The sequence below is a fragment of the Aquitalea sp. ASV15 genome, from assembly GCF_016429115.1.
Taxonomy (GTDB): Bacteria; Pseudomonadota; Gammaproteobacteria; order Burkholderiales; family Chromobacteriaceae; genus Aquitalea; species Aquitalea magnusonii.
The window spans coordinates 1-115343 of sequence record NZ_JAELTZ010000003.1; the positions used below are offsets into that span (position 1 = coordinate 1).

General features: G+C 60.3%; 98 protein-coding genes, 1 tRNA gene and 1 riboswitch (1 of these 100 running past the window's edge). Of the genes, 52 read left to right on the forward strand and 47 right to left on the reverse strand.

The features are described from left to right. The 8 genes from JHD64_RS01710 to JHD64_RS01745 all read right to left on the reverse strand — a co-directional run. On the reverse strand, window positions 1–724 hold a 724-nt coding region (locus tag JHD64_RS01710), incomplete at its 3' end, for a trypsin-like peptidase domain-containing protein (RefSeq protein ID WP_199052060.1). A 102-nt stretch (window positions 725–826) separates the two neighbouring features. Next, a complete protein-coding gene (nth, locus tag JHD64_RS01715; protein ID WP_059286558.1) occupies window positions 827–1459 on the reverse strand; it encodes an endonuclease III in 633 nt (210 codons plus the stop codon). A 104-nt stretch (window positions 1460–1563) separates the two neighbouring features. Then, window positions 1564–2346 (reverse strand): RnfABCDGE type electron transport complex subunit D, encoded by a 783-nt coding sequence (locus JHD64_RS01720; RefSeq protein ID WP_199052061.1) that lies wholly within the window; start codon window positions 2344–2346, stop codon window positions 1564–1566. Further along, window positions 2343–4187: an electron transport complex subunit RsxC gene (gene rsxC / locus JHD64_RS01725; RefSeq protein WP_199052062.1), complete on the reverse strand. Its 1845-nt coding sequence runs from the start codon at window positions 4185–4187 to the stop codon at window positions 2343–2345. The genes JHD64_RS01720 and rsxC overlap by 4 nt, the downstream gene beginning before the upstream one ends. After that, window positions 4184–4765 (reverse strand): electron transport complex subunit RsxB, encoded by a 582-nt coding sequence (gene rsxB, locus JHD64_RS01730; protein WP_110313211.1) that lies wholly within the window; start codon window positions 4763–4765, stop codon window positions 4184–4186. The genes rsxC and rsxB overlap by 4 nt, the downstream gene beginning before the upstream one ends. Then, on the reverse strand, window positions 4762–5316 hold the full coding sequence (locus JHD64_RS01735; RefSeq protein WP_199052063.1) for an Rnf-Nqr domain containing protein: 555 nt from the start codon (window positions 5314–5316) through the stop codon (window positions 4762–4764). The genes rsxB and JHD64_RS01735 overlap by 4 nt, the downstream gene beginning before the upstream one ends. 97 nt (window positions 5317–5413) lie before the next feature. Continuing rightward, a complete protein-coding gene (locus JHD64_RS01740; protein ID WP_199052064.1) occupies window positions 5414–7258 on the reverse strand; it encodes a DUF294 nucleotidyltransferase-like domain-containing protein in 1845 nt (614 codons plus the stop codon). 129 nt (window positions 7259–7387) lie between these two features. Beyond that, window positions 7388–8131, reverse strand: a complete 744-nt coding sequence (locus tag JHD64_RS01745) for an ABC transporter substrate-binding protein (protein ID WP_199052065.1) — start codon at window positions 8129–8131, stop codon at window positions 7388–7390. A 130-nt stretch (window positions 8132–8261) separates the two neighbouring features. Here JHD64_RS01745 and JHD64_RS01750 point away from each other — a divergent pair, with 130 nt between their 5' ends. Further along, the gene (locus JHD64_RS01750) at window positions 8262–9179 is read left to right on the forward strand and encodes a bestrophin family protein (RefSeq protein WP_199052066.1); all 918 of its coding nucleotides are present in this window, start codon (window positions 8262–8264) and stop codon (window positions 9177–9179) included. 96 nt (window positions 9180–9275) lie between these two features. On the opposite strand, the gene acs is transcribed toward JHD64_RS01750, so the two are convergent. From acs to JHD64_RS01765, 3 genes are all read right to left on the reverse strand, one after another. Continuing rightward, on the reverse strand, window positions 9276–11240 hold the full coding sequence (gene acs / locus JHD64_RS01755; RefSeq protein ID WP_110313208.1) for an acetate--CoA ligase: 1965 nt from the start codon (window positions 11238–11240) through the stop codon (window positions 9276–9278). Between the two features lie 68 nt (window positions 11241–11308). Continuing rightward, complete coding sequence (locus tag JHD64_RS01760) at window positions 11309–12988, reverse strand: cation acetate symporter (RefSeq protein ID WP_059287272.1); 1680 nt, start codon at window positions 12986–12988, stop codon at window positions 11309–11311. Next, window positions 12985–13296, reverse strand: a complete 312-nt coding sequence (locus JHD64_RS01765) for a DUF485 domain-containing protein (protein ID WP_110313207.1) — start codon at window positions 13294–13296, stop codon at window positions 12985–12987. Before JHD64_RS01765 ends, JHD64_RS01760 begins: the two co-directional genes overlap by 4 nt. Window positions 13297–13611: 315 nt before the next feature. Between JHD64_RS01765 and JHD64_RS01770 the strand changes: the two genes are divergently transcribed. From JHD64_RS01770 to JHD64_RS01785, 4 genes are all read left to right on the forward strand, one after another. Then, window positions 13612–14508 carry a LysR family transcriptional regulator gene (locus JHD64_RS01770; protein WP_059287271.1) on the forward strand — a complete coding sequence of 299 codons (897 nt, stop codon included), beginning with the start codon at window positions 13612–13614 and terminating at the stop codon, window positions 14506–14508. A 26-nt stretch (window positions 14509–14534) separates the two neighbouring features. Continuing rightward, a complete protein-coding gene (locus JHD64_RS01775; protein ID WP_059287270.1) occupies window positions 14535–15002 on the forward strand; it encodes a hypothetical protein in 468 nt (155 codons plus the stop codon). Between the two features lie 46 nt (window positions 15003–15048). After that, window positions 15049–16509, forward strand: coding sequence for a YdiU family protein (locus tag JHD64_RS01780; protein WP_199052067.1), 1461 nt, complete (start codon window positions 15049–15051; stop codon window positions 16507–16509). A 193-nt stretch (window positions 16510–16702) separates the two neighbouring features. Continuing rightward, window positions 16703–17440, forward strand: a complete 738-nt coding sequence (locus JHD64_RS01785; RefSeq protein ID WP_199052068.1) for a hypothetical protein — start codon at window positions 16703–16705, stop codon at window positions 17438–17440. A 137-nt stretch (window positions 17441–17577) separates the two neighbouring features. Here the strand turns inward: JHD64_RS01785 and JHD64_RS01790 are convergent, their stop codons facing one another. Next, window positions 17578–17715 carry a hypothetical protein gene (locus tag JHD64_RS01790; RefSeq protein WP_199052069.1) on the reverse strand — a complete coding sequence of 46 codons (138 nt, stop codon included), beginning with the start codon at window positions 17713–17715 and terminating at the stop codon, window positions 17578–17580. 332 nt (window positions 17716–18047) lie between these two features. Here JHD64_RS01790 and manD point away from each other — a divergent pair, with 332 nt between their 5' ends. Genes manD through JHD64_RS01815 form a run of 5 tightly spaced genes read left to right on the forward strand, consistent with a single transcriptional unit; the run spans window position 18048 to window position 23453 of the window. After that, the gene (manD, locus tag JHD64_RS01795; protein ID WP_199052070.1) at window positions 18048–19262 is read left to right on the forward strand and encodes a D-mannonate dehydratase ManD; all 1215 of its coding nucleotides are present in this window, start codon (window positions 18048–18050) and stop codon (window positions 19260–19262) included. Window positions 19263–19275: 13 nt separating this feature from the next. Then, window positions 19276–20298, forward strand: a complete 1023-nt coding sequence (locus JHD64_RS01800) for a Zn-dependent oxidoreductase (RefSeq protein WP_199052071.1) — start codon at window positions 19276–19278, stop codon at window positions 20296–20298. Between the two features lie 41 nt (window positions 20299–20339). Then, window positions 20340–21716 carry an MFS transporter gene (locus tag JHD64_RS01805; protein WP_304506280.1) on the forward strand — a complete coding sequence of 459 codons (1377 nt, stop codon included), beginning with the start codon at window positions 20340–20342 and terminating at the stop codon, window positions 21714–21716. Window positions 21717–21766: 50 nt separating this feature from the next. Continuing rightward, entirely contained in the window at window positions 21767–23287 is a 1521-nt protein-coding gene (locus JHD64_RS01810) for a mannitol dehydrogenase family protein (protein WP_199052072.1), read from the forward strand. Next, complete coding sequence (locus JHD64_RS01815; RefSeq protein WP_199052073.1) at window positions 23262–23453, forward strand: hypothetical protein; 192 nt, start codon at window positions 23262–23264, stop codon at window positions 23451–23453. Before JHD64_RS01810 ends, JHD64_RS01815 begins: the two co-directional genes overlap by 26 nt. Window positions 23454–23517: 64 nt before the next feature. Here JHD64_RS01815 and JHD64_RS01820 read toward each other — a convergent pair whose 3' ends face one another. From JHD64_RS01820 to ppk2, 6 genes are all read right to left on the reverse strand, one after another. After that, entirely contained in the window at window positions 23518–25182 is a 1665-nt protein-coding gene (locus JHD64_RS01820; RefSeq protein WP_199052074.1) for an L-lactate permease, read from the reverse strand. Window positions 25183–25378: 196 nt separating this feature from the next. Next, a complete protein-coding gene (locus JHD64_RS01825; RefSeq protein WP_199052075.1) occupies window positions 25379–26965 on the reverse strand; it encodes a methyl-accepting chemotaxis protein in 1587 nt (528 codons plus the stop codon). A 515-nt stretch (window positions 26966–27480) separates the two neighbouring features. Then, complete coding sequence (locus tag JHD64_RS01830; RefSeq protein WP_199052076.1) at window positions 27481–28203, reverse strand: UDP-2,3-diacylglucosamine diphosphatase; 723 nt, start codon at window positions 28201–28203, stop codon at window positions 27481–27483. Between the two features lie 112 nt (window positions 28204–28315). Further along, window positions 28316–28807 (reverse strand): peptidylprolyl isomerase, encoded by a 492-nt coding sequence (locus JHD64_RS01835; protein ID WP_059286327.1) that lies wholly within the window; start codon window positions 28805–28807, stop codon window positions 28316–28318. An 82-nt stretch (window positions 28808–28889) separates the two neighbouring features. Next, complete coding sequence (locus tag JHD64_RS01840; RefSeq protein WP_059286320.1) at window positions 28890–29447, reverse strand: peptidylprolyl isomerase; 558 nt, start codon at window positions 29445–29447, stop codon at window positions 28890–28892. A 117-nt stretch (window positions 29448–29564) separates the two neighbouring features. After that, window positions 29565–30422 carry a polyphosphate kinase 2 gene (gene ppk2, locus JHD64_RS01845; RefSeq protein ID WP_199052149.1) on the reverse strand — a complete coding sequence of 286 codons (858 nt, stop codon included), beginning with the start codon at window positions 30420–30422 and terminating at the stop codon, window positions 29565–29567. A 417-nt stretch (window positions 30423–30839) separates the two neighbouring features. Between ppk2 and JHD64_RS01850 the strand changes: the two genes are divergently transcribed. After that, window positions 30840–32507, forward strand: a complete 1668-nt coding sequence (locus JHD64_RS01850) for a SulP family inorganic anion transporter (RefSeq protein ID WP_059286322.1) — start codon at window positions 30840–30842, stop codon at window positions 32505–32507. Window positions 32508–32515: 8 nt separating this feature from the next. On the opposite strand, the gene JHD64_RS01855 is transcribed toward JHD64_RS01850, so the two are convergent. Both JHD64_RS01855 and JHD64_RS01860 read right to left on the reverse strand, forming a co-directional pair. After that, on the reverse strand, window positions 32516–33856 hold the full coding sequence (locus JHD64_RS01855; protein WP_199052077.1) for an HD-GYP domain-containing protein: 1341 nt from the start codon (window positions 33854–33856) through the stop codon (window positions 32516–32518). A gap of 112 nt (window positions 33857–33968) precedes the next feature. Further along, the gene (locus JHD64_RS01860; protein WP_110313202.1) at window positions 33969–36254 is read right to left on the reverse strand and encodes a YgiQ family radical SAM protein; all 2286 of its coding nucleotides are present in this window, start codon (window positions 36252–36254) and stop codon (window positions 33969–33971) included. 294 nt (window positions 36255–36548) lie between these two features. On the opposite strand from JHD64_RS01860, the gene JHD64_RS01865 reads away from it, so the two are divergent. The 6 genes from JHD64_RS01865 to JHD64_RS01890 all read left to right on the forward strand — a co-directional run bounded on the left by JHD64_RS01865 (window position 36549) and on the right by JHD64_RS01890 (window position 44332). Continuing rightward, the gene (locus JHD64_RS01865) at window positions 36549–37403 is read left to right on the forward strand and encodes a Kdo hydroxylase family protein (RefSeq protein ID WP_059286778.1); all 855 of its coding nucleotides are present in this window, start codon (window positions 36549–36551) and stop codon (window positions 37401–37403) included. Between the two features lie 117 nt (window positions 37404–37520). Beyond that, the gene (locus tag JHD64_RS01870; protein ID WP_199052078.1) at window positions 37521–39206 is read left to right on the forward strand and encodes a glutamine--tRNA ligase/YqeY domain fusion protein; all 1686 of its coding nucleotides are present in this window, start codon (window positions 37521–37523) and stop codon (window positions 39204–39206) included. A gap of 242 nt (window positions 39207–39448) precedes the next feature. Then, on the forward strand, window positions 39449–40666 hold the full coding sequence (locus tag JHD64_RS01875) for a 6-phosphofructokinase (protein WP_199052079.1): 1218 nt from the start codon (window positions 39449–39451) through the stop codon (window positions 40664–40666). 153 nt (window positions 40667–40819) lie between these two features. Next, window positions 40820–42193, forward strand: coding sequence for a cysteine--tRNA ligase (gene cysS / locus JHD64_RS01880; RefSeq protein WP_199052080.1), 1374 nt, complete (start codon window positions 40820–40822; stop codon window positions 42191–42193). A gap of 162 nt (window positions 42194–42355) precedes the next feature. Next, window positions 42356–42571: a 50S ribosomal protein L31 gene (gene rpmE, locus JHD64_RS01885; protein ID WP_045847109.1), complete on the forward strand. Its 216-nt coding sequence runs from the start codon at window positions 42356–42358 to the stop codon at window positions 42569–42571. Between the two features lie 105 nt (window positions 42572–42676). Beyond that, the gene (locus JHD64_RS01890) at window positions 42677–44332 is read left to right on the forward strand and encodes a glycosyltransferase family 39 protein (RefSeq protein WP_199052081.1); all 1656 of its coding nucleotides are present in this window, start codon (window positions 42677–42679) and stop codon (window positions 44330–44332) included. A 51-nt stretch (window positions 44333–44383) separates the two neighbouring features. Here the strand turns inward: JHD64_RS01890 and JHD64_RS01895 are convergent, their stop codons facing one another. From JHD64_RS01895 to JHD64_RS01930, 9 genes are all read right to left on the reverse strand, one after another. Next, window positions 44384–44797, reverse strand: coding sequence for a hemerythrin domain-containing protein (locus JHD64_RS01895; RefSeq protein ID WP_199052082.1), 414 nt, complete (start codon window positions 44795–44797; stop codon window positions 44384–44386). Between the two features lie 119 nt (window positions 44798–44916). Further along, entirely contained in the window at window positions 44917–46878 is a 1962-nt protein-coding gene (locus JHD64_RS01900; RefSeq protein ID WP_199052083.1) for an acetoacetate--CoA ligase, read from the reverse strand. A gap of 51 nt (window positions 46879–46929) precedes the next feature. Then, window positions 46930–47823 (reverse strand): hydroxymethylglutaryl-CoA lyase, encoded by an 894-nt coding sequence (locus JHD64_RS01905; protein WP_110313199.1) that lies wholly within the window; start codon window positions 47821–47823, stop codon window positions 46930–46932. A 20-nt stretch (window positions 47824–47843) separates the two neighbouring features. After that, window positions 47844–49811, reverse strand: a complete 1968-nt coding sequence (locus JHD64_RS01910; RefSeq protein ID WP_199052084.1) for an acetyl/propionyl/methylcrotonyl-CoA carboxylase subunit alpha — start codon at window positions 49809–49811, stop codon at window positions 47844–47846. 113 nt (window positions 49812–49924) lie between these two features. Continuing rightward, window positions 49925–50053, reverse strand: coding sequence for a hypothetical protein (locus tag JHD64_RS22170; RefSeq protein WP_255524292.1), 129 nt, complete (start codon window positions 50051–50053; stop codon window positions 49925–49927). 10 nt (window positions 50054–50063) lie between these two features. Beyond that, complete coding sequence (locus tag JHD64_RS01915) at window positions 50064–50858, reverse strand: enoyl-CoA hydratase/isomerase family protein (protein ID WP_059286006.1); 795 nt, start codon at window positions 50856–50858, stop codon at window positions 50064–50066. Window positions 50859–50870: 12 nt separating this feature from the next. Beyond that, window positions 50871–52469, reverse strand: coding sequence for a carboxyl transferase domain-containing protein (locus JHD64_RS01920; protein WP_199052085.1), 1599 nt, complete (start codon window positions 52467–52469; stop codon window positions 50871–50873). 153 nt (window positions 52470–52622) lie between these two features. Further along, on the reverse strand, window positions 52623–53792 hold the full coding sequence (locus tag JHD64_RS01925; RefSeq protein ID WP_199052086.1) for an isovaleryl-CoA dehydrogenase: 1170 nt from the start codon (window positions 53790–53792) through the stop codon (window positions 52623–52625). Window positions 53793–53932: 140 nt separating this feature from the next. After that, window positions 53933–54337 carry a MerR family DNA-binding transcriptional regulator gene (locus JHD64_RS01930; RefSeq protein WP_059286009.1) on the reverse strand — a complete coding sequence of 135 codons (405 nt, stop codon included), beginning with the start codon at window positions 54335–54337 and terminating at the stop codon, window positions 53933–53935. 194 nt (window positions 54338–54531) lie between these two features. Here JHD64_RS01930 and JHD64_RS01935 point away from each other — a divergent pair, with 194 nt between their 5' ends. Next, on the forward strand, window positions 54532–56220 hold the full coding sequence (locus tag JHD64_RS01935) for an AMP-binding protein (protein WP_199052087.1): 1689 nt from the start codon (window positions 54532–54534) through the stop codon (window positions 56218–56220). Between the two features lie 97 nt (window positions 56221–56317). Beyond that, window positions 56318–56989, forward strand: coding sequence for a UPF0149 family protein (locus tag JHD64_RS01940; RefSeq protein WP_059286845.1), 672 nt, complete (start codon window positions 56318–56320; stop codon window positions 56987–56989). Between the two features lie 96 nt (window positions 56990–57085). Here JHD64_RS01940 and JHD64_RS01945 read toward each other — a convergent pair whose 3' ends face one another. Then, window positions 57086–58030 carry a LysR family transcriptional regulator gene (locus JHD64_RS01945; RefSeq protein WP_059286846.1) on the reverse strand — a complete coding sequence of 315 codons (945 nt, stop codon included), beginning with the start codon at window positions 58028–58030 and terminating at the stop codon, window positions 57086–57088. Between the two features lie 276 nt (window positions 58031–58306). Between JHD64_RS01945 and rhmD the strand changes: the two genes are divergently transcribed. The 7 genes from rhmD to aldA all read left to right on the forward strand — a co-directional run bounded on the left by rhmD (window position 58307) and on the right by aldA (window position 65012). Then, window positions 58307–59506 (forward strand): L-rhamnonate dehydratase, encoded by a 1200-nt coding sequence (gene rhmD / locus JHD64_RS01950; RefSeq protein ID WP_199052088.1) that lies wholly within the window; start codon window positions 58307–58309, stop codon window positions 59504–59506. 1 nt (window position 59507) lies between these two features. Continuing rightward, on the forward strand, window positions 59508–59867 hold the full coding sequence (locus tag JHD64_RS01955) for an L-rhamnose mutarotase (RefSeq protein WP_082693572.1): 360 nt from the start codon (window positions 59508–59510) through the stop codon (window positions 59865–59867). Continuing rightward, window positions 59855–60754, forward strand: a complete 900-nt coding sequence (locus tag JHD64_RS01960; RefSeq protein WP_199052089.1) for an amidohydrolase — start codon at window positions 59855–59857, stop codon at window positions 60752–60754. The genes JHD64_RS01955 and JHD64_RS01960 overlap by 13 nt, the downstream gene beginning before the upstream one ends. A gap of 4 nt (window positions 60755–60758) precedes the next feature. Further along, entirely contained in the window at window positions 60759–61817 is a 1059-nt protein-coding gene (gene rhaT / locus JHD64_RS01965; protein WP_199052090.1) for an L-rhamnose/proton symporter RhaT, read from the forward strand. A 118-nt stretch (window positions 61818–61935) separates the two neighbouring features. Next, window positions 61936–62703, forward strand: coding sequence for an SDR family NAD(P)-dependent oxidoreductase (locus tag JHD64_RS01970; RefSeq protein WP_059286850.1), 768 nt, complete (start codon window positions 61936–61938; stop codon window positions 62701–62703). A gap of 9 nt (window positions 62704–62712) precedes the next feature. Continuing rightward, window positions 62713–63516 (forward strand): HpcH/HpaI aldolase/citrate lyase family protein, encoded by an 804-nt coding sequence (locus JHD64_RS01975; protein WP_199052091.1) that lies wholly within the window; start codon window positions 62713–62715, stop codon window positions 63514–63516. A 71-nt stretch (window positions 63517–63587) separates the two neighbouring features. Next, window positions 63588–65012 (forward strand): aldehyde dehydrogenase, encoded by a 1425-nt coding sequence (aldA, locus tag JHD64_RS01980; RefSeq protein ID WP_370540923.1) that lies wholly within the window; start codon window positions 63588–63590, stop codon window positions 65010–65012. A gap of 234 nt (window positions 65013–65246) precedes the next feature. Here aldA and JHD64_RS01985 read toward each other — a convergent pair whose 3' ends face one another. After that, window positions 65247–67031, reverse strand: coding sequence for an acyl-CoA dehydrogenase C-terminal domain-containing protein (locus tag JHD64_RS01985; protein WP_199052093.1), 1785 nt, complete (start codon window positions 67029–67031; stop codon window positions 65247–65249). Between the two features lie 237 nt (window positions 67032–67268). On the opposite strand from JHD64_RS01985, the gene JHD64_RS01990 reads away from it, so the two are divergent. From JHD64_RS01990 to JHD64_RS02015, 6 genes are all read left to right on the forward strand, one after another. Then, window positions 67269–67772 (forward strand): DUF2062 domain-containing protein, encoded by a 504-nt coding sequence (locus JHD64_RS01990; RefSeq protein WP_199052094.1) that lies wholly within the window; start codon window positions 67269–67271, stop codon window positions 67770–67772. Then, window positions 67759–68316 (forward strand): NUDIX domain-containing protein, encoded by a 558-nt coding sequence (locus tag JHD64_RS01995; RefSeq protein ID WP_059287234.1) that lies wholly within the window; start codon window positions 67759–67761, stop codon window positions 68314–68316. The genes JHD64_RS01990 and JHD64_RS01995 overlap by 14 nt, the downstream gene beginning before the upstream one ends. Continuing rightward, window positions 68303–68620, forward strand: coding sequence for a PilZ domain-containing protein (locus tag JHD64_RS02000; protein ID WP_239688809.1), 318 nt, complete (start codon window positions 68303–68305; stop codon window positions 68618–68620). The genes JHD64_RS01995 and JHD64_RS02000 overlap by 14 nt, the downstream gene beginning before the upstream one ends. Window positions 68621–68967: 347 nt before the next feature. Continuing rightward, on the forward strand, window positions 68968–70896 hold the full coding sequence (locus JHD64_RS02005; RefSeq protein ID WP_059287233.1) for a PrkA family serine protein kinase: 1929 nt from the start codon (window positions 68968–68970) through the stop codon (window positions 70894–70896). Window positions 70897–71061: 165 nt separating this feature from the next. Next, on the forward strand, window positions 71062–72336 hold the full coding sequence (locus JHD64_RS02010; protein WP_059287232.1) for a YeaH/YhbH family protein: 1275 nt from the start codon (window positions 71062–71064) through the stop codon (window positions 72334–72336). A gap of 32 nt (window positions 72337–72368) precedes the next feature. Continuing rightward, window positions 72369–73883 carry a SpoVR family protein gene (locus JHD64_RS02015; protein WP_059287231.1) on the forward strand — a complete coding sequence of 505 codons (1515 nt, stop codon included), beginning with the start codon at window positions 72369–72371 and terminating at the stop codon, window positions 73881–73883. A 4-nt stretch (window positions 73884–73887) separates the two neighbouring features. Here the strand turns inward: JHD64_RS02015 and JHD64_RS02020 are convergent, their stop codons facing one another. The 4 genes from JHD64_RS02020 to JHD64_RS02035 are packed head-to-tail and all read right to left on the reverse strand — an operon-like array spanning window position 73888 to window position 76886. Next, window positions 73888–74664, reverse strand: a complete 777-nt coding sequence (locus tag JHD64_RS02020) for an ATP-binding cassette domain-containing protein (protein WP_199052095.1) — start codon at window positions 74662–74664, stop codon at window positions 73888–73890. Beyond that, window positions 74657–75631, reverse strand: a complete 975-nt coding sequence (locus JHD64_RS02025; protein WP_158527704.1) for an iron ABC transporter permease — start codon at window positions 75629–75631, stop codon at window positions 74657–74659. The genes JHD64_RS02020 and JHD64_RS02025 overlap by 8 nt, the downstream gene beginning before the upstream one ends. Window positions 75632–75675: 44 nt before the next feature. After that, window positions 75676–76482, reverse strand: a complete 807-nt coding sequence (gene dapB, locus JHD64_RS02030) for a 4-hydroxy-tetrahydrodipicolinate reductase (RefSeq protein WP_110313191.1) — start codon at window positions 76480–76482, stop codon at window positions 75676–75678. Further along, on the reverse strand, window positions 76479–76886 hold the full coding sequence (locus JHD64_RS02035; protein ID WP_199052096.1) for an outer membrane protein assembly factor BamE: 408 nt from the start codon (window positions 76884–76886) through the stop codon (window positions 76479–76481). Before JHD64_RS02035 ends, dapB begins: the two co-directional genes overlap by 4 nt. 100 nt (window positions 76887–76986) lie before the next feature. On the opposite strand from JHD64_RS02035, the gene fur reads away from it, so the two are divergent. Genes fur through JHD64_RS02050 form a run of 3 tightly spaced genes read left to right on the forward strand, consistent with a single transcriptional unit; the run spans window position 76987 to window position 78834 of the window. After that, the gene (gene fur / locus JHD64_RS02040; RefSeq protein WP_059286148.1) at window positions 76987–77415 is read left to right on the forward strand and encodes a ferric iron uptake transcriptional regulator; all 429 of its coding nucleotides are present in this window, start codon (window positions 76987–76989) and stop codon (window positions 77413–77415) included. Then, a complete protein-coding gene (gene aat, locus JHD64_RS02045) occupies window positions 77415–78116 on the forward strand; it encodes a leucyl/phenylalanyl-tRNA--protein transferase (protein WP_059286149.1) in 702 nt (233 codons plus the stop codon). Before fur ends, aat begins: the two co-directional genes overlap by 1 nt. Beyond that, window positions 78103–78834, forward strand: a complete 732-nt coding sequence (locus tag JHD64_RS02050) for an arginyltransferase (protein ID WP_199052097.1) — start codon at window positions 78103–78105, stop codon at window positions 78832–78834. Before aat ends, JHD64_RS02050 begins: the two co-directional genes overlap by 14 nt. 67 nt (window positions 78835–78901) lie before the next feature. On the opposite strand, the gene JHD64_RS02055 is transcribed toward JHD64_RS02050, so the two are convergent. From JHD64_RS02055 to JHD64_RS02090, 8 genes are all read right to left on the reverse strand, one after another. Further along, window positions 78902–79357, reverse strand: a complete 456-nt coding sequence (locus JHD64_RS02055) for a glycine zipper 2TM domain-containing protein (RefSeq protein WP_233170294.1) — start codon at window positions 79355–79357, stop codon at window positions 78902–78904. 29 nt (window positions 79358–79386) lie between these two features. Then, window positions 79387–80427, reverse strand: coding sequence for a quinone-dependent dihydroorotate dehydrogenase (locus tag JHD64_RS02060; protein ID WP_199052098.1), 1041 nt, complete (start codon window positions 80425–80427; stop codon window positions 79387–79389). Window positions 80428–80520: 93 nt separating this feature from the next. After that, window positions 80521–81111 (reverse strand): malonic semialdehyde reductase, encoded by a 591-nt coding sequence (locus JHD64_RS02065; RefSeq protein WP_059286151.1) that lies wholly within the window; start codon window positions 81109–81111, stop codon window positions 80521–80523. A gap of 35 nt (window positions 81112–81146) precedes the next feature. Further along, a complete protein-coding gene (gene motD, locus JHD64_RS02070; protein ID WP_199052099.1) occupies window positions 81147–81968 on the reverse strand; it encodes a flagellar motor protein MotD in 822 nt (273 codons plus the stop codon). A 25-nt stretch (window positions 81969–81993) separates the two neighbouring features. Next, the gene (locus tag JHD64_RS02075; RefSeq protein ID WP_199052100.1) at window positions 81994–82932 is read right to left on the reverse strand and encodes a S49 family peptidase; all 939 of its coding nucleotides are present in this window, start codon (window positions 82930–82932) and stop codon (window positions 81994–81996) included. 41 nt (window positions 82933–82973) lie between these two features. After that, complete coding sequence (locus JHD64_RS02080; RefSeq protein ID WP_199052101.1) at window positions 82974–83333, reverse strand: Rieske 2Fe-2S domain-containing protein; 360 nt, start codon at window positions 83331–83333, stop codon at window positions 82974–82976. After that, complete coding sequence (locus JHD64_RS02085; protein WP_199052102.1) at window positions 83309–83968, reverse strand: HAD-IA family hydrolase; 660 nt, start codon at window positions 83966–83968, stop codon at window positions 83309–83311. The genes JHD64_RS02080 and JHD64_RS02085 overlap by 25 nt, the downstream gene beginning before the upstream one ends. Next, window positions 83968–84903, reverse strand: a complete 936-nt coding sequence (locus JHD64_RS02090; protein WP_199052103.1) for an RluA family pseudouridine synthase — start codon at window positions 84901–84903, stop codon at window positions 83968–83970. Before JHD64_RS02090 ends, JHD64_RS02085 begins: the two co-directional genes overlap by 1 nt. Window positions 84904–85422: 519 nt before the next feature. On the opposite strand from JHD64_RS02090, the gene JHD64_RS02095 reads away from it, so the two are divergent. From JHD64_RS02095 to JHD64_RS02120, 6 genes are all read left to right on the forward strand, one after another. Then, window positions 85423–88545 (forward strand): Rne/Rng family ribonuclease, encoded by a 3123-nt coding sequence (locus tag JHD64_RS02095; protein WP_199052104.1) that lies wholly within the window; start codon window positions 85423–85425, stop codon window positions 88543–88545. 86 nt (window positions 88546–88631) lie between these two features. Continuing rightward, window positions 88632–88707 (forward strand) — tRNA-Asn (locus JHD64_RS02100). A gap of 160 nt (window positions 88708–88867) precedes the next feature. Continuing rightward, entirely contained in the window at window positions 88868–89881 is a 1014-nt protein-coding gene (locus JHD64_RS02105) for a site-specific integrase (RefSeq protein WP_199052105.1), read from the forward strand. Window positions 89882–90124: 243 nt separating this feature from the next. Further along, window positions 90125–91783, forward strand: a complete 1659-nt coding sequence (locus tag JHD64_RS02110; RefSeq protein WP_199052106.1) for a recombinase family protein — start codon at window positions 90125–90127, stop codon at window positions 91781–91783. Between the two features lie 515 nt (window positions 91784–92298). After that, window positions 92299–92955, forward strand: coding sequence for a hypothetical protein (locus JHD64_RS02115; RefSeq protein ID WP_199052107.1), 657 nt, complete (start codon window positions 92299–92301; stop codon window positions 92953–92955). Window positions 92956–94439: 1484 nt separating this feature from the next. Beyond that, entirely contained in the window at window positions 94440–95180 is a 741-nt protein-coding gene (locus tag JHD64_RS02120; RefSeq protein ID WP_233170295.1) for a hypothetical protein, read from the forward strand. A gap of 226 nt (window positions 95181–95406) precedes the next feature. Here JHD64_RS02120 and JHD64_RS02125 read toward each other — a convergent pair whose 3' ends face one another. Next, window positions 95407–95688 (reverse strand): AlpA family transcriptional regulator, encoded by a 282-nt coding sequence (locus JHD64_RS02125; RefSeq protein ID WP_178972950.1) that lies wholly within the window; start codon window positions 95686–95688, stop codon window positions 95407–95409. A 695-nt stretch (window positions 95689–96383) separates the two neighbouring features. Between JHD64_RS02125 and JHD64_RS02130 the strand changes: the two genes are divergently transcribed. The 4 genes from JHD64_RS02130 (at window position 96384) to JHD64_RS02145 (ending at window position 102712) form a co-directional block, all read left to right on the forward strand. Beyond that, complete coding sequence (locus JHD64_RS02130; protein WP_199052108.1) at window positions 96384–98003, forward strand: methyl-accepting chemotaxis protein; 1620 nt, start codon at window positions 96384–96386, stop codon at window positions 98001–98003. Window positions 98004–98225: 222 nt separating this feature from the next. Beyond that, complete coding sequence (locus JHD64_RS02135) at window positions 98226–99983, forward strand: type I secretion system permease/ATPase (RefSeq protein WP_059285803.1); 1758 nt, start codon at window positions 98226–98228, stop codon at window positions 99981–99983. Next, window positions 99980–101353: an HlyD family type I secretion periplasmic adaptor subunit gene (locus JHD64_RS02140; protein ID WP_199052109.1), complete on the forward strand. Its 1374-nt coding sequence runs from the start codon at window positions 99980–99982 to the stop codon at window positions 101351–101353. Before JHD64_RS02135 ends, JHD64_RS02140 begins: the two co-directional genes overlap by 4 nt. Beyond that, window positions 101354–102712, forward strand: a complete 1359-nt coding sequence (locus tag JHD64_RS02145) for a TolC family outer membrane protein (RefSeq protein ID WP_199052110.1) — start codon at window positions 101354–101356, stop codon at window positions 102710–102712. Window positions 102713–102819: 107 nt separating this feature from the next. Here JHD64_RS02145 and JHD64_RS02150 read toward each other — a convergent pair whose 3' ends face one another. Next, on the reverse strand, window positions 102820–105249 hold the full coding sequence (locus JHD64_RS02150; RefSeq protein ID WP_199052111.1) for a putative Ig domain-containing protein: 2430 nt from the start codon (window positions 105247–105249) through the stop codon (window positions 102820–102822). Between JHD64_RS02150 and JHD64_RS02155 the strand changes: the two genes are divergently transcribed. Beyond that, complete coding sequence (locus tag JHD64_RS02155) at window positions 105248–105433, forward strand: hypothetical protein (protein ID WP_199052112.1); 186 nt, start codon at window positions 105248–105250, stop codon at window positions 105431–105433. The two genes, JHD64_RS02150 and JHD64_RS02155, sit on opposite strands and share 2 nt — an antisense overlap. Before the next feature lie 200 nt (window positions 105434–105633). Beyond that, a riboswitch (cyclic di-GMP riboswitch) is annotated at window positions 105634–105724 on the reverse strand. 249 nt (window positions 105725–105973) lie between these two features. Here JHD64_RS02155 and JHD64_RS02160 read toward each other — a convergent pair. Continuing rightward, on the reverse strand, window positions 105974–106873 hold the full coding sequence (locus tag JHD64_RS02160) for a LysR substrate-binding domain-containing protein (protein WP_199052113.1): 900 nt from the start codon (window positions 106871–106873) through the stop codon (window positions 105974–105976). A 91-nt stretch (window positions 106874–106964) separates the two neighbouring features. Between JHD64_RS02160 and JHD64_RS02165 the strand changes: the two genes are divergently transcribed. The 3 genes from JHD64_RS02165 (at window position 106965) to JHD64_RS02175 (ending at window position 111126) form a co-directional block, all read left to right on the forward strand. Next, window positions 106965–108323 (forward strand): MFS transporter, encoded by a 1359-nt coding sequence (locus tag JHD64_RS02165; RefSeq protein ID WP_199052114.1) that lies wholly within the window; start codon window positions 106965–106967, stop codon window positions 108321–108323. A gap of 25 nt (window positions 108324–108348) precedes the next feature. Continuing rightward, window positions 108349–109836 carry an amidase gene (locus JHD64_RS02170; RefSeq protein ID WP_199052115.1) on the forward strand — a complete coding sequence of 496 codons (1488 nt, stop codon included), beginning with the start codon at window positions 108349–108351 and terminating at the stop codon, window positions 109834–109836. A gap of 168 nt (window positions 109837–110004) precedes the next feature. After that, window positions 110005–111126 carry a porin gene (locus tag JHD64_RS02175; RefSeq protein WP_199052116.1) on the forward strand — a complete coding sequence of 374 codons (1122 nt, stop codon included), beginning with the start codon at window positions 110005–110007 and terminating at the stop codon, window positions 111124–111126. Between the two features lie 257 nt (window positions 111127–111383). Here JHD64_RS02175 and rlmD read toward each other — a convergent pair whose 3' ends face one another. Then, window positions 111384–112973, reverse strand: coding sequence for a 23S rRNA (uracil(1939)-C(5))-methyltransferase RlmD (rlmD, locus tag JHD64_RS02180; protein ID WP_199052117.1), 1590 nt, complete (start codon window positions 112971–112973; stop codon window positions 111384–111386). 138 nt (window positions 112974–113111) lie between these two features. Here rlmD and JHD64_RS02185 point away from each other — a divergent pair, with 138 nt between their 5' ends. The 3 genes from JHD64_RS02185 to hslO form a co-directional block, all read left to right on the forward strand. Next, window positions 113112–114014 carry a L,D-transpeptidase gene (locus JHD64_RS02185; protein ID WP_199052118.1) on the forward strand — a complete coding sequence of 301 codons (903 nt, stop codon included), beginning with the start codon at window positions 113112–113114 and terminating at the stop codon, window positions 114012–114014. 259 nt (window positions 114015–114273) lie between these two features. Then, window positions 114274–114870: a hypothetical protein gene (locus JHD64_RS02190; protein WP_059285798.1), complete on the forward strand. Its 597-nt coding sequence runs from the start codon at window positions 114274–114276 to the stop codon at window positions 114868–114870. Beyond that, window positions 114867–115343 carry the 5' portion of an Hsp33 family molecular chaperone HslO gene (hslO, locus tag JHD64_RS02195; protein WP_059286079.1) on the forward strand. Its footprint extends 405 nt past the window's final position, so only the first 477 of its 882 coding nucleotides appear in the window; its start codon is at window positions 114867–114869; its stop codon lies off the right edge, out of view. The genes JHD64_RS02190 and hslO overlap by 4 nt, the downstream gene beginning before the upstream one ends.

The window sequence follows — 115343 nt, forward strand, 5'->3', positions numbered from 1 at the left end:
ACAGCGGGCCGCCGGAGTTGCCCGGATTGATGGCCACGTCGGTCTGGATGAAGGGCACGTAGTTTTCATCCGGCAGGCTGCGGCCCTTGGCCGAGACAATGCCGGCGGTGACCGTGTTTTCAAAGCCGAAGGGCGCGCCGATGGCGGCCACCCATTCGCCAACCTTGAGCTGGGACGGGCTGCCAATCTTGACCACCGGCAGGCTGGAGGCATCCACTTTCAGCAGCGCCACGTCGGTGCGCTTGTCCAGGCCGACCAGACGGGCTTTCAGCTCGCGCTTGTCGGTCAGCATGACCTTGATCTGGGTGCCGCCATTCACCACATGGGCGTTGGTCATGATGAAGCCGTCATCGCTGATGATGAAACCCGAGCCGAAGGAGATGCTTTCTTCCGGGGTCTGATCCTGCTGATTGGGCTGGTTGGGGATGAAGCGCTTGAAGAAATCGAATAGCGGATCGTCTTCCGGCACCGGGAAGGGCATTTCACTTTGCTGTGGCGCCGCATCGGTGCGATTGGCCTGGATGTTCACCACGGCCGGTCCGTCGCGTTCGACCAGTTGGGTGAAATCAGGCAGCAACATGGCGACGCGGCCGTCCGACTGGGCAGGAACCGCCACCGGAGCCGGCTGGTTCTGCTTGTGGAACAGGCTTTCGATCTTGTCGCAACCCGAGAGCAACGACGCAGCCAGAAGGGCGCCGACGATGGTGCGAAGATACGGAGTCACAGAGTTATCCTTTCGGGGAGGCTTTCAGACGGATATAGGGGCGATCCGCTGTTTTTCCAGGTAATCCGGCCTGAATCGTCATCAGGCACGGACTGTTTTCAATCATACCGGTTTTGCCGGATATTCGCAGAGATCGACAATCACACAGTGCTGGCAGTCCGGTTTGCGCGCCTTGCACACATAGCGGCCATGCAGGATCAGCCAGTGGTGGGCATCCACCCGGAATTCGGCCGGCACGTATTTCATCAGCTTGTCTTCCACCTCGCGCACATCCTTGCCGGGAGCCAGCCGGGTGCGGTTGCATACCCGGAAAATATGGGTGTCCACGGCAATGGTGGGATGGCCGAAGGCGGTGTTCAGTACGACATTGGCCGTTTTGCGGCCCACACCGGGCAGCGCTTCCAGCGCAGCCCGGTCATCCGGGACCTCACCGGCGTGTTTTTCCAGCAGCAGCCGACAGGTGGCAATGACGTTTTTGGCCTTGGTGCGGAACAGGCCGATGGTCTTGATGTAATCCGCCACCGTTTCCTCGCCCAGTGCCAGCATGGCGGCCGGGGTATTGGCTACCGCATACAGCGGGCGGGTGGCCTTGTTGACGCTGACATCCGTGGCCTGGGCCGACAGCAAGACCGCAATCAGCAACTCGAAGGGCGTGCGATACTCCAGCTCGGTGGTCGGCTTGGGGGTGTGCTCGCGCAGGCGGCGGAAAATCTCGTAGCGCTTGGTGGCGTTCATGGCATGTCGGTTGGGGCTGGTTCGGTACGGGGATGACCGCAGCGGCTTAAGCGGTCTGCATCATTGTAACGCAGGCCGCCGCCGTCTCGTATGGGTTGCGGTTTCTACGTGCGAGGGCCCGGTGACAGCGTCAGCCTGTCCAGCAAGGGGACGCTGGCACTGAGCAGCAGCAGGCAGGCGGCCAGGGTCACGCCGGCGTCCGGCTGGGTGGTCAGCGTGACAAAGCTGATGCACAGCATGCCGGCAGCCTGACCATAAATCAGTCGGCCACGGGGGGTGATGGGCGTGGCGCTGCCATCGCTCATCACCCAGCCGGCCAGCAGCCACAGCGCACTCTGGCCGAGCAGCCAGCCGCTGCCCACCGGCAGGGCGATCAATACCACCAGCAGCAGTCCCAGCGGCGCCTGCCAGCGCAGGAGGCCGCGCCATAGCAGCCACAGGCCGCCGGCCAGCAAGGCGAGTGATAGCGGAATATCGGCGTGTGGCAGGGCGGCCGGCAGCCAGGGGGCCGCCAGCAGCAGGCCGCCGGCCACCGGGTGAAACAGGCTGCTGCCGCTGCCGCCAAACAGCTGGCGCAGCAGCAGGATGGCGCCGCCCGTGCACAGGCACAGCAGTGGCACTGCCGCATCGGGCAGCAGCAGGCTGAGCAGCACGGCCGTCAACAGCGCTTCGCCCTGGCGCAAGCCGGGCCATATGGCCTGGCGGCGCCAGGCCAGGCCCAGGCTGTCGGCCAGCAGGGCGCTGGCGCTGGCGCTGGCCAGTGCCAGCAAGGCCGGCGGTCCCCATTGCCAGAGCTGGATGGCGATGGCCGGCAACAAGGCCAGCAGTTGCTGGCGGTTACGGCTTGCCAGGGTCGGGGCCAGTCGGATCACGGGTGTGTTCATCATTTATCCTGCTCTGTCTCATCGCCAGCGGCCTTGTGCGCTGCGGCGCGCGCCATGGCGGCGGCAATCAGCGCCTTCTTGTCTTGGTCCAGGCTGGCCGGGCTGCTGCTGGCGGCGGTTTTTTGTGCATTGGCCCTGTGCATGGCGGCCTGAATCAGCGCCTGCTGTTGCTGGTTCAGCCCCGGCTTGTTCTGGTCTTCGTCCTTGTCCTTGGCCATGTCCGGTGCGTCCGCGGCTGCGGCCTTGGCGGCCTCTTGTGCCGCCTTGCGGGCGGCGGCGCGGGCCATGGCTGCTTCGATGGCTGCCTGACGGTTGGCGGCAATGGCTGCTTCGCGCTCACTGCTATTGACCGAGGGCGCGACCGCTGGCCGCTGCTGCTGCCGCTCCGCCGCACGGGCCATGGCGGCTGCAATGGCTGCCTGTTTGTCTGCGGCAGTGGCTGCCGGCTCGGTGTGGCTGGTGGGTGCCGCCGCTTGCTGGGCCAGCTTGGCGGCTTGTTGCGCCGCACGTTCGGCCAGACGCTGCGCCTTTTCCTGTTTGTCCCTTTCCAGGCGGAACTGGCGGAAGCGATGGCGCTGGCGCGCTGCGTCGGCGGCGCACTGTTGCTGCTCGGCTAGCAGCAGTTGCTGGCTGGCCAGGCGGAAACTGTCGAGCAAGGGCAGCTGGCTGGGGCAGACGGCGCTACACAGGCCGCACTGGCTGCAGTCGGCCAGCCGCCAGTGCTGTGCTTGTGCCAGCTCTTGTCGGCTGCAGTGCCAGTACAGTTCCTGCGGCTGCAACTGGCTGGGACAGATGCTGGCGCAATCACCGCAGCGAATGCAGGGCTGGGCAGTCAGCGCAGGCTGCTTGGGCAGCGCCAGCAGGCAGTGGCTGTGCTGGTGGATGCCGATGGTGGCATCGGGCAAGGCAAAGCCGCGTAATCCGCCACCATGGACAAGGGCATGCTGCTGCGAGGACAGGCCGGCGCAGGCCAGCAGGTCGGACACCGGGCTGCCGAGCAAGGCGCGCATATTGTGGGACTGCTTGGGGGCCGTGCTGACGGTGACGATGCGGCTGACGCATGGCTCGCCATGCAGGATGGCCCGACCAGCAGCATGGACACCGGCGACTGGCAGGCACAGGCTGTTGCCGCTTTCTTCTGGTCGCGCCAGCGCCCGCAGCAGTTGTGCGTCATCCCCTGCCGGGTAGGGGGCTTGAATCACTTCCAGCTGCCAGCATTGGTCTGCTGCCAGGCTGCGCAGGGCATTGATGGCCGCTCCCTGTTCTTGCTGGATGGCCAGTACCAGCCGCGCCGGCTGCAGTATGCGGCCCAGCATGGCCATGGCTTCGGCCACGGCGGCCGCCTGTTCGCACAGCAGCATGCTGTCGGCCTGCAGAAAAGGCTCGTTCTCCACCGCATTGATGATGAGCAGTGCCAGCGGTGACGCCTTGGCAGCCCACGCCAGCGGCAGCAACGGGCCATGCTGCCCCATGACGCCCATGTCTTGCAGCCGCATGGCCAGCGCCAGTGCTGACAGCGCTGGCCAGTTGCTTTCTGCGGGCAGTGACAGCGCTTCGTCCAGCCCGTCTGGCTGCAGTTGCAGGCCATCCAGCAGCGGCGCGTCGGGCAGGGCTTGCGGCAGCGGGCCGATGGCACGGATGTGGCCGGAGGTCGGGGCATGGACGGCCACGCCGAACTCGCTGTCGGCCTCGGCCAGCAACTGGTGTTTCAGCACGCGCTGGCCCACTTCGACACAGCAGCTGGCGCCCTGCAGCCATAGCCTGAGCTGGGCCGGCAGCGGCGGGGTAAGCAGTGGCTGGCTGCCGGGGTCGGTGTGGGCCGGCAGGATGGATGGGCGGCTCATGAGCTGCTACCCGGTTTGACGGCCTTGATGGCGATGACCGGATAGCCCCAGCGCCAGTCGGCTGGCTGGCTGGTGGCCGGGCGCATGCTGATGCAGTCCACCGGACAGGGGGCCAGGCACAATTCGCAGCCGGTGCATTCATCGGCCAGCACGGTATGCATTTGTTTGGCCGAACCCAGAATGGCATCGACCGGACAGGCCTGGATGCACAGGGTACAGCCGATACAGGTGGCTTCGTCTATCAGTGCCACCGCCTTGGGCTTTTGCGGCGGGGCATCGGCGGCGAAGGGCAGGTAGTCGGTATGCAGCAGGGCGGCCAGCTTGCGTATGCCGTCCTCGCCGCCCGGCGGGCAGCGGTTGATGCTGTCTTCGCCGCGTGCCAGCGCCTGGGCATAAGGCAGGCAGCCGGCGTGGCCGCATTGACCGCACTGGGTTTGCGGCAGGATGGCATCGATGCGCTCGGCCAGCGGCGGCAGGGTGCTGGTGGCTGGGCGTAATTTCTGTGCGCTGCTGCGCAGGACTTTCCCCAGCAGCCAGATGGCCAGCAACAGCAGCAGCAAACGAAGAACAAGGGTCATGACAGGCGGGCTCCAAGGCCGTGCAAGGCCAGCGCGATGATGAGTGCACACAGCAGCAGGGCGGGCCGGCCCTGCAAGCGAGCGGGCAGGGCGCAGCGTTGCAGGCGTTGTGGCAGGGTGGCGAACTGGGCCAGCAGCAAGGTGAACAGGGCGGCGCTCAGCAAGGCTGCGCACAGGGAGGCCGCGGCGCTGCTGGCGGATGGCAGGAAGTAAAGCGGCAGTCCGGCCAGCAGGCTGTTTAGCAGCAGCAGGGGCCAGTGCAGTCCCAGCGCAGCAGCGGTGCCAGCGGCAAGGCGCTGCAGTGCACCGGCCAGCAACAGGGCGCTGGCCGCTTGCAGCACGCTGGCGACCAGCGGCAAGGGCAGGCCGGGGCGGGCGCTGTCGGCTAGCGTCAGCAGGCCGCCGCCGAGCAGCAGCATGATGGCGGTGGCCAGCCCCATGGCGATGGCGGCCGGCAGTGCCAGTGCATCAGCCTGGTCGTCAGCGGGGCGCCGGCAATGATTGCAGAATGCCAGCCCGGCAAGCAGCGGCAGATAGAGCCCAAAATTCATGGCCGGATCATCCAGGAAGCAAAACCGCAAAATTATCCGGGTTTCCTGCCCGGACCACAACCTTGCTACCAGCAGGGCGGCGCGCTGCGGTCGTGGCTCAGGGCAGCTGCTGTGCCAGCCAGGCGTGCAGCTTGCGTGCCTGGCGCAGGGTTTCCTTCAGGATGCGTGCATCCAGCGTACCCAGCTCGGCCGGGCGGATCATATTGTCCAGCCGCGCCCCTGCCTCCTGGCAGGCCAGCTGGTGGCGCAGGCGCAGCGCTTGCAGGAATTGTGCACTGTCGGCAAAAGACTGGCAGGCGCTGGCGGACAGGCCGGGCAAGCCGGCGGCAGCGGCAAAGCGTTCGCTGGTTCGGCTGGCGGCCGAGCCGGCATGCAAGGCCAGGATGCGCGCGGCGTCGACGAAAAAATCGACCGCGGCTTTCAGGTCCAGTTGTGCATCCTGGTCGGTTTGCAGGCGTCCGCTCCAGCCCAGTGGTGGCTGATAGCGGCGGGCGCTGCGGCTGAGGGCACGCAGTGCCGCCGGCTGACTGGCCAGCTGGCGCAATTGTCCGGCCAGCTCCAGCCCCAGTTTGTGCTGACCCCAGGCCGGGCGCAGGTCCAGATACAGGACTCCATGCGTGCTGTCCTGGCTTGCATGCTGCCATTGCTGGATCACGCTGTCCTTCCAGTCGGCGTAGGACAGGCAGTGACTGGGATGGCCCGCCATCAGTCCGTTACGGCACAGCGGAATGCCGCAGGCACTGAGCGCCGAGCTGATGCGCTGGGCAATGGCCGGCAGTTGCTGGGCCAGTTGCTGCTGGCGCAAGGCATCGTCGCAGCGGAAAACCAGTGCGCTGTCCTGGTCCGAGGTCAGGGTGTTTTCCTGGCGGCCGCTGCTGCCCAGTTGCAGCCAGCAGATTTCCACCTCCTCCAGCCTGGCTGCGCCCAGGTGCAGCTGGCATAGCCGGTTCAGCAGCTGGTCATTGAACAGACTGAGCAGACGGGTGGTGGCATTGGCATCCATGCCCTGCTGAAACAGCGCCAGTACCTGCCGCCGGAAGGTGGCCGCCACGCCGGACAGGGCGGCCGTGCTGTCGCAGCGGCTCAGCCGTTGCAGCATTTCCTTCATGTCCAGCCGCGACAGGCGGTACAGGTCATGCTCGGACACGATGCCCACCAGGGTCATGCCTTCACACACCATGACATGGCGTTCGCCACTCTGGACCAGCGCCAGCATGGCTTCACTGGCCAGCGCGCTGGGCGGCAGCAGGCAGCTGGGCTGGCGCATCAGCTGTTGTACCGGGGTGTCGTCAGCATGTCCGGCCAGATGGGCGTCCAGCAGGTCGCGCAGGGTGAACAGGCCCAGCAGGCGCTGCTCGGGACTGGTGATGACCACCGAGCCCACCCCTTCCTGTTGCATCAGTTGCAGCAAGGGGCGCAGCGTGGTTTCCGGCCGGCAGCAGACAGCCGGCCGCTGGATTACCGCGGCAAGCGGGGTGTGCAGGCTGAGCCCCTGTCCGCCCAGCGCCGCCGGGTGTAATTGGCGGGCGCGCGACAGCAGATTGGCCAGCCGCTGGGTGCAGAACAGCTGGAAGGCGGCAGACTGCTGGCACAGTGCCACAAAGGCTGACTGTGGCAGCTGCAATACCATGCAGTCACTGTCGGCGCGGTAGTGATTGGTGACCGGCCGCTGCGCCAGCAGGGCTCCCAGTGGAAACATTTCACCCTGGCCTAGCAGGGCAAAGACCTGGCCACTATAGATGTCTTCGGCCAGTACCTGGCCTTCCAGCACGATGAACAGCTGGCTGGCGGGGCCGGCTTGCGGGCTGGTGAGGCTGGCTCCGCGCGGATAGTGCTGGCGGCGTGCCTGGCCGGCCAGCAGCGCCAGTTGCTCCGCTGCCATGGCGGCAAAGGGTTCGTGCTGGAGCAGGGCCTGCCAGTCGGCCGGAAAGGGGGTTGGCATGTAAGGCTCCGGAGAGGGCTGGGCCGGGATGGCAACCTTAATATAGTGAGCAGGATGTAACGACGGTATTGGGGAAATCCGCGCGCAGGGCGTACCGCTGCGGGTCGCGCGGACAACTGGTCTGGCTGTCTAGCCGTTCTGGTTGAGGATTTTCTGGTAGCGGCCATCGCGCTTGATGGCTTCCAGCGCCTTGCGGAAGGCATCCACCGTGGCTCGCGGGGTGCCAAGGCTGAAGGCCATCGACATGCCCTGTGGCAGCTCGCGGAAGACAAAGGCGGTTTGCAGCAGGCGGCCGGGGTCGTCCTGCAGCTGACGCACGGTGGAAAAGGCGGTCAGCTGATTGGCAGCCCACAGATCAATCCGCCCGGCGCGCAGCATCTGGTAGCCCTGGGTGTAGGAGGCAAACGGCTCCAGCGCGGTAAAACCGTGTGCCAGCAGGTATTTTTCCTGGTAGGAGCCATGCAGCACGCCGATGGTGTAGCGACGATAGTCGTCCAGCCGGCCATCTTTGGGCAGATGCTGGCGATTATCGGCCAGCATCAGCAATACCGGCGGCGAATGAATCACTTCGCCCACCCACTGGAACAGGTTTTCCCGCTCCGGGGTGCGTGCCATGGCGCAGACCAAGGTATTGGGCTGGTTTTGGCCCATGGCATAGACCCGGCTCCAGGGGAAGAGGTGGATGGCATCGCTCAGGCCGAGATCCTGGGTGATCTGGCGGATGATGTCGACCACGATGCCGTGTTCCTGGCCGCTGGGGCCGCTGGAAAACGGTGGCAGATTGTCTTCGCAGGCGATGGTGATGGCACCGGCCTGCGCCGGGCCGGCATACAGTACCAGGCCCAGTGTCAGTGCCAGCAGGGTGGGGGACATGGATTCCATCCATCCACTGTAGATCATGGCGGGTAGGGTGCAAGTCTGGATGCTGTTGTTGTTTTGCACTGCAACAAAATCGGCAATGTCTTATCATGCCGGAATCTCTGCCTCTGAATGCTATTTGCCCATGATTGTCCGTTCTCCCGTGCCCTGGTTTCGTTTGCTGTTTGTGTGGAATGGCTCGGTATTGCCGCGTATTCTGTCGCGCTTGCTGCTGGTGTTCCTGATCGCCCTGCTGGCGGCAGCGGCGCGGCATTGGTGGCTGAGCAGCCATGCCGATTCGGCCTTGAGCATTCCCACCTTTACCCTGCTGGGGGTATCACTGGCGATTTTCCTGGGTTTTCGCAACTCGGTCAGCTATGAGCGTTTCTGGGAAGCGCGCAAGCTGTGGGGTGCCCTGCTGGTGGTGAATCGTTCCATTGCCCGCCAGCTGCTGGCGGCCGCACCACAGCATCCGCAGGTGGCACAGGTGCTGGACCTGATTTGTGCCTTTGCCTATGCCTTGAAAGCGCAACTGCGCGAGGAGCCGGAGTGCGATCACATGCAGCGCCTGCTGCCGGCCGACCTGCTCGACGAAGTGGATGGCGCACGTTTCCGCCCCGCCATCATTCTGCGCCGGCTGGGCCAGCTGATCCTGCAGCTACAGTCCGAGGGCATCATCAGCGAATGGCAATGGCAGGCGCTGGATCAAAAGCTGAATACCATGTCTGAGGTGCTGGGCGGCTGCGAACGCATCGGTGGCACGCCCATTCCCTACACCTACCGGGTCTTGCTCAACCGCACGGTCACCATTTACAGCCTGTTGTTGCCAATGGGTCTGGTCAGCAGCATAGGCTGGCTGACGCCGCCGATCGCCGTGTTCATTGCCTATACCTATCTGGCGCTGGAGGTGATCGGCGAGGAGCTGGAAGAACCATTTGGCCGCGAGGGCAATGATCTGCCGCTGGCAGCGCTGTGCCACACCATCGAGTTGGCCGTGCGCGAGATGCAAGGGCAGCCGATGCCGGTTACCGCACCGCAGCCTCAGGGTATCTATCTGTATTGAACCGGATGACCCTCGCGCCGCCACCCGCGGGACAGACAAAAAAAAGCCCGGTGAAATCACCGGGCGCAAGGTCAGTGTGCTCCTGAAACAGTCTGTTTACAGCGGATTCTGCAGTTGGCTCAGAATCTGCGGGTTTTCCAGCGTGGAAACGTCCTGGGTGATTTCTTCGCCCTTGGCAATCGAGCGCAGCAGGCGGCGCATGATCTTGCCGGAGCGGGTCTTGGGCAGGTTCTCACCAAAGCGGATGTCGTCCGGCTGGGCGATCTTGCCGATTTCGTGGGCTACCCAGTTCTTCAGTTCGGCCGCAATCTTCTTGGCGTCGTCGCCTTCCGGACGCGCGCCCTTCAGTACCACGAAGGCCACCACGGCTTCGCCCTTCACCTCGTGCGGCTTGCCGACCACGGCGGCTTCCGCCACCAGCGGGTTGGCTACCAGCGCCGATTCGATTTCCATGGTGCCCAGACGGTGGCCGGATACGTTCAGCACATCGTCGATACGGCCCATGATCCAGAAGTAGCCGTTTTCATCACGGTTGGCCGAGTCGCCTGCCAGGTAGTACTGGCCATTGAATTCGTCCGGGAAGTAGGTCTTCTTGAAGCGCTCCGGGTCGTTCCAGATGGTGCGCACCAGGGACGGGAAGGGCTTCTTGATCACCAGGAAACCACCGCGGCCCGGTTCCACCTGCGCACCGGATTCGTCGACGATGTCGGCCATGATGCCCGGCAGCGGCAGGGTGCAAGAGCCCGGCTTGGTGGGCACGGCACCCGGAATCGGCGCAATCATCGCCGAGCCGGTTTCGGTTTGCCACCAGGTGTCCACGATAGGGCAGCGGCCACCGCCCACCACTTCGTAGTACCACATCCAGGCTTCCGGATTGATCGGCTCGCCCACGGTGCCCAGGAGGCGCAGGCTGGACAGGTCGAACTGCTTGGGCAGGTCGTTGCCCAGCTTGATCAGCGAACGGATGGCGGTCGGTGCGGTGTAGAAAATGCTGACCTTGTGTTGCTCGATCATGCGCCAGAAACGGCTGGCATCCGGGTAGGTCGGTACGCCTTCGAACACCACCTGGGTGGCGCCGATGCCCAGCGGGCCGTAGCAGATATAGGAGTGACCGGTAATCCAGCCCACATCGGCGGTGCACCAGTACACATCATTCGGTTTGTAGTCGAAGGCCCAGCGGAAGCTGTTGATGGCGCCCAGCAGGTAACCGGCGCTGCTGTGCTGGATGCCCTTGGGTTTGCCGGTGGAGCCGGAGGTATACAGAATGAACAGCGGGTCGTCCGCCAGCATCCATTCCGGTTCGCAGGCTTCGGCCTGGCCTTCCACCAGCTTGTGCCACCAGATGTCGCGGCCCTCGGTCCACTGTGCGCCACCATTGGTGCGCTGGTAAACCACCACATTTTGTACCGACTCGCAGCCTTCCAGTGCCAGTGCTTCATCCACTGTGGCTTTCAGCGGGACGGTCTTGCCACCACGCAGGCCTTCATTGGCGGTAATCACCAGCTTGGCACCGGCATCCTGGACGCGGTCACGTACCGCGCCAGCGGAGAAGCCGCCAAACACCACGGAGTGGATGGCACCGATACGGGCGCAAGCCTGCATGGCCACGATGGCTTCGATCACCATCGGCATATAGATGACCACACGGTCGCCCTTGGCAATGCCCAGGCTCTTCAGGCCATTGGCAAACTGGCAGACACGACGGTGCAGTTCGGAATAGGTGACACGGGTTACTTCGCCATCATCCGCTTCAAAGATCAGGGCGATCTTGTTGGCGTTCAGCGGCAGGTGACGGTCGAGGCAGTTGTAGGAAACATTCAGCACGCCATCGTCAAACCACTTGAAGAAGGGGGCATTGCTGTCGTCCAGAACCCGGGAAAACGGCTTTTTCCAGGTAATCAGCTCGCGGGCCAGATCCCCCCAGAAGGACAGGTAGCTGTCGTCGGCCTGTTCGCACAGTGCGTTGTAGGCCTCCATGCCCGACACGGTCGCCTTGTGGCGGAAATCGTCGGACGGCGGAAAACTACGGGTTTCCTTCAGAATGGATTCGAGAGTGGACATTACCTTCTCCTTGTAAGTCTTGTAGTGCTGTAGCCGCATCCCGCAGGATGCGGCCCCAGGTGAAACGATTAGTGCTTGGAAGCGCCGGTTGCGCCGATACCGGTCATGGAACGGACAAACTGGGCATCGAATTTGGCTTTTTCATCTTCAGCCGATTTGGATTTGTCAGTGACCGAGAACAACCAGGTGCTGACGAAAGCCAGGGTGATGGAGAAGATGGCCGGATTCTTGTACGGGAACAGGGCAGTCGGGTGTTTCATGATGTCAACCCACACGGTCGGTCCTACCACAATCAGCAGGATGGCCGATACCAGGCCGACAAAGCCGCCGATGACTGCACCACGGGTGGTCAGACCCTTCCAGAACATGGACAGGAACAGGATCGGGAAGTTGGCGGAAGCCGCGATGGAGAAGGCCAGACCCACCATGAAGGCGATGTTTTGCTTCTCGAACACCAGACCCAGCACGATGGCGATGATGCCAAGCACGACGGTGGTGATCTTGGATACGCGGATTTCGTCAGCCTCGTTGGCCTTGCCCTTCATGATGACGGAGGCGTACAGGTCGTGCGAGACGGCAGAGGCGCCGGACAGGGCCAGACCTGCTACAACGGCCAGGATGGTGGCGAAGGCAACCGCAGAGATGAAGCCCAGGAACATGTCACCGCCCACGGCATTGGCCAGGTGGATGGCGGCCATATTGCTGCCACCGATCAGCTGATGTACTTCCTTGCCGTTCTTGGTCACGGTTTCCATCATGCCAGGCTGGTTCAGTACCAGCATGATGGCGCCAAAACCGATGATGAAGGTGAGGATGTAGAAGTAGCCGATGAAACCGGTGGCGTAGAACACCGACTTGCGGGCTTCCTTGGCATCAGACACGGTAAAGAAGCGCATCAGGATGTGCGGCAGGCCGGCAGTACCAAACATCAGCGCCATGCCCAGCGAGATGGAATCTACCGGATCAGCCTTGCCCGGCGCCATGATGGCAGCGTGCTTGGCGTGGGCGGCAACCGCCTTCTCGAACATCATTTCCGGGCTGAAACCCACGGTGGACAGCACCATGAAGGCCATGAAGGAAGCACCACACAGCAGCAGCACGGCCTTGATGATCTGTACCCAGGTGGTGGCCAGCATGCCGCCAAACAGCACGTAGCACACCATCAGGATGCCGACCATGATCACGGCAGAGGAGTAGCTCATGCCGAACAGCAGCTGGATCAGCTTGCCGGCACCGACCATCTGCGCGATCAGGTACATCGCTACCACCATCAGGGTGGAGGTGGCGGCGAAGGAACGAACCGGGGTCTGTTGCAGGCGGTAGGATGCGACGTCGGCAAAGGTGTATTTGCCCAGGTTGCGCAGGCGCTCGGCCACCAGGAACAGAATCACCGGCCAGCCGACCAGGAAGCCGATGGAGTAAATCAGGCCATCGAAACCCTTGTCGAACACCATGGCGGAAATGCCCAGGAAGGACGCCGCCGACATGTAGTCACCGGCAATGGCCAGGCCATTCTGGAAACCGCTAATGCCACCACCGGCGGTGTAGAAGTCGGAGGCGGAGCGGGTACGACGGGCTGCCCAGTAGGTAATGCCCATGGTAAAGGCCACGAACACCACGAACATGATGATGGCGTGCCAGTTGGTGGCCTGTTGCTTCACATCACCTTCGATGGCGCCGGAGGCAAAGGCCAGTACCGGGAAAAGCGATAATGCTGCAAGAGCGAGAGAGCCAGTGCATTTTTTCATTTTTGTGCCTCCTCAACGATCTCGCGGTTGAGCTGGTCAAACTCGCCGTTGGCTTTGCGCACATACAGGCCGGTCAGCAAGAAAGCGGAAAGAATGATCAGAATCCCTACCGGGATGCCTACAGTCATGGTCATGCCGGGGGCCAGCGGGGCGCCCAGGGTAGACGGGGAAAAGGCCAGCACCAAGGTGAAGCCGTAGTAAATCACCAGCATCACGATGCTGAGCTGCCAACCCAGGCTTGTCTTCTTGTGAACAAGCTCTTTGAACTTCGGGTTGGACTGTACTTTCTTGAGTACGTCCTCGTTCATTGCATCCTCCTTTGTCGTAACGATCGTCTGACCGCTGTCCGAAACATAAGGGACGACTGGCCGCTCCTGCTAATCGCTTTTTTTGATTAATAAAATTTGTCAGGCCGATGTTGCATTGCAAAAACCAATATTAATCAATAGCTTACTGTGGTATTTTTACTCCATTCACCCTGTGGATGGTGCGGTTTTTTTTGCAAAAATACCGTGAAATTCTTGTGGTAAATGCAGTAATGACGCCAAAATGTTCGCAAAGATAAGATCCGGAAAACAGGAAAATGTAGTCACCTTGCTACAGGCAGAGAGAACAGGTCGTACATGGAAATCTATCAGTTGAGGACCTTTGTCACCGTGGCCCAGCAGGGCCATCTGACACAGGCTGCAGAATTGCTGCATTTATCCCAGCCAGCGGTCACCGCCCAGATCAAGGCGCTGGAAGAAGAAGTGGGCATGCCCTTGTTCGAACGAACAGCCGGCGGGGTCACCATGACGCGCGCCGGGCAGGAACTGCTGCCACAGGCCCAGTCCATCCTGGCTTCGGCACGAGAAATCATCAATCACGCCAAAGGCTTGAAAGGACAGACCGGCGGCAAGGCACTGATCGGTCTGACACTGACTCCGGCCACCCTGAAAGCCGGCGAGTGGGTGGCAGCACTGGTGGAAAAATACCCGCTGCTGGACCTGCGACTGCAACACGGCGTCACCGGCGAAGTGCTGAACCTGGTGCGCAAGAAGGAGCTGGACGCCGGTTTTTATCTGGGGAAAAACCCCTACGTCAACGTCAATACCGTGTTGCTGACCAATCTGCCTTTTCGCATCGTGCTGCCCAATGGCTGGAAAAACCGCATCGATCTGAACAACACCAAGGAGCTGGGACGACTGCCCTGGGTGGGACTGTCGCAATTCTCCAGCCTGTCCAAAATTACCGCCGAATTGTGGCGTGAACTCAATATTTCGCCGAAGAAGGTGACAGAAAGCGACAATCTGGCCGCCGTGCTGGAACTGGTGGCCTGTGGCGTGGGCGTGGCGCTGGCGCGGGAAGAGGAAGCGCTGGAGTGGGAAGCCGCCGGACGATTGACGGTTGTGCCGACAGTGCGCAAACTGGCCGAGCTGCAGTTTGTCTATCCGTCCGACCGGGTGGGCGATCCGATTCTGGAAGCCTTGCTGCAGGAACTGATACGCGTCTGGGCGCTCAGCCCGGATGTTGCACACTAACCCGCAGCGAGCTAAGAGGAATACCCATGGCTTACGAGTGGTTTGCCAGCGCTTTTCAGCGTTACCTGAGTGCCATGGAGCTGAGTCAGCGCCGTTTGCTGGATGCCCAGCAGGATGCCTGTCTGAGCTGGACGGCTGCCTGGTTGCCGGCCTATCCCCTGGCCGAGGGCGAAGTGCAAAACCGCATCGATGGCAGCCTGCTCAGCGGGGTGTCGCTGCTGCAGGCCCAGGCCGACAATCAGCGCGACCTGATGCTGGCGGCGGAAAAGTCGCTTAATGAAATGCACAAGCATTTGCTGCAGCAACTGGAACAATCCGGCCTGCACCCGTCCTATGCCGTGATGAAGCAGGCGCTACAACTGGGGCAGAGTTCCGGCAGTGCGGTCAGCAAGATGAGCCGGCAGGTCGGACATTTTGCCGCCACCAGTTTTTCATCGGCCTCGCTCAATGCCGCCCGCGACATGCGCCGGGTGTGGAAGCAACAAAAACCCTGATCACCCGCTGGTGTTTATCTGCCGGACGGGCGACTAGAATCGGGCCATGAGCCCATTTTCTTCCCTGACCTTTGGTCAACGCCTGCTGGAGCTGCCGCCTGTTTTCTACCGGCATATCCAGCCCCAGCCACTGAGTGAACCCTATCTGGTGGCGGGCAATGCCCGCTTGTGCGAGACATTGGGCATACCTTCCAGTGCGCTGGCCCAGCCCGCTGCGCTGGCTCTGCTGTCCGGCAAACAGTTTGTCCCTGGCCTACCTGCCCTGGCCGCACTGTACGCCGGTCATCAGTTTGGCGTGTATGTTCCGCAACTGGGGGATGGTCGTGCCTTGTCGCTGGGCGACACAGTGGATGGCGAAGGGCGGCGCTGGGAGTGGCAGCTCAAGGGCGCTGGTCTGACTCCGTTCTCCCGCATGGGCGATGGTCGTGCCGTGCTGCGTTCCACCATTCGTGAATATCTGTGCAGTGAAGCCATGCATGCACTGGGCATTCCCACCACGCGCGCCCTGGCCATGACCGGTTCGGCCGATCCGGTGTATCGCGAGCGCCCGGAAACCGCGGCGGTATTGACACGTCTGGCCGAAAGCTTCATCCGCTTTGGCAGTTTCGAGGTGTTTTATCACCGTGGACAACATGATGAAATCCGGCTGTTGGCTGATTTTGTCATCCGTCACCATTTTCCGCACTGTGCGCAGGCAGAGCAGCCCTATGCCGCCCTGTTCGCCGAGATTGTCGCCAGAACGGCGCAGCTGCTTGCCCACTGGCAAGCAGTGGGCTTCTGCCATGGCGTGATGAATACCGACAATATGTCCATCCTGGGGCTGACGCTGGATTACGGCCCTTTCGGCTTCATGGATGGTTTCAACGCCGCGCATGTGTGCAACCACAGCGATCATGCCGGACGCTATGCCTATAATCAGCAACCTCAGGTTGGCCTGTGGAACCTGCATTGTCTGGCCTCAGCATTCCTGCCGCTGGTGAGCGAAGAAGGCTTGCTGGAGATGCTCTCCAGCTACCGGGAGCAGTACTCGCAATACTGGTTGATATTGATGCGCAACAAGCTAGGGCTGGTAGTGCAACAAGAGGGCGATGAGGCCTTGATCGAAGCGCTGCTGCTGGCCATGCATGCCCACCATACCGATTACACCCTGTTTTTCCGCAGGCTGGCGGACTTTGACAGCACCACCGATAACCGTGCATTACGCGATTTGTTTGTGGATCGCAGCCTGTTTGACGACTGGGCCGCCAGCTATGCAGCACGCCTGCAGCGGGAAACCCGGCCAGCAGCAGCGCGCAAGCAAGCCATGCTGGCGGTCAATCCCAAATATATCCTGCGCAATTATCTGGCCGAGCAGGCGATACAAGCCGCACAACAGGGAGATTTTACCCAGATTGCCAGCCTGCATGATTGCCTGAGTCATCCCTTTGACGAACAGCCACAGTACCAGGCTTATGCTGCCGAGCCGCCAGCCTGGGCGCAGGAAATCAGCGTCAGTTGTTCCAGCTGAGGCCCGCTTCCCGCTGAGTTTTTCAGCAGGCCATCACCAGAATTAACACTTGTTAAGAAAAGGCCGTGATCAGTCATCCATTCCCGCTTGAGACTGGCGGCAACTCCCTCTTAAATCACACTTGAGTACGGCGGCTGGATCACTCCGGCAAAAGGAGGACCGCCGGTTCAACTGTCAAACAGGGAGGGATGTCATGTCAGGGAAGAAATGGCTGTTGTCGTTGTCGGGCCTGCTGCTATGTGCCACGGCCATGGCGGGGGATATCAACCAGGATGCCCGCGATATTGCGGCAGATGCGGCGCAACTCAGCCGGGAAACGGCTGATATCCAGAGCGACCGGCTCGCCTTGCAAAAGGATCTGGCTGGAGTGGCCGGCCTGCGGGTACAGCGACGTGCCGAAGAACAAGCGCTGTCGCAAGCGGTACAGGCAGGTGATTTGACCGCCGCGCAGAGCGCACTGGCCAGGATTACCGCCTTGACCGGCAGTATCCGCCAGGCGGAAGCCGCAGCAATAGCATTGCATCAGGAGCTGAAGCTGGATCGTTTGCAAAGGGCATTGGAGCGTGCCGAACTGAATCAGGATGTACGCGATCTGAGTGGCGATCTGAAGATGAAGGCAGAAGCCACTTCCATCAGCAATAGCCAGATTGCGGCTGATCAGGCCGCGCTGAATGCTGCCGTGGCCGCCATGGAAGCAACCCAGCAGCAGAAAGTGGCGGCACTGCAGGCCATGAAGGCCGCCGTTGTCGCCGGTGATATTTCCGCCGCCCAGGCTGCTCTGGCCAAAGTGCAAGCCTTGCATGCCACGCTCAAGAGCCAGGCACAGTCAGTTGCCACCGCACACGCACAGTTGAGCAAGGACCGGGCAGCTGCCAAAGCCGCTGCCAAGGGTTCCGCCAAGGCAGCGGGAGGGAGTAAAGGCAAAAAATAGCTTCAACCCGGTTGGGAACGGGATGCGGCTTTGCCGCCAGCCATTGCCGCATCCTGTTTGCTTCGGCCGTGTGTTTTCCTGAGTCGAATCTTGTGCTTGCTGCCGGTCTGCCTTCATTGTCGGCTGCTCCCTTCCTGTCATGTCTTGATGACCAGGTTGCCAGCTTGTTGGCAAAGCCCGGTCGCTGCCTGCTCATCTTGCCAAGTTGCCTTCATCACGTTTTTCAGATGCTTTCCCAAGCCGTTATCGCCGGCACTGAGCACATCGTTTTCCATCCCGATTTCATCACAAACACCTTCCGCATACCGGCCTGAATGCCGGCCTGGTCGACAGCTGCAGGGTCAGGCCAAGGGTTTACACGCACGGAGTGCTTGGCTGGCTGCGGCGCTCCGGTCTCTGCCATGTGGACCGATAATTCGGCAGTTTAAAAATTTTCTCCCGACTGTTTTGATATTTCCCATTGAGTTTATTTAAAATATTAAATTTTGTTTTATTGATTGGTATGGTGGATATTTCTGGTATTTTTGGCAGTATTGAATACTTGTATGGCAGGTATTTGTGTATTAATTTTCATCTCCAATCCACTTGATTGATGTTGGAGTGATTGATGAGAATTGCCAAGGCGGATGTATTTGTAAGTTGTCCGGGAAGAAATTTTGTCACACTGAAAATCAGCACGGACTGCGGTTTGAGCGGAGTGGGGGATGCCACGCTTAATGGGCGGGAGCTGGCCGTCGTCTCCTATTTGCGCGATCACTTATGCCCACCGCTTGTCGGGCGCGATGCGCAGCAAATTGAAGATATCTGGCAGTATTTTTACAAGGGTGGCTATTGGCGGCGTGGCCCAGTAACCATGTCCGCCATTTCCGCCATTGATATGGCCTTGTGGGATATCAAGGCCAAGGCTGCAAAAATGCCACTTTATCAATTGCTGGGTGGCGCATCGCGTGAGCGTGTCCTGGTGTATGGACACTGCACCGGCAGCACGATTGATGCCGTGCTCGATGACTATGCCCGCCATCAGGCATCAGGGTTCAAGGCCATTCGTGTGCAATGCGGTATCCCCGGCGTGGCTTCCAGCTATGGTTTGGCAAAGCAGCAGGGCGGCAAATATGAACCGGCCAGCAAAGGCAAGCGTCCTGAAGAACAAATATGGTCGACAGAAAAATATCTGAATTTCATCCCGACACTGTTTGACAAGATTCGCAGCCGGTTTGGTGAGGAAGATCATCTCCTGCATGATATTCACCATCGCCTGACGCCAATTGAAGCAGCTCGCTTTGGAAAGAGTGTGGAGCCCTATCATTTATTCTGGATGGAAGATCCTACGCCGGCAGAAAACCAGGCTTGTTTTCGTTTGATCAGACAGCACACGGTCACCCCAATTGCGGTTGGTGAAGTATTCAACAGCATCTGGGATTGCAAGCAGTTGATGGAAGAACAGCTGATTGATTATATCCGCACGACGGTGACGCATGCCGGGGGAATCAGCGGTATGCGGCGTATCGCCGATTTTGCAGCGCTATATCAGATACGTACCGGTTCCCATGGTGCGAGCGACCTGTCTCCAGTCAGCATGGCTGCCGCCTTGCACTTTGATATGTGGGTGCCGAATTTCGGCATTCAGGAGTATATGGGTTATTCGGAAGCCATGTTGGAATTGTTTCCCCGGAGCTGGTCTTTTGCCGATGGTTATATGCATCCGGGAGATGCTCCTGGCTTGGGGGTGGATTTTAATGAAAAGCTGGCCGAGCAATACCCTTATGAGCCGGCATGTTTGCCCATTGCAAGACTGGAAGATGGCACGCTATGGAACTGGTAAGTAAGGAGAAATAATGATGAAAAGCATTGTCATTACGCAGCCCGGTGTCCTGGAAATACAGCAGCGGGAAATACCCTTGCCAGCTGCTGATGAGGTAAGAGTAAAAACCATTTATGCCGGTGTCTGTGGTTCCGATGTGCATATTTATCATGGTCACAATCCCTTTGCCAGATATCCACGGGTGATCGGGCATGAGTTTTTTGGGGTGATTGATCAGGTCGGCCGGAATGTGATGCCGAGCAGGATTGGCCAGCGTGTCGTTATCGATCCTGTGGTCAGTTGTGGTCATTGTTATCCCTGCTCGATTGGACGGCCCAATGTCTGCCTGAACTTGCAGGTGATCGGGGTGCATCGGGATGGCGGATTCAGTGAGTTTGCTTGTGTACCAGCCAGCAATGCCTATGTTGTTGCCGATGCCATACCGGCACATCACGCTGCCCTGGTCGAACCATTCAGCATTGCCGCCAACATTACTGCGCAGCTAAGGCCGACAACAGACGATGTGGCTTTGGTTTATGGGGCAGGCCCCATGGGATTGGCGGTCATTCAGGTACTGAAAACGGTGTTTGGCGTGGCGCATCTGGTGGCGACGGATCGCGTGGCCGCCAGGCTGCAGCGTGCCACGGAATGTGGTGCGGATCGTTGCGTGAATAATCAGGCGGCTAATGTGTCGGATTATTTTGATGAATACGGGCGTGCTCCAACCCTGATCGTCGATGCGGCATGTCATCCGGCCATTTTGCAGCAGGCGATTGAATTGGCTTCGCCTGCCGGCCGCATCGGGATCATGGGTTTTTCCGATGCAGCATGCACGATCAGTCAGCAAGCGATCACCAGCAAGGAACTCTCCATCTTTTCTTCACGGCTGAATAGCGCGCGTTTTCCACAGGTGATTAACTGGATGGGGGCCGGAAAATTAAATCCGGATGCCCTGATTACCCATCAGCTTGATTTTGATCAGGTGGATGTTGCACTGCATTTGTTTGAAAACGAGCCGGCTGCGTGTTGCAAGATTCTACTGGAGTTTCCCGCCTGATTCTGTTTGCTCATGCCTAACTGCTGTTTTGGAGTAGTGCAATGAATACTGCAAAGGTTTTGCCACAAGATATGGCCAGTAATGAAGGCTCCGGTCTGGTCAAGGCCGCCATTTCGGGTTGGTTGGGTACGGCGCTGGAGTTTATGGATTTTCAGCTCTATTCACTTGGTGCGGCACTGGTATTCCATGAAATATTCTTTTATGGCCAGAGCAAGGCCATGGTGTTGATTCTGGCGATGGGTACTTATGGTGCTGGCTATCTGGCTCGTATCGCCGGTGCTTTTGTGTTTGGCCGTATGGGGGACGCCATTGGTCGAAAGAAAGTGCTGTTCATCACCATCACCATGATGGGTGTGTGTACCACACTGATTGGTGTACTGCCGACCTATGCACAAATTGGCATCATGGCCCCGGTTTTGCTGGTGGTGCTACGTATCATCCAAGGACTGGGGGCGGGGGCGGAAATATCCGGTGCGGGGACCATGCTGGCTGAATTTGCCCCGGCGGGACGGCGTGGAATCATTTCCTCTCTGGTGGCCATGGGCACCAATTGCGGTACCTTGGCCGCCACCGGTATCTGGGCATTGGTGTTTTATAGTCTGGATCGTCAGCAATTGATGGAGTGGGGTTGGCGCCTTCCCTTTCTGAGCAGTGTTGTGGTCATGATCTTTGCCATCTGGTTGCGGGTGAATCTGAAGGAAAGTCCGGTATTTGTGCAAGAAAAAGCAAAGTCACTGGCTACGGCGGTGACTGCTGAGGGTGTGGTGGAGAATGGCAGTTTCTGCGCCATGTTCCGTAGCCGCTCCTTCTGGATTGCAACCGGCTTGCGTTTTGGTCAGGCGGGTAACTCGGGCCTGATTCAGACTTTCCTGACCGGTTACCTGGTGCAGACATTGTTATTTGATAAAAGCATTCCTACTGATGCCTTGATGATCAGCTCGGTCATCGGTTTTCTCAGTATTCCCCTGCTGGGGTGGCTATCTGATCAATTCGGTCGGCGCCTGCCTTATATTGTGTTGAATGTGCTGGCCATTCTCCTGGCTTTCCCATTGCTGTCGGTGGTGATGGAGCCAGATCATGGGGTTGCGCTAATCATGGTGTGCATTATCGTGATTCATAATATTGCGGTATTGGGCTTGTTTGCCTTGGAAAACATCACGCTGGCCGAGTTGTTTGGAGCGCGTCAGCGTTTTACCCGGATGGCCATTTCCAAGGAAACCGGTGGCCTGGTGGCTGTTGGTTTCGGCCCCTTGCTGGCCGGCATTTTCTGTCATCTCAGCGGTAGCTGGTGGCCGATTGCGGTGATGGTGATGGTTTATTCTGCCATCGGTTTGTTTGCCGCATTGCTGATGCCGGAAGTAAAGGACCGGGATTTGAACCTGCTATCGGATGCCGCAGAGCTGGGCAGCAGGGGCTAACAGCTTGTCCGGCTGTTTTGTCGCACCATTCTTTTGCCGTGGGTAAGGTCATGAGTCAGCCGATTTCGACAGCCGCAGTACCTCAGCCTGGCTATGCGCGTCAGGGTTTGCGTCCGCGGCTTTTGCATCTGGGGTGTGGGGCATTTCATCGCGCCCATCAGGCGGTTTATGCCGAAGAGCTGGCCAACAAGCACCGCAGTGACTGGGGATATGTGGAAGTCAGCCTGTCTGATGCCAGCGGCAGCATTGCGGCACTCAAGCAGCAGGACTTGTTGTATTCGGTGTCGGACATGGATGCACAGGGCTGGCATTGCCGCGTGATCGGCGTGGTGTGTCAGGCCCTGTCCTTGCCTGACGATGGCCTGGCGGCGGTGCTGGAGGCCCTGGCGCAGCCGGATCTGGCCATTGTCACGCTGACCATTACCGAGAAGGGCTATTGCCATCTGCCGGCCTCGGGGCAGTTGCAGCCGGATCACCCGGCCATTCTGCATGATCTGGCCAGTCCCTGGCAGCCACAATCAGCCCCTGGCCTGTTGTTGGCGGGTCTGCGTCTGCGCCGTCAGCGCGGTTTGCCGGCATTTGCCGTGTTGTCCTGCGACAATATGCCGGCCAATGGTGCGATTACCCGCCAGGTATTGTGGCAATTGGCGGCCTTGCAAGGCGACAGGGAGATGGCGGACTGGGTGGCACAGCAGCTGGCCTGTCCGTCCAGCATGGTGGATTGTATTGTGCCCATGGTCAGCGCGCAGACCCGCAGCCATATCCGGGCGCTGCTGGGCGGGGTGGATGATCCGGCCGGGGTGGCGTGCGAGCCATTCCGGCAATGGGTGATTGAAGATCATTTTCCGCAGGGCCGGCCGGCATGGGAGAAGGTGGGGGCGCAGCTGGTTGCCGATGTGCGGCCATTCGAGGAAATGAAGCTGCGCATGCTGAATGGCAGCCATTCTTTTCTGGCTTATCTGGGTTATCTGGCGGGCTATGTCCATATCAGCGATTGCATGCAGGATGCCGCGCTGCTGGCTTTGACACGCCACCTGATGCTGCATGAGCAAGCCGTGACGCTGGAGCATTGCCCGCTGCCGGCCGCGGATTATGCGGCCAGTTTGTTGCAGCGTTTTCAGAACCCGGCCTTGCAGCATCGAACCTGGCAGATCGCCATGGATGGAACGCAAAAACTGCCACAGCGCATGCTGGACCCTATCCGTGTCCATCTGGCACGGGGGAGCCGGTTTGATTGCCTGGCATTGGGGCTGGCCGCATGGATGTGCTACGTCTCGGGCAAGGATGAGCAAGGCCGGCCGATTGATGTGCGTGATCCGCTGGCGGCGGACATCGCAGCGCGGCTGGCAAAGTGTGACTCTGCCATGTCCCAAGTGCAGGCTTTGCTGCAACTGGAGCAGGTGTTCGGTACCGACCTGCCGCGTCATGCGCAGTTTGTTGCCGCGCTGACCCATGATGTCCAGCTATTGCAGCAGCATGGCGCCAAGGCTTGCATTGCCCGTTTGTGCGCAAAAATCGATCGTGCGTTTTCTCAGCCGGGATACGATGTCGCCGCCGGCCTTGCTGATTGAGCAGCACACCCAGATTGTCAGCGCCTGGCAGACAAGGGATGCCGCTGCCGGTGAAGCGGCCATGACGGCACATGTGCAGGAGATCGGCCGCTCGGTGCTGGAGCTGTCGCGGCATATTCAGGACTGGTTTGTCCTTTATAGCGTGCGCTGCGCGCTGCGCCGATAAAAAAAGCCCCGCCAACTATCGTTGACGGGGCTTTTTGTCTGGCACTCACTGGTGCCATGACGCTTTAGTGCAATACCAGCAGCGTGAACGGCGGCAGGTAGGCCATGGCGGTGACGACCAGGCCAACCAGGCAGGCCAGGGCCAGCGAGTGGAAGAACACATAGCGCAGGATCACGCCTTCCTTGCCGTAGTACTGGGTGGCTGTGGAGGCTACCACGATGGACTGGGCATCGATCATCTTGCCCATCACACCACCGGCCGAGTTGGCGGCAGTCATCAGTACCGGCGACAGGCCCAGCTGGGTGGCCGATGCCTTTTGCAGACCGCCAAACAATACGTTGGCTGCGGTGTCCGAACCGGTCAGTGCCACGCCCAGCCAGCCCAGCAAGGTGCCGAAGAAGGGGTAGAGCACGCCAGTGTGCGAGAAGGCCAGACCCAGGGTGATGTCCACGCCGGAGTAGCGGGTCAGGTAGCCCAGTGCCAGCATGGCCACGATGGTGATCAGCGAGTAACGCAGCGACCAGAAGGTCTGGCCATAAATCTTGACCAGCTCGCTCGGGCGGTAGCCCATGAGCAGGCCGGACAGGATGCCAGCCACCAGAATGCCGGTACCGGTGGTAGACAGCAGGTTCAGCTTGTAGACAGCAGCTTCCAGGTGCGGCTTGGCCACCACCGGCGGCATCTTCTGTACCAGGTTATGCAGGCCCGGCCACTGGATATCCAGGGTGAAGATGGCATCCAGTGCCTTTTTCACGCTGGGCGAGCCCCAGGCGAAAACCAGTACCGACAGGATCAGCCACGGCAGCCAGGCGCGGATCACGTCGCCGGTGCTGTAGCCATGCTTGGCTTGCAGGCCGGTGTTGCCGGCAGCTTCGGCAGCTGCGCCGGCCATGGTGCCGGCGGTGGAGGTGTACACCTCCTTCGGGTGCCATACCTTGAGGAAGAATACCAGTGCCGCAATGGAGCAGACCGAGGCAATCACCGCCACCAGTTCCGGCCCCATGGTGTTGGAGACAATCAGCTGCGGAATGGCGAAGGACAGACCGGCCACCAAGGCGGCAGGCCAGATGCGCAGGGTGTTCTTCCAGCCGCAGAAGGCAATCAGCAGCCAGAACGGCACGATGACGGCGAAGATAGTCATCTGGCGACCCACCATGGAGGAAATCAGCATCACATCGATGCCGGTGACCTTGGCCAGGGTGGTGATCGGGGTGCCCAGTGCGCCGTAGGCAACCGGTGCGGTATTGGCGATCAGCGACAGGCCGGATGCGGCCAGCGGCGAGAAGCCCAGGCCGATCAGCATGGCGCCGGTTACCGCAACCGGGGTGCCGAAGCCACCAGCACCTTCAAAGAAGGCGCCGAAGCAGAAGGCGATCAGCAACAGTTGCAGGCGACGGTCCTGCGTCACGCCGGTAATGCTCTCGCGCAGGATGGCAAACTGGCCTTTGCGTTCGGTCAGCTGGTACAGGAAGATCACGTTGAGAATGATCCAGCCAATGGGCAGCAGGCCATTGGCCGCCCCCATCAGGGTGGCGCTGACTGCCATGCTGCCGGGCATGCCGAAGATGCCGATGGCGACCACCAGCGAGGTGATCAAGCCCATCAGGGCGGCGATGTGTGCCTTGATATGAAAAATGCCGAGTGCGCCCAGCAGCACGATGACCGGCAGCGCTGCGCACAGCGTAGACAGCCACGGGTTGCCCAGTGGGTCGTAGACATGGGACCACATAATGGTTCTCTCCAATGATTGTTGGCGTTGATCGGGCTGTGCGTCGCGGCGGACGGGCCCGTTATCGAGCGTTCCGCCTGTTTTTGTACTGGTGGCGGATGCTGCAACTGTAGTGATTGCGCATCAAAACGTCATTTAGGGCTTGCCCTTGCGGGTTTACCCTTTATCGGCATGGCGGGAGCCGGTCGCAGCCGCCCTAAAACCGGGGCGTCGTGTCGGGGGCAGGCTGGTGTTCGGCAGGCAGTGGTGCGGCTGCGCCGGCTTCATCGCGCAGGCGGAAATAGGCAACACGCTGTTGCAGTGCTGTGCTGTGTTGCAGCATTTCGCGGGAAAGTGTGGCCATGTTCAGCGATTCTTCGGCATTTTGTACCGATGAATTGCTCAGCTGGTTCAGTGACTGCGAAATCTGGCCAATGCCCAGGCTCTGCTCTTTGCTGCTGTTGGTGATGTGTTCGATCAGGCGCTGGGTCTGGACGATGGTTTGCTCCAGTGTGCCCATGGCGCTGTCGGCATGCTGGGCGCGCTGCATGGTCTGGTGTGACAGCTGCTGGATTTCCAGGGCCACATCCTTGCTGCGCTGGGCCAGTTTGCGCACTTCCTGTGCCACGACGGCAAAACCTTTGCCGTGCTCGCCGGCGCGGGCGGCTTCAATACTGGCGTTCAAGGCCAGCAAATCCGTCTGGTAGACAATATCGTCGATCTGATCGATGCAATTGATGATGTGATGCAGTGCCTGCAGGGTGTTTTCTACCAGCAGGCGACCCTCGCGGCTGGCCTCTACCGCAATGCCGGATTGGTGTTCGGTTTCCTGCACACTGTGCATGGTGGCGTCCAGCATGGAGGAGAACTGCTGCAAGGTGGTGGCGATTTCCTCCAGATGGGCTGCTTCGCTGCTGGTTTGATCGCCGATATGGCTGGCCGCATGTTCGACGCGGCCGGAGAGGGCTGTCATGTCATGGGCCGTTTGCCGGATCCCCTGCATCACCCGGCTCAGGCGGCTGATCATGCTGTCCAGCACCCCGCTCATGCTGTTCGGGTCGGCCTGTTGCAGCCGGGTGTGCCACAAGCCCTCGGCCAGCTCACTGATATGCTGGCGGGTTTGTAGCGGCTCGGCCCCCAGCAGGGCAATCAGCTGGCGGTAGCTCCGGCGCAGCAGCAGGGCGACGACCAGTACGGTCGTCATCAGTGCCAGCCCCAGCAATAGCCAGTTGCGCAGATTGCTGTTGTCGGCTTCGCTTTCCAGCTGGGTCTGGTATTGCTGCGCCAGTGAAACGGCTTTGTCGATGGCCTGGCGGTGCTGTGCATACGCCTGCTGCATATTGGCAAAAACGGCAGCCGCCTTGCCGGTTTGCTGTTTTTGCAGGGCGGGTATCAGCTGCTGATCGAGCAGGACAAAGAATTCCCGCCCATATTGCTGTGCCTGGCCAATGAGTGCATCACGCAGCGGAATGGGCAGGGCCTGTTGTTGCCAGTATTGGTAGCGCTGATTGAATGCCTGTTCGCAGCGCTGCAGCTGGCCGATGATGCTGGCCTGCTGTGCTGGTGGCGCCTGGCGCAACTGGTAGCTGAGCAAATTGGCCTCGATGATGTAGGACGGAGGGGGAAGAATGTCGGCAACCAGATCCTTGGCCAGAACAATGCGCTGATATTGCGCACCGCCAATGGTGATTTGCCGGATGAGCAGGGCAGCCCCCATGGCCACGCAGGCCAGTAAAGTTGCCAGGACCAGCGTGAGCCAGACAAAGCGCTGGCGCACCGAAAAAACACGGTGATGATCGAACATGAGATTTTCCCCGATGCGGGCACATGGCTGTCGCCTGGTCTGGTGACCGTGTGCTGTTGTTATCGGGCAGGAGGGACGGCAAACAGGCTGCCCATCCGCATTGCCCATTAACAGGCATAGCACATGCGAGGACGGCCTGACTGAAAAAGCCCAGTCTAAAGAACAGTTTAGCTTGAAGTTTGCTGGCGCTGGTGCAGTGGGTGATCACCACCCGCGGCCGGGATGTCGGATCGGCTCTGGCCTGTTGGGGAGGGAGCGGACGAGCCGGCTTGGTGCGGCCAGCAGGTCAGCCTGCTGGCCCCGGTCAAGCTGCGCTGGCGCCGACACGCTCGGGACCGGACAGGCGCAAGGTCGCCGCCTAGTTTGGGCGGCGCTTCTTGGTGGGTGTGCAAGGTTTCGCGCGCCAGGGGGAGACAAGGCGCAAACGGCCAGGGCTGCGGTGGCGTGAGTCGCTGCGCAGTGCACCGGCGTTTTAAGGCAAGATCAGCGACGCAGCACCGACGCTGACCAGCATCTTAGCCCAGTGGCAGCGCCATCAGGCCGGAAGCATCCAGCCGCAGGTAAGCCCCCTCGGTACCGTGCCAGTCGCGGATGACCCAGCGTTCGGCCTGGCGACTGCCTTGCTGGTGGCGGTGGGTGGCCGGGCGGTGGGTGTGGCCATGGATCAGCGTTGGCCAGTCGTACTGCTCCAGCAGTTCCAGCACGGCGCTGTCGGTCACGTCGGTGATGGCGCTCAGGCCTTGCTGCTGCTTGGCGGCCTCACTCTGCCTGCGTGCCTGCGCCGCGATGGCGTGGCGCTCGGCCAGTGGCCTGGCCAGCATGGCCGCTTGCCAGGCCGGATTGCGGCTCATGGCACGGAATTGCTGATAGGCGGTATCGGCCGTGCACAGGGCATCGCCGTGGCTGAGCAGATAGCGCTGGCCGTAGGCTTGCAGCAGGTAAGGATCTTCCAGTAGTACTGCACCGGAGCGCTGGCTAAAACCCTCGCCCAGCAAAAAATCGCGGTTGCCACGCATCACCTGCAGCGGGGTGTGGCGCGAGAACTGCTGCATGGCGGCCAGCAAGGGTTGCAAGAACGCGCTGTCATCGTCATCGCCCACCCAGTATTCGAACAGGTCGCCCAGAATGAACAGGCTGTCGATCTGTCCTTGCCATTGCTGCAAGGTCTTGGTGAACAGCTGGCAGAGTGCCGGGGTGTCTTCGCTCAGGTGCAGGTCGGAGATGAAGTGATGGCTCATGGTGGGTAGGCAGCGGCAAATGGCCAATGAAGGCGTTGGCTAAAGCAAAGCCAGCTGCCTTGCGGCGGCTGGCTGGCATGACAGGGCCCGGCAGGGGCGCCGGGCCGCCGTATCAGATGATTTCGGCTTTTTCCAGCACCACGGCTTCTACCGGTACATCCTGGTGGCCGCCGCTGCGACCGGTGCGTACGGTCTTGATGCGGTCAACCACATCCTGGCCTTCCACCACCTGGCCGAATACGGCGTAGCCCCAGCCCTGGGTGGTTTCGGATTTGAAGTCGAGGAAGTCGTTGTCGGCTACATTGATGAAGAACTGTGCCGAAGCGGAGTGCGGGTCCATGGTACGCGCCATGGCCACGGTGTAGGTCTTGTTGGAAATGCCGTTGTTGGCTTCGTTCTTGATCGGATCGCGGGTGTCCTTTTGCTTCATGTCGGCATCAAAACCGCCGCCCTGAATCATGAAACCGTTGATGACGCGATGGAAGATGGTGCCATCATAGTGGCCGCTCTTGACGTATTCTTCAAAGTTGGCTGCGGTAAGCGGAGCCTTGTCGCTGAACAGTTCCAGTACGATGTCGCCAAAATTGGTGGTCAGTTTGATCATGAGGGTCATCCTTGTGTCTGAAGCGAATGCTTGCTGATGTGGTGGTGTGCGGTCCGGGCCTGCCGGACCGCCTGGCGGCAGGTCAGGGCTTGACTACCACCTTCTGGATCACGATGGGCTCGAACGGCACGTCGTCCATGCCTTTCATGCTGCCGGTGTGGGTCTTGGCAATGCGGTTGACCACATCCATCCCCTTGCTTACCTTGCCGAACACGGCATAGCCGATGCCTTGCGGTGTCGGGTTCTTGTAATCAAGGAATTCATTATTGGCCACATTGATGAAAAACTGTGCCGTTGCCGAATTGGGGTCGGCGGTGCGTGCCATGGCAATGCTGCCGATGGTGTTTTTCAGGCCGTTGGCGGCTTCATTCGGAATGGGCGCATTGGTTTTCTTTTGTTCCAGTTTGCCGTCAAAGCCGCCACCCTGGATCATGAAACCGTCGATGATGCGGTGAAACACCGTACCGTTGTAAAAACCGGCCTTGGCATAGCTGACGAAGTTGGCCACGGTCTTGGGCGCCTTGGCCGAATCCAGGGTGATTTCGATCACGCCTTTGTTGGTGGTCATTTCCACTACCGGTGCAGCGTGTGCCAGCAAGGGCAAGGCGCACAGGGCAAGGCTGGAGAGCAGTTTTTTCATGGAGGTATCGAGTGCTATCGGCAGGAACAATGCCGAATTCTAGCACAGCAGCCGGCCGTGGCGACGACCGGCGCCAACAGCTGGCCAGCATGCTGGCCCCTGCTTCTGCCCAGGCTCTCAGATGCCGAAGCGCATCAGCTTGTCTTCGTCCTCGTTCTGCATGTGCTTGGGGGCACCCACGATCAGCGGATCGGCGGCATGGGCAACGCGCAGGTCCTTGTTGGGGTAGTCCAGGCTGGCTAGGAAATGGCGGATGCAGTTGAGACGGGCCCGCTTCTTGTCGTCCGATTTCACCACCACCCACGGTGCATCGCCGGTATTGGTGTGGAAGAACATGGCCTGCTTGGCGGCGGTGTAGTCGTCCCACTTGTCCAGCGACTGGATGTCGATGGGCGACAGTTTCCAGTGCTTGAGCGGGTCATCACGGCGCGAGATGAAGCGGCGCAGTTGTTCTTCGCGGCTGACCGAGAACCAGAACTTGAACAGGTGGATGCCACTGTTGACCAGCATGCGTTCCAGCTGCGGCGTCTGGCGCATGAATTCCAGGTATTCGTCCGGGGTGCAGAAGCCCATGACCCGTTCCACGCCGGCGCGGTTATACCAGGAGCGGTCGAAGAACACGATTTCACCGGAAGCCGGCAGATGTTCGATATAACGCTGGAAATACCATTGGGTGCGTTCGCGCTCGGACGGTTTCTCCAGCGCCACCACGCGGGCACCGCGCGGGTTGAGGTGTTCCATGTAGCGCTTGATGGTGCCGCCCTTGCCGGCGGCATCGCGCCCTTCAAACAGGATGACGATTTTCTGCCCGGTTTCCTTGACCCAGTTCTGTACCTTCAGCAGTTCGATCTGCAGTTCCAGTTTGATCTTTTCGTACTCGGTACGGCGCAGGCGGGTGCGGTAGGGATAGCTGGCCGGCAGCTCGGCCGTGGTGCTGTCCTCGCTGGTGCCGCGTGGAGCTTCGGCCACTTGCAGCGCCACCGGCTGCTGGCTGATGGTTTCGATGGCCTTGATCGATTCCTGATGTACGCGTTTTACATTGCTTTGACGGCTGCTGCTGCGAGCGGGCTTGCGGGCCGGCGCCGCTGTGTTGCTGACGGCCGTGTCGGTGAGGGGGGCGGGGGCTTCCGTGGGGACGGCAGGGGTGACGGGATCGGTATTTTTGTCTTGTGTCATGGTTTTCCCTCATGCTGAAGTGGTCATGAAATCATCCTACGCCTGTTGAATTGGGGTGTCGATATGCCTCCGCCATGGCCGGTGCCACCGTCGGAATGCGGCCGAAAAGCGTACATCGCTTGCATGGCAAGAGCGTGGCGTCGATGATGACAGGATGACCATGCTGCCGGTGTGCCAGAACCTGCCGGCCGTTCACCACAACAGAAAGCCGTCGCCATGTTCAGTCTGGGTTTCCGTCCCCGTGTCCTCGATACCCTGCAACACTACAATCGCCAGCTGCTGCGCGCTGACCTGATGGCGGGCCTGACGGTCGGCATTGTCGCCTTGCCGCTGGCGATGGCATTTGCCATGGCCAGCGGGGTGACGCCGCAGGCGGGTATCTTTACTGCGGTGATTGCCGGTTTCCTGGCGGCGGCGCTGGGTGGCAGCCGGCTGTCGGTCACCGGCCCCACCGGGGCCTTCATCGTCATCATTTACGGCATCGTGGCCAAGTATGGCGTGGCCAATCTGCTGATCTGCACCTTCATGTCCGGCGTGATGCTGGTGTTGATGGGGCTTTTCCGGCTGGGGCAGGTGATCCGCTTTTTTCCGCTACCGCTGATTACCGGTTTTACCAACGGTATCGCCGTGCTGATTTTCCTGACCCAGCTGAAGGATTTCTTCGGCCTGCCGGTGGACAAGATGCCGGCCGGTTTCTTTGCCGTGATGCAGGTCCTGCGTGAGCAGCTGGGCAATTTCCACTGGCCCACCTTGCTGCTGTCGGCAGCCAGCCTGCTACTTATCCTGTTGTGGCCGAAGCGGCTTAACCGGGTGTTGCCGGCACCCTTTGTGGCACTGGTGCTGGCCACGCTGCTCACCGCACTGTTCAGCCTGCCGGTGGCCACGCTGGGCAGCAAGTTCGGTGGCATTCCGCAAGGCCTGCCCAGCTTTGGCGGGCTGGACCTGGACCCGACCCATCTGTCCGACCTGCTGGCACCGGCCTTTACCATTGCCTTGCTGGGGGCCATCGAGTCGCTGCTGTGTGCGGTGGTGGCCGACAGCATGACGGCGGACAAGCACGACTCCAATCAGGAGCTGATCGGCCAGGGCATTGCCAATATGGTGGCACCGTTCTTTGGTGGCATTCCGGCGACCGGTGCCGTGGCGCGTACTGCCACCAATATCAGCAACGGCGGTAAAACCCCGGTGGCGGCCATGGTGCATGCCTTGCTGTTGCTGTTGATCCTGCTGGTGGCCGCTCCCTTGGCGGCCAGTATTCCGCTGGCGGTGCTGGCGGCCATCCTGATTGCGGTGGCGCTGAAAATGGGCGACTGGGATATCCGCAAGGCCTTCCAGTTTCCCAAGCGCGATACCGCAGTGCTGATTGTCACCTTTGTGCTGACCGTGGTGTTCGACCTGACCGTGGCAGTGCAGATCGGCCTGCTGATGGCGGCGGTGTTCTTTATCCGCAGCATGGCCAGCCATACCTCGGTCAACCGTCTGTTGCCGGAATATGCCCAGCTGTTCGAGCGCCACACCATTGCCGGCAAGCATGTGCCGGATGGCTGTGCGGCCTTTCGTGTGGAAGGGGCCTTGTTCTTCGGTGCAGCGGACAGTGTGGAAATCATCCACCAGCAAGCCGAGCAGGCGCGCGTCATCATTCTGCAATTGCACCGGCTGGTGCTGCTGGATACCACCGGCCTCTTGGCACTGGACAGTCTTAACGACAAGCTCAGGGCCCAGGGCAAGACGCTGATTCTGTGTGGTGCGGCGGATGAGGTGCTGGCCATGCTCAAGGGCTCGCGGCTGGCGGATGACCTGGGCGAAGATAATCTGCAGCCGGATCTGGCCGCCGCGCTATTGCGTGCGGAACAGTTGCTGACCCGTGGCGTGGTGTGGGGCTAGCCGCTGGCTTACAGCTGACCCTCTTCGCGCAGCACCTGTTGCAGGGCATCGAAGCAGCGCGCATCGATGGCCACATGCAGGTTCTGGCGCATGATGTCCAGTGTTTTGGCCACCGGCGTGGCCGGGTGGTAGGGGCGCTCGGCATTGATGGCGTCAAAAATGTCGGAGGTGGTGATGATGCGGGTTTCCAGGGTGATGGCGTCGCCGGCCAGGCCGCGCGGATAGCCCTTGCCATCCAGCCGCTCGTGGTGGGCGGCGGAAACATCGGCCAGCTCGGCAAACACCTGCATGCGGGCCAGGATGGCATGGGTGTAGCTGGCGTGTTTTTGCACCGCTGCCCATTCCTCGGCGTCCAGTTTGCCCGGTTTGTCCAGAATGCTGTTGCTCACTCCGAGCTTGCCCACGTCGTGTAGCAGGGCACCGCGCTTGAGCCAGCGGCGGCGCGCATCATCCAGGCCCAGGGTGGCGGCAATGCGGTCGGCATAGTGCCCGACGCGCTGGCTGTGGCCGGCGGTGAAGGGGCTTTTGGAGTCGACCACCTGGCCGAAGCCTTCGGCGATTTCATCCAGATAGTCCTCGTCCACTTCCACCTGGTGCTGGGCCGGTTCCAGTGCCAGTACCGCCTGATCGACGCTTGTGGATTCCAGCACCTGCCAGAAAGTTTCATCCTGCGCCACGCTGGCAAAGCAGGCCACCAGCTGCGGGTCGAACCAGCCGCCGGCGCGGCTGCGGATTTCCGCCAGTGCGCCGTCGCGGCCGTTGGTGATGTGAAACACATCGATTACCTGTGCCAGCAGCGCGATACGGGCATTGAGCGGAATGGCCTCGCCCTGCAGGCCCAGCGGGCGGCCGGAGCCATCCCAGTGTTCGTCCAGCGACTGGATGCCGCGTGCCACCTTTTCATTGAAACGCAGCTGGCGGGCAATATCGGCGCCACGGTGGCAGCGGGTGTGGATCAGTTCGTCGGCAATTTCCTTGCCATTGCGCATGATGTTGACGATGGAGGCCAGGCGGTCGGCCCAGCCGGCGTGACGGCCGGTATGGCTGAACACAAAGCCCAGCATCTGCGGCAGGCCCTGACCCACCCGCTTGAAGTCCTGCTTGAACTGGCGGTCGTCGGTGAGGTAGAGCGCGCTGATACGGGCGGCATTGCTGCTGCAGCCCAGGTCTTTCAGCAGGATGGCGTAGTACAGCTCCCACAGTGACTGGCTGTCCAGGCCGATGGCGCGGCCGATATGCATGCCTATCCAGCAGCTGCGCACGCAATGGCCTTCTGGCTGTCCCTCGGTGATGTCCAGCGCATAGCTGAGCGAGCCCAGTAGTTCGGCCAGTTTGAGTGAGGCGCCCATTGTGCGTGTCCTGTTTATAAAGCCTGACTGTACTGTAACTGGCGCTGGCGGATTTGCCCAAGAAAAACGGCATCGTCATGGACAATGCCGTTGCTCGCTGGGCCGGCCTGGCTTAGCGTTTATGCTTGCTGCGGTTATTGCCTGCGGCCTGGCTTGCCGGCTTGCTGCCGGGTTTGGCGCCCGGCCGGCCGGTGGCTTGCGGGCGTCCGCCAAAGGATTTGCCCGGCGTTGCCGTGGCCTTGCCCTGGCCGGTGCGCGGCTGACCGGGCTTGCCGCTGTTCTGGCGTGCCACCGGCGCGCCCAGGCGGTGCCGCACCGCTGCGGATTTGTCACCCGGCGGGGTAGGCGGAATCAGGCAGTGCTTGCTGTGGCCGATCAGGTCGCTGCGGCCCATATTGATCAGCGCATCGTGAATGATCTGCCAGTTGTCCGGGTGGTGATAGCGCAGGAAGGCCTTGTGCAGCTTGCGGCGGTAACCATCGCGTACCACATCCACCTTTTCCGAGCTGCGCGACAGCCGCTTGAGCGGATTGCGCCGGGTATGCCACATGGTGGTGGCCATGGCCATCGGTGTCGGGGTGAAGGTTTGTACCTGGTCCAGGCGGAAGTTGTTCTTCTTCAGCCATAGCGCCAGATTCATCATGTCCTCATCGCTGGTACCGGGGTGGGCGGCGATGAAGTAGGGAATCAGGTACTGCTCCTTGCCCGCCTGACGGCTGAAGCGTTCGAACAGCTCCTTGAACTTGTCGTAAGCGCCCATGCCCGGCTTCATCATCTTGGACAGCGGGCCGTCTTCGGTGTGTTCCGGCGCAATTTTCAGGTAGCCGCCCACATGGTGCTGCACCAGTTCCTTGATGTATTCGGGCGAGCGCACCGCCAGGTCGTAACGCAGGCCGGACTGGATGTTGATCTTCTTCACGCCCGGCAAGGCACGTGCCTTGCGGTAGAGCTGGATCAGGTGGCTGTGGTCGGTATTCAGGTTCTCGCAGATGTCCGGGAACACACAGGACAGCTTGCGACAGGAACGCTCGATGTTCGGGTCCTTGCACGACAGGCGGTACATATTGGCTGTCGGGCCGCCCAGGTCGGAAATGTGGCCGGTAAAGCCTGGCGTCTTGTCGCGGATTTCCTCGATCTCGTGCAGGATGGATTCTTCCGAACGGCTCTGGATGATGCGGCCTTCGTGCTCGGTGATGGAGCAGAAGGTACAGCCGCCAAAACAGCCGCGCATGATGTTGACCGAGTACTTGATCATCTCCCACGCCGGAATATGCGCATCGCCATAGCTGGGGTGCGGATTGCGGGCGTAGGGCAGGCCGTAGACGAAGTCCATTTCCTCGGTGGTCAGCGGGATGGGCGGCGGGTTCAGCCACACGTCGCGGCTGCCGTGCAGCTGCACCAGCGCCCGCGCATTGCCGGGGTTGGATTCCAGATGCAGGGTGCGGCTGGCATGGGCATACAGTACCGGGTCGTGCGCCACGGCCTCATATGCAGGAATGCGGATGACGGTTTTGGCGCGCTGGGCGCGGCGCTTGGCCAGACGTTCTTCGCGCGATTCGATACGGATCACCTGCGGCGCGGTCGGGTCGCTGCCCTTGGTGGCTTCTGCCGCTTGTTCCGGTATTTCCTGATAGGGGTTCAGGTGCGGATCGACATGGCCGGGCAGGTCCACCACGCTGGAGTCCATTTCCTGCCACTCTTCATCCGGCCGCCAGCCTTGCTGCACCACGAAGGCGGTGCCGCGCACATCGCGGATTTCACTGAGCTTTTCACCCTTGGCGGCACGATGGGCAATTTCCACCAGGGCGCGCTCGGCGTTGCCATACAGCAGGATGTCGGCCTTGGAGGTGATCAGCACCGACTGGCGCACCTTGTCACTCCAGTAATCGTAATGGGCGATGCGGCGCAGGCTGGCTTCGATGGAGCCGATCATCACCCCCACGCCGGGGTAGGCTTCGCGGCAGCGCTGGGCGTAGACGGTAACGGCCCGGTCCGGGCGCTTGTTCGGTTCGGCATTGGGGGTGTAGGCATCATCCGAGCGTGGACGACGGTCAGCCGTATAGCGGTTGATCATCGAGTCCATATTGCCGGCGGTGACGCCAAAAAACAGGTTCGGCTTGCCCAGTGCACGGAAGGGTTCGGCCGACTGCCAGTCCGGCTGGGCGATGATGCCGACGCGGAAGCCCTGCGCCTCCAGCAGGCGGCCCACCAGCGCCATGCCAAAGCTGGGATGGTCGATATAGCAGTCACCGGAAATCAGGATGATGTCGCAGGAGTCCCAGCCCAGCTCGTCCATTTCGGCGCGGCTCATCGGCAGGAAGGGGGCGTTGCCAAAGCGGCTGGCCCAGTACTTGCGGTAAGAGGTGATCGGTTTTGCGGCGGCTGGCTGTGTCGTCATGCTGATGGAATGCGGTAGTGGCGCTGGTGTGCGAGCAACCCGGCATTATGCCGCACTTTTTGGGTTTTATCACTATAAACAGTTGTTTTTTATGATGAATTGTCGTGCTGCAAGTAGGGCTTAGTCTGCGCGGTGCTTTTGTCGTGGAATCAGCAGCTTGTCCGCCGCATGCTGGCGCGATGTGACCGCGGCCGCAGTTTGGCGTAACCTGCTGCTTTATCGCCCATGGCAAGCGGCAGTCTGCTGCCTGATGGACGCCGTTGCCAGCAGAACCCAACCGAAAGCCCCAGAGACATGAGTAGCCAGATCCTACATCTAGCGGGTAGGCCGCAGCATTCGCAAGTCGCCGCACTGGAAAGCGGCAAGGTACTGTTTTTGCCGCAGCTGGATTTTGCCATCCAGCCTACCGAACTGGCCTTGCTGAATCCGCAGGTGGCCGACCCCAAGCGCAAGAACATCAGCCTGGACCCGCAAGCGGACGGCAAGCTGCATGGTGTGGCCGATCCGGCCAATGAAGCGGCGGTACGCGCGTTGATCAGCCGCTACCGCGAATGCGCCTTTGCCCTGGTCGAGCAGTTGCTGCCGGAATACCGTGGCAAGCTGCGCGCCGCGCCCACCAGCCTGCGCCTGCTGCGGGTGGAAGACCGCCAGACCTCCTGGCGCAAGGACGACAGTCGCCTGCATGTGGATGCCTTTCCATCGCGGCCCACTTACGGCGAGCGCATTTTGCGCGTGTTCTACAATGCCAATCCCAATGGTGAACCGCGCGTGTGGCGGGTGGGCGAGCCGTTTGCTGACATGGCGCGGCGCATGCTGCCGCGCATTCCGCGGCAATGGCCGGGTTCGGCGGCGCTGATGGCGGCGCTGAAAATCACCAAGCGCAAGCGCAGCGCTTATGACCACCTGATGCTGCATCTGCACGATGCGATGAAGGCCGACATGGACTACCAGCGCAGCTGCCCGCAGGAAACCATGCCCTTCCCGCCGGGCTGCGGGTGGGTGTGCTTTTCCGACCATGCCTCGCATGCGGTGATGTCCGGCCAGTTCATGCTGGAGCAGACCTTCTGGCTGCCGGCGCAGGACATGGCCGACCCGACGCGCTCGCCACTGGCCGAATTGCAGGCCATTACCGGCCGTCAACTGCTCTAGCAGTCCATTCCGCAGACCAGAACCGGCAGCTTCGCGCCATGCCGGGACTGGTCCTCCCCAGCAAGGGCAAATCGGTTACAATCACCGATTGCTTTCATTTAGTCTGCAGCCAGAATCATGAGCACGGAAAACAACGCGCCAGTAGTCAGCAACTTCATTCGCAACATCATTGACGAGGACCTGGCTTCCGGCAAGCACAGTTCCATCGTCACCCGCTTTCCGCCGGAGCCCAATGGCTACCTGCACGTAGGCCACGCCAAATCCATCTGTCTGAACTTCGGTCTGGCCGAAGACTATCAGGGCAAGTGCAATCTGCGCATGGATGACACCAACCCGGAAAAAGAATCCGACGAATTCGTGCAGTCCATCAAGGACAGCGTGGAATGGCTGGGCTTCCAGTGGGATGGCAATGTCCGTTTCGCCTCGGATTACTTCGATGCGCTGTACGACTACGCCGTCGAGCTGATCAAGTCGGGCAAGGCCTTTGTCTGCGACCTCAACGCCGAAGAAATGCGCGCCTATCGCGGCAGCCTGACCGAGCCGGGCAAGAACAGCCCCTTCCGTGATCGTAGCGTGGAAGAAAACCTCGACCTGTTCACCCGCATGCGCAATGGCGAATTCCCGGACGGCAGCAAGACGCTGCGCCTGAAGATCGACATGGCTTCCGGCAACGTGAACCTGCGCGACCCGGTGATCTACCGCATCCGCCGCGCCCATCACCACCGTACCGGCGACAAGTGGTGCATCTACCCGATGTACGACTACACCCACTGCATTTCCGATGCGCTGGAAGGCATCACCCACAGCCTGTGCACGCTGGAATTCGAAGACCATCGCCCGCTGTACGACTGGGTGCTGGACAACATCACCATTCCTTGCCACCCGCGCCAGTACGAATTCTCCCGTCTGGAATTGCTGTACGCACTCACCTCCAAGCGCAAGCTGCAGGCACTGGTGACCGACGGCCTGGTGGACGGCTGGAACGACCCGCGCATGCCCACCATCGAAGGCATGCGTCGCCGTGGTTTCAGCCCGGCCGGTATCCGCCTGTTCGCCCAGCGCATCGGTGTATCCAAGGGTGAAAACATCATCGACATGAGCGTGCTGGAAGGCGCCGTGCGCGAGATGCTGGAAAACGAATCGCCGCGCGTGATGGCGGTGCTGGACCCGATCAAGGTGACCCTCACCAACTTCGATGCCGCGGTGACTGCCAGCCGCAGCGCGCCTTTCCATCCGCATCACCCGGAGTTCGGCGAGCGTGAAGTGCCGATCGCCCGTGAAATCTGGATCGAGCGTGAGGACTTTGCCGAAGTGCCGCCGCCCAAGTGGCAGCGCCTGACCGCCGGCGGTGAAGTGCGCCTGCGTTACAGCTATGTCATCAAGTGCGAAGAAGTCATCAAGGACGCCGACGGCAAGGTGGTGGAACTGAAGTGCTCCATCGACCACGACACCCTGGGCAAGAACCCGGAAGGCCGCAAGGTCAAGGGCGTGATTCACTGGGTGTCGGCTGAGCACGCTATCGAGGCTGATGTGCGCCTGTACGACCGCCTGTTCACCGAGCCGCGTCCGGATGCGGTGCGTGGCGAAGATGGCGAATATGTCGACTTCCGCCAGTTCCTCAACCCGGAATCGCTGAAAACCGTCACCGCCTATGTGGAAGACGCGGTGCTGAAGGCCGCCCCGGAATCGCGCTTCCAGTTTGAGCGCCTGGGTTACTTTGTCACCGACCGCTACGACCATCAGCAAGGTGTGCGTGCGGTGTTCAACCGGACTGTCGGTTTGCGCGATAACTGGAGCAAGTGATTTTTTTGTCCTAGCGGGTAAGTAAGCACTTACTTACCCGACTTGGTGCTGAATCTCTCTCAAGCGGGCCAGACGGCCCGCTTTTTTCATGTCTGTTGATCGGGTACACCGTTCGGAGGGCACTGACAAGCTTCGCCAGCGCAGCATTTGATGCGCGTCGACTTTGGCGTGATGTAATTTGCCTGCTACACCTGTCCTGCCTAGCATCAAAACCATTCAGTCTTGCTTTGCGGAGAAGTGTGATGAACCAGCCTCGCCTGCTGTATCTGCAATCCGGCGGCCCCACCGCCGTACTCAATGCCTCGGCACAAGGGGTGATAGAAACCGCGCGCAAGCTGGGCATCTCGGTATATGCCGCCCGCGACGGTCTGGCTGGGCTGCTGGAAGACCGGCTGGTGAATACCGATGGCGTGTCCGATCACGACATCGCCCGGCTGGGTTTTTTGCCCGGCGGGCATTTTGGCGTCAGCCGCCGCATGATAGGCCGTTTCGAAGAATGTCCTGCGGACTGGTTGCGCATGAAGGAGGTGCTGGCGCGTCACGGCATTCATTATCTGCTGATCAATGGCGGCAACGGCTCGCTGGGTTGTGCCGCCCGGCTGGCAGATTTCCAGCGCCATACCGGCCATGCCCTGCATGTGATCGGTGTGCCCAAGACCATAGACAACGATCTGGTTGGCACCGACAACAGCCCCGGTTACGGTTCGGCGGCCAAGTTTCTGGCCAGCACCATGCTGGAAGTCGGCATGGACATGCTCAGCATGGGCCGCGGCCGGGTATTCATCATGGAGGCCATGGGCCGCCATACCGGCTGGCTGGCAGCCGCCCCGGCGGCGGCGCGCATGCATGGCGGGCAGGCACCGCATATCGTGCTCTTGCCGGAAGTGCCGTTTGAGCAGGACAGGTTTCTGGCTGCGGTGGATGCCAGCCTGGCGGCGCATGGCCAGTGCGCCATCTCGGTGGCAGAAGGCCTGGTGGATGCCGCCGGGCGCTTTGTCACCGAGGCCAATGCCTCGGCCGTGTATGGCCACGAACAGCTGGGCGGGGTGGGGAGCTGGCTGGCGGCGCTGCTCAAGCGCGAGCGCGGCCTGTCCGCCCATGTGGCGCAGGTGGATTATCTGCAACGCGCAGCCGGGCATCTGGTGTCGGCCACCGATGCCGCCCAGGCTTACCAGATGGGGCAGAAGGGCGTGGAATGGCTGCAGGCCGGCCGCAGCGGCGTCATGGCGGGCATCCGCCGCCTGTCCGATCACCCTTACCGCTGGGAAGTGGCGGAATTTCCGCTGTCTGAGGTGGGGGATCTGGAAAAGGCTTTCCCCTCGCACTTCATCTCCGCCGATGGCTATGGCGTGACCCAGGCTTTTCTGGACTACCTGCTGCCGCTGATGGAAGGCGAGCGCATGCCGCCCTTCCGGCAGGGCTTGCCGGACTACCGCCGTATTGAATGGCCGCCGGTGTGACCCCATATAGCGTTTTTATCTGCAGAGCAGCCGGGCCATGTGCCCGGTTTTGCATGATGGAGCCAGCACAGGTCGGGATCAGGCTGCCCTTCGCGGGGGCTTGACGACTCTGCTACAATTTCCCCTTTTACCCAAGCACAGGTTATCGAGATCATGCTGAACGTGTACAACACCCTGACTCGCCAGAAAGAAGAGTTCCATCCCATCGAACCGGGCAAGGTGCGTATGTATGTGTGTGGCATGACGGTGTACGACCTCTGTCATATCGGCCATGCCCGCATGCTGGCCGCCTTTGATGTGATCTACCGCTGGCTGAAGGCCTCCGGCTACGATGTCAACTACGTGCGCAACATCACCGACATCGAAGACAAGATCATCAAGCGGGCGCTGGAGTGTGGCATCACCCCGGACCAGCTGGTGGCGGAAACCATCGCCGACATGCATCAGGATGCCGCCGCGCTGAACCTGCTGCCGCCAACCCACGAGCCGCGCGCCACCCATCATGTGGGCGGCATGATTGCGCTGATCGAACAGCTGATTGCCAATGGCAAGGCCTACCCGGCACCCAATGGTGATGTGTATTACGCGGTGCGCGAGTTTGAAGGCTACGGCAAGCTGTCCGGCCGTACGCTGGACAAGCTGCGCGCCGGTGAGCGCGTGGAAATCGACCCCAACAAGCGCGACCCGCTGGACTTCGTGCTGTGGAAAGCCGCCAAGCCGGGCGAGCCGTCCTGGGACAGCCCGTGGGGCGCTGGTCGTCCGGGCTGGCATATCGAATGCTCGGTGATGAGCTGCCACCATCTGGGCGAGCATTTCGACATTCACGGTGGCGGTGAGGACCTGCAATTCCCGCACCACGAAAATGAAATCGCCCAGTCCGAAGGCGCGCATGGCCACCAGTATGTCAATTACTGGCTGCATAACGGCTTTATCAATGTCGATGGCGAAAAGATGTCCAAATCGCTGGGCAATTTCTTCACCATCCGCGATGTGCTGCAGCATTTCGACGGCGAAGTGGTGCGCTTCTTCATCGTGCGCAGCCACTACCGCAGCCCGGTCAACTACACCGACAGCATCCTCAACGATGCCAAGCAGGGCCTGACCCGTCTCTATACCGCCCTGCGCGGCCTGGAGCTGCCGGAAAGCACGGGCATTGACTGGAGCAACCAGTACGCTGCGCGCTTCAAGGCGGCAATGGACGACGACTTCAGCTCCTCTGAAGCCGTTGCGGTGCTGTTCGAGCTGGCCGGTGAAGTCAACAAGACGCGCGATGTGCAGCTGGCACGGCTGATGAAGGACCTGGGTGGCGTACTGGGCCTGCTGCAACGCGAGCCGGAAGAGTTCCTCAAGGCCGGTGCCGGTGAGGGCGAATTGACTGCCGAGCAGATCGAAGCCCTGATCCAGGCGCGTCGTGATGCGCGCGCCAACAAGAACTGGGCGGAGTCCGACCGTATCCGTGACGAGCTGATCGCCAAGGGTGTGGTGCTGGAAGACAATGCCCAGGGCACCAGCTGGCGTCGTGCCTGAGCCAGCAGCGCTGGCCGGGTGAGTCCGGGGCGGCAGTCTGATAAGGGCTGTCGCCGTTTTCGTTTCGGGCGACTTGTCAAGCGCTAATAAAGCGCGGATAATGCGTCCCTTGACCAAGTAGTACAGGCAAAACCCCTGTACCCGTAACCAAGGAAGCTCATCATGCGCGCTGATATCCACCCGAATTACAAAGAAGTTGCGGTTACCTGCTCCTGCGGTAACACCTTCACCACCCAGTCCACCATGGGCAAGGACGCCTTCCACATTGAAGTGTGCTCCAGCTGCCACCCGTTCTACACTGGCAAGCAGAAGATTGTTGATACCGCTGGTCGTATCGACAAGTTCAACCAGAAGTTCGGCGGCTTCTTCAAGCGCTAAGCTTGTAAGCTTTGGAAAAAAGGCAGCTGCGGCTGCCTTTTTTCATTTCCGCTGCGTGTGCTTGCACATTAAAATAAGGCTTTACTCCTACCGGCGCGCGCCTCGATGCTGACGTACTCCCCGCAAAACGCCACTGTTCCCGTTCCCACCGAAAAACCCTGGGTCTTGCTGTTGCTGTGTTTTGTCTGGCTGTGGCCCGGCATTATCGGCCACGACCCGTGGAAGCCGGACGAACCCTATGTAATGGCGGTGGTGGATGGCATGCTGCACAGCGGCAACTGGCTGCTGCCCACCCTGCAGGGGGTGCCTTATCTGGAGTCGCCACCCTTGTACTACTGGGTGGCCGCAGGCTTTGCCAAGCTGTTTTCTCCCTGGCTGCTGCCGGCACATGATGCGGCACGGCTGGCCACGCCGCTGTTCATGGCGCTGGGGCTGACGCTGGCTGGCATGACCGGGCGCGACCTGATCGGCCGCCGCCATGGCCGCAGTGTGGTGATGATCCTGATCGGCTGCCTGGGGCTGATTGTCACCGGCCACCAGCTGACGCCGATGGTGGCGACTTTTACCGGTTTTGCCGCGGCATTTTACGCCCTGGCGCTGACCTTGCGCTCGCCCGGCCTGGCCGGCGCCATCCTGGGAGCGGGCAGTGCCACCTTGTTTCTCAGCGCCAGCCTGCTGGAAGTGATGCTGGTGTGGGCGGTGGTCTTGTTTCTGCCGGCTTTCAGTGCCTGGCGCAACAAGCGCTACGCCATCACGGTCTTCATGGCCTTGCTGGTGGCCCTGCCGGTGGCCCTGATCTGGCCGCTGGAGCTGGCGCGCAGCTATCCGGCGCTGTTCCGCCTGTGGTGGGCAGACCATGCACTGGGTCCGCTGAATGGCTTTGGCACGGTCAGCCTGTTTCACGGTTTTGGCTACTACACCTTCAACACCATCTGGTTTGCCTGGCCGGCGTGGCCGCTGGCGGCCTGGACGCTATACCGCAACCGCAAGTACGAGCTGCCCATGCTGCAGCTGCCGCTGATGTTCTTTGGCGTGGTGCTGATCATGCTGACGCTGTCCGAGCGCAAGAGCATGGATTACGCCATGCCCTTGCTGCTGCCGCTGGCACTGCTGGGCGCGGTGGAGCTGGATAATCTGCGCCGTGGTGCGGCGGCCTTTCTCAACTGGTTTGGCCTGATGACCTTCGGCGTGTTCGGCCTGCTGATCTGGGCGGGCTGGGCCGCCATGAACTATGGCTGGCCGGAGCGGCTGGCCGGACGTGCCCAGTATTTCAGCCCCTACTATGTGCCGCATGTGTCGGTGCTGGCGGCGGTATTTGCCGTGCTGGCCACCATGACCTGGATCTGGGCGGTAACGCGCAGCCATTTGCGCGGGCGGCAGGCCATCACCAACTGGGCCGCCGGTCTGACCCTGTGCTGGGGGCTGGCACTCAGCCTGTGGCTGCCGTGGCTGGATGCCGCCAAGAGCTACCGGCCGGTGGTGGAGAGCATGCTGCGGGCGATGCCGGCAGTCGGCGCGGACAAGGCGCAGTGCATTGCGACGGAAAGCCAGAACATGGTGGCGCGTATCAGCTGGCATTACTACGCAGGTATCGATCTGCTGGCTTATCCGGCGGGGGAGAGCAGTCCCTGCGATTACCAGCTGCTGGTGCGCTCGCGCAGCGACGGCCTGGCCGAGCCGGGCTGGACCCTGTTGTGGCAGGGCTCGCGTCCGCGCGAAAAGTTCGAGCTGTTTGGCTTGTTCCGCCGCGCAAACCATTAGCGCCTGACTGCACCATCCACGCGGAAAGGGCCGGCACATGCCGGCCCTTTTTCATGCGCCAGACGCTGTCAGCGCCGCCATGACCGCTGGCAGGCTTTCGGCCACGGCAAACAGTTCGCGTTCTTCAAAGCGCACATGGGCCGTCATGGCATCGGCAAAAGCCTGCAGGATGGCCGGGCTGGCCAGTTCGGCGTGTTGCAACAGGCGACGCAGGTAGGCGTGCTGTTCCAGCGTGCGTTCAACCAGTTGGCCATGGCCGGCAAGGGCCAGCGCCGGTAGCAAGGTGCGTTCTTCCTCGGCAAAGTGGGCCTGCAGGCTTTGTTCTGCCTGCTGGCTGATCCTGGCCGCAGCCTGTTGCCATTGGGCGGGGTCGGTGGTGCGGGCGGCCTTGCCGGCCTGGATGGCCAGGGACAGTGCGTGGTGGTGCTCACGGGAGAGTGGGCTAAGTGCGGCGCTGCGTTTCATGCTGTGCTCTGAGATCCGGGATGATTAGCCTGCAGCAAGCGCAGCGGGGCAGCCTTGAGCAGGCTCAAGCATGCGCGGCTTGCCCCCGGCTGGCAGTTGGGGGCAAGCCGCGTTCTGCTTCAGTGTTGCAGCTGTGGCAGGTTGGCAAACAGTTGTAGTGCTTCCGGGTTGGCCAGTGCGCTGAGATTATTCACCGGCTCGCCGTGGATGACATTCTTTACCGCCAGTTCGACAATCTTGCCGCTGATGGTGCGCGGAATATCGGCCACGGCGATGATGCGGGCTGGCACATGGCGCGGACTGGCCCCGCGCTTGATCTGCTCGCGGATGCGCACGCTGAGTGCTTCATCCAGCTGGCAGCCTTCGCGCAGCCTGACAAACAGCACCACGCGCTCGTCATCCTGCCAGCGCTGGCCCACGGCCAGGCTTTCCAGTACTTCGGCAATGCTCTCCACCTGGCGGTAGATCTCGGCGGTGCCGATGCGCACCCCGCCGGGGTTGAGCACGGCGTCGGAGCGGCCATAAATCACCATGCCATCGTGCTCGGTCAGTTCGGCATAGTCGCCATGGCACCAGATGTTGTCAAAGCGTCCGAAGTAAGCCTGGCGGTATTTGCTGCCCTGCTCGTCCTGCCAGAAGCCTACCGGCATGGAGGGGAAGGGGCGGGTGCACACCAGTTCGCCCTTTTCCTGGCGTACCGGCCGGCCATGGCTGTTGTAGATGTCCACCGCCATGCCCAGGCCACGGCATTGCAGTTCGCCGCGATACACCGGCAGCGTCGCGCAACCCAGGGCAAAGCAGGACACGATGTCGGTGCCGCCGGAAATGGAGGCCAGATTGATGTCCTGCTTGATGTTGGCGTAGACCCAGTCAAAGCTTTCCGCCATCAGTGGCGAACCGGTGGAGAAGATGGCGCGCAGCGCATCCAGCCGGTATTCGGTGGCCGGGCTCAGGTTGATCTTGCGCAGGCCGTCGATGTATTTGGCCGACGTGCCGAAATGGCTGAATTGCCATTGCTGTGCATAGTCCCACAGCACGCGCCCCTGTGCGGCAAAGGGCGAACCGTCGTACAGCATCAGTGCCGCACCGGAAGCGAGGCCGGACACCAGCCAGTTCCACATCATCCAGCCGCAGGTGGTGAAGAAGAACAGGTGGTCAGCGTGGTGTACATCGCCGTGCAGCTGGTGTTCTTTCAGGTGCTGCAGCAGGGTGCCGCCGGTGCCGTGCACGATGCACTTGGGCTTGCCGGTGGTGCCGCTGGAATACAGGATGAACAAGGGGTGGTTGAAGCCCACCCGGGTGTAGTGCAAGGGACGGGGCGCAAACGGCGCGATAAAGTCGCTCAGGGTCTGGGTGCGCGGCAGGCTGGCAGCAAACTCCACGGCATCGCCCAGATAGGGGATGGCGATGAATTGTTCCACCGAGGGCAGGCCGGCTGCCAGCGCCTGCATTTTGTCGTGAATATCGATTTGCTTGCCGTTATACCAGTAGCCATCCGGGCAGAACAACAGCTTGGGTTCGGTCTGGCCAAAGCGGTCGATGGCACCGTCGATGCCGAAATCGGGCGAGCAGCTGGTCCACACCGCGCCCAGGCTGGTGGCGGCCAGCATGGCGGCCACGGTTTCCGGCATATTGGGCAGCAAGCCGGCCACGCGGTCGCCCGGCTTGATGCCGGCGGCCTGCAGCGCCTGTTGCAGGCGGGACACCAGCTGGCGCAGTTGCTGCCAGCTTAGCTGGCGCTTGAGCTTGTCTTCGCCCCAGAACACGATGGCGGGTTCGTCACCATCGCGGCGCAGCAGGTTTTCCGCGTAGTTGAGCCGGGCTTCGGGGAAGAAGCGGGCCGCCAGCATATTGTCACCGTGTTCCAGCGCCGTAGCGCCCTTGTCGCCGATGACGCCGCAGTAGTCCCATACCAGCGCCCAGAAGCGGCCGGGGTCGTCCACGCTGGCCTGCCACAGGCTGTGGTAGTCGGGCAGCGGGCGGTCATAGGCGGTTTCGGCCAGCTTTTGAAAGGCATGCAGGTGGGAGCCTGCCACACGGGCAGGCGAGGGATGCCAGATCGGGGTGGTGGAATGCTGCATGTTGCTCCTCTTTATTGTTGTCACGGGCGCGGCGGGCCGTGCGTGCAAGCATCAGTGGTGGCGGCCCATGGCCTGTGCCACCCGGGATGCCGGTGCGCGGCCCAGCAGGCCGGAAACGAACCATGCCGTTTCCACCAGTCGTGGCAGGGCGATGCCGCAGTCCACGCCCAGTCCGTTCATCAGGTAGACCACATCTTCCGTTGCGACATTGCCGGAAGCTCCACGAGCATACGGGCAGCCGCCCAGACCCGCAACGGAGGAGTCGAAGGTCCGGACTCCCGCCTGATAAGACGCATGAATATTGCTGATGGCCATGCCGTAAGTGTCGTGGAAGTGGCCGGCCAGCTTGTCGATTGGCACAAGCTTGCTCACGGCGGCCAGCATGTCCAGCACCCGGTTGGGGGTGGCGCTGCCTATGGTGTCGCCCAGCGAGATTTCGTAGCAACCCATGTCCAGCAGGCGGGCGGCGACTTCCGCCACTTTGGCCGGGGCAATGGCCCCTTCATAAGGACAGTCCACCACACAGGATACATAGCCGCGCACACGGATATGCTCGCGGCGGGCCGTGGCCAGCACGCTGTCGAAGCGGGCCAGGCTGTCGGCAATGCTGGCATTGATGTTTTTCTGGCTGAAGCTTTCACTGGCGGCACCGAACACGGCGATTTCGCGCACTCCGGCCGCCAGCGCCTGCTCCATGCCCTTGTCGTTGGGCACCAGTACCGGGTAGCTGACCGGGCCGGACAGGTCCAGCGCTTGCAGCACTTGCAGGCTGTCGGCCATTTGTGGCACCCATTTGGGCGAGACAAAGGCGCCGGCTTCGATGGTGGTGAGGCCGCTGGCCGCCAGGCGGCGGATCAGTTCCAGCTTGCTGGCCGTGTCCAGTTGCTGCTTTTCGTTTTGCAGCCCGTCACGCGGGCCGACTTCGACAATCTTCACGCGAGTCATTCTGTCCTCCATGCCGCCACTCAGGCGGCGTCGAAATCCACCAGCTCGTCGCCGTCGCACACCTGTTCACCGGCGGCGAAGTAAAAGCCGCGCAGCACGCCATCGGCCGGGGCGTGAATGGTGTGTTCCATCTTCATCGCTTCCAGAATCAGCAAGGGCTCGCCCTGACGGACGGTCTGGCCGGCCTTGGCCAGCAGGGTGACTACCCGGCCGGGCATCGGTGCTTTCAGATGGGTGACACCGTGTACTTCGTCCACCGCTGCGGCATAGGGATCGACCCATTCCAGCTGCAGGCGTTCACCTTGCACGAACAACAGCCGTTGCTGATCCTGCCGCACCACGCTGGCGCAGAGCACCAGGCCATCCAGCGTGGCCTGCAATTGGCGGCCCTGCAGCCGGGCCTGCACTTCGAATTGCTGTTCCGCCACGGTGACGACAAAACCCTGTTCAAGATAACGCAGCCCCACGCTGTGCAGCTGCTCGCCCTGGCGGAACTGCAGGTTCTGTTCCAGTACGCCGTTCAGTCGCCAGCCGGCCGGCGCCGGGCAGGGCGCGGCGGCATGCAGGGCCTCGGCCACGGCCAGCAAGGCCAGTTGCTGCGCACTGGGTGTGGCCGGTGTGGGCAACAGCACATCCTGATGGCGGGCAATCAGCCCGGTATCGACCTGGCCGCTGGCAAAGCTGTCATGCAGCACGATGCGCCGCAGAAAGGCGATATTGGTGCTGACGCCGGCAATCTGGTACTGCGCCAGTGCCGTATCCAGCTGTTGCAGGGCGGCTTCGCGGTTTTCGCCCCAGACGATCAGTTTGGCAATCATCGGGTCGTAGAAGGGGGTGATGCTGTCGCCTTCGCTGACGCCGGTATCAATGCGTACCCGGGCGTTTTCCGCCGGGGCGTGCAGGTGGATCAGCCGGCCGGTGGCGGGCAGAAAGCCCTTGTCCGGGTCTTCGGCATAAATGCGCGCCTCGATGGCATGGCCATGGATTTTCAGTTCGTCCTGGCGCAGCGGCAGTGGCTGGCCGGCGGCAACATGCAGCTGCCAGGCCACCAGATCCTGGCCGGTGATCATTTCGGTGACCGGGTGTTCCACTTGCAGCCGGGTATTCATTTCCATGAAATAGAAGCCACCCGGCTGGCCATTGGCCTGCACGTCGACGATGAATTCCACCGTGCCGGCACCGACATAGCCCACGGCACGGGCGGCGGCGCAGGCGGCTTCGCCCATGGCCTGGCGCATGACGGCGGGCAGGTGTGGGGCGGGGGCTTCTTCCAGCACTTTCTGGTGGCGGCGTTGCACCGAGCAGTCGCGCTCGAACAGGTAGACGCACTGGCCATGGCTGTCGGCAAATACCTGGATTTCCACATGGCGCGGCCGGGTCAGGTATTTTTCCACCAGCACCTTGTCATCGCCAAAGCTGGCACTGGCCTCGCGCTGGCAGGACGCCAGTGCGGCGGCAAAGTCTTCGCTGCGCTCGACTATGCGCATGCCCTTGCCACCACCACCGGCGCTGGCCTTGATCAGCACCGGGTAGCCGATATGGTCGGCCTGCTGCTGCAGGAATTCTGCTTGCTGCTCCGCACCGTGGTAGCCGGGAACCAGTGGCACGCTGGCTTTTTCCATCAGGGTTTTGGCTGCCGACTTGCTGCCCATGGCGGCAATGGCACTGGCCGGCGGGCCGATGAAGGCGATGCCGGCTGCCGCGCAGGCCGCGGCGAATTCGGCATTTTCCGACAGGAAGCCATAGCCGGGATGGATGGCCTCGGCACCGCTGGCGCGGGCGATGTCCAGGATGATGTCGGCTTTCAGATAGGATTCGGCAGCGGGTGCCGGGCCCAGTCGCCAGGCTTCATCGGCCAGTTTGACAAAGCGGGCGTCGGCATCGGCGTCTGAGTAAACCGCCACAGTGGCAATACCCAGCTGGCGAGCGGTCTTGATCACCCGGCAGGCGATTTCCCCGCGGTTGGCGATGAGTATTTTCTTAAACATGGCAGTCTCCCGCGGCGAAATCGCCACGGCGCAGGCGCGCCGTCAGGCGATTTTGCTGCGCAGCTGCGCAGCCTTGCGGCTGCTGGTCCCCGCGGTTGGCGATGAGTATTTTCTTAAACATGGCAGTCTCCCGCGGCGAAATCGTCACGGTGCAGGCGCGCCGTCAGGCGATGTTGCTGCGCAGCTGCGCAGCCTTGCGGCTGCTGGTCACCACGGTTGGCGATGAGGATGTTCTTGAACATGGCGTTGTCCTTATTGTTCTTGTTGCCAGGCGGGCGGGCGTTTGTCGAAGAAGGCGGCCAGCCCTTCGCGGGCTTCCCGGCCCACGCGAATGCTGGCAATGCGCCCGGCCGTGTCGCTCAGCAGATCATCATCCCAGGGCGAGGCCTCGTGTAGCACCGACAGCAAATCCTTGGCGGCAGACAGGGCTTGCGGCGCACCCTGGGCCAGTTCGGCGGCTATGCTGGCAATGCGTTCGTCCAGTGCTGCGGCGGCTACCACCTCGTGCACCAGGCCAATGCGGGCGGCGGTGGCTGCGTCAATGCGCTCGGCCGACAGGAAATAGCGTCGCGCCTGGCGCCAGCCGATGGCATCGGCCACATAGGGGCCGATGGTGGCGGGAATCAGCCCCAGCCGTACTTCGGTCAGGGCGAAACGGGCGTGTTCGGTGGCGATGGCGATGTCGCACACGGCGGTCAGCCCGGTGCCACCGGCCATGGCTGCGCCATGGATGCGGCCAATCACCGGTTTCTTGCTGCGGTAGATGGTCTTGAGCATGGCGGCCAGGTGGTGGGCATCGGCCAGGTTTTCCGCTTCGCTATAGCCGGCAGCGCGGCGCATCCAGTCCAGATCGGCCCCGGCAGAAAAGCTCTTGCCGCGCCCGGCCAGCACGATGACCCTGACGCTGTCGTCCAGTTGCAGCGCCTTGAAGGCGGCAGTCAGCTCGGCGATCAGGGTTTCGTTCATGGCATTGTGCAGCTCGGGACGGTTCATCCATACCGTGGCGACCTTGCCCTGTTGTTCGATTTGCAGCGTGTCGTAGTGCATGGTGGCGGCTCCTTACATGCGGAACACGCCAAAGCGTGTCTTGTCGATGGGGGCGGACAGGGCCGCTTCCAGCGCCAGGCTCAGTACATCGCGGGTCTGGGCCGGGTCGATGACTCCGTCGTCCCACAGCCGGGCGCTGGCGTAGTAAGGGTGGCCCTGGCGTTCGTATTGCTCGCGTACCGGTGCTTTCAGTGCTTCTTCCTGCTCGGCGGTGAAAGCATCGCCCAGTTGTTCCTTCTTGACCTGTGCCAGTACCCCGGCGGCCTGTTCGCCGCCCATCACCGAGATACGGCTGTTCGGCCACATCCACAGCATGCGCGGGCTGTAAGCGCGGCCACACATGCCGTAGTTGCCAGCCCCGAAGCTGCCGCCAATCAGTACGGTGAACTTGGGTACGCTGGCGCAGGCCACGGCGGTGACCAGCTTGGCGCCATCCTTGGCAATGCCGCCATTTTCATACTTCTTGCCCACCATGAAGCCGGTGATGTTCTGCAGGAAGATCAGCGGAATGCCGCGCTGGCAGCATAGTTCGACAAAATGTGCACCCTTGAGGGCGGACTCGGAAAACAGGATGCCGTTATTGGCGATGATGCCGACGCGCCAGCCATTGAGCCGGGCAAAGCCGGTGACCAGCGTAGTGCCGTAGTTCTGCTTGAATTCGTCGAAGTCCGAATCGTCCACTAGCCGGGCGATGATTTCGCGCACATCAAACGGCTTTTTCGGGTCGGCCGGAATCACGCCATAGATTTCCTCGGCGTGGTGGCGCGGTGGTTTTGCTTCGACGCGGTCCAGCACGCCCTGTTTGTGCCAGTTGAGGTCGGCCACGATGCGGCGGGCAATGCCCAGCGCGTGGGCATCGTTCTGCGCCAGGTGGTCGGCCACGCCGGAAATGCGGGTGTGTACATCGCCGCCGCCCAGTTCTTCTGCCGTGACCACTTCGCCGGTGGCGGCCTTTACCAGTGGCGGGCCGCCCAGGAAGATGGTGCCTTGGTCCTTGACGATGATGGTTTCATCCGACATGGCCGGCACATAGGCACCGCCTGCGGTGCAGCTGCCCATGACCACGGCAATTTGCGGAATGCCGGCTGCGGACAATTGGGCCTGGTTATAGAAGATGCGGCCAAAGTGTTCCTTGTCCGGAAACACTTCGTCCTGCAAGGGCAGGAAGGCGCCGCCGGAATCCACCAGATAGACACATGGCAAGCGGTTTTCCCTGGCGATTTCCTGGGCGCGCAGGTGCTTTTTCACCGTCATCGGGTAGTAAGTCCCGCCCTTGACCGTGGCGTCGTTGGCGATGATCAGGCAGTCCACCCCGGCAATGCGGCCAATGCCGCTGATCAGGCTGGCGCCAGGGGCATCATCGTTATACATGCCGTGGGCGGCCAGCTGGGACAGCTCCAGGAAGGGCGCGCCCGGGTCCAGCAGCAGATTGATACGCTCGCGTGGCAGCAGCTTGCCGCGGGCGACGTGCTTGGCACGCGGTCCCTCGCCTCCACCCAGTGCTGCCTGGGCAACCTTTTGCTTCAGATCGGCCACCAGGGCGCGCATCTTGTCGGCATTGGCCTGGAAATCCGCACTACGCGGCGACAATTTGGATTCGATGACTGGCATAGGGAGCCTCTTGTTTTTGTGCCGATCCGTAAGATTTTTTCAATGCAGAGTAAGGCGTGCGTAGAAAGCGGCTGAGGCAAGGCGCGCCGCCGCAGACGGTACAGGTGGTACGGCCAGGCGGCGCAACGCAGCATCAGGCGTTTTATCCCGCGCCTAGCGTGTCTCTGCCATCAGCTCGCGACCAATCAGCCAACGACGGATTTCGCTGGTGCCCGCACCGATTTCATACAGCTTGGCATCGCGCAACAGGCGGCCGGTGGCGTATTCATTGATATAGCCATTGCCACCCAGGCACTGGATGGCGTCCAGCGCCATCTGGGTGGCGTTTTCGGCGGCGTACAGAATGGCCCCGGCAGCGTCCTTGCGCGTCTGGCGGCCGCTCTCGCCACGGTCCAGCGCCTGGCCAACGGCATAGACATAGGCGCGGCTGGCGGACAGCTTGACGTACATGTCGGCCAGCTTGCCCTGCATCAGCTGGAAGTCGCCAATGGCCTGGCCAAACTGCTTACGGTCGTTCAGATAGGGGACCACGATATCCATGCAGGCCTGCATGATGCCCAGCGGGCCTGCCGCCAGTACGGCGCGTTCGTAATCCAGCCCGCTCATCAGCACTTTCACGCCATTGCCTTCGCCGCCCAGCACGTTTTCAGCGGGGATTTCACAGTTGTCGAAGAACAGCGGGTAAGTGTTGGAGCCGCGCATGCCCAGCTTGTCCAGCTTGCTGCCATGCGAGAAACCGGCAAAACCCTTTTCCACGATAAAGGCGGTGATGCCTCTGGGGCCGGCATTGATGTCGGTCTTGGCATACACCACCAGCGTGTCGGCATCGCCGCCGTTGGTAATCCACATCTTGCTGCCGTTCAGTACATAGCTGTCGCCCTTTTTGTCGGCGCGCAGCTTCATGCTGACCACGTCGGAACCGGCATTGGGTTCGGACATGGCCAGGGCACCCACGTGCTCGCCGGAAATCAGCTTGGGCAGGTAGCGGGCTTTCTGTTCTGCCGTGCCGTTTTTCTGGATCTGGTTGACGCACAGATTGGAGTGCGCGCCGTAGGACAGGGCCACCGAAGCGGAGGCGCGGCTGAGTTCTTCCATCACCATCATGTGGGCCAGATAACCCATATTGGCGCCACCGTATTCTTCTTCGGCGGTGATGCCCAGCAGGCCCATCTCGCCAAACTTGCGCCACAGGTCGGCCGGGAACAGATTGTCCTGATCGATTTGCGCGGCACGCGGGGCGATTTCGGCGTCGGCAAAATCCTTCACGCTCTGGCGCAACATGTCGTAGGTGTCGCCGTGGTCAAAACGCAGGCTGCTGTACATGGTGTTTCTCCTCGGGTGCCGGTCGTGGCGGCTGTGCCTGACAGGCTATTGTGATGGTCGCGTTACTGGTTTGAATATTGAATTACGTTTACGTAAGCGTCAATATGGTGTGGTAAAAAAACCTGCACGAGGGCAGGTGTTCAGGCCGGGCTATCGGCCTTGGTGGTCATCTGGTCGATCACGCCACGGCAGTGTTGTTCCAGCGCGTCGATCTCCGCCAGCACCACGTCGATGTCGCGGCGTTGTTCTTCCAGCTGTTCGCGGCGGGCCACCAGCAGGTGCAGCAGCTTGAGCGACTGGCTGGCTTCGTCGCGGGCCAGATCGTACAGGTCTATGATTTCGCGGATTTCCGACAGCGACAGGCCGATGCGCTTGCCGCGCAGGATCAGCCGCAGGCGGGCGCGGTCGCGGCGTGTGAACACGCGCTGGCGGCCATCGCGCTTGGGTTCGATCAGGCCTTGTTCCTCGTAGAAGCGGATGGTGCGCAGGGTGACGTCAAAATCCCGCGCCAGATCCGAAATGGTGAAGACTTGCTGTTCTGTCATGATGTCTGCTTTCAGTATTTATACGGATTGTAGCGTTTTTCCCACGGCTTCTCATCCTGAATGGCACATTACGTTTACGTAATCGTCAACTTGTGGGATTAATGCAAAAAAGACCTCTGCGCCATGAGGCCACGCGGCCGCCCCGCGAAGCGGCTACCGCGGACCATCGAGACCACAACAAGGAGACAGTAGCAATGAAGCATGCCAGCTATGTGCACGGTGCCAGCCAGCAAGCGCTGATCGGGCAAACGATTGGTCAGTTGTTTGATGCGGCCAGCCAGCAATATGCCAGCCAGCAGGCCCTGATCGTGCGGCATCAGGGCATACGCTGGAGCTATGCCGAATTGCGCCAGCAGGTAGACCGGCTGGCTTGCGGCCTGCTACGGCTGGGCTTGCAGCCGGGCGACCGCATCGGCATCTGGTCGCAGAACAATGCCGAATGGGTGCTGACGCAGTTCGCCACGGCCAAGGCCGGGCTGGTGCTGGTCAACATCAATCCGGCCTACCGCCGTTCCGAGCTGGAATACGCCATCAACAAGGTAGGCTGCCGGGCATTGATTGCCTCGCCCAGCTTCAAGAGCAGCAACTACATTGAAATGCTGCAGGACCTGCTGCCGGAACTGGCCGATAGCCAGCCCGGCGCACTCAGGGCCGCCCGCATGCCCAGGCTGGAATGGGTGATCCGCATGGGCCAGCAGGCCACGTCGGGCATGCTGGGTTTTGCCGATTTGCTGAGCGAGCCGACGCCGCAAGAGCTGGCTGCCTTGCAGCAACTGGGCCAGACCCTGCAATTCGACGATGCCATCAATATCCAGTTTACCTCCGGCACCACCGGCAGCCCCAAGGGCGCCACGCTGTCACATCACAATATCCTCAACAATGCCTTCTTTACCGGACAGGCCATGGACTTTGGCCCGGATGACCGGCTGTGCATTCCGGTGCCGCTCTACCACTGTTTCGGCATGGTGCTGGGCACGCTGACCTGCCTCACCCATGGCGCCTGCATGGTGTTCCCGGCAGAAAGTTTCGATGTGCTCAGCGTATTGCATGCCGTACAGGAAGAACGCTGTACCGCGCTGCATGGCGTGCCGACCATGTTTATCAGCCTGCTGGATCATCCGCAGTTTGCCGAATTCGACCTGTCCAGCCTGCGTACCGGGGTGATGGCCGGCAGCCCCTGTCCCATCGAGGTCATGAAGCGGGTGACCACCCTGATGCATATGGAGCAGGTGACCATAGGCTACGGCATGACCGAAACCAGTCCGCTCAGTTTCCAGAGCCGCGCCGATACGCCGTTGGACAAGCGGGTGTCCACCGTGGGGCTGGTGCATCCGCATGTGGAGGTGAAAATCGTCGACAACGATGGCCGCATCGTGGCGCATGGCGAAACCGGCGAACTGCTGACCCGTGGCTATTCGGTGATGCTGGGTTACTGGGACGACCCGCAGAAAACCGCCGACTCCATCGACCAGTCGGGCTGGATGCACAGCGGTGATCTGGCGGTGATGGACGGGCAGGGCTATGTCAACATCGTCGGCCGGGTGAAGGACATGGTGATACGCGGTGGCGAAAACATCTACCCGCGTGAAGTCGAAGAGTTTTTCTATAGCCACCCGAAGATTCAGGAAGTGCAGGTCATCGGTGTGCCGGACGACCGCTTTGGCGAAGAACTGTGCGCCTGGATCAAGCTGCGCGATGGTGAAACGGCCAGTGTGGACGATATGCGTGCCTTCTGTCAGGGGCAGATCGCCCATTACAAGATTCCGCGCTACATCGAGTTTGTCGACAGCTTTCCCATGACCATTACCGGCAAGATCCAGAAGTTTGTCATGCGCCAGCAGATGAAGGAAAAGCTGGGGCTGAGCGATGCCCGTACCGCCTGATGCGAGGTGGATCAAGCCTTGTGCGAAATGGCCCCGACGTGTCGGGGCTTTTTTCGATACAATGCGGCCAATTCATTCTGACCGCTAGGAGCGCACCATGACTGATATCGTATTCAATGACGCCGATCTGGCCCGGCTGGAACAGTTGCTGACGCCCCTGTCGATCAGTGGCAGTACCATGCGTCCCGACGAAGTCCAGGGTTTCTTCGCGGCATTGGCCAGCGGCCCGGATGCCCCGGAGCGCGCCATGTGGCTGGCCGAGGTGCTGGGTGATGCTCCTGCTTTTGAAAATGCCGATGAAAAGGCCGAGCTGGAAGCCCTGTTGCAAAAGCTGTTCGATGTCACCGCGCATGTGCTGGCCGATGGCCGCGAGCTGGACCTGATCCTCTACGCCGATGAGGACAGCGACGACGACGAAGCCGACTACTGGCCCTGGTGCAATGCCTATCTGTATGCGCTGGACGTGGTCGATACCGACTGGTTCGAAGCCGCCGACGATGAAGGCTTCGAAGACCTGCTGATGCCTATCCTGGTATTGGGCGGCATGTTCGAGGAAGAAGACGGCGAAGACCTGGTCACCTTTACCGACGAGGAAAAGGACGACTGCAAGGAACAGCTGCCCGAGGCACTGATTGCCGTGTTCAACTACTGGCGTGCCAAGGCCCAGGCGCCGGCCACCGTACGCCGTGAAGGCGACAAGGTTGGCCGCAACGATCCCTGCCCCTGCGGCAGCGGCAAGAAATACAAGGCCTGCTGCGGTAGCAACTGATTGTATTGCCAGTCCAGCGCTGGTGAATGCCATACCTGAAAGCCTCCATGCGGAGGCTTTTTCTTTTACTGGTCAATTGGATGGGCGGTCGATGATTCAAGACTGCTGCAGATAGGCCATGAATATCCGTTGTTCTTCGCTGAGTGGTTCGTGCTTGCGTGTCAAAATGCCAAAAGGCGGCAGCGGTATGCTCACGCTGATCGGCAAGATCTGCACGATACCCATGTCGAGATAATCCTGCAGGGCGGATTCGGATAACAGCATCACCGCATTGCTGCGTTGAATCAGTTGCAGCATGGCATAAACCGAATTGCTCTCGATAATATTGCCAGGCAAGGGCAGGCATGCTTCGCGCAGATATTGCTCCAGCGCCATGCGTGCCGGGCTGGATGGTGCTTGCAATATCCATGGCCAATCGCGCAGCAGCGCTGGCCATTCGATATGGTTTTCTTTTAGCAAGGCATGGTTTTTAGCCACCACAATCCGCAGTATTTCATTTCCCAATGGCGAAAAACAGAAATCCTCATCGGCCATGTCCGGGCTGCGCCTGGCAATGGCCAGGTCGATGCGGCCTTGCTCCAGCAGGCTGACTACCTCGTCGCTGGTATCGCCCATCACGCGGATATACAGGCGTGGCCGGTCCTGTTTCAAACGGGCAATTGCCTCCATGATCAATGCCGGTGCCGCACCGATGATGGCGCCGACTGACAGATAGCCCAATCCTTCCTTCTTTTGCCATGCCAGCTTTTCCATGCAGCCTTCCAGATGGTGCAGGCTGAGGGTGGCAAACTGGATCAGCACCCTGCCCAGCGCCGTCGGCAGCATGCCACGCGGCAGCCGCTCGAACAGCCGGCAGTCAAACATATCCTCGATTTCCTGCAGCATGCGGCTGGCCGCCGGTTGCGACATATACATGCCTTCCGCTGTGCGTTTCATGTTCTGGTTATTGCCCAGTAACAGCAGCATCTGCAAATGCTTGTAGCGCAAGCGCTGCAATAAATGGCGGTGCTGTGCTGATGGCAGGTGGGTGGTTTTATCCATAAGCAGAAGGTATCACCGGTTAATTAAATGTAATTGGATGGTTTGGCGAGTATGACTTAGTTTTGCTGCTGCCGCATTTTGGTCGGGCGTAATGGATGGCCTGATATTGACCGATACTATTTAAGATATTTCCCGGTTTTGGGTCTTGTCCTGTTTTGATCGGTTTTTTATTACTGGCTGAAATTAATTTCGCAAGATGTTCATGCAAATTCATTTCTGATACTGGTTTTGTCTGATCAGATTGCATGGCGACATTTACCGCTGGAGCAGCACCTTATGAAGCAAACCCCGCTTATCAAACACCTTCGTGCTTTTACCCTGCGCGGTGGCGGTGCCGATTATCACGATCAGGCCGATGGCCACTGGATAGACGACCATATCGCCACGCCCATGTCCAAATATCCGTCCTACCGGCAAAGCCGGCGCAGCTTTGGCATCAATGTGCTGGGCACCCTGGTGGTGGAGGTGGAGGACAGTGCCGGCAATGTCGGCTTTGCCGTGACGACGGGTGGCGAGCCGGCGGCATTTATCGTCGAGCGTCATCTGGCCCGCTTTGTCGAAGGGGCCAAAGTCAGTGATATCGAACGCATCTGGGACCAGATGTATTACGGCACGCTGTTTTACGGGCGCAAGGGCCTGGTGCTCAACGCCATCTCCGGGGTGGACCTGGCCTTGTGGGATTTGCTGGGCAAAGTGCGGCAGGAACCGGTGTACCAAATGCTGGGTGGGGCGGTGCGCGACGAATTACAGTTTTATGCCACCGGCGCGCGGCCTGATCTGGCCCGTGACATGGGGTTCATCGGCGGCAAAATGCCGCTGCACCATGGGCCGGCAGAGGGGGAGGAGGGCCTGCAAAAAAACCTGGCCTTGCTGGCCGGCATGCGTGAGCGGGTAGGGCGTGATTTCTGGCTGATGATTGACTGCTGGATGAGCCTGGACCTGAACTACGCCACCCGGCTGGCGCAGGCGGCACAAGAATATGGCCTGAAATGGATAGAAGAAGCACTGCCGCCAGACGACTACTGGGGCTATGCCGCACTGCGCCGCCAACTGCCGCCCGGCATGTTGTGCACTACCGGCGAGCACGAAGCCACGCGCTGGGGCTTTCGCATGCTGCTGGAAATGGGCTGCTGCGACATCATCCAGCCCGATGTCGGCTGGTGTGGCGGCATCACCGAGTTAGTGAAAATCTCCGCCCTGGCCGATGCACACCAGGCGCTGGTGATTCCACATGGCTCCAGCGTGTACAGCTATCACTTTGTCGCCACCCGGCATAACAGCCCGTTCGCCGAATTCCTGATGATGGCACCGCAGGCGGATCAAGTCGTCCCGATGTTCAGTCCGCAGCTCTTGCATGAACCGGTGCCGGAACACGGCCGCATGCGCGTGTCGCGGCTGGATCGGCCCGGCTTCGGTGTGGAGCTTAATCCCGCCTGCGCCTTGCACCGCCCCTACCTGCACACTCCGGGAGGCTGAGATGACGCATGGACAAGCACTTTGCACACTGGCTTTCCGCATGCAGTTGTTTCCGGGGCAAGCCGAGGAATATCAACGGCGTCATGCCGCCATCTGGCCGGAACTGAAAACCGCCCTGCTGGATGCCGGCATTGTCGAGTACCGCATTTTTCATGATGACCATGATGACGCCTTGTTTGCCGTGCTGTACTGCCGGCAGCCCGACAGGCTGGCGGAACTGCCCAGCCTGCCGGTGATGCAGCAATGGTGGGCCCATATGGCCGACATCATGGAGACCCAGCCGGACCTTTCGCCGGTACAGGTAGGCTTGCACAGCATGTTTGTGCTGAGCACGGGGGAGGGGCCGCCATGCGCATCGTAGACGCCCATTGCCATTTCTGGTGGCTGCAAGGCAAGCAGTACCCCTGGCTGAGCCGGCGCCAGCCGAATCTGTTGGGAGATTATGCCGCGCTGGCACGCGATTTCAGGCTGGAAGATTTGCGGCAGCTGGCCGAGCAGGCCGATATCGAGCTGGCCGGGGTGGTGCATGTCGAAGCCAATGCGACGGATGCGCTGGAGGAAACCCGGCAACTGGAGCAGATGCTGGACTTCTCCGGCAAGCAGTTGCCCGTTGTGTTGCTGCCCTTTCTCGATCTGGCCAGCCCACAGGCGGCGGATCAGCTGGCCCGGCAACTGGCCGCTTCCACCCGCGTGCGTGGTGTGCGGCAGATTCTGAATGTCCATGCCGATCCGCAGTTCGACTACGTAGGCCGCCACTATATGCGCGAGACGCAATGGCAGCTGGGCATGGCCCTGCTGGAGCGCCACAAGCTGATCTTCGAATTGCAAATCTACCCCTCACAAATGCTGGAGGCCGCTGCACTGGCGCGGCGTTATCCGGGGGTGCGCTTTGCGCTGAACCATGCCGGCATGTATGTGGATCGCCACGCTCCGGCCGGCTGGCGCATGTGGCGCGATGGCATGCGGGCGCTGGCAGCCTGCCCGAATGTGCAGGTGAAACTGAGCGGTTTCGGCATGCTCGACCACCACTGGACCGAGGACAGTCTGCGGCCGCTGGTGTACGAGGCCATCGACGCCTTTGGCAGTGCACGTTGCATGTTTGCTTCCAATTTCCCGGTATGCAGCCTGTACACCTCCTATCGCCGGCTATGGCAAGCCTATGACCATTTGCTGGCACAGGCGGCATCCCATGAGCGGCGTGCCATGTTTGCCGACAACGCCTGGCGTTTCTACCAATTGGGAGGCTAGTCAGATGGCCATCATTCTGCTGGGTCTGTTGTTCCATTTCATCGGCTCGTTTTCATCCGCCAGTTTTTACCTGCCCTATCGCAGCGTCCGGCTGTGGTCCTGGGAAAACTTCTGGCTGCTGGGCGGCTTGTTTTCCTGGCTGATTGCCCCGTGGCTGGCGATTCTCCTGACCATTCCCGGCTTTGCTTTCATTCTGGAAACGGCGGAGCGGGCGACGCTGGGATGGACTTACTTCTTCGGCGTGTTATGGGGCATTGGCGGCCTCACCTTTGGCCTGGCCATGCGCTATATCGGCCTGTCGCTGGGCATGTCCATCATCATGGGCCTGACCTCGGCGCTGGGTGCCCTGATGCCGCCGCTGTTCAATGACCTGTTCGGGCGCGAGGATGGATTGCGGCTAAGCCAGATGCTGCTCAGCAGCGGCGGGCAGATGGTGCTGCTGGGCGTGCTGGGCTCGCTGATCGGCATCGTGTTGTGTGGCCTGGCCGGCATGCGCAAGGAGCGCGAAGTCGATCTGGCAACCAAGCAAAGTGCGGTTCAGGAATTCAATATGAAAAAGGGCATCGCCGTCGCCCTGGTGTCCGGTTGCCTGAGCGCCTGCTTCAGTTATGGCATCAACGCGGGCAAGCCACTGGCACTGGCCGCAGTGAGCCAGGGGGCCAACTCCCTGTTCATGAACAACCTGACCTTTGCCGTCATCATGCTCGGTGGCCTCACCACCAATGCGCTGTGGTGTCTGCGCCTGTCCTTGCGCCGTCGCAGTCTGGGCGAGTTCGTCAATCGCAATACCCCCTTGCTGCGCAATTACCTGCTGTGCGCGCTGGGCGGCTTGCTGTGGTATTTGCAGTTCTTCTTCTACGGCATGGGCGAGAGCCGCTTGCACAACCCCACCAGCTCCTGGGTGCTGCACATGTCTTTCATCATCCTGATTTCCAATATCTGGGGTGTCTGTCTGGGCGAATGGCGTGGCACGGCGCCGCAAACCCGCCGCACCTTGTTGCTGGGCATCGTGGTCATCATTGCCGCCATCGGCCTGGTGGGTTTTGGTAGTGCCGACCATTAAGGGCGGCTGGCACAAGGGGATTTGTCCTTGGTCCTGGCCTGTGGTGGTGAGCATGGGGTCAAGGGTTTGCTGTAGCACATCGGGCTTGTATCGCCGGTATTCCTGAGGAGACAAAGCGATGTTGTTAGCAGGTAAGCGAGTGGTGATTACCGGGGCGTCCCGTGGCATAGGGCGGGCCATTGCACTGGGCTGTGCCCGCCATGGGGCGGATGTGATGCTGGGCCACAGCGGCCGCAGCAATGAGGATGACATCCTGACCCTGCGTCAGCAGATTGAGGTTCTGGGGCGCAAGGTGGCTGATCTGGCCGGCGATATCGGCGACCCCGATACCGGTGCCGCGCTGATCGCCGGTGCCGTGGAGCAGCTGGGCGGAGTGGATGTCTTTATCAGCAATGCCGGCATCTGTCCCTTTCACGCCTTTCTGGACATGCCGCGCGAGACCTATTACCGCACGGTGAATACCAATCTCAATGGGGCCTATTTTGCCGTACAGGCGGCCGCACGGCAGATGCAGCAGCAGGGCGAGGGCGGCGCCATCATCGCGGTCAGCTCCATCAGTGCCCTGGTGGGCGGCGCCATGCAGACGCACTACACCCCCACCAAGGCCGGTTTGCTGTCGCTGATGCAGTCCTGCGCCATTGCCCTGGGGCCGCTTGGCATCCGTTGCAATGCCTTGCTGCCGGGCACCATAGAAACCGACATCAACCGCCAGGATCTGGCCGATCCGCACAAGCGCAGCTATATGCAAAACCGCATCCCGCTGGGGCGGCTGGGACAGCCGGAAGATCTGGTCGGCCCGGCGGTGTTCCTGGCCTCGGACCTGGCGCGCTATGTCACCGGGGCCAGCCTGCTGGTGGATGGTGGCATGTATGTCAATCTGCAATAGGAGTTGCCGATGCAGCTGAATCCTTTCAAATCTGCTTTAGGGCAACTGCCCTCATCTGTTCCCTTGTACGGCATCTGGGCGGGCACCGCTTCGTCTTATGTGGCAGAAATCCTGGCGACCACCGGTCACGACTGGATTCTGCTGGATGGCGAGCATGCCCCCAATACCCTGGCCGACCTGTTGCCGCAATTACAGGCGGTAGCCGCCTATCCGGTCCATCCCGTGCTACGCATTCCCAGCCATGACCCGGTGCTGATCAAGCAGGTACTGGATATCGGTGCGCAAACGCTGATGGTGCCGATGGTGGAGACGGCGGCGCAGGCCGCGGCCCTGGTGCGGGCCATGCACTATCCGCCAGCGGGGAGTCGCGGTGTCGGTGGCGGGCTGATCCGCGCCGCCCGCTGGGATGCCGTACCGGACTACATTCGCCAGGCAGCGCAGTCGCTCTGCCTGGTGGTGCAGATCGAATCTCCCCTCGGCGTGGCAAACGCGGCGCAGATCGCTGCTGTGGACGGCGTGGATGCCATCTTTATCGGCCCGGCGGATTTATCCACCAGCATGGGCCACGCGGGGGATGCCAGCCATGCCGATGTCCAGCACGGCATCCGCCACACCATTGCCTGCTGTCTGGAGCAGGGCAAGGCCTGCGGCATTCTGGCGCCCAATGAGCAGGATGCCCGGCGCTATGCCGAGTGGGGCTGCAGCTTCATGGCCATCAGCATCGACATCCCCCTGTTGCGTCAGGCCGCGCTGGCCAGCCTGGCACGCTTCCGCGCCTGCCCCGGCCCGCTTGGCAGCAGCCATGCTTATTAGCCCAGCGCTGGCGGCGGCATTGCAGCGCTGCGGCAGCACCATCACTTATCAGGAGCATTCTGATGTCCGACATTCTGCAATTGCAGCATTACATCAACGGCCATTTTGTTGCAGGCCACGATTACCATGCGGTGCACAATCCGGCTAAAGGCACGCTGCTGGCTTACTCGCCACAGGCTTCGGCAGCGGAGGTGGCCGAGGCGATGGCCGCAGCGCGCGCCGCCCAGCGCGCTTGGGCAGCGCGCCCGGCCATCGAGCGCGCCGGTTTTCTGCGCAGTATTGCCACGCTGATTCGCCAGCAAGCAGAGGCGCTGGCCCATACCATTAGCGCAGAACAAGGCAAAACCCTGGCGCTGGCCAACATTGAAGTGCACTTTACGGCCGATTACCTGGACTACATGGCCGAGTGGGCCAGACGCATCGAAGGCGAGGTCATCAGCAGCGACCGTGCCGGCGAGCAGATTTTCCTGCTGCGCAAGCCGCTGGGCGTGGTAGCCGGCATCCTGCCCTGGAATTTTCCTTTCTTTCTGATTGCCCGCAAGATGGCGCCGGCCCTGCTGACCGGTAATAGCATCGTGATCAAGCCCAGCGAGGAAACGCCGATCAACTGCCATCTGTTCAGCCAGCTGGTGGCGCAGTCAGCTTTGCCGGCCGGGGTGTTCAATGTGCTGTATGGCCAGGCACAGACCGGGGCTGAGCTGGCCGGTAGTGCTGCCGTCGACATGATCAGCTTTACCGGCAGCGTGGCGACCGGTGCGCGCATTGCGGCCGCGGCGGCGCCGCATATCACCAAACTGAATCTGGAGCTGGGTGGCAAGGCACCGGCCATCGTGCTGGCCGATGCTGATCTCGATCTGGCAGTCAGGGCCATCCACGCCTCACGGGTCATCAATACCGGCCAGGTGTGTAACTGTGCCGAACGGGTGTATGTCGAGCGCAAGGTGGCAGATGCTTTCATCGACAAGATAGCCAGCGCCATGGCGGCAACCCGCTATGGCGATCCGCTGGCAAGGCCGGATATCGACATGGGGCCGCTGATCAACCGTCAGGCACTGCAAAGGGTGCAGGCCAAGGTGGCGCAGGCGCTGCAGGAGGGGGCGCAGTTGATTACCGGTGGTCAGGTGGCCGAGCTGGGGGCCGGTTTCCACTTCCAGCCCACGGTGCTGGCGGCATGTCATGGGCAGATGGACATCATGCGGCAAGAGATTTTCGGCCCGGTATTGCCCATACAGGTGGTGGACAGCCTGGAGGAGGCGATTGCCCTGGCCAATGACTCGAGCTACGGCCTCACTTCATCCCTCTACACCCGTGATCTGGGCAAGGCGATGCAGGCGATGCGCGAACTGGATTTTGGCGAGACCTACATCAACCGGGAAAATTTCGAGGCAATGCAAGGTTTCCATGCAGGGGTCCGCCAATCCGGCATCGGCGGGGCCGATGGCAAGCATGGCCTGTACGAATACACCCATAGCCATGTGATTTATTTGCAGTCCTGAGCGGGCTCAGGCTGCGCGCCCTGTGCTTTCCCGGCCGGTCATGCAAAAAGCATGGCAGGCCGGAATGGTTTTGATTAGAATGAAAAACGAGAGTACGAGCTCTCTTTTTTTCATTCCTTTATTTACAAGCCCGGTTTTCCGGGCTTTTTTTTGTGCGGGCGGTTCCGTCACGACAATCCGCGCCGCACAAAAAAACGGCCCCGCAGGGCCGTATCAGTGGAGTCGAACAAGCAATCAGAAGGCGAAGTGTTCCTCATCCAGCGCCATCAGCGGCGCAGCACCACCCTTGATGCGGGCCAGCAGGGTGTGCACTTCGGGGAAGAGCTTGGCCATGTAGAAGCGGCCGGTGGCAATCTTGGCCTGGTAGAAGGCATCATCGCCCTGGCCCAGGCGGGCGTGCGCCACTTCTGCCATGCGCGCCCACAGCCAGGCATAGCTCAGATGGCCGATCAGGCGCAGATAGTCGCTGGCTGCCGCGCCGGCTTCGTCCTTGTTCTGCAGGCTGGCCATGCCGATGCCCATGGTGATTTCGCCCACATCCTTCATCAGCTTGCTCAGTGGCGCGATATATTCGGCCAGCTTGTCATTGCCTTCATTGGCCTGGCAGAACTGGTGAATCTGCTTGGTGAACTTGCGCAGCTTCTGGCCCTGATCCAGCAATACCTTGCGGCCCAGCAGGTCGATGGCCTGGATGCCATTGGTGCCTTCATAAATCTGCGAAATGCGGCAGTCACGCACCAGTTGCTCCATGCCCCATTCACGAATGAAACCGTGGCCACCGAACACCTGCATGCCCATATTGGCGGCCTCATAGCCATTGTCGGTCATGAAAGCCTTGGCCACCGGGGTGAGCAGGGCCACCAGATCGGCCGCATCCTGGCGGGCGGCGGCATCCGGGTGCTTGTCCTCGATATCCAGTTGCAGGGCGAGCAGGGCAGTCAGTGCGCGGCCGGCCTCGGTATAGGCTTTCTGGGTCAGCAGCATGCGGCGCACGTCCGGATGCACGATGATGGGGTCGGCTGCCTTGTCCGGACATTTGGCTCCGGTGAGGGCACGCATTTGCAGCCGCTCACGGGCATAGGCCAGCGCACCCTGGAACGAGGCTTCGCCAATGCCCAGACCCTGCATGCCGCAGCCCAGGCGGGCGGCGTTCATCATGGTGAACATGCAGGACAGGCCCTTGTTGGCTTCGCCAATCAGATAGCCTTTGGCACCATCCAGATTGATCACCGCCGTGGCATTGGCCTTGATGCCCATCTTGTGTTCCAGGCTGCCGCAGGCCACCGGATTGCGGCTGCCGTCGGCGTGGTACTTCGGCACGATGAACAGGGAAATGCCCTTCACATCCTTGGGCGCATCTGGCAAACGGGCCAGCACCAGGTGGATGATGTTGTCGGACAGGTCGTGTTCGCCGGCCGAGATGAAAATCTTGGTGCCGGTAATGCTGTAGCTGCCGTCGCCATTCGGTTCGGCGCGGGTTTTCAGCAAGCCCAGGTCGGTGCCGCAATGCGGTTCGGTCAGGCACATGGTGCCGGTCCAGCTGCCGTCCACCAGGCGCGGCAGATAGGTGGCTTTCTGTTCTGCCGTGCCATGGGCGTGGATGGCGGCATAAGCGCCATGCGACAGGCCGGGATACATCGACCAGGCCACATTGGACGAGCACTGCATTTCCATGATCGGGAAAGCCAGCGATTTGGGCATGCCCTGGCCACCATAGGCCGGGTCACAGTCCAGTGCCGGGAAACCCAGCTCGCAATACTGCTTGTAGGCTTCCTTGAAGCCCGGCGGGGTGGTGACCGCCTTGGTGCTGGGGTCGAACTGGCAGCCTTCTTCGTCGGCCTGGCGGTTCAGCGGGGCCAGTTCGCTTTCACAAAACTGGGCAGCGGCTTCCAGGTAGGAAGTGAAGATGTCCTGGGTGGCTTCCTCGTAGCCGGGCAGGGCGGGGATGATGTCCTGTACCTTGATCAGTTCGTTGAGCACAAAGTCAAAGTCGCGCAGCGGGGCTTTGTATGCGGGCATGGGGTCTCTCCTGTTGGTTGCGCTGCCCGGGTTTTCCGGGTCGAATGGCTGGTGTGGGCAGGGGGTGATGTTACGCCCACTTAATTCAAACGCTTGTTTAATTTATTCCGCGGCGTTTGACAACCTCTTTTATCTGCGCCGTCCTCGCGGTGTGGCATTACGACAACGGGAAAGTGGCTGGCCATGCGTTGCTTGCGAACAACAATCCGCCGTCTCAGTGCTTACCGGCATCAGCTGTTGAGCCGCCCTGGCCTGGGCTGGCTGGGGCGCTGGCTGGACCAGCCAGCCTGCTGGGCGGTGCAGCGGCGCAAGGTGGCGCAGGGCGTGGCGCTTGGTCTGCTCACCGGTTTGCTGCCGGGTCCACCCAAACGGCTGGCCACCGTGCTGCTGGCGCTGTGTCTGCGCGTCAATCTGCCGGCCGCCTTGCTGGCCACGCTGTACAGCAATCCGCTCACCATCCTGCCACTTTATTTTCTGGCCTATTCCTGTGGACTGCTGTTACTGGGTGAGCCGGCTGCAGGTACAATGAGCCAGCCTCCATCCTGGGAGGCGCTGCCGCTTGAGCAGTGGGCATTGCAGCTGGCGCACTGGTTGCTGTCGCTGGGCTGGCCCCTCTTGCTCGGTTTGCTGGTCATGGGGCTGGGTCTGGCCTTGTGCGGCTATGTCTTGGTGATGCTGGGCTGGCGCTGTGCCGTGATTCGAAACTGGAAAAACAGAAAGGCAGCACGTGGATCTTGTTGAAAAGAAACTGCAGTCGGAGCTGGTGTATGAGGGGGGCTTTCTCAAGGTACACAAGGACAAGGTACTGCTGCCGGATGAGTCGCATGCCAGCCGCGAGTACATCCTGCACCCCGGTGCCGTGGCCATCCTGGCGCTGACGCCGGACCGGCAACTGGTGCTGGAGCGGCAATACCGCTATCCGGCCGGCCGGGTGTTTCTGGAGATTCCTGCCGGCAAGATCGATCCCGACGAAGCACCAGAGCAGACGGCCCGCCGCGAGCTGCTGGAAGAAACCGGCTACCAGGCGGCCAGCTGGCGTTATCTGGGGACGGCCTATCCCTGCATCGGTTATTCCAACGAACAGATCAGCTACTACCTGGCCGAAGGGCTGCAAGCCGGCGAACGGCAACTAGACGAAGGCGAGTTTCTCGAGGTGCTGACCCTGCCGCTGGAGCAGGTGATGCAGATGGCGCTGTCCGGTGAAATCTGCGACAGCAAATCCATTGTCGGCCTGCACTGGCTGGCCGCCTACCTGGATGGGAGACTGCCCGGTGCCGCCGTTTGATCCTTACCATGAACGCCGTGGCGCGCGCCGCTTGCAGATGGGGTGCAAGGCCCGCATCCGCTCGCTGCACACCGGCGAAACCCACTATGGCGAATGTGTCGACCTGTCGGTAGACGGCATGGCCTTTCGCTCGTCCTATGTACCGCAGCATGGTGAGCGCTTGTCGGTCATTGTGCTGGCCCCCGCGCTGGGTGGCTTGCCAGGCAAGCCGCTGGAGGCCGAGGTGGAAGTGCGCCGCTGCAATGAGGTCAAGCGCGGGCAGGTCTATGAAATCGGCACGCGCATTATCGAGCGCAAGAGCTGAAACATCTGCTTGCAAATTGATACATTATTCTTTCAGGCAGAGTCATCTGCCTGATGTTTTTGTATGTGCATGATTTAAAACATTTATTTTCTTAAAATGCCAGCTGGGAATTTAACAGCTTAGTTTTTTCTTTGGTCATATCAAGATATTTCTCAATAAAATTCAGTGACTTACCAGGCTGTTATGCCGAAAGTCCTGATTGCCTCGCTTTTATTCTTGCTCCTTGGCGCATGTGCTATACCCAGAAAAAGAGAATCTGAAAACCAGTCAGTACTCTAATTTTGCCAGGGGAATGCGGGTGCACCATGCACGCCGTGCGCGCCCCTGCAACCAGCCAGGAGAGAGCCATGCACCCGGACATCTTGAGCCACTACGCCTCCCGTTACGACAAGACGCGTGAAGAGGAATACACCATCCAGGAGTATCTGGAGATCTGCAAACGAGATCCAGCTGCTTATGCCACGGCTTCCGAGCGCATGCTGGCCGCCATTGGCGAACCGGAACTGGTGGATACCCGTCACGACCAGCGTCTGTCGCGCATCTTTTCCAACAAGGTCATCAAGGTCTATCCCGCCTTCCGCGAGTTTTACGGCACCGAGGAAGTGATCGAGCAGGTGGTGGCCTATTTCCGCCATGCCGCCCAGGGGCTGGAAGAAAAGAAACAGATTCTCTACCTGCTGGGGCCTGTGGGTGGCGGCAAGTCGTCGATTGCCGAAAAGCTGAAGGAGCTGATGGAGCAGGTGCCCTTCTATTGCCTGAAAGGCAGCCCGCTGAACGAGTCGCCGCTGGGCCTGTTCAATGTGGAAGAAGACGGTGCCATTCTGGAAGAGGAATTCGGCATTCCGCGCCGTTATCTCAAGACCATTCCCAGCCCGTGGGCGGTGAAACGCCTGCACGAATTCAATGGCGACATCGGCCAGTTCAAGGTGGTGAAACGCTACCCGTCGGTACTGCGGCAGATTGCCGTGGCCAAAACCGAGCCGGGTGACGAGAACAACCAGGACATCAGCTCGCTGGTGGGCAAGGTGGACATCCGCAAACTGGAAAAATACGCCCAGGACGACCCGGATGCCTACAGCTACTCCGGTGGCCTCTGCCTGGCCAACCAGGGTCTGCTGGAATTCGTGGAAATGTTCAAGGCCCCCATCAAGGTGTTGCACCCGCTGCTGACCGCCACCCAGGAAAGCAATTTCAAGGGTACCGAAGGCTTTGGCGCCATTCCGTTTGATGGCATCGTGCTGGCCCACTCCAATGAATCGGAGTGGAAGCAGTTCCGCAACAACAAGAACAACGAGGCCTTCCTCGACCGTATCTATATCGTCAAGGTGCCGTACTGCCTGCGCGTGACCGAAGAGATCAAGATCTACGACAAGCTGATCCGCAACTCTTCCCTGGGCAATGCGCCGTGCGCACCGGGAACGCTGAAGATGATGGCGCAGTTTGCCATTCTGTCGCGGCTGAAGGAGACCGAAAACTCCAGCCTCTTCAGCAAGATGCAGGTGTATGACGGGGAGAATCTGAAAGACACCGATCCCAAGGCCAAGTCGCTGCAGGAGTATCGCGACTATGCCGGGGTGGACGAGGGCATGAATGGCCTGTCGACCCGCTTTGCCTACAAGATCCTGTCCAAGGTGTTTAACTTCGACAACCAGGAAGTGGCGGCCAACCCGGTGCACCTGCTGTATGTGCTGGAACAGCAGGTGGAGCGCGAGCAGTTCCCGGCCGAGCAGGAGCAGAAGTACCTGACCTTCCTGAAAGAGTATCTGGCGCCCAAGTATGTCGAGTTCATCGGCAAGGAGATCCAGACCGCCTATCTGGAAAGCTACTCGGAATACGGCCAGAACATTTTCGACCGCTATGTCACCTTCGCCGACTACTGGATTCAGGACCAGGAATACCGCGATCAGGACACCGGCGAAATCTTCGACCGCACCTCGCTCAATGGCGAACTGGAGAAAATCGAAAAACCGGCCGGGATTTCCAATCCCAAGGACTTCCGCAACGAAATCGTCAATTTCGTGCTGCGCGCCCGGGCCAATAACGGCGGCAAGAACCCGACCTGGACCAGCTATGAAAAGCTGCGCACGGTGATCGAGAAGAAGATGTTCTCCAATACCGAAGAGCTGCTGCCGGTGATTTCCTTCAATGCCAAGGCCAGCGTGGAGGATGCCAAGAAGCACGAAGACTTCGTCAACCGCATGGTGGAAAAGGGCTACACCGCCAAGCAGGTCCGCCTGCTGTGCGAATGGTATCTGCGGGTGCGCAAGTCCTCCTGAGCAAGCGCCGGCAGCCGGGTGGCGACACGCGGCTGTCCGGCACCGATTCTGGTCCGGCCTGTCTAAAAGGATAGGGTCCGGCTTGGCCCGGATGGCTGCGGGTGGACAAAGCGGTGGTCGTGTCGATCGACCTGCCGGGCCGCAGGAGACAACAGCGAGGTTGCCATGTCCCACATCATAGACAGACGCCTGAACGGCAAGAACAAGTCCGCGGTCAATCGCGAGCGTTTCTTGCGCCGCTTCAAGGCGCAGATCAAGGAAGCCGTTTCGCGTGCGGTGAAGGGGCGCAGTATCACCGATATCGAGAGCGGCGAAAAAGTCTCCATTCCGGTCAAGGATATTTCCGAGCCGGTATTTCACCACGGCCAGGGCGGCGTGCGCGAGCAGGTGCATCCGGGCAATGAGGAATTCATCCGGGGGGATCGCATTCAACGCCCGCAAGGTGGCGGTGGCGGCGGAGGGGGCGGCAAGGCCAGCCAGGATGGCGAAGGTGAGGACGACTTCGTGTTCGAGCTGTCGCGCGAAGAATTCCTCAATGTGTTCTTCGACGACCTGGCCCTGCCCAACCTGATCAAGACCCAGCTGATGGGGGTGGAAGAACTCAAGCAGGTGCGTGCCGGCTATACCAATGACGGCACCCCGGCCAATATCAGCATCGTGCGCTCCCTGCGTGGCGCACTGGCGCGGCGGGTGGCCATGGCCGCGCCGACCCTGGCCAGCCTGGGCGAGGCCGAAGAAGACCTGGACCAGTTGCTGGAGTCGGATGAGGAAAGCGCGCTGGAAGTGCGCGACCAGCGCAAGCGCATCCACCTGCTGCGCGAAAAGCTGGCCAGCATCCCCTTCATCGACCCCTTTGATCTGCGCTACAACAACCGCATCAAGCAGCCCAAGCCCACCAGCCAGGCGGTGATGTTCTGCATCATGGACGTATCCGGCTCGATGGACGAGCAGAAAAAGGACATGGCCAAGCGCTTCTTCATCTTGCTCTACCTGTTCTTGCAGCGGAACTACGACAAGATCGAAGTGGTGTTCATCCGCCATCACACCAGTGCGGTGGAGGTGAATGAAGAAGACTTCTTCCATTCGCGTGAAAGCGGCGGGACGGTGGTGTCCTCGGCGCTCAACCTGATGGCGGACATCGTCAAGAAGCGCTACAGCGGCAGCGAGTGGAATATCTATGCCGCCCAGGCTTCGGATGGCGACAACTGGGATAGCGACTCGGCCAATTGCGGCCGCATCATGGACGAACAACTGCTGCCCTATTGCCAGTATTTCGCCTACATCGAAATCACCGAAGGCGAGCCGCAAAACCTCTGGTACGAGTACCTCAAGGTCAAGGAACGCCAGCGGCATTTCGCCATGCAGAAAATCCGCTCGGCCTCCGATATTTATCCGGTATTCCGGGAGCTGTTCAAACGCCAGCCAGCCACGCGCGCCTGAGTGCCAGGGCCGGCCGCCAAGGGGAATGCAGCATGACACCCATTTCCACCGGGTCCGAATGGACCTTCGACCTGATCGAAGAATACGACCGCGCAATCCGCAAGATTGCAGTGGATGAATTCCAGCTGGATGTCTATCCCAACCAGCTGGAGGTGATTACCGCCGAACAGATGATGGATGCCTACTCCTCGGTGGGCATGCCGGTGAACTACCATCACTGGAGCTTCGGCAAGCACTTCGTCGCCACCGAAAAAAGCTACAAGCGCGGCCAGATGGGGCTGGCCTACGAGATCGTCATCAACTCCAGCCCCTGCATTGCCTACCTGATGGAAGAAAACTCCATGACCATGCAGGCGCTGGTGATTGCCCATGCCGCCTATGGCCACAACAGCTTTTTCAAGGGCAATTACCTGTTCCGCGCCTGGACCGACGCCTCGGCCATTGTCGACTACCTGGTGTTTGCCAAGTCCTACATCAGCAAATGCGAGGAGCGCTATGGCATCGACGAAGTGGAAATGCTGCTGGACTCCTGCCATGCGCTGATGAACTACGGCGTGGACCGCTACAAGCGGCCGCAGAAGCTGTCGCTGGCCAAGGAGCAGGCACGGCAGGAGGAGCGCGAGCAATATCTGCAAATGCAGGTCAACGACCTGTGGCGCACCATTCCCAAGCGCGACAAGGACGATGCCAACCGCGAACCAGCGCGCTTTCCGGCCGAGCCGCAGGAAAACCTGCTGTATTTCATCGAAAAATCCGCGCCACTGCTGGAGCCGTGGCAGCGCGAACTGGTACGCATCGTGCGCAAGGTGGCGCAGTATTTCTACCCGCAACGGCAAACCCAGGTGATGAACGAGGGCTGGGCCACTTTCTGGCACTACACCATTCTCAACCGCCTGTACGACAAGGGCCTGGTGACCGATGGCTTCATGATGGAGTTTTTGCAGAGCCACACCAATGTGGTGTACCAGCCACCGGTGACGGCACGCTGGTATAACGGCATCAACCCGTATGCCCTGGGCTTTTCCATGTACCAGGACATCAAGCGCATTTGCGAAGCCCCCACCGAGGAGGACAGGGCCTGGTTTCCCGACCTGGCCGGCACCGACTGGCGCAGCTCGCTGGAATTCGCCATGAAGAATTTCAAGGACGAAAGCTTTATTTCGCAATACCTGTCGCCCAAGCTGATTCGCGATTTCCGCCTGTTTGCCATTCGCGACGACGACCATGAAGACAAGCTGGAAGTGTCGGCCATCCACGATGAAATGGGTTATCGCGATATCCGCAGCAAGCTGGCCGAGCAATACAATCTGGGCTCACGCGAACCCAATATCCAGGTGTGGTCGGTGAATGTGCGGGGGGATCGCAGCCTGACGCTGCGCCATACCATGCACAATCGCCGCCCGCTGGACGAGGGCAGTGCGCAGGAAGTGCTCAAGCATGTCGGGCGCTTGTGGGGCTTTGATGTGCGGCTGGAAAGTGCCGATAGCGATGGCAGCATCACCCAGCGCTTCGAGGTGAAGTCCAGCCTGGATTTGCAGCGGCTGTAGCGGGTCAGCGGGGAGTGTGCGGGACAAAGGCCCGGATGCCGGCATCCGGGCTGATCAATTCCGCCAGACGGATACCGTAAATGGCCTCCAGCTGCGCTTGCTGCATGATGTCGGCGGTGCGGCCAAAGGCGATGCTGCAGCCATCCTGCAGCAGCAAGACACGGTCGGCATGGCGCAGCGCCAGGTTCAGGTCGTGCAGCACCGCCACCACGCCGATGTGCAAGTCCTGCGCCAGCTGCCGCCATTGCACCATCTGGCTGTCGGCAATGGCGAAGTCCAGCGCCGCCGTCGCCTCATCCAGCAATAAATAGCGCTCTGGCTGTGTCGATGCCAGCAACTGGCAGAGTGCGCGTGCCAGATGGGCGCGCTGTGCCTCGCCACCGGACAGGCTGTCCAGCCGGCGTTGGGCCAGCCTGCTGGTGTCCGTCAGGGCCAGTGCCCGCGCCATCGCCGCCGCCTGTTGTGCGGGAGCGGCAAGGTAAGCGCCGGCCGCCACCAGCTCCTGCACCCGCCAGCCGGATGGGGTCGCCGCCTGTTGTTCCACTACCGCGCGCAGGCTGGCCAGCCGTGCCGGGCTCAGCCCCGCCGTATCCTGCCCGCCCAGCCGCACACGGCCACTGTCCGGGCGCAGATAGCCCGACATCACTTGCAGCAGGGTGCTCTTGCCCGCGCCATTGGGGCCGAGGATGACGCACAGCTCGCCAGGCACCGCCTGTAGCGAGACCTGCCAGAGCAGCCGCTTGCCCGCGCGCTGCAAACAGACCTGTTCCAGCTCAAGCACGCGGTGACTCCTGTTCTCGTCGCAGCAGCCACAGGAAAAACGGAGCACCCAGCAGGCTGGTGATGACGCCAACCGGCAGCTCCGCGGGGGCCAGCAGGCTGCGTGCCAGCCAGTCGGCACTGACTGTCAGCCAGGCACCCAGCAGCGGGGCTGCCAGCAGCAGGCGGCGGGCATCACTGCCGGTCAATAGCCGGGTCAGGTGTGGTGCCAGCAAGCCGACAAAGCCGATCATGCCGCAGCTGGACACCACCACACCGGCCGCAATGGAGGCAAGGCAGACCACCAGCCATGCACCACGCTGCAGATCAAAACCCAGATGGAAGGCCGTGGCCTCGCCCAGCTGCAGGGCATTGAGCAAGCGCCAGTGGCGAAACAGGCCCAGCCAGACCAGCGGTGTGGCCAGCAGCAACAGCCAGGCCTGCGGCCATTCGGCACTGGCGAAGCTGCCCATCAGCCAGAAGGTGATGCTGCGCAGGGCGCCATCGGGCAGGGTGGTGATCAGCAGGGTCAGCAGGCTGCCGAGCAAGGCCGCGATGGCCACGCCGGACAGGATCAGCCGGCTGCCCTGGCCATTCGGGGAGGCCAGCAGCCGTATCAGCCATAGCGTCAGCAGGCTGCCGGCAAAGCCGGCCAGCGAAACCGGCAGGATGCCGCCGCCCAGGCTGAGCGCCAACGCGGCGGCCAGGGCCGCCCCGCTATAGATGCCGAGCAGGCCGGGTTCGGCCAGCGGATTGCGAAAGCGGGCCTGGATGGCGGCGCCGGCACTGCTCAGCAGCATGCCGCTGCAGATGGCGACCAGCAGGCGTGGCAGGCGCAGCTGCAACAATAGCTGCAGTTGCAGCGCCGGCAGCGGCTGATTGCCGTGCAGCATGGGGCCGATCAGGCCACTGCCGTGCAGCAGCGAACCGAGGCAAGTCAGCAGCAGGGCGGCCAGCAGGCATTGGCAGAGCAGGGAGAGGCGGATCATCAGGGGGAAAGGGAGCCGGCCGGACGGCCAGGCTCCCGCAGGCCTTAGCGCAGGCCCAGCACGTCTTGCATGTCGAACAGGCCGGACGGCTTGGCCGACAGCCATTTGGCGGCACGTACGGCACCGTTGGCAAAAGTGGCGCGGCTGGAAGCCTTGTGGGTGATTTCCACCCGTTCGCCCAGGGTGGCGAACAGCACGGTATGGTCGCCCACCACATCACCGGCACGCACGGTGGCAAAGCCGATGGTGTTGGGGTCGCGTTCGCCGGTCACCCCTTCACGGCCATACACTGCGCATTCCTTGAGATCACGGCCCAGGGCATCGGCAATCACTTCGCCCATGCGCAGTGCGGTGCCGGAAGGTGCATCCACCTTGAATCGGTGGTGTGCCTCGGTGATCTCGATATCGTAGCCCTCGTTGAGCACCCGCGCAGCCATGTCCAGCAGCTTGAAGGTGAGGTTCACCCCGACGCTGAAGTTGGAGGCAAACACGATGCCGATCTTCTCGGCGGCAGCCTTGATGGCAGCCTTGCCGGCATCATCAAAACCAGTGGTGCCGATGATCATCTGCACGCCGTGCTGCTGGCACTGCTGCAGATAGCCCAATGTGGCTTCCGGACGGGTAAAGTCGATGACGACATCCGCACCGGACAGCGCGGCGGCAAAATCGCTGGAAATCTTCACCCCGGTTTGCTGGCCGATGAACAGGCCGGCGTCCTGGCCGATGAAGTCGGAAGCGGCGCGATCCACGGCGGCATGCAGGCGTGCGCCGGGGGTGGCCAGTACGGATTCGATCAGCGTGCGGCCCATGCGGCCGGCGGCGCCGACGATGACGATATTCAGTTCACTCATTGCTTGGGGGCTTCCTGGGCGGCAGGCTGGGCTTGCTGGACGGGGGCAGAGGCATCAAGCGGCAGGATGGCGCGCTCGGCCGGCTGGGCCGTGCCTTCAACCCGTACCATGGTGTCACCTTCAAAGAATACGGTCAGCAGGGTCTTGTCCACCAGCTTGCCTTGCTTGGTGTCCTGATAGGGGTAATCCCAGCGGTTGTTGTGGAAAGCATCTGTCAGTAGCGGCGTACCCAGCAGGAAACGCACCTGGGAGCGGGTCATGCCGGGCTTGAGCTTGGCCACGGCATCTTCAGTGACATAGTTGCCTTGCTGGATTTCCATCTTGTGGGGGGTAATCCAGTTGATGGGATTCATGGAGGTGCAGCCGGAGAGGGCGATGACGGCAGCGATGATCAGGGCGCGCATGAGACTCCGATGGGCTGAGGATTATATTTAACTGGCGGTGTTAGGCAAAGCCGGAAAAAGGCTTTATCATGCTTCAAAAATCGACCTAATTTATATCACGATGAGCAAAGCCAGTCACCTTAAAGATATCGGCCTGAAAGCCACCGGCCCGCGTCTGAAAATTCTCGACCTGTTCGAGATGACCGATGATCGCCACCTGTCGGCCGAAGATGTCTATCGCAAACTGCTGGCCGAGAATATCGACATCGGTCTGGCCACCATTTACCGCGTGCTGACCCAGTTCGAGCAGGCCGGCATTCTGGTACGCCACCATTTCGAATCCGGCAAGGCCGTGTACGAGCTTAACCAGGGTGGTCACCACGACCACATGGTGTGCGTGAAGTGCGGCAGCGTGATGGAATTCTTCGATCCTGAAATCGAGGCCTTGCAGGATCGCATCGCCGAGCAGCACGGATTTCGCATAGCCGAACACGCGCTGTATCTGTATGGCGAATGCCTGAGCTGCCAGGGCAAAACCGGCAGCAAGTAATGATTCCCTGGCTCGGACACGAGCTGGTTTTTCCTCCGGTTCGTACTGCATTGGCCGAACCGGACGGTTTGTTGGCTGCTGGTGGCGACCTGTCGCCGGCGCGCCTGCTGCTGGGGTACTCCCAGGGCATTTTCCCGTGGTTTTCCGAGGGTGAACCCATTCTGTGGTGGTCGCCGGCACAGCGCATGGTGCTGTTTCCATCCAGGCTGCGTGTCAGCCGTTCGCTGGACAAGACGCTGCGCAATCGCCGCTACCGGGTAACGCTGGACAGCGCTTTCCGGCAAGTGATGGAAGCCTGTGCCGCACCGCGCGCCGGGGCTGCCGGCACCTGGATCATCCAGCCCATGGTGGAAGCCTACTGTCGCCTGCATCAGATCGGAGCGGCACATTCTTTCGAGGTCTGGATGGATGGTGAGCTGGTGGGAGGGCTGTATGGCGTGGCCCTGGGGCGCATGTTTTATGGCGAATCGATGTTTTCCCGCCGCACGGACGCTTCCAAGATCGCCTTTGTCCACATGGCTCGCCACTTGCAGGCGCAGGGTGTGGACATGATCGACTGCCAGATGTATACCCCGCATCTGGCCAGCCTGGGCGCAACGCTGATTCCAAGAGCCGAATTTATTGCTACTCTGAAGAACAAGACGCTTGAACCCCAGGCGGACAGCATGTGGAACTATTGTTTCGACCATGAGCCATCGTGATGCCGGACCGGCGGTTGCCATTCATTTTTATGCCACCGCCCCTTACACCTGCAGTTATCTGGACGGACGCCAGGCGCGCTCGCAAGTGGCGATTCCTGCCGAGGCCATTGATGCCGCGGTTTACAGCCAGCTGGTCAGGCTGGGTTTCCGGCGCAGTGGTCTGTATACCTACCGCCCGTATTGCGACAGTTGCCAGGCTTGCGTGCCGGTACGGCTGCCCGTGGCCAGCTTCACCCCCAACCGCAGTCAGCGCCGCAGCTGGAAGCGCTTGCAGGCCATGGAAGTGCGGCTGCTGCCCTTGCAGTTTCGCCAGGATCATTACCAGCTGTACCGCGACTATCAGCAGTCACGCCATGCCGGGGGCGGCATGGCCGAGGATAATGTGCAGCAGTATTCCGAGTTCATTCTCAAAAGCGGCGTGGACAGCCTGCTGGCGGAGTTCCGGCTGGATGGCGTGCTGAAAATGGTCAGCCTGATCGACCGTCTGGCCGACGGCCTGTCGGCGGTGTACACCTTTTATGATCCGCAGGATGCCCCGGCGGGCTATGGCGTATTCAATGTGCTGTGGCAGGTGGAGCTGGCGCGGGCATGGCAGCTGCCTTATCTGTATCTGGGCTACTGGATTGCCGATTGCCGCAAGATGGCCTACAAGTCGCAGTACCGGCCACTGGAGCAGTTGCAGGACGGCTGCTGGGTGGCAATGGAGCAGGCCGGATAAGCCAGGCCGGTAATGAAAACAGGCTGACCCTGGTCAGCCTGTTTTGCGTATTGCCGCCAGACAGCGATCAGTAAGGGACCACCCGGTCGTTGCCACCGCCAGTCAGTACGCGAACGCGCTGACCGGCAGTCAGCGGGATGTCGGCGTCCTGCACGATGGAAATCATGCGGCCACTGCCATCCAGTTTCACCGTCACTTCCAGAGCATTCTTGCTTCCAATGCTGCGCTGGGCGGCATTGGCACCGAAGCCGCCGGCCAGGGCGCCGACAATGCCACCGGCAATTGAACCGCGGCCACCGCCCAGCTCACTGCCAGCCAGGCCACCCAGGGCGGCCCCGCCCAGGGTCAGCAGTTCGTTGTTCTTGCCTTCCATCTTGACATTGTTCACCGAAACCACGGTGCCCAGTTCTACGGTTTGGGCGCGGCGCATCTGGCCCTGCGAGTAGACTGCAGCGGAGTCGGAGGTGGCGCAGCCGGAGAGCAGGCCCAGCGACAGGCTGCCCAGCATTACCAGGCGAGTCATCTTGTTGAACATATATCCTCCCTCGGATGTCAATTGCGGGTTTGTTGTTGCAGGTGGCGGGCGATCGCCTGGCTGCACTGGGCGATCAGCGGTGGTCCCTGATAGATCAGGCCGCTGTACAGCTGCACCAGTGTGGCGCCGGCTTGCAGCTTTTCTACTGCATCTTCGCCGCTGAGAATGCCGCCTACCCCTATGATGGGCAGGCTGCCGTCTAGTTCACGTGCCAGTTTGCGGATCAGTTGCGTCGAGCGTTCGCGCACCGGTGCACCGGACAGGCCGCCGGCTTCGTCCTGCAGCGGGTGACCGGCGATCTCGCTACGCGACAGCGTGGTATTGGTGGCGATGACGCCATCGATCTGGTGGACGGTCAGCAGGCGGGCGATGTCGGCAATCTGTTCGTCGTCCAGGTCCGGGGCAATCTTCACGGCCAGCGGCACATGGCGGCCATGCTGGTCGGCCAGTTGCTGCTGGCGGGTCTTGAGCGCGGCCAGCAGGCGCGACAGCTCGTCACCCTGCTGCAGCTGGCGCAGGTTCTTGGTATTGGGCGAGGAGATGTTGACCGTGACATAGCTGGCATAGGCATAGACCTTGTCCAGGCAGCTCAGGTAGTCGTCCACCGCGTTTTCAATCGGGGTCACGGCATTCTTGCCGATATTGATGCCCAGCACGCCGTTGAAGCGGCAGTTGCGCACATTGTCGAGCAGGACATCGACGCCGCGGTTGTTGAAACCCATGCGGTTGATGATGCCCTGGTGTTCCGGCACGCGGAACAGGCGCGGTTTGGGGTTGCCATCCTGCGGGCGCGGCGTGATGGTGCCGATTTCCAGAAAGCCGAAGCCCAGCGCCGCCAGTGCGTCGATATGATCGCCATTCTTGTCCAGGCCGGCGGCCAGGCCAACCGCATTGGGAAAGGTCAGGCCCATGGCCTTGACCGGTGCCCGGGTCACGGCCGGAGCGGCCAGGCCAAGCAGGCGCAACTGGTGCGCCTTGTCCAGCAGCTGCAGGGTGTGTTCGTGGGCGGTTTCTGCGTCAAATCTGAACAGCAGAGGGCGCAGAAGCGGGTAGAGCATGAGTGTCTCCGGGATGAATTTGCCCGCTAGTATAACCGGGCAATGGCCCGGAGCCGAAGCCTCACGGTCAAATCCACCCCCGGTCAGGCCGTGTCAGAGTATCTGGCAGGCTTCGTCAAAAGCGAAGCGCGGCGAGCGGGCATGCAGCTTGCCGGCTTCGCCATAGCCCAGGTTGATCAGAACATTGGACTTGAATCGCCCATCGGCAAAGAAGGCCTGGTCGACTCCGGCATTGTCAAAACCCGACATCGGACCGCAGTCCAGCCCCAGCGCGCGTGCCGCCATGATCAGATAGGCAGCTTGCAAGCTGCTATTGCGCGCGGCGGTGGCGGCAATGGCGGCATCGTTGCCTTCAAACCAGCTCCTGGCATCGGCGTGCGGGAACAGCCGTGGCAGGTGCTCATAAAACTGCATGTCCTGCGCCACGATCACGCAGACCGGTGCGGCCATGGTCTTGTCGACATTGCCTTCCATCAGGAAGGGCCGCAGTTTTTCCTTGGCGGCAGCGGTCTTGAGGAAGACGAAGCGGGCTGGCGAGCAGTTGGCGCTGGTGGGGCAGAGCTTGAGCAGGTCAAACAGCTGATGCAGGGTTTCGTCGCTCACCGGACGTTGTTGCCAGTGGCTGTGGCTGCGGGCGTTGTGAAACAGCTGTTCCAGCGCAGTGGCGGATAGCGGGGTGGTCATGGGCTCCTCCTGATTGGTATTGTGCGGGCGTCTGACTATTTGCCGGCCGGGGCGGCTGCCGGTGCCGGGGTGGTGGATGGCTGTGATGGCAGGACCTCTGCCTCGTTCTGGTCTTCGGCCAGCACGGTAATGGACACGCGGCGATTGGTGGCGCGGCCGTCCGGTGTGGTGTTGTCGGCCACCGGCAGGTTTTCGCCCCGTCCTACCGCAACCAGCCTGGCCGGGCTGATGCCGTTTTCCTGAAACAGGCGCACCACGCTGCCGGCGCGCGCGGCGGACAGTTCCCAGTTGGAAGGATAGGTGGCGGTCTTGATGGGGACGTTGTCGGTAAAGCCTTCCACCCGGATCTGGTTGTCCACCTTGGACAGCAGGGCGGCCATGCCGGCCATGATCTGGCGTGACTGGTCGTTGGGCGAGGCCTGTCCCACCGGGAAGAGCGCGGTGTCACGAATATCCACGGTAATGCCCTTGGGGCTCTGGGTGATGTTGACCTGGCCACCCTTGACCAGCGGGTCCATTACCTTGGCCAGGTCGGCGGCCAGCGAGCCGAGTTTGACATTGGGCTCGACATGGTGATCCCCGGTGACCGCCTTGGCGATCGGTTTGGTCTGGGGGACCTGGATCATGGTGTTGGCCCCGCCGCTGGGCGGAGTGGTGTTGATATTGATGGTGGAGCCGCTGCGAAAGGCATCGACAATGGCCGAGGACAGTACCCGGTACTTGCCCTCGTTGACCGAGGAAATGGCGTACATCACCACGAAAAAGGCGAACAGCAGGGTGATGAAGTCGGCATAGGATACCAGCCAGCGTTCATGGTTTTCGTGTTCTTCTTCCTGTCGGCGGCGTCTGCTTGCCATGGGATGCTCCGTGACGGTGAGAGGGTCAGAACAGGCGGGTATTGAACAGGCTGCGCACGCCCCCGGCAAATTCGACGCCTATCTTGCGCGCCACGCGGCTGGACAGGTCATCCTGCTGGGTGTAGTCCACCGTCTTTTCCGCCTTGATGATGTCACGTGCCACCGAACGGGTATTGCCCAGGCCGTCGGCCAGTCCCAGCGGAATGCCCTTTTCGCCTATCCACACCATGCCGGAAAACAGCTGCGGGTCGTTTTTCAGCCGACTGCCGCGGCCATCGCGTACCGCCTTGATGAATTGCTGGTGGATGTCATCCAGCAACTGCTGACGGATGGCTTCCTGCTTGGGATTGGTGGGGGAGAAGGGGTCGCCCATCGCCTTGTTTTCACCGGCGGTTTTCAGGCGGCGCTCCACCCCCAGCTTGTCCATCAGGCCGGTAAAGCCAAAGCCGTCGGACAGCACGCCGATCGAGCCGATGATGCTGGCCTTGTCGACGAAGATCTTGTCCGCAGCCGCAGCGATGTAGTAACAGCCGGAAGCGCACACTTCCTGTACCGTGACATACACCGGGATGGCCGGGTGCAGTTTTTTCTGGCGGCGGATTTCATCATAGGTCATGCCGGACAGTACCGGGCTGCCGCCAGGGCTGTTGGCTTCGATGATGATGCCGCGGGTGCCGCGGTCGGTGTAGGCGTCTTCCAGGGCGGCGCTGAGTTTTTCGGCGGTGTTGTTGTCGCTGTCGATCACGCCATCCAGGCTGATGACGGCGGTGTGGCCGCTGCCAGTGAGGGCCTCGGCCGATTTGTCTTCATTGCGCATAAAGGCAAAGGCCAGCAGGCTGCCGATGATGCCCAGCCACACCAGACGGAAAAAGATTTTCCAGCGGCGGGCACGGCGTTGTTCCACCACGGCGGCCATGGCCAGTTTTTCGACCAGCTGGCGTTCCCAGTTCGGTGTGTCGTTCATTGTGCTTGCCCTGAGTGCGAATGTCGGGAGTCTAGCAAAAATCAGGCCGGCATGACATTCAGCCACACCTGGCCATCTGCTTCATGCAGCGGCAGTGCTTGCAGGCTGTGGCCGCGGCAGGGGCCGCCAACGCAGCGGCCATTATTGGGCAGGTAGAGCGCGCCGTGCATGCTGCACACCAGATACTGGCCGGACAGGTCGAATACATTGCCGTCCTGCAAGTCCAGCTCGATGGGGATGTGGCGGCAGGCATTGATATAGCCATATACCCGGCCCTGGTAGCGCAGCGCCAGGGCGGACAGCGGCTTGCCATCCGCACCGTCCAGCGTGAAGCGCACGGCGCGGCCGCTATCCTGCAAGTCCGTGCTGGCGCAGATCAGTCTAGCCGTGTCAGCAGCCATTGCTGCAACTCCGCAAAGCTGTGGACGATGGCCTGCGGCTGGCACGCCTGCAGCAGCTGCACATCGTGCGCACCATAACTCACGCCAACACCATGCGCACGCGCGTTCAGTGCCATGTTCAAGTCGTGGCTGGTGTCGCCAATCATTACCGTGCGCGCCAGTTCCACGCCCAGTTCGTCGCTGATTTCCTGCAGCATGGCCGGGTGCGGTTTGGAATGGCATTCGTCCACGGTGCGGGTGGCGTCGAACAGCGGCCCCAGCCCGGTTTCCGCCAGCAGGCGATTGAGGCCCACCCGGCTGTTGCCGGTGGCCACCGCCATGAATACGCCACGCTCGCGCAGGGCGTGCAGGCCCTCGCGCACGCCGTCGAACAGCGTCACGCCATCATCGCTGCTGCGGTAATGGCGGATAAAACATTCGGTGAGTGCCTTGTGCTGGGCATCGTCAAGGCCGGGGCAGGCCAGATGCAGCGCCTGGTCCAGCCGCAGGCCGATGACATGGCTGGCTGCCTGGCGCTCCGGCACCGGCAAGCCCAGTTCGCGGCAGGCATTCTGGATGGAATGGGTGATGTGCGCCGTGGAGTCCATCAGCGTGCCATCCCAGTCGAATACCAGCAGGTCGTAGTGGCGTGCCATCAGTTTCTCAGTTTCTTCAGAAAGCCTTCCAGCTCAGCCGGCAACGGCGCTTCCAGCTTCAGCGGCTCGCCGGTGAGCGGATGGGGCAGGCTCAGGCTGCGCGCATGCAGGAACATGCGTTTCAGGCCGCGCTTGGCCAATTCTTTATTAAAGGCGAAATCGCCATATTTTTCGTCACCGGCAATCGGGCAGCCGCTGGCCTGCATGTGCACGCGGATCTGGTGGGTGCGGCCGGTACGCAGATGGGCTTCCACCAGGGTGAAGTCGGCAAAGCGTTCGATGACGCTGAAATTGGTGTGGGCAAACTGGCCATCGTCGCCCTCGGCCACCTTGACGCGACGTTCGCCGTCGGCAGTGTGGAATTTGAACAAGGGCAGCTTGACACTCTTGTTGCTCGGGTCCCAGGAACCCAGCCCCAGCGCCAGATAGCGCTTGTCCGGCACATTGGCGCGCATCATGTCGTGCAGCTTGATCAGTGCCGAGCGCTTCTTGGCCAGCATCAGCAGGCCGGAGGTTTCCCGGTCCAGCCGGTGCACCAGCTCCAGGTATTTCCAGTCGGGATGGGCCTTGCGCAGTTGTTCGATCACGCCAAAGGACACGCCGCTGCCGCCATGCACCGCCACGCCGGCCGGCTTGTCGATCACCAGCAAGGCATTGTCTTCGTATACCACCGGGAAGCTGCCAGGCGGCACCTCATTGACCGGGCGCTCGGCCACGCGGATGGGCGGAATGCGGATCTGGTCGCCCGCCTGGATGCGATAGGACGCATCGATCCGGCCCTTGTTCACCCGGACTTCACCCGAGCGCAAGATGCGATAGATATGGCTTTTGGGCACGCCTTTGAGGATGCGTACCAGGAAGTTGTCCAGCCGTTGGCCGGAATCTCCATCGTCCACGTCAAGAAACGTGACGGAGTCTTTGCGAATGTCAGTCATATTGCTTATACTTCGTGCGCTCGACCGCACATTTCAGTGCGATGACAGCGTTCCGGAAAGCCATGGTCACAGGCAGTATTGCCGCGTGATGCTGCTGCGGGAAAGTGAACCGGCCGGCAGGGTGTTGACCCTGACCTGATGCCGCGTCAACCGGCCGCAGCCAAGGTTAACTCGCTCACCAAAAAGCAGCGATGGTAATGCATTTAGTCGCATAACGCACTCACGAGTATTCCATTTCCTGATGCAGAGCCAGTCAGGAGATCTTGCAGCAAAGTTTGACCCGGCACGCAGCCCTCCAGTTTGTCCAGCTCGCCCGCGATGGCGGGCTGGAAGAAAATTTCCGATGCGCTAATGCGCTCAAACCCTCGGGCCCGTGTGAATTTAGTCAGGAAGTAGGCTTGATATCTCGGTTGTAATGATCTTTATACCAACACTTCTTTCGGAAAGCGCCCATCAATAGCCTCTGGGCCGTCAAATACTGGCTGCATCCCTTGCGTGAGTGCCGCGCAGGGAACGTTTATGAAACGCATGTTGTTTAATGCAACGCAGGCTGAAGAGCTGCGCGTTGCCATCGTCGACGGGCAAAAGCTGGTCGACCTCGATATCGAAACCGTTGGCAAAGAACAACGCAAAGGGAACATCTACAAGGGCATCATCACCCGTATCGAACCCTCCCTCGAAGCGTGCTTTGTCGATTACGGCACCGAGCGCCACGGCTTTCTGCCGTTCAAGGAAGTGTCCCGCTCCTATTTCCAGGGCTATGACGGTGGCCGTCCGCGCATTCAGGACGTGCTGCGCGAAGGCATGGAAGTGGTGGTCCAGGTCGAAAAGGACGAGCGCGGCAACAAGGGCGCTGCCCTGACCACCTATATCAGCCTGGCTGGCCGCTATCTGGTGCTGATGCCCAATAACCCGCGTGGTGGTGGCGTATCGCGCCGCATCGAGGGTGAAGAGCGTCAGGAACTGAAAGACCTGCTGGCCCAGCTGGAAGTCCCCAATGGCATGAGCCTGATTGCCCGTACCGCCGGTATCGGCCGCAATCTGGAAGAACTGCAATGGGACATGGGTTACCTGATGCAGCTGTGGCGCGCCATCGAAGGTGCGGCCGGTTCGCAGAATGCGCCTTTCCTGATCCTGCAGGAAGGCAGCCTGGTGATTCGCGCCATCCGTGACTACTACCATCCGGATATCGGCGAAATCCTGATCGACACCGACGAAATCTACGAACAGGCCCGCCAGTTCATGAGCCACGTGATGCCCAATATGGTGCACCGCGTGAAGCTGTACAAGGATCACGTCCCGCTGTTCTCCCGCTTCCAGATCGAACACCAGATCGAAACCGCCTTCTCGCGCAGCGTGCAGCTGCCGTCCGGTGGTGCCATCGTGATCGACCACACCGAGGCACTGGTCTCCATCGACGTCAACTCCGCCCGCTCCACCAAGGGTGCCGACATCGAGGAAACCGCACTGCGCACCAACGTTGAAGCCGCCGAAGAAATCGCCCGCCAGCTGCGTCTGCGCGACCTGGGCGGTCTGATCGTGATCGACTTCATCGACATGGAAAACCCGAAAAACCAGCGCGAAGTGGAAAACAAGCTGCGCGATGTGCTGAAGCATGACCGCGCCCGCGTGCAAATGGGCAAGCTGTCCCGCTTTGGCCTGCTGGAACTGTCGCGTCAGCGTCTGCAACCGTCGCTGGGTGAAACCAGCCACGAGCCTTGCCCGCGCTGCCATGGCATCGGCTTCATCCGTGGTACCGAATCCTCCGCCCTGCACATCCTGCGCATCATCCAGGAAGAGGCGATGAAGGAAAACACCGGTGCGGTACACGCCCAGGTGCCGGTGGATGTGGCCACCTTCCTGCTGAACGAGAAGCGTGCCGAAATCCACTCCATCGAAGAGCGCCTGGATGTGGATGTGGTGCTGATTCCCAACATCCATCTGGAAACCCCGCACTACAAGATCGTGCGCGTGCGTCACGATGATCTGGCCGAGCTGGGCGATGGCCCGAGCTATCTGCGCGTGGAAGTGCAGGAAGAAGACATCATCACCAACTTCGGTCAGGAAAAGCCCAAGGTCGAACGTCAGGAAGCCGCCGTCAAGGGCATCACGCCGCAACAGCCGGCTCCGGTGTCCAGCCAGCCCGAAGTCGCGGCAGCGGCAGCGCCGGTGGTGGCCGAGCAGGGTGTGATCGGCCGTTTCTTCGGCTGGGTCAAGAGCCTGTTTGCCGAGCCGGAAGCGGCACCGCAGGAAACCGAAAAGAAAAAGCCGGCAGCTGCGCCGCAGCCGCGTGACGGTCAGCGTAATGGCAACCGCCAGCGCAATAACGAACGTCGTCCGGGCAGCCAGGCGCGACGTGACCATCATGAGCGTCGTCAGGGCGAAGAAGCCGGCAAACGCCCGGCCGAAGCCCGCCAGGATGGCGAGCGTCAGGATGGCCGCCGTCAGCAGCGCAATGAGCGCCCTGATCGTCAGGAACGTCCGGAGCGCGTAGAGCGTGCCGAGCGCGCCGAACGTCCGGAGCGTGGCGAACGTGCCGAGCGTGGCGAACAGCCGCAACGCGAGCCGCGCCAGCGCCGTGAACGCGAACCGCGTGAAAACCGCGAGCCGCGTGAGCAGAATGCGCGTCCGCAAGCGGAAGAACGTGGCGAGCAGCCGTCCGCCCCGCAAGCCGCGGAAAAGTCCTCGCGTCGTCGTCAGCCGCAAGCCGAGCGCAATGAAGCCGACAAGCCGCAGGCCAATGCAGCAGAAGAACTCAAGCTGAACAGCGCCGAAGGCGTGGAAGCTGCCGCCGAATCGGCCGAACAGCAAGAGCGTGGCGAGCGTGGTCGTCGTCGTCGTGGTCGTCGTGACCGTCGTCGTGAGCCGCTGGAAGGCGAAAACACTGCAGCGCTGGGCGAAGCCGGCGAAGTGCTCGCTGCCGCTGCAAGCGGTGTGCTTGCTGCAGAAGCGCTTGCTGCCGTGGACGCTGTTGCGCAGCCGGAAGCCGTGCAGCCGGTCGAGCCAGTGGCAGCCGTGACGGCTGAGCCGCTGGCACAGCCTGCGGTCGAGCCGGCGGTAGCCGAGGTGGCCGTCGCAGCCGAGGCGCCTGTCCAGACCGAAGCGCAGCCTGTGGTGGCGGAAGCCGCAGCAGTAGCTGTCGAGCAGCCTGTGCTGGAGCCCGTTGCGGTAACGGAACTGCCCGAACAAGCCCCGGCAGCGGTGGAAGCCCCGGCAGTGGTGGAGGCCCCGGTAGAGGTGGTTGCTGCTGCGGTGGTGCTGGAGCAAGTCAGCACGGTCGTCGAAGTCCAGTCGGAAGCGCTTGCTGCTGAGCAGGCTGCCGTGGCCGAGGTGGCTGTAGTAGCAGAGCCGGTTGCGGCAGAGCCGGTGGTGGCGGTGGTCGAGCAGGTGGCAGAAGTGGTCGCTGCTCCGGTGGCCGAAGTACTGGCTGCCCCGGCAGTGACTGCTGTGGAAACCAAGCCGGAAGTTCCGGCTGACCTGGGTGGTCTGGTCATGGTGGCCACCAAGGCTGTGGTACAGCAGGAACAGCCGCAAATCGAAGTGCCGGCCGGTCCGCGTCGACGCGATGTGGTTCGTCAGGCCGCCGAGCAGGCAGCACCGGTGGCGGTAGCCTTGCAGCAAGTGGAAACCCGCAATAACTGATGCATTCCGTCGGGCCTCTGAAAATTCAATTCAGGGGCTTGACGGTCAGGTCGGTTTTTTATAGAATTGCGTTCTCTCAAGGCAATTCCCTGATAGCTCAGTCGGTAGAGCGACGGACTGTTAATCCGCAGGTCGCAGGTTCGAGCCCTGCTCGGGGAGCCACTAGATTCAAGCACTTAGCCCACCTGCACGGTGGGCTTTTTGTTTTAGCCCGTCTTTTTGCTGCATTTTTGCTGCACTGTGTTGCAGCCCGATGCAACATGCCTGCGTTTTATTTCCTGAAACTTCGCTATACGCCAATCCATCCATTTGGAGAATCAGTATGGCAAGTATCACCCGTCGGGGTCCATTTCAGTTCCAGGCTATTGTCCGCCGCAAGGGCTACCCCACCCAAACCAAGACTTTTGAAACACGTAACGAAGCAGAAGCATGGTCACGCTCAATTGAGTCAAAGATAGACGTCAATCAGTTCCGTGACCGTCGCGAGCTGGAAATGCTCACGCTGGGCGACCTTTTGCAGCGCTACCTGAAAGAAGTCACGCCTACAAAACGCGGTGCTGTCCAAGAAGGCAACCGCATCAAGCAGTTGCTCGAGCATCCGCTGGCACTGCGACCGCTGTCGACTTTGCGTGCCAGTGATTTTGCCAGCTATCGCAATGAACGGCTGGAGAACCATCGCGCCAATACCGTGCGTCTCGAACTGGCATTGCTCTCTCACCTGTACACCATCGCCATTCGCGAATGGTCGCTCCCTCTTGAGCATGAGCTGAAAAAAGTCAGCCGTCCGAAAGCTGACCCCGGCCGTGAACGCCGACTGCAACCGGGGGAACTGGCACGCTTGCTCGCAGCCATCAAGCAACAAGATGGGAGTGCCGGACCGGCACTCACCGCCTGTATCGAACTAGCGCTGGAGACAGGAATGCGTGCGGGGGAACTGCTAAGCCTGGAATGGTGCCAGGTCGATTTGGCTTCCGCCGTTCTGTATCTGGACATGACAAAGAACGGCACATCTCGCCTCGTCCCCTTATCCGAAAAGGCCGAGCAAGTTCTGGCTAGCTTGCCACGCAACGGCCGGCGCGTTTTCCCTAATTTTTACGACACATCGGGTCTGGACCGGGTATTCAAACGTGCCTGCAATGTTGCCGGTATCGAAGGGCTGCACTTCCACGACCTGCGCCACGAGTCTGCATCGCAGCGTGCACCGCATGTCACCCCACAAACGCTGGCCAAGCTTTATGGCTGGAAGAGTTTGCAGATGGCCATGCGCTACTACAACCCGCTGCTTTCCGAGCTGCATGCCGCCATTGGCCGGACATCGCCACTCACTCCTTATTAATAGGTATATGCCCAGCGCCGCTACCATTTGCGCGGCGCTGTCTTGACGAGGACATCTCATGCGCTCAACAGGAAAGTGCGGCTCCGCACACCCATCAATAGCAAACCATGGCAACGCACAGGCTCTGCCACCTGCCGTACGGGAACTGGCAGACCTGCTGGCTGAACTGGCATGTCAGCAACTCAACCCGCAACCCTCTTCTCCGGTTGAAGTAGCACCATCCGGTCAGAAAGGAAATTGCCCATGACAACGGCCGCAATCTACGCACGGTATTCGTGTGAAAAGCAAAATGAAACCACTCTGGAAGACCAACTCCGCCTCTGCCAAGAACTTGCTCAGCGGCATGGGCTTGATGTCCGGCAAGACCTCATCTTTACCGATGCCGCCATCCCTGGCGTATCCAATAAGGCTCACAAGCGCACGGGATACCAGGCATTTCTTAAAGCGTGGCGCAATGGTGAGTTCGATGTCTTCATCATTGATGAAGTCACGCGTTTGTCACGTGACGGTGTAGAACTGGCACAAATCGCCAAACTGCTGGAAAGCCGTAAGGTCCGCATGCTCTGTTGCTCCGGGTTGGATTCACATGTAGCCGGGTGGGAAATGTACTTTGCCATGGAATGCATGCTTGCCCAGAACGAAGGGCGCTTCATGCGACATCGCGTGGGTCGGGGCATGCTGGGGCAATTGATTCGAGGTTACATGGTGGCAACGCCCGCCTATGGCTACGACCTGCAACGCGAATTTGATGAGCAAAACAACCGAATCGGTAGTCACTGGATAATCAACGCCAAGGAGGCTGCGATTGTGCGTGAGGTATATGCACGCCGCGCATCGGGCCAGTCCATGCAGCAAATTGCAGCATGGCTGAATACCGAGAAAATTCCTTGCAGCCGTAATGCGCTGACTGCGGGTGGTGGCTACTGGCGACCTGCTCGGGTGCGGAACTTGCTGAGCAATACCATCTACCGCGGCGTATTTACCTGGCACGGTTCGAAAACCTACGCTTATCGCGCAGCAAAACGCGGCATTGAAGTCGAGATGCAATTGTTTGTGCGGCCTGAATTACGTCTTGTCAATGACGATACATGGCATCAATGCAACCAGAAAACCCCAAGTCAGACCAACCATGCCAAAGACAAACATCCGCTGGCCGATCTGATTCGCTGTGGGTGCTGTGGTGGCACGCTGGTACTGTCAGCGCAGTCACGCTGCCGCTCACTGTACTGCGCCAACTGCACGGTGGCGCAAGGTGCCGATGTTGGTGGGGTGCGCCAGACATCAACGTTTGCAGTCAAGGGCGCGGAAAAACTGATCCTGCATGCTTTTAGCCATTTCCTCACCCCTGCCTTTATGGACGCATTCAGGAACGCCTTGCAGTTGAGACTGACAGGTCAGCAACGACAACAGGTTGAAGATTGCAAAATGCGCCTTGACCAGTTCACACGTACTCAAGAACGCCTGTCGCATATGCTGGTTGCCATTTCGGAGGACGACCTGCTCTTGCAGCAACGCTATGAAGAGACCCGTGCGAAGGTAAAGGAAACACGTATACAACTTGCCGAGTTGGAAGCAGCACAGCGGGATCTCGACATGAAAGCCATGCAATTGCAATCAGAAGTCGACCCCAAAACCTTGCTCGATACACTGCTACAAGCTGACTTTGCGCCGGACCACACCCGCGCCTTGTTAGCACGATTGTTGCCGGTCATTCGCTTTGATGGCAGACCAACACGTTACAGCCTGGACTTTTATATCGAGTTTGCCGCTGGTGCCACGCTCACGCAGCCCAGCAGCACGAAAGCAACGGACAAGGGACGCCAGTCAATGCACTGCCGGTTGAAGTACATGCACAGGGGCAAGCTCGAGCCAGACCAGCGCTGGTCGGTGGTTGAGAGGTAAGAGGCCTGGCAAGGCTTTACAGCAGCGGGGTGAATGCCCCGCTGCTTCTACTATACGAAGCCTGTAACCTGTGCTCGTAGCAGACTTTGGTTGCTACTAATTAGCAGCTCCGATGTCAACTTGTCGGCCAAAGCAGTCGGTGGATGGCATGTGTGGGGGCGACTTCTGACAGCCAAGAGTGGCCATTACCTAGATACGAAGCCAACGATTTAAGTTCAGCCGAAATTACTTCGATACACACCATCGTGTGCATTGTGGCTGAGAGTGGTTGTAGCTTTAGACAGGAATTGAAATTGCCGGTGCAAGAGCGGTATACCTGCTAAACAAATAATGATGTTTGCATTTATTTGTTAATGTATGTAAATTCTTATCATTTTTCATCAATACTGCTTGTATTACTCGATACGTTGTTCGCTCTTGATGAAGTAAAGATGAAAAGGGGTACACACTCTATAGTGCCCCTTGATTGCTTAATTCAAATATCGGAATTCTGTAAGTAATTAATTGGAGGTATTATGACAATATCTAGCCTTGGCAGCTATATTACCAGTTCATACACCAGTACCAACGATATCAAAATTAGCTCTTCTGCAACAATACCAAGTAAATCCGAAGATAAACTCGTTTCAAGTGATACTGTAGTAACGATTTCATCTACATCCAAAAATTTGTCAGAAAATGCAAATAATTTTGAAAATATCGGATTGCAAGCAAGAGCCAAACTTGATTCATTGATCAAAGCAACTGCACAAAAAAATGGAGTAACACCTCAAGCAGTTAATATAGGAGCTATGAGTGTGAGCGATTACTCAGTATTTAGTGATCAAGAGCTTGCGGCTATGTCACTCAATTCCTCGAAAAATTTTTTGTCAATTGAGAGTGATCAAGCGCGTGGGGCCTTAGCCGCAAGAGTTGCTGTCTCACTTAAGCCCTATCAAGCGGCGACAAATGCTGGTGATAGACGGGGGCACACAATGGCAATTAATGCTCTGTACGATAGTATGACACCTGAAATCCGTCACGCTCTAGGATGGACCCCAGTCATGATGGAAGAAACAAATTTACTTCTTGAAAGCGATACTAAAAAATTTGGCAAGTTAGACCAGACTGGAGTTTTAAATCACTTAAAGCATGCATCCTCAAATGGCGGCATATCCATTAAGATTTCATAATTTTTATGCTTGTTTCAGCATGTGGGATTGCTCGAGCAGTTCTGGCATTTCATGTTGCAATGATTTTGCAAGTGGTCTGCATGGGCATACTCAATACCGCACTTTGAAATTTTACTGGAATAGGTATCGCATTGATTTCCAGATTATCCTCTGGAATTTTCTCTGGATTAAAGCCATCAATATTAAATATTTCGACAAAAATTAATTCAATCTTGGTTTTTATGCCATCTAATGAGAACGCCTAGAATGACAGCTATCTGATCGATAGCCGCCACTCCTCACGAGCAGTCGAACGTCCGCTCTGGCCGAATTCTAGTCATCATCGTTAAGTCTGCTAAACAGAAGCTGCATCCCGTCACAATGTTATAGCGTCTACCAGAATTCTGTCCCGAAAAACGCCCGCAGACAAGGAAGACCGGGCATCGAGCATGATGCCCGGTCTTGAGAGAGAATAATTTCCTTACCAACATTACCTTATCCCGCTCACTGATCCGCCAAGACCAGTTGTCGTGTCCCCCGCCGCCAAGCAGAGAACACGGCACATCACTGCAAAGGGCCGCCAAGCCCTTCCCCCGTAAGGGGTACACACATTTTTCCACCGCTGACAGTTTTCGAGTACCGGTTGCCCGGTTCACGCCTCCCTTGACTGATTAGGTCTCGAGATTTGCTCAAACTCTACTCTCCGCCGCTCCCTCTCTTGTGCCGTCCTGGGGGCCAACCCAGTCAAATGGCCGTCAGAGATTCCCACGTTAGCTGATTGTGTCGAAACCACGATTTAGGAATACGTCATCTCAAAGTGAAGGCATCGCATACGCTTACCCAGTTGCCCGGTTTCTGTCGCGCGATGTTCCATAGCCGCAACTTACCCGCCACCACTCGTCATCAATGAATCACCCCATGCAGGGGCGTACCCAAGGTTTCTTACTGCGATAAAGAGGACTCTCACCTCTATTTACATGCTTAAGCTATCCAGCGACCCACCCATTACGGTGGTGCCATGTACCCGGGACAGAAGGTGATGCCCCCCTGCGTATTTTTAACCCGGTACACCTACGCCATTTCTGACGCATCAGCAGCCTACACGCACAGTCTTCGTCACGCCGTTCATTTCCAAACGTCCCGAAGTCCGGATTTTCACCGGTTCACAAATCAGCAGGGTTGGTCTGCGTTACCGCAGCTCCCGTTTCCGTGTCGCCCAACCTCTCAAGTAGATTGGGTCGAGCATGGCATGTCTGCCATAGGCGCCCATTTCAGCCGCACCAGCCAGCGTTACCCGGCATGCAGCTAAGGCGGTGTGCGAAAAGTTGGCAGCTTTTCGCGTGTCTTTCGACATGTGTGTGCTTGCAGGTTGGCGTCCTGCGTTTTGCCTCCTCACCAGGGTAAAGGGGCATAACGCAGAACACCGTGCATGCGAGCCGACCAGACTCTCACCTGGCTGCCTGCCCTGAAAACACATCGTTCCTGATTGTGTATAGCGAAAGTTGATGAAAATCTTGGAACATCATTACGTGCAGGTCGCAGCTATCGAATCACATTGCAAGGACGTACGTTTTCTTCGCTATACAGCGCATCAGCAACCGAATGAGAAAACCTGTATGTCTGCTTCAACACCCATCGCACGCAACAAAACCGCAGCACTGGTCCGCATCGTGGACAGCGTTCCGAAAGGCTATCACCGCTACACGCACGGCACTGTTGCCGCGAGCAAAGCCGAAGCCTTAGCGAAGAAGTTTCATGCTCTGTACGGGATTGGCTGCTCGCCAGCCCAGCGACTGACGCGCAAGGGAAAGGGCTTAGCTAATTCCGTGTTGGTCATGTACTGGCCCTTGGCTGCAGAAAAAGTGGAGTGGCTACTGCTGGCAACGGATGGTGAAGGACTCGAACAGGAAAGCTTGCGGGATGTCGGGGATAAGCCGTACTTGAAATGGCTTGGGTATGAACTGGTACGTCAACCCAGCCGAGGCCGGGCTGCGTGGACATGGCGACGGTCAAAACAGGAAATGGAAGAACTGCATGCGCTGATAGCAACGCAGGCAAATCGGAAAAATACAGCCGCGATAACGGAAACGCTGGAGCGCATCGCCAGGCAGCCTGGTTTCCATGGCGTACGAACCCAGTCATGGGCGCTATGCCAGGCTGCACTACAGCGCGGATACGATGGCCCGCTGCCGCATCTGTATTTTGTGCAAAAGATAAGTCATGGGGAGCGATTGGTGCTGGAGTAGTTTGGCTTGGTTCATGCACGATGACGTGTCGGTCAAACTTGTGTAGATATGCGGCTCTGTATTCATCCGTTCTCTGAGCAGCCCACTTAGCAGGGGGAGCTGCTGGTTTGTCTCACTCCAAATCAACTGTGCACTAACGCCGCTTATACTGAAGGAACAGTCGATAGGTTTTCAGACCGAGTGACGGTAATTTATTCTTACCAGTAGTCAGCCTTTCTTCTTGTAATCAGATTGACTCGCGGCGCTTGCGAACTTGCTCTTCTTTGGTCGGCCGACCACGTTTAGCAGGAACATTGGGCGGAAGCATGCTTGGATTTTGCTCACCGGAGATGTGTTCATACTGCTCTTGCAACCAAGTATCCACGTCCTCCTGACGGAAACGTACTTGCCGGCCAAGCATAATCGCAGGTGGTAGAGACCCACCATTATTACGACGGTTATAGATAGTTTGCAGAGACAGACCTATAAGTTGGGCAAGCTCGGCTGGGGTTAGCAAAGGGAATGTCATGAGGGTATCCGGTCAAGCTGGCACCTGCCAGCACTCCGTATAGCGCTATACAGTGTGAAACCTGGATTTTTAATGCATTTGTTCTATTGCGAAGCAAGGCTGCATTGCCTAAAATGACTTTGCGTTGCTGCAATTTTGCAGCACTTAGTGAGGTAGATGGCGGTAAGTCGCAGGAAGTGTAGGTAGGTTAAGTTGCTGATTTTTATTTGCTTTTCGATGGAGTTTCAGTCTGGGCAAGACCCGTTAAATGGACTGTTAATCCGCAGGTCGCAGGTTCGAGCCCTGCTCGGGGAGCCAAGCATTCAAAGCCCAGTCAGCAATGACTGGGCTTTTTGCATTGGCGAATCCCTGCCGGGGGCGGCGTACGGCGCAGCTTTCGCAGAGATGATCATCAGCGGTGCAGCCGCGTGCGGGAGCAGGGGAGACTGGCTGGTGGTGTGATGTTGAAACGGTATTTTTGGCCTGCCGGCTTGCTGTCGGCATGCCGGCAGCAGTCCGGCCGACAGTCGCCTTGTCGTGCCGGGCTGTGTTGTTTCGATTGGCAAGCGGCAATCTTGGCCGTGCTGGCGGCTTTGATGTATAAAACAGCAAGTTCCGCGCAGATGTGACCACCATGGGTGCGCCGCATTTTTCAGACGGGACAGGACCAGACCAGAAGCTCATCCAATAAAAACAAACTCATAGGAAGTCAGAGGATGACCATCAAGCTCAAGTTTACACTGCTGCTCTCCATCGCCTTGCTGGCCTTGCTGGTGGTCAGCGGTGTCGGTCTGTGGCAGCTCAGTGCAGCGCAGAGCCGTTTCGAATACATCAGCAGCAATACCTTTCCCAGTCTGAAAGCCCTGCAAACCGCCCAAACCGCCATGTACGGCATGCGTGCGGCCCTGCGCAACCATGTGTCGCATGTGCAGCAGGAAAAAAAGCTGGAAGACGAAAAGGCCATCGAAAGCAGCCGGCAACAGTTTGACAAGGCGGTCAGCCTGTATGAAACCGAGCTGGCGGTGGATGACAGTGACCGCCAGATGGTGAAGCAGGCCAAGGCGGACATGGCGCAATACCGCGCGGCAATGGACGAGTTTTTCAATAACTCGCGCTCCAACTACATGTCGGTGGCGACCGCCATGCTGGAAAGCGGCAGCCTGTTCCAGCTGTCCGGCAAGCTGGAGGCCGATCTGAACAAGCTGATCAGTTACAACTATCAGCTGGGCAACCAGCAAAACGAGGCAAACCACAGCGCTTACAATGCGGCCAAATGGTTGCAGACCGTGCTGGCCCTTGTCGTGTTGCTGGGCACGGCCTGCGGTGGCTGCTTGCTGATCCGTGCCATCACCCGTTCGCTGTCCGACATGCAGCTCACCATGGAGCGGGTCAGCCAGCAGCGTGATTTCAAGCTGCGGGTCAGCAGTGACAGCAAGGATGAGCTGGGGCGCACCGCCGCTGCCTTCAACAGCCTGCTGGACAGCCTGCAGCAAAACCTGCTGCAGCTGCGCCATGGCGCACAGGATGTGATGGCTTCTTCGCAAAAGATGAATGAAGCGGCCGATGACATCTACCAGGCTGCATCGGCACAGAGCGAGTCCTCTGCCGCGGTGGCGGCCACCATCGAGCAGATGACGGTGAGCGTCAACCATGTGGCCGAGCGTGCCGACGAGGCACAGCTGCTGTCGCAAACCTCCAGCCGCCAGGCCGAAGCCGGCTCGGTGACCATCGGTCAGACCATTGGCGATATCCGCGATATTTCCGCTGCCATCACCAGTGCCAGCGACGCCTTGCGCGGGCTGAATGCGCAAAGCAGCCAGATCGTGTCGGTGGTGCAGGTGATCCGTGATGTGGCAGACCAGACCAATCTGCTGGCACTCAATGCCGCCATCGAAGCGGCGCGCGCCGGCGAGATGGGCCGCGGCTTTGCCGTGGTGGCCGACGAGGTGCGCAAGCTGGCCGAGCGCACGGCCAGTTCCACCCAGGAAATATCCGCCAGCCTGCAGGCCATGCAGCAGGCCTCGTCAGCGGTGGTGGAGCAGATGAAAAATGCGGAAATGCTGGTGGAGGGCGGTGTCAGCCGCGCCGATGAAGCCGACCGTGCCATACAGAGCATAGGGGAGGCGGCTGCCAGCACCACCGGCATGGTGGCGGACATCTCGGTGGCGATCAAGGAGCAGGGCCTGGCCAGCAACAGCATTGCCCAGCAGGTGGAGCGCATCGCCCAGATGTCGGAGCAGGCCAACTCGGCCGCTTCGCAAACGGCTGGCAGTGCCAAGGACTTGCGCGGTCAGGCCGAGCGCCAGATGCAGATCATCGCCCAGTACCAGCTGTAGGCAGTACCCGGTCGGCTGAGGGCCATTCACCGTGTGGGTGGCTGGCCCTGCGTGCTGTCCTGGGTGCTGGCACGCGCTGCAGCGCAGTGCCGGCATGGCTTGAAGACGTCATCATGGCTGCCGGGCGCTGTGATAAAATCGCTGACATATTTTTACAGGCTGAGGCCAACTGCGTCGCCCGCTGCGCTTGCTTCCATGTAGATCACCCAGAGCCTTTTGCCGATGAAACGACTGTTACAGTCCCGTTCCGAACTTTCCCAGGTTTTGCAGACCTTCCGCCAAACCTTCTACCAGCTGGCGGGCTTCAGTGCCGTGATCAATCTGCTGATGCTGCTGCCTTCCATCTACATGCTGCAGATCTACGACCGGGTGCTGCACAGCCGCAACGAAACCACGCTGCTGATGCTGACGCTGATGGTGGTGGGCCTGTACGGCCTGATGTCGCTGCTGGAGCTGGTGCGTTCCGCAGTACTGATACGGGTGGGAAACCGTCTGGACATGCAGCTGAACTTTCGTGTGTTCACGGCCGCTTTCGAGCGCAATCTGCGCCGGAACAACGGCAATGCCGGCCAGGCCCTGCATGATCTGACCAGCGTGCGCCAGTTTCTTACCGGCAACGGGCTGTTCGCCTTCTTTGATGCCCCCTGGGCGCCCATCTACCTCGCCGTTACCTTTATGTTTCACTGGATACTGGGTCTGTTTGTGCTGGGGGGCATGCTTATTCTGTGTGCGCTGGCCTGGCTGACCGAGCTGTCCACCCGCAAGCCGCTGGCCGAGGCCAATCAGGCGGCGATCGCCGCTGGCAATTACGCCAACAACAATCTGCGCAATGCCGAAGTGATCGAGGCCATGGGCATGTTGCCCGCCTTGCGCGAGCGCTGGTTCCTGTTTCAGAGCCGGGTGCTGGAAAAACAGACCGAGGCATCGGACAAGGCCGCGCGCATCGGGGCGATTTCCAAGCTGGTACGGCTGTCGCTGCAGTCGCTGGTGCTGGCCGTCGGGGCCTTGCTGGCCATCCAGAATGAAATCTCTCCCGGCATGATGATTGCCGGCTCCATCCTGATGGGGCGCGCGCTGCAGCCGGTGGAAATGGCCATCGCCACCTGGAAGCAACTCATCGGCGCACGTAGCGCCTATCAACGGCTGGATGATCTGCTGGCCGAGTATCCGGCCCGCCTCAGCGGCATGAGCCTGCCACGGCCGCAGGGCAATGTGCAGGTCGAGGCAGTGGTGGCCGGTGCGCCGGGCGGCCATGCGCCCATTCTCAAGGGCATCAGCTGCGCCATGCAGCATGGCGATATCGTCGGCATTGTCGGCCCCAGTGCGGCGGGCAAATCAACACTGGCACGCCTGCTGGTCGGGATCTGGCCGGCGCAATCCGGCAAGGTGCGGCTGGATGGCGCGGATATCTTCCAGTGGAACAAGGACGAACTGGGCCCGCATATCGGCTATCTGCCGCAGGATATCGAGCTGTTTGAAGGCAGCATTGCCGAGAACATCGCCCGCTTTGGCGATATCGATTCGCAACTGGTGATCGAGGCTGCCACCAGGGCCGGTGTGCACGAGATGATTCTGCGCTTCCCCCAGGGCTACGATACCCGGCTGGGCGATGGCGGCAGCATGTTGTCCGGCGGGCAGAAGCAGCGTATCGCCCTGGCCCGTGCCATCTACGCCAGCCCGGCTTTCGTTGTGCTGGATGAACCCAATTCCAATCTGGACGATGTTGGCGAACAGGCACTGATCCACACCGTGATGGACCTGAAAGCACACGGTACCACCGTGGTGCTGATCACCCATCGCACCAGCATTCTCAATGCGGTGGACAAGCTGCTGGTGATGCGCGATGGCCAGCTGCACCTGTTCGGCCCGCGCGATCAGGTGCTGTATGCGCTGAACCAGGCCGCCCAGCAGGCGCTGCAACAACAGCAGGCGGCCGCCCAGGACCAGGCCGGCCACACTTCCAACGAGAACCAGGCATGAATCTGTTCCACAAATTGACCGCCGCCCTCCGCCGTCCGCAGCCGGAGCACACCGCCAAGCCGGGCATCGAGCCGTTTGGCCGGGTGGATACCGATGATGGCCGCATAGGCCGGCGCGGGGTAAAGCTGTTACTGGTCGGTTTTGGCGGCTTCATGCTGTGGGCTGCACTGGCACCGCTGGATGAAGGGGTCACGGCCAATGGCAGCGTCACCGTGGCCAGCAATCGCCAGACCGTGCAGCACCTGACGGGCGGCAGCATCGAACAGCTGCTGGTAGGCGAGGGGGCGCTGGTGAAAAAAGGCCAGTCGCTGATTGTGCTGAACGATACCGAGGCCCGTGCGCAGATGGGCAGCACCCTGGCGCAGTTCATCAGCGCCCGTGCCATCGAGGACCGCCTGCTGGCCGAGCGCGATGGCAAGCCGACGCTGGTTTTTTCGTCCGAGCTGGATGCGCTGGCCAGTGACCCGCGGGTGACGCAGGCCAAATTGCTGCAGACCCAGCTGTTCAATACCCGCCGCGCTGCCTTGCACAACGAATTGCAGGCCCAGGATGAAAACATTAACGGGCTGAAAGAACAGCTGCGCGGATTCCAGGGGGTAAAGGCCGCCCGCGCCGAACAAAGCAAGTGGCAGGACAAGGAGCTGGAGGGCATACGCGAACTGGCTGCTGGTGGCTATGTGCCGAAAAACCGCTTGTACCAGCTGGAAAGGGCGGCGGCGGAAATCAAGGGCGAGCTGGCGGAGACCATTGCCAGTATCGGCCGGGTGCAGGACAGCATTGCCGAAACCAGGCTGCGTCGCATTGCGCGCCAGCAGGATTACCAGAAAGAAGTCGAGTCGCAGCTGACGGATATCCAGAAAGAAACCGACGCCTTGCGCGACCGGCTTACCGCCCAGCGCTATGCCGTGGCCAACAGCATCATCCGTTCGCCGATTGACGGACTGGTGGTGGGCTTGAAACTGCATACCGTTGGTGGCGTGGTGCAGCCGGGTCAGCCCCTGATGGATGTCGTGCCAACGCATCAGCCCTTGCTGATCGAAGCCACGGTCGACCCGGCCATGAGCGCCAAGGTGCATCCCGGCCTGCCGGTCGACATTACCTTCCCGGCGCTGAACCAGCAGAGCACCCCGGTGATACCCGGCGTGGTGGCCACTTTCTCCGCCGACCGCTTGCTGGATCAGAAAACCGGCGCGCCTTATTATCTGGCGCAAATCAAGGTCACCCCGGCTGGCATGCAGCTGCTGGGCAATCAGCAGGTGAAGCCTGGCATGCCGGCCACCATCGTCATCAAGAGCGGCGAGCGCACCATGTTGCGCTATCTGCTCAAGCCCATCCTGGATCGCATGAACCTCGCCTTCAAGGAGAGCTGAATGGCCGTACGCAGGCCTTGTCGTCTTTATGCGCTGCTCACCCTTCCGGCCTTGCTGCTGCCGGCCTTGGCCCAGGCTTATGGTTTGCTGGAGGGGTTTCAGCTGGCGCGGCAGAACGACCCGCAATACCAGTCTGCCAGCGCCGAACGCGAAGCCGGCGCTGCCAACCGCCAGCTGGGGCAGGCGCAGTTGCTGCCTACACTGAGTGCCAGCTTCAACCGCAGCAAGGTCACCGGTTCGGATACCGCACCCGATTTTTTTGGCACGCTGTCCACCTCGCCGCTCAAGTACATGAGCCAGGACGCGGCCATCCAGCTGCGCCAGCCGGTGTTCAATCTGCAACGCTGGGCCATCTACCAGCAGGGCAATGCCCGTGCCGACTACAGCGAGGCTGTTTTTTCCCGCAAGGAAAACGAACTGGCCGTGCGTTATCTGTCGGCCTATCTGGGTTTGTTGCTGTCACAGAAAAACATCGCGCTGAGCGAGGCCAAGCTGCATGCGCTCAGCAGTGCGCGCCAGCAGGCCCAGAAACTGTTCGAGCAGGGCGATGGCACGGTGACCGACATCCACGACGCCGAGGCGCGCATGGCGCTGGCCGAGTCGGAATTGATCGAGGCCCGCAATATGCAGCTCATCGCCGAACGCAGCCTGCTGGCCGTGACCGGCACACCGGCAACCGGGCTGGCCGAGCCGGGCAGTGATATCGGGCAATATCTGGGTGCCGAAGGCACGGTGTCCGATTGGCGCGACAAGGCCCTGCAGTACAGCCCGGACATCCGCGCGGCGCAGATGAATGTGCAGATCGCCGAACAGGAACTGCGCAAAGCCAAAGCCAGCAACTATCCCACGCTGGATCTGGTCGCCAGCAAGGACCGCTCCAGCGCCAGTTCTGTCTCCACCATCAACCAGCGCATCACCCAGAATGTGATCGGCATCGAGCTGAGCCTGCCCATTTTCAACGGCGGCTATAATTCGGCGCAGATCGTGCAAACCAGTGCGCAATACCGGCAGGCCCTGGCCGAGCTGGACAATGCCAGAACGCAGGTAGAGCTGGAGGTGACCAGGCAGTTTTATGGTGTCAGCAATGGTGCGCGCAAGGTGGCGGCACTGAAAAAAGCCGTGATCTCCAGCGAGGAAACGGTCAAGGCCAGCAAGCTGGGGCTGGGGGCCGGCGTCAAGACCCTGACCGACGTCCTCAATAGCGAGGAGCAGCTATACCAGGCACGCCGTGATTTGCTGCTGGCACAATACAACCAGCTGGTCAGCTGGATTGCCCTGCGTGCCGACAGCGGGGCCTTGCGTGGCGAAGACATGGTTTTGCTGGATCGCAATTTTTCCGCACAGGCCGGGCAGCCCTAGCCGCTTGCAGCCGTGCCGGCGTGTGCTCCATCGCAATGAAAAAACAGTAGCAATGAAAACAGCGCACTGCCGGTCAAGGCAGTGCGCTGTTGTGTTGTGCTGAACAATTAGGCCAGATGCAGCTCGGCCAGCGCGGCGGCCGACAGGTTGACACCCACCAGCGAGATGGCCGGAGCACTGTCGTGAGTCAGGCCGTGCGCCCCGGCTCCGGTGCCACCCAAGGACAAGGAGAAGGTTTCGCTGGCCGACAGGCCGGAGGTGTCGGTGGCCTTGACGGTAATGGTGGCCGATTCGGTCTGGCTGCCCGGTGTGGCGACAAAGCTGTCGGTTTTGGCGTTGAAGGTAATCCAGCTGGGCAGCGCCTGGCCATTGGACTGCGTGGCACCGTAGGTCAGCGTCTGCCCTTGCGGATCGGTAAAAGTGCCCTGCGGTACGCTGATGTTCAGCGTGCCATTGGCATTGAAACTGATGGCCAGCGGCAGCTGGTTCACCACCGGGGCTTTCAGCACGCTCGCCACATCGTTGAGGGAGAAGGTTTCCGAGGCGGACAGGCCGGCGCTGTCGGTGGCGGTCAGGGTAATGCCGAAAGTGCCAGCCGTGGTCGGTGCCGTGCCGGAGAAGGTTTCGGTCTGGGCATTGAAGCTCAGCCAGGAAGGCAGCGCCTGGCCGCCGCTCAGTGCGGCCTTGTAAGTCAGTGCCAGGCCTTGCGGATCGACAAAGGTGTTGCTGGGCAGGCTGATGCTGAAAGCCTTGCCGGCATTGATGGTCTGGTTGGCAGTCTGGGTATGCAGCGTCGGAGCGGCATAGCCATCGTTAAGGCTGAAGGTTTCCGAGGTGGACAGTCCAGCCTGGTTGGTGGCCACCACTTGCAGCGCCAGCGTGGTATTGGCGCTGGGCGCCGTACCGCTGAATGTCTGGGTTTGCGCATTGAAGCTCAGCCAGGAAGGCAGGGCTGCGCCACTGGCCAGCTTGGCGCTGTAGCTGAGGGTTTCACCTTGCGGATCGGTAAAGGTGCCAGCCGGCAGGGCAAAGCTGAAGCTGTGGCCGGGGGTGAGCTGCTGGGCCGCGGTGGCCTTGTTCAGCGTCGGAGCGTAGGCAGTATCGCTGATGGTAAAGGTTTCGGTGGTCGACAGGCCGGCCGTATCGGTTACTTTCACCAGCACCTGGGTCGAGCTGGAGCTCAGCGGCGTGGTGCCGGACAGGGTGTCGGTGCCGGCATTGAAGCTGAGCCAGGACGGCAGGGCCTGGCCATTGGCCTGGGTCACCTTGTAGCTGAGGGTCTGGCCTTGCGGATCGGAGAAAGCATTGGCCAGCGACAGCGAGAAGGCATGGTTGGCAGCCACGGTCTGGTTGGCGGTCTGCGCGTTGAGAATGGGTGCCGAGGGGGTAACCGGCACCGAGCCGCCAGCATTGTCTACAGTGATGGTATCGCCGGCGGCCAGCAGGGTAGCCAGGCTGACTTCGAAAGTGGTGTTCCAGTATTGACCGCTCTGGCTACCCCAGGGATTGCGAATTTCCAGGTTGCCATTGGCTGCATCGATGCCATAGATCGACAGGGCATGGCCGGCCACCAGCTGCACTTTGCCGCCAGCGTCATAGCTCCAGGTGTTGGACGACAATACCAGGTCATCCCCGGCGGCCAGGTCGGCTTTCAGCGTGCTGAGTACCGAGGCCGTGCTGATGCCGCTTTGCGAACCGGTGCCGGACAGCGATGCATTATAGGTACGGCACAGCCAGCTGGAACCACTGGCGCAGAAGTCGGTGATCTGCGATGCCCCGGTAATCGACTCCAAGGCATATTCCGGCAGGCCGCCATTGCCGATGGCGGTAAAGCTGTTGCCGGTGTAGCTGTTGCCGGTGGTCACATTGATGGCCTGCAGCTGGGCATAGGCTTTTTCCAGCAGGGTCGCCCACATATTGCTGCCGGAGTTGCAGCCGGTTTGCAGCACATTGTTGACGGTGACGTACTCGGTGCTGCCATGGAAGTGGAAGGCCACGCCATAACTGCCGTTACCGTTCACCGTGATCATGTTCTTGATGATGCCGGCGTTCTGGCTGGCCACTTCGGCAATAGAAGACAGGAAATAGCAATCGCCCAGCTTGCCCTGATTGATATCGCTGGCTGCCGGGCCGTTGGCTCCGTACAGCGCTGCCGTGCTGGTGCTGTAGGTGATTTTTGAGGTGGAGCCATCGACGGTGACGGTGGACGAGGGCAGGTCCGCGCCCTGCAACCACTTGCCGTTCAGATTGCTCAGCTGTGCGGCGGAAGAGCCGGCAGCCAGATTGCCCAGGCTGCTGCTCGATGCATTACCACCCGTCCAGGAAGCATTGGCGGCATTACCGTTGACCAGCGCATTCAGGGTGTACAGATTGTAAGCGGAGGCTGTCTCGCCCACGTTCAGATCGGCCACAATGGTTTTCAGATCATTGAACTGGCTGCTGGACAGCGTGGTCTTGTTGCTGGTCAGCTCGGCGGACAAATCAGTCACCAGCTTGGCCAGCCCGGCTTCGGTCACGGTGCCGGACATGGCGTTCATGTCAGCCTTCAGTACCGAGTCGGACAGCGTGGCAATCCACGACGGCGCCGTTGTGGCCGAGCTCAGCTTCAGCGTGCTGTTGCTGGCTGCTGCAGTGGATGCGGTACTGGACAGCGCTGCCGTACTGGCAGCCGTTGTGCTCACGGTTGCAGCCATCAGGTTGTTACTGGGCAGGGCCGACTGATAGACAGGCAGAGCCGGTGATGCAGAAACATTGCTTTGCCCCGGAAAACCGGCATCAGACAGCAGACCATCGGCCGCCTTGGCGGAGGTCGCATTTGCCAGCACATTGTCTTGCTGACGGGGGAGAGTGTTTGAGGCGCTCATCGTTTTCCTTTGGAGATCCAAAGCAAAGCTAAAGGCGCTGTCAGCTACCGGGCGGTAGCAGGCAACTGGCTGACATGGGAACGCTAGGCGTCCGGTAGTCCCTTTAGTTTTGCGTCACCGGCTTTCACCGGCTTTGCCATAAGTTTCCTAATTTTACAGTTGAAAATACCGGTATTGCAATGTGGATTTTCCTTATGTATCGCTGGCGCTACAGTGCTTAACTATCTGTTTAAGCACTGCTTCCCGTTACCTGCAAACCCGACCCCGCTTTCCCCGGTGTGCCGGGTTTCTACCGCAGCACATTGTCTTCCAGCCACAGCGCTCACCTGCACCAGTCGCTCGGTGCAGGTCGCCCGCATGTCGTTCTGTTCGCAAGCCTTGTCCTGCCGCCCAAACACTAAGATCGGTCGGTATCGATGGCCCACTTGATGCAGTCAATCAAATAGTCACAGGACTGGGTCAGCAAGGCATCGCGGCGCGTGACGATGCCGATACAGATTGGCGGGATCGTTTCCTGTATCGGCACCTCAACAAGGATTTGCCGTATCCATGGCATGTCCAGAAAGCTGGCGGGCACGGCGCTGACCAGATCGCTTTGGCTGCACAGACAAAGCCATGCCGTGAACGACTGGCTTTCGATGATGCGTGCCGGCAGGGGGAGGCCCAGCGAGGCATACATCTCAAGAACTTGGCTGCTGATATTGCCGGGCAGGGAATTAAGAATCCAGCAGGCCTGATGCAGCTCGGCCAGCGAGCGCTTTTTCGCCAGCGGGCTGCCCTGACGCACGGTGATGATGATCTTTTCTTCCAGCAGTGGCGTGAAAACGAACTCACTGCCCAGATAGGCCGGGTTGATTGCGCCAACCAGCACATCCAGCATCCGGTCACGCAGGCTGGGCAAGGCCAGTGGCAAGAATCCTTCGTGAATGACCAGTTGGATGTTGGGCATGCGCTTCTGAAACTTGTCGACGGCACTGGCCAAAAACTTCATGGCGACCAGCGGGGTGACACCAATGGAAACCTTGCCGAACAGTTCGCCGGATAACTGGTGTATTTCCTCTCGCGCCTGCTGCATTTCCGCCAGTATCACCTGTGCCCTTTTTTGCAATGCAAGTCCGAAGTGTGTCAGCTGCACGCCGCGTGCGCTGCGCATGAGCAGCGGGACGCCAAGGTCTTGCTCCAGCTCGCGCAGCGCCTTGGTCAAGGCGGGCTGGGACAGGCAAACCGCGCGTGCAGCAGCACGGATACTTCCATGCTGGGCGACAGCCAGCAGTGCGCGTAACTGGTGGTGCTTCATGGGTTTTTTGATGATTCCTGTTAGTTATCACGATAACAAAAGGTAGTCATTTATTATGCACTTATCTGAGTATACTCAATGCAGAATTAATATGTTAACAAAACAAAATTGGGCTCACCCAACAGAAAATCTGCATGGAGAAATCAAGATGTCAGTAAACAAGGACCTGATCTGCCCTGATAGATCATTGACGCAGCAACACTCTGCCACCCGGCTGATTGTTGCCACCACCATTGGTAATGCACTGGAATTTTTCGACCTTACCGTTTTTAGTTTTTTTGCGGTATTAATCGGCAAACTGTATTTTCCGGCCCATTCCGAAAGCACCCAATTATTGCTGGCGGTGGCGACATTTGGTGTCGGCTTTGTCACGCGGCCGCTGGGCGGGATCGTGCTGGGTATTTTCGCTGACCGCTATGGGCGTGTCCTGGCGATGAAGCTCACCTTCCTGCTGATGGCCTTGGGTACCGGGCTGATTGCCATCATGCCCACCTACGAGCAGATCGGTGTTGTGGCTCCCATCATGATCGTCATTGCCCGGCTGCTGCAAGGTTTCTCCGCGGGTGGCGAAGTGGGCGCTTCGACCGCTTTACTCGCGGAACAGGCCCCGCGTGCGCAGCGTGGCTTTTATACGAGCTGGCAATTTGCCAGCCAGGGTGGGGCTGCCATGGTGGGGGCCTTGGTGGGAGCATGGCTTACACATAGCCTGTCGCCGGCAGAGCTCGCGTCCTGGGGATGGCGCATTCCTTTTCTGGTGGGCATGCTGATTGCGCCGGTCGGCATTTTCCTTCGATCGCAACTTGCCGAAGAGCCTATTCCCGCCACTCCGCTGCCACGTGGCACCAATCCACTCTGGCTGGTATTGAAAAGCTATCCCAAAAGTGCATTGATTTCATTCAGCCTGGTTGTGGGCGGAACCGCCACCCACTTTATCGTGCTGTATTACATGTCAACGTATGCAATCAAGGTATTGCATCTGCCCATGTCTGCCTCCTTGCTCTCCGGCAGTATCGCCGGAATGTTGATGCTGGTGCTCTCCCCGTTAAGCGGCATGCTTTCCGACCGCTATGGCCGCAAGCCGATTGTGCAGTCATCCCGCCTGGCACTGACCGTGCTGATTTACCCCTGTTTCGTCCTGTTGCATAACCATCCCGACCTTCTGACCCTGCTGCTGGTGATTAGCTTGCTCTCCGCATTGCATGCCGTGAATGCAGGTGCATCCGGACCGTTATTGGCTGAAATTTTCCCCAAAGAGGCCCGTGCCACTGGCATGTCACTGGCTTATGCGCTGGCGGTAGCCATCTTTGGCGGGTTTGCCCAATTTATCGTCACTTGGCTGATTGACCGTACCGGCAGCCTTAATTCCCCTGCATGGTATGTGATCGGCTGCGGGCTACTTGCTTTCGTTGCCGCCATGTTTGTCACCGATCGTGCCAATCAGGACATCTGAAACCATCGCAAGAATGGGGTGCTAAATGAATCAAACACTATTGACGGGCAACAAAATGGCTGAACAGAACAGGCCGCTGATCAAGTCGACCGATCTGTGCGATCTGAGCGCACTGGATATGCTGGCTTTATTGCGTAACAAGGAAATCTCTGCAGTGGAACTGCTGCAGGATCATTTGCAGCGAATCAGGCAAGTCAATCCCCGGGTCAACGCACTGGTCACACTGGTGGACGAGGACATTCTGCTGCAACAGGCACGCGCCATCGACAATGGATGGATGAAAGGTGTCTGGCAAGGGTGCTTGCATGGCCTGCCGGTGTCGCAAAAAGACCTGATCGCCACCAAGGGCGTACGCACGACCTTTGGCTCGCGCGCTTTCACCGATTATGTGCCGACGGCGGATGCGCTGATCGTACAGCGCTGTACGCAGGCTGGCGCATTGATGATTGGCAAATCCAATACTCCCGAGTTTGGTGCCGGCTCGCATACTTTCAATGATGTGTTCGGTGCCACGCTCAATCCTTGGGACACCACCAAGAGTGCCGGTGGCAGTAGCGGTGGCACGGCGGTTTCCATCGCTTGCGGAATGAACCCTGTTGCCTGTGGCAGTGACATGGGCGGTTCCTTGCGCAACCCCGCTGCGTGGAACAATGTGGTTGGCCTGCGCCCTTCGCCTGGCCGTGTGCCGCGCGTGCCTGATGCAAACGGCTGGATGACGCTGGGCGTCGATGGCCCAATGGGACGGACAGTGGCGGATACCGCCTTGTTGCTGAGTGCCATTGCAGGGCCATCCGCTGCCACTCCCACCGAAATCAATGAGGCAGGCGCCCGGTTTGCCCTCCCGCTGCAACACGATTTCAAAGGCTGCAAGCTAGCGATCTCCGCTGGTATTCCGGGTATCCCCGTTGACCCGGAAATCATGACGATGGTGCAGGCACAGGCCGCGATCTTCGATGCGATGGGCCTTGAAGTGGAGTTGATGGACGTCGACTTTGGTCACGTCGAAGAGGTGTTTCGCTCGGAACGCGCCTGGATCATGGGAGGTTTGGTCGACAGCCTGCCTGAACATCTCCGACCCTTGCTCAAGGATGAGGTACATGACGAGTACCGTTTGTATCGCTCACTATCCGCCGGGGATCTGTCCCGCATCTTCCAGCAAAAAACCGAACTTTTTCAGCGCATGAAGCGCTTTCTGGACCAGTACGACTTTTACGTGCTGCCAAGCTGCCAGATGCATCCCTTCCCGGCATCCCAGCGCTGGCCCAATCAGTTCATGGGACAGGACTATGGCAATTACATCGATTGGATGCGCCAGTCATGGTACTTGTCCAGCACCGAGCACCCGGTGCTCGCTCTGCCATGCGGTTTTTCAGCCAGCGGCATGCCTGTCGGTCTGCAGGTGGTTGGCCGCTTCCGTGATGAGTGGAGCCTGCTGCAGTTTGGTCATGCCTACGAAATGGCAACGCAGCATGGTCGAACGCGTCCACCGTTGTTGTCTGCACTGACTCCCTGACTGCCGGGGCGATCAGCCCCGAATTCTTCCGTCAACTGAAAATCGTGCCGCGGCATGAGGGCTTCGCTCGGCCTGTATCCGGCGAAAGCATTTGCATCACAACAGCCTGTCGCAACAGGCGAGTCAACGAGACGTGCATACACGTCCATTAACTTTGGAGATGTAGTCATGAGAAAAAGAGTCATCTGCAGCTTGCTTGCCAGTACCTGGAGTTATGCCGCTTTCGCCGATGTCACCATTTACGGCAGTCTCAATGCAAGTATTGAGTCGGTAAAGGCAAAGGGAAGTGGCACATCAGAATTGCCAAGGCTTACACGGATTGCAACAGGCACCTCATACATCGGCTTCAAGGGCGGTGAGGATCTCGGCAACGGGCTGAGCACCATCTGGCAGATCGATACCAACTTGCGCAACTTTGAGCAAGGCGGGGTCAATGACCAGGGGCAAACAGCCGTATTGGGCACACGTAATACCTTCCTTGGCTTGCAGGGGGCCTTTGGTAAAGTGTATGCGGGTAATAGCGATAACGCTTACAAGGCACTTGCCGACATCCGCCTTGACCCCTTCGTCAACACAACTGCCGATGTGTTCGGTGGGATTTTCGATCGTGGAGGTGCCCGCCTGCCAAACTCGGTGCATTACTTCTCGCCCACGCTTGGTGGCTTTCGTGGCGGTGTGACCTACAGCTTTGACGAACGCCGGCCGATTGCCACGGATGGATCGGTGCAAAACAATTACCGTCTATCCATCGCAGGGCGCTATGAGTGGCAAGCCTTGACCGTTGGTCTTGCCCGCGATGTTCAAGGCAGCAAGTTGAACGCCGCCGGCACCACGCTTGACTACACCGGCAGGGCATTTGGCCGGGCAAACATTTCCTATGCCTTTTCAGAAGGCACCACGATAGGTGCTGCATTCGAGCAGGATAAAAGATCCAACTACAAGGCAAGAGACACGACTCAAAATGGCTGGATTGCCACCGTGACCCAGAGTTTTGGCCGCAGCAAAGTCAGCCTGCTGTACTCGGCACTGGGTGGCTTGCAAGGAGCCGCGACAGGACAGCCGGATGACTACAAGTCTAGCCAGTGGGTGTTTGGTGCCATGTATGACATGTCAAAAAACACGCAAGTTTATGCCTTTGCGACCAAGATCAACAACCATAGCCGTGCTGCTATAAACTTTACCGGCCCGGTTGATCCGGTGTTTGACCAGAAGTCGGGAAGCTCGTCCGCCACGCTCACGCCAGGAAACTGCCCGCAATCAATTGGCATGGGGATGCGCGTGTTCTTTTAGCATTCATCGCCATGCCCGCAAGGAGATTCTTTGTGGGCATGGGCTTACCCCTTTGCCGCGTACCGTGCTGCGGAAGTCCACACCCTGGCGCGCTTTCCTACGCGCAAAGTAAACCCCGGTATCCGCGTGTCCTTGAGTTCAACACGTGAATCCGGGGTTTTGATTCTGGCTATCTAGCTGTCGGTCAGGTGCGCCTGTATCGCTCGCTCCAGGGTGACAACTGGGGTCGAACGCTACAGGCCAACACCTAAAACAGCTTATTCCTTGCTGGAAGTTTCCTCGCCAGCGGCAGCGGCATCGCGTGCCTGCTGCTGTGCTGCACTTCTGGCGTCGTAATACTCTTTGTTATCCAGATAGTGCTGACGGCGGGCTTCCTTGGCAGCGGCTTTTTCCGCCAGTTCCGCCTGTTTACGGGCTTCAGCCTCGGCTTCCTGCTGCTTGCGGGCCTGACGCTTGGCTTCGCGGATGGCTTCTTCCGCCGCTTCCATGTCCGCCACTTCCTTCAGGCTCTTGGCCGGGCCGGTTTTTTCGAACCAGGCGACGGACTCGACGTGGGCGGTGTGCGGGAACATGTTAATGATGCCTGCGGCCTTGAGGGTGTAGCCCTTGGTGTTGACCAGTACGCCGGCATCCCGGGCCAGGGTGGCCGGATTACAGGACACATACACGATGCGCTGCGGTGCGGTGTCGTCGGTCATGGCCTTGAGCAGCTGGATGGCACCATCTCGCGGTGGGTCTACCAGCATTTTGTCGAACTTGCCCAGTGCGGCAAAACTGGCCGGGGTGACTTCGAACAGGTTGGCCATTTCATAGCTCACCTTGTCCTGCAAGCCATTGTGGGTGGCATTTTCCACGGCACGCTTCACCAGGGCCTGGCTGCCTTCCATGCCGTGAACCGTGGCGCCGGAGCGGGCAATGGGCAGGGTGAAGTTACCGATGCCGCAGAACATGTCGGCAATGCGTTCGCCCGGTTGCGGATCGAGGAAGCTGAGGGCGCGTGCCACCATCACCGCATTGATCTGCGGGTTCACCTGGGTGAATTCGGTGGGGTAGTAGGGCATTTCCACGCCATATTGCGGGATGCTGTAGCTCAGGCGCGGGGCATCCAGCGGATAGATGGGATAACAGGTATCCGGGCCTGCCGGCTGCAGCCAGATCTGCAGCGGTCGCTGCGGCTGGCGGTGCTGGTCGGCGAACTGCTGCAGCAGCTTTTCGTCGGCCTTGCTGATGGCATCCATATTGCGGAATACCAGCACGTCCACCTTGTCTCCCACCGCCACTTCCACTTGTGGCATGCGGCTGTTGATCGACAGCTTGGCGATCATCTCGCGCAGCGGCATGATCAGGTCGGAAATATTCTTGGGCAGAATGTGACATTCGCGCATTTCGGCGATATAGCTGGAGTGCTTTTCATGAAAGCCCACCAGCACGCCACCTTTTTTCGGCACCATGCGGGCCGACAGGCGGGCACGGTGACGGTAATGCCAGGTCGGGCCGGCAATCGGGGTGAGAATGCGCTCGGCCTTCACCTTGCCGATGAATTTGAGGTTGTCTTCCAGAACGCGCTGCTTGATGGCGACCTGGGCAGTAAATTCGACGTGTTGCATGGAACAGCCGCCACAGGTGCCGAAGTGCGGGCAGGACGGCGTGGCGCGCATGAAGCTTTCCTTCAGCACGGCGGTGGTGTCGGCGTTTTCGTACGTGGGCTTTTTGCGATAGGCGCTGTATATTACCTTTTCATAGGGCAGTGCGCCGTCGATGAAAATGGTTTTGCCGTCGACGTGGGCGACCCCGCGGCCTTCGTGGTCTAGTGATTCGACCAGAGCAATGGTCTGTTGCTGAGTCATTGTATTCGTGTGGTAAGTCAGGCGGAAAAGCGTGATTTTCTCAAAATATGCGCCGCTGCGCAGCGATTTTTGCCAGAGCAGTGATTATCGGGTTTCTGTTATGATGCCTTCAATCAAAAACTATTGGTTTGGTGCGCGATGAAGCAGTCGGTTTTTACTCTTGTACCTGGTGTGGTTCTGTTGCTGGGCAGCATGATCAGCCAGGCTGCCAGCATGCCGGAGCCGGATATCCTGATCAGTCAGACCGGCCAGCATCTGGTGGTGAATCTGCCGCAAGCGCGGCTGTTTTTATATCAGGATGGCCGTTTGCAAAAAATCTATCCGGTGGCGGTGGGCAAGATGCTGACCCAGACGCCGACTGGCAGCTATGCCATTACCGGCGTGTATCGCGATCCCAGCTGGCATGTTCCCAAATCCATCCAGGACGAGCAGAAAAACCAGGGCAAGCCGGTGCTGACCGTGGTGCCGCCAGGCCCGGACAATCCGCTGGGGCCGGTATTCATCCGCTTTGGCGAGGCCAAACTGGGGCTGGGTTTTCATGGCACCAATGCGCCGGCCTCGGTGCCGGGTTTTCGTAGCCATGGCTGCATCCGGCTGAAGAATCCGGATGCCTTGAACCTGGCCGACACGGTGCAGAAAGGCGCGGCGGTTACCGTGGCCTACCAGACTGTCCTGCTAAACGAAGACAGCGCTGGCGAGTTATGGCTGACTGCTTACAAGAATCATTACAAGCAGGATGATCCGTCCTTCCCCCATCTGGCTGACAGCCTGCTGGAGTGGCAGCGTAGCCATGCGGTGGCCGTGGTGGGCAAGCGGGTCGATCAGGCGCTGAAAGAGCGCAGCGGCAAGCCGGTATGCCTGACCTGCAAGAGCGGTACGGCCAATCCGGGCGAGCTGGCTGCGGTGCGCTGGTTGTCCTTGCCGCCCAAGGGCGGAGCTCCTGTAGAACAGCAGGCGGTGCCGCAAGACCCGGCGGCCCAGTCTTACAATTCGGCTGGCAACAAGCTGAAGCCGGCGAAAAAACCGGCCGTGCTGCTGTAGCGCCGGCGCAGTCCAGTTTTTATTTCCCGTATTTCCCGCCAGGAAAGTGTGTTGCCCTGCTGCCATGGCAGGGCAGAGGGCTGTGTCTGGTGCGGTGAAACATGCCATGTGCCGCGCCCTGCCTGATCAGGCCGGAGCAAGCCTGGGGCGGACAGCAGCCGGCTTGCTGCCGGCTGCTTGCCTTGTGGTGGCCGCAGGCTTGCATTTTTGCGCTGCGGCCCTATATTAGCCCCTTCCCTTGCAAGCAGGCAGCGCAGTAATGACAACCATTGTGGCAGTGAGAAAAGGCAATCAGATTGCTATTGCCGCCGATAGCCAGACCACCTTTGGCGACGACCAGAAGCTGTTGGCCGGTTACGATTGTTTCCATAACAAGATCTTCCAGCATGGCGACAGCTATCTGGCCATTTCCGGTTCTGCCGCCCACGACCTGGTATTGCAAGGCGCTCTGAAAGAGCTGAAAAAGAAGGATCTCACCAGCCGCAAGGGTATTTTCGATACCTTTCGCAAGCTGCATCCCAAATTGAAAGACGGGTTTTACCTGCGTCCGGAAGAGGACGAGGAAGATCCCTATGAATCCAGTCAGATGATGGTGGTGATCGCCAATGCCCACGGTATTTTCGGTGTCTATCCCATGCGCGAGATCTACCAGTTCTCGCGTTTCTGGGCGATAGGTTCGGGGCGCAAATTCGCCATGGGAGCGATGTTTGCCGCTTACGAGCAGGATTTGAGTGCACGGGAAATCGCAGAGATCGGCGTGCGTGCCGGTTGCGAGTTTGATGTCAATTCCTGCCTGCCGATGACCGTCTATACCGTAGAAGTGGCCGAGGATGCCGCCAAGGAAACAACAGCATGAGCCAACACGATACTTTGCAACGCTTCCTGTTTGATGGTGCACCGGTACGCGGTGCGCTGGTGCGCCTGGATGGCGCATGGCAGCAGGTGCTGGCACGCCGGGCCTATCCGGCAGCCCTGAAAGCCATTCTGGGCGAAATGATGGCAGCGGCCGAGCTGATGGCCGCCAACCTCAAGTTTGAAGGCGCGCTGATCTTGCAGTTGCATGGCAACGGCCCCTTGCGCCTGGCCGTGGTGGAGTGCAACCACGACCGCACGGTGCGCGCCACCGCCAAGTGGGATGGCGATCTGGCGGACGACGCGGCCATTCTGCAGCTGCTGGGCGGTAGCGGCCAGTTTGTCATCACGCTGGAACCCCGGCATGACAAGGCGCAAACCTGGCAAGGCATTGTGGCGCTGGAAGGCGACACTATCGGCCAGATGCTGGAAAACTACATGCAGCGCTCCGAGCAGCTGGACACGCGGCTGGTGCTG

Bases quoted from the DNA above. Each gene is read 5' to 3' on its own strand.
- nth (WP_059286558.1), bottom strand. From the start codon at position 1,459: ATGAACGCCACCAAGCGCTACGAGATTTTCCGCCGCCTGCGCGAGCAC.
- JHD64_RS01720 (WP_199052061.1), bottom strand. From the start codon at position 2,346: ATGATGAACACACCCGTGATCCGACTGGCCCCGACCCTGGCAAGCCGT.
- rsxC (WP_199052062.1), bottom strand. From the start codon at position 4,187: ATGAGCCGCCCATCCATCCTGCCGGCCCACACCGACCCCGGCAGCCAG.
- rsxB (WP_110313211.1), bottom strand. From the start codon at position 4,765: ATGACCCTTGTTCTTCGTTTGCTGCTGCTGTTGCTGGCCATCTGGCTG.
- JHD64_RS01735 (WP_199052063.1), bottom strand. From the start codon at position 5,316: ATGAATTTTGGGCTCTATCTGCCGCTGCTTGCCGGGCTGGCATTCTGC.
- JHD64_RS01740 (WP_199052064.1), bottom strand. From the start codon at position 7,258: ATGCCAACCCCCTTTCCGGCCGACTGGCAGGCCCTGCTCCAGCACGAA.
- JHD64_RS01745 (WP_199052065.1), bottom strand. From the start codon at position 8,131: ATGTCCCCCACCCTGCTGGCACTGACACTGGGCCTGGTACTGTATGCC.
- JHD64_RS01750 (WP_199052066.1), top strand. From the start codon at position 8,262: ATGATTGTCCGTTCTCCCGTGCCCTGGTTTCGTTTGCTGTTTGTGTGG.
- acs (WP_110313208.1), bottom strand. From the start codon at position 11,240: ATGTCCACTCTCGAATCCATTCTGAAGGAAACCCGTAGTTTTCCGCCG.
- JHD64_RS01760 (WP_059287272.1), bottom strand. From the start codon at position 12,988: ATGAAAAAATGCACTGGCTCTCTCGCTCTTGCAGCATTATCGCTTTTC.
- JHD64_RS01765 (WP_110313207.1), bottom strand. From the start codon at position 13,296: ATGAACGAGGACGTACTCAAGAAAGTACAGTCCAACCCGAAGTTCAAA.
- JHD64_RS01770 (WP_059287271.1), top strand. From the start codon at position 13,612: ATGGAAATCTATCAGTTGAGGACCTTTGTCACCGTGGCCCAGCAGGGC.
- JHD64_RS01775 (WP_059287270.1), top strand. From the start codon at position 14,535: ATGGCTTACGAGTGGTTTGCCAGCGCTTTTCAGCGTTACCTGAGTGCC.
- JHD64_RS01780 (WP_199052067.1), top strand. From the start codon at position 15,049: ATGAGCCCATTTTCTTCCCTGACCTTTGGTCAACGCCTGCTGGAGCTG.
- JHD64_RS01785 (WP_199052068.1), top strand. From the start codon at position 16,703: ATGTCAGGGAAGAAATGGCTGTTGTCGTTGTCGGGCCTGCTGCTATGT.
- JHD64_RS01790 (WP_199052069.1), bottom strand. From the start codon at position 17,715: ATGGAAAACGATGTGCTCAGTGCCGGCGATAACGGCTTGGGAAAGCAT.
- manD (WP_199052070.1), top strand. From the start codon at position 18,048: ATGAGAATTGCCAAGGCGGATGTATTTGTAAGTTGTCCGGGAAGAAAT.
- JHD64_RS01800 (WP_199052071.1), top strand. From the start codon at position 19,276: ATGATGAAAAGCATTGTCATTACGCAGCCCGGTGTCCTGGAAATACAG.
- JHD64_RS01805 (WP_304506280.1), top strand. From the start codon at position 20,340: ATGAATACTGCAAAGGTTTTGCCACAAGATATGGCCAGTAATGAAGGC.
- JHD64_RS01810 (WP_199052072.1), top strand. From the start codon at position 21,767: ATGAGTCAGCCGATTTCGACAGCCGCAGTACCTCAGCCTGGCTATGCG.
- JHD64_RS01815 (WP_199052073.1), top strand. From the start codon at position 23,262: ATGTCGCCGCCGGCCTTGCTGATTGAGCAGCACACCCAGATTGTCAGC.
- JHD64_RS01820 (WP_199052074.1), bottom strand. From the start codon at position 25,182: ATGTGGTCCCATGTCTACGACCCACTGGGCAACCCGTGGCTGTCTACG.
- JHD64_RS01825 (WP_199052075.1), bottom strand. From the start codon at position 26,965: ATGTTCGATCATCACCGTGTTTTTTCGGTGCGCCAGCGCTTTGTCTGG.
- JHD64_RS01830 (WP_199052076.1), bottom strand. From the start codon at position 28,203: ATGAGCCATCACTTCATCTCCGACCTGCACCTGAGCGAAGACACCCCG.
- JHD64_RS01835 (WP_059286327.1), bottom strand. From the start codon at position 28,807: ATGATCAAACTGACCACCAATTTTGGCGACATCGTACTGGAACTGTTC.
- JHD64_RS01840 (WP_059286320.1), bottom strand. From the start codon at position 29,447: ATGAAAAAACTGCTCTCCAGCCTTGCCCTGTGCGCCTTGCCCTTGCTG.
- JHD64_RS01850 (WP_059286322.1), top strand. From the start codon at position 30,840: ATGTTCAGTCTGGGTTTCCGTCCCCGTGTCCTCGATACCCTGCAACAC.
- JHD64_RS01855 (WP_199052077.1), bottom strand. From the start codon at position 33,856: ATGGGCGCCTCACTCAAACTGGCCGAACTACTGGGCTCGCTCAGCTAT.
- JHD64_RS01860 (WP_110313202.1), bottom strand. From the start codon at position 36,254: ATGACGACACAGCCAGCCGCCGCAAAACCGATCACCTCTTACCGCAAG.
- JHD64_RS01865 (WP_059286778.1), top strand. From the start codon at position 36,549: ATGAGTAGCCAGATCCTACATCTAGCGGGTAGGCCGCAGCATTCGCAA.
- JHD64_RS01870 (WP_199052078.1), top strand. From the start codon at position 37,521: ATGAGCACGGAAAACAACGCGCCAGTAGTCAGCAACTTCATTCGCAAC.
- JHD64_RS01875 (WP_199052079.1), top strand. From the start codon at position 39,449: ATGAACCAGCCTCGCCTGCTGTATCTGCAATCCGGCGGCCCCACCGCC.
- cysS (WP_199052080.1), top strand. From the start codon at position 40,820: ATGCTGAACGTGTACAACACCCTGACTCGCCAGAAAGAAGAGTTCCAT.
- rpmE (WP_045847109.1), top strand. From the start codon at position 42,356: ATGCGCGCTGATATCCACCCGAATTACAAAGAAGTTGCGGTTACCTGC.
- JHD64_RS01890 (WP_199052081.1), top strand. From the start codon at position 42,677: ATGCTGACGTACTCCCCGCAAAACGCCACTGTTCCCGTTCCCACCGAA.
- JHD64_RS01895 (WP_199052082.1), bottom strand. From the start codon at position 44,797: ATGAAACGCAGCGCCGCACTTAGCCCACTCTCCCGTGAGCACCACCAC.
- JHD64_RS01900 (WP_199052083.1), bottom strand. From the start codon at position 46,878: ATGCAGCATTCCACCACCCCGATCTGGCATCCCTCGCCTGCCCGTGTG.
- JHD64_RS01905 (WP_110313199.1), bottom strand. From the start codon at position 47,823: ATGACTCGCGTGAAGATTGTCGAAGTCGGCCCGCGTGACGGGCTGCAA.
- JHD64_RS01910 (WP_199052084.1), bottom strand. From the start codon at position 49,811: ATGTTTAAGAAAATACTCATCGCCAACCGCGGGGAAATCGCCTGCCGG.
- JHD64_RS22170 (WP_255524292.1), bottom strand. From the start codon at position 50,053: ATGTTCAAGAACATCCTCATCGCCAACCGTGGTGACCAGCAGCCGCAA.
- JHD64_RS01915 (WP_059286006.1), bottom strand. From the start codon at position 50,858: ATGCACTACGACACGCTGCAAATCGAACAACAGGGCAAGGTCGCCACG.
- JHD64_RS01920 (WP_199052085.1), bottom strand. From the start codon at position 52,469: ATGCCAGTCATCGAATCCAAATTGTCGCCGCGTAGTGCGGATTTCCAG.
- JHD64_RS01925 (WP_199052086.1), bottom strand. From the start codon at position 53,792: ATGTACAGCAGCCTGCGTTTTGACCACGGCGACACCTACGACATGTTG.
- JHD64_RS01930 (WP_059286009.1), bottom strand. From the start codon at position 54,337: ATGACAGAACAGCAAGTCTTCACCATTTCGGATCTGGCGCGGGATTTT.
- JHD64_RS01935 (WP_199052087.1), top strand. From the start codon at position 54,532: ATGAAGCATGCCAGCTATGTGCACGGTGCCAGCCAGCAAGCGCTGATC.
- JHD64_RS01940 (WP_059286845.1), top strand. From the start codon at position 56,318: ATGACTGATATCGTATTCAATGACGCCGATCTGGCCCGGCTGGAACAG.
- JHD64_RS01945 (WP_059286846.1), bottom strand. From the start codon at position 58,030: ATGGATAAAACCACCCACCTGCCATCAGCACAGCACCGCCATTTATTG.
- rhmD (WP_199052088.1), top strand. From the start codon at position 58,307: ATGAAGCAAACCCCGCTTATCAAACACCTTCGTGCTTTTACCCTGCGC.
- JHD64_RS01955 (WP_082693572.1), top strand. From the start codon at position 59,508: ATGACGCATGGACAAGCACTTTGCACACTGGCTTTCCGCATGCAGTTG.
- JHD64_RS01960 (WP_199052089.1), top strand. From the start codon at position 59,855: ATGCGCATCGTAGACGCCCATTGCCATTTCTGGTGGCTGCAAGGCAAG.
- rhaT (WP_199052090.1), top strand. From the start codon at position 60,759: ATGGCCATCATTCTGCTGGGTCTGTTGTTCCATTTCATCGGCTCGTTT.
- JHD64_RS01970 (WP_059286850.1), top strand. From the start codon at position 61,936: ATGTTGTTAGCAGGTAAGCGAGTGGTGATTACCGGGGCGTCCCGTGGC.
- JHD64_RS01975 (WP_199052091.1), top strand. From the start codon at position 62,713: ATGCAGCTGAATCCTTTCAAATCTGCTTTAGGGCAACTGCCCTCATCT.
- JHD64_RS01985 (WP_199052093.1), bottom strand. From the start codon at position 67,031: ATGCCCGCATACAAAGCCCCGCTGCGCGACTTTGACTTTGTGCTCAAC.
- JHD64_RS02005 (WP_059287233.1), top strand. From the start codon at position 68,968: ATGCACCCGGACATCTTGAGCCACTACGCCTCCCGTTACGACAAGACG.
- JHD64_RS02010 (WP_059287232.1), top strand. From the start codon at position 71,062: ATGTCCCACATCATAGACAGACGCCTGAACGGCAAGAACAAGTCCGCG.
- JHD64_RS02015 (WP_059287231.1), top strand. From the start codon at position 72,369: ATGACACCCATTTCCACCGGGTCCGAATGGACCTTCGACCTGATCGAA.
- JHD64_RS02025 (WP_158527704.1), bottom strand. From the start codon at position 75,631: ATGATCCGCCTCTCCCTGCTCTGCCAATGCCTGCTGGCCGCCCTGCTG.
- dapB (WP_110313191.1), bottom strand. From the start codon at position 76,482: ATGAGTGAACTGAATATCGTCATCGTCGGCGCCGCCGGCCGCATGGGC.
- JHD64_RS02035 (WP_199052096.1), bottom strand. From the start codon at position 76,886: ATGCGCGCCCTGATCATCGCTGCCGTCATCGCCCTCTCCGGCTGCACC.
- fur (WP_059286148.1), top strand. From the start codon at position 76,987: ATGAGCAAAGCCAGTCACCTTAAAGATATCGGCCTGAAAGCCACCGGC.
- aat (WP_059286149.1), top strand. From the start codon at position 77,415: ATGATTCCCTGGCTCGGACACGAGCTGGTTTTTCCTCCGGTTCGTACT.
- JHD64_RS02050 (WP_199052097.1), top strand. From the start codon at position 78,103: ATGAGCCATCGTGATGCCGGACCGGCGGTTGCCATTCATTTTTATGCC.
- JHD64_RS02055 (WP_233170294.1), bottom strand. From the start codon at position 79,357: ATGACTCGCCTGGTAATGCTGGGCAGCCTGTCGCTGGGCCTGCTCTCC.
- JHD64_RS02060 (WP_199052098.1), bottom strand. From the start codon at position 80,427: ATGCTCTACCCGCTTCTGCGCCCTCTGCTGTTCAGATTTGACGCAGAA.
- JHD64_RS02065 (WP_059286151.1), bottom strand. From the start codon at position 81,111: ATGACCACCCCGCTATCCGCCACTGCGCTGGAACAGCTGTTTCACAAC.
- motD (WP_199052099.1), bottom strand. From the start codon at position 81,968: ATGGCAAGCAGACGCCGCCGACAGGAAGAAGAACACGAAAACCATGAA.
- JHD64_RS02075 (WP_199052100.1), bottom strand. From the start codon at position 82,932: ATGAACGACACACCGAACTGGGAACGCCAGCTGGTCGAAAAACTGGCC.
- JHD64_RS02080 (WP_199052101.1), bottom strand. From the start codon at position 83,333: ATGGCTGCTGACACGGCTAGACTGATCTGCGCCAGCACGGACTTGCAG.
- JHD64_RS02085 (WP_199052102.1), bottom strand. From the start codon at position 83,968: ATGGCACGCCACTACGACCTGCTGGTATTCGACTGGGATGGCACGCTG.
- JHD64_RS02090 (WP_199052103.1), bottom strand. From the start codon at position 84,903: ATGACTGACATTCGCAAAGACTCCGTCACGTTTCTTGACGTGGACGAT.
- JHD64_RS02095 (WP_199052104.1), top strand. From the start codon at position 85,423: ATGAAACGCATGTTGTTTAATGCAACGCAGGCTGAAGAGCTGCGCGTT.
- JHD64_RS02105 (WP_199052105.1), top strand. From the start codon at position 88,868: ATGGCAAGTATCACCCGTCGGGGTCCATTTCAGTTCCAGGCTATTGTC.
- JHD64_RS02110 (WP_199052106.1), top strand. From the start codon at position 90,125: ATGACAACGGCCGCAATCTACGCACGGTATTCGTGTGAAAAGCAAAAT.
- JHD64_RS02115 (WP_199052107.1), top strand. From the start codon at position 92,299: ATGACAATATCTAGCCTTGGCAGCTATATTACCAGTTCATACACCAGT.
- JHD64_RS02120 (WP_233170295.1), top strand. From the start codon at position 94,440: ATGAAAATCTTGGAACATCATTACGTGCAGGTCGCAGCTATCGAATCA.
- JHD64_RS02125 (WP_178972950.1), bottom strand. From the start codon at position 95,688: ATGACATTCCCTTTGCTAACCCCAGCCGAGCTTGCCCAACTTATAGGT.
- JHD64_RS02130 (WP_199052108.1), top strand. From the start codon at position 96,384: ATGACCATCAAGCTCAAGTTTACACTGCTGCTCTCCATCGCCTTGCTG.
- JHD64_RS02135 (WP_059285803.1), top strand. From the start codon at position 98,226: ATGAAACGACTGTTACAGTCCCGTTCCGAACTTTCCCAGGTTTTGCAG.
- JHD64_RS02140 (WP_199052109.1), top strand. From the start codon at position 99,980: ATGAATCTGTTCCACAAATTGACCGCCGCCCTCCGCCGTCCGCAGCCG.
- JHD64_RS02145 (WP_199052110.1), top strand. From the start codon at position 101,354: ATGGCCGTACGCAGGCCTTGTCGTCTTTATGCGCTGCTCACCCTTCCG.
- JHD64_RS02155 (WP_199052112.1), top strand. From the start codon at position 105,248: ATGTCAGCCTTCAGTACCGAGTCGGACAGCGTGGCAATCCACGACGGC.
- JHD64_RS02150 (WP_199052111.1), bottom strand. From the start codon at position 105,249: ATGAACGCCATGTCCGGCACCGTGACCGAAGCCGGGCTGGCCAAGCTG.
- JHD64_RS02160 (WP_199052113.1), bottom strand. From the start codon at position 106,873: ATGAAGCACCACCAGTTACGCGCACTGCTGGCTGTCGCCCAGCATGGA.
- JHD64_RS02165 (WP_199052114.1), top strand. From the start codon at position 106,965: ATGTTAACAAAACAAAATTGGGCTCACCCAACAGAAAATCTGCATGGA.
- JHD64_RS02170 (WP_199052115.1), top strand. From the start codon at position 108,349: ATGAATCAAACACTATTGACGGGCAACAAAATGGCTGAACAGAACAGG.
- JHD64_RS02175 (WP_199052116.1), top strand. From the start codon at position 110,005: ATGAGAAAAAGAGTCATCTGCAGCTTGCTTGCCAGTACCTGGAGTTAT.
- rlmD (WP_199052117.1), bottom strand. From the start codon at position 112,973: ATGACTCAGCAACAGACCATTGCTCTGGTCGAATCACTAGACCACGAA.
- JHD64_RS02185 (WP_199052118.1), top strand. From the start codon at position 113,112: ATGAAGCAGTCGGTTTTTACTCTTGTACCTGGTGTGGTTCTGTTGCTG.
- JHD64_RS02190 (WP_059285798.1), top strand. From the start codon at position 114,274: ATGACAACCATTGTGGCAGTGAGAAAAGGCAATCAGATTGCTATTGCC.